Consider the following 115,343-nt stretch of genomic DNA (forward strand, 5'->3'; position numbering starts at 1 on the left):
GACGCACCGAGCTGATGCAGGCGCTCTCCGGTGTCTCGCGCCCCTCCTCCGGCGAGATCCGCCTGAACGGCAGAACCATGCGCTTTCACCAGCCCGCCGACGCCATCCGCGCGGGCATCGTCTGCGTGCCGGAAGAGCGGCAGAAACAGGGAGCGATCATCGCCCTGCCTATCGCCCAGAACATCAGTTTACCGCAGCTCAGCAAGCTCAACCCTAACGGCGTCCTGAACGACGCCCGGGAATGGCGGCTGGCCGACGAGTACGCCTCGCGCCTGCAGGTAAAAGCCTTCAGCTGGCGGCAGCCGGTGGAGACCCTCTCCGGCGGCAACCAGCAGAAAGTGGTGATTGGCAAATGGCTGGCGACCCAGCCCGAAGTGATCATTCTCGATGAGCCGACCAAAGGCATCGATATCGGCTCAAAGGCCGCCGTGCATCAGTTTATGTCCGAGCTGGTCAGCCAGGGGCTGGCGGTGATTATGGTGTCGTCAGAGCTGCCGGAAGTGATGGGCATGGCCGACCGGATTATCGTAATGCACGAAGGGCAGATGGTCGCCGAGTACCGGGCCGGGGAAGCGACGGCGGAAACCATCGTTAGCGCCGCTAGCGGCATCGGCCAGGAGGCGGCATGATGGGACACGCATGGCTGAAACATCGCGAAGCGCTGCTGGCGGTGGTCATTATTTTGATGATCGGCGCCATCGGCAGCCGGGCGCCGTCGTTCGTTTCACCGGGCAATCTGGTGGAGATGTTTAACGATACCGCCATCCTTATCATCCTCGCCCTCGGCCAGATGATGGTGTTGCTCACCAAAGGCATTGATCTGTCGATGGCCGCCAACCTGGCGCTGACCGGGATGATCGTCGCCCTGCTTAACGCCCACTATCCGGGTATTCCGGTGGTAGCGCTGCTGGCGCTGGCGACTCTGCTGGGCCTGCTGATGGGAGTAATTAACGGCCTGCTGGTCTGGCGCCTCGGCATTCCCGCCATTGTGGTGACCCTGGGCACCATGAGCATTTATCGCGGCATTATCTTCCTGCTGACTGACGGCGGCTGGGTTAACTCACATCAGATGAGCGCTGATTTTCTCAGTCTGCCGCGCAGCCCCCTCCTGGGGCTGCCGCTACTGAGCTGGTGCGCCATCGCCGCGCTGCTGCTGGTGGGTTATTTCCTGCGCTACAGCCGCACCGGCCGGGCCTTATACACCGCGGGCGGCAACGCGACGGCGGCATACTACACCGGCATTAACGCCGGAAAAATGCAGTTCGTCAGCTTCTGTCTCTCCGGCGCGCTGGCCGGCTTCTGCGGCTATCTGTGGATCTCGCGCTTCGCCGTCGCCTATGTCGACGTCGCCAACGGTTTTGAACTCCAGGTGGTCGCTGCCTGCGTGATCGGCGGTATCAGCACCATGGGCGGAAGCGGACGGGTGCTGGGCTGCCTGTGCGGCGCGCTGTTCCTCGGGGTCATCAATAACGCCCTGCCGGTGATCGGCATCTCGCCCTTCTGGCAAATGGCGATTTCCGGGGCGGTGATCGTCATGGCGGTGCTGCTCAACGAGCGCGGCAATCGCGGTCACGGGCGGTTAATCCTGCGCAACGCGGCGTTAGCCAGACAGAAACAGGCGGTGAAATCATGAGCAAAATGATGGTATCTGAAGAGATGAAAAACGCCCCGGCCGCGCCGTCGCCGCTGCGCCGCCTGCTGTGCTGGGAAGGGTTTTTACTGGCGGTCACCCTGGCGGTATTTATCGGCAACGCCGTGGCTTCCCCGTACTTCCTCAATATCTGGAACCTGTCGGACGCCACCTTTACCTTTACCGAGAAGGCGATCGTCGTCCTGCCGATGGCGATGCTGATTATCGCCCGGGAAATCGATCTGTCGGTAGCCTCGACGATGGCTCTCAGCTCAACGGTGATGGGCTTCTGCGCGGCAGCGGGGATGGACACTCCGCTGCTGGTGGTCATCGGCCTGGGCGTAGGTCTGCTGTGCGGCCTGTTCAACGGCTTGCTGGTGACCCGCTTTAACCTGTCGTCCATTGTGATCACCATCGGCACCATGAGCCTGTATCGCGGCATCACCTATATCCTGTTGGGCGATCAGGCACTCAACCACTATCCGGAGAGCTTTGCCTGGTTCGGCCAGGGGTACGTGTGGGGGGCGCTCTCTTTTGAGTTTGCGCTGTTTATCCTCCTCGCGGCCGCCTTCACCTTCCTGCTGCATAAAACCAACTTTGGTCGCCGGACCTACGCCATCGGCAATAACCCGACCGGCGCCTGGTTCTCCGGGATTAACGTTAAGCGTCATAACCTGGTGCTGTTCGCGCTGGTTGGGCTGATGGCCGGGCTGGCGGCGGTCCTGCTGACCTCACGGCTCGGCAGTACCCGCCCCACCCTGGCGATGGGCTGGGAGCTGGCGGTTGTCACCATGGCGGTGCTCGGCGGCGTCAATATTCTCGGCGGCTCCGGCAGCATGCCCGGGGTGATCATCGCCGCCTTTCTGATGGGGCTGGTGACCTTCGGCCTGAGCCTGCTGAACGTCCCCGGCATCGTGATGTCGGTGATTATCGGCGCCATGCTGATCGTGGTGATCTCCCTGCCGATTATTACCCGGCGGATGATGCAGCGAAGACGATGTTAATTTCCCCCTCACCTTGGCCCCCTCCCTGCGGGAGAGGGTCGGGGTGAGGGGAAACGGATTTCCCAAAATCAACATTAAGGAGAATTATCATGAGTTTTATGTTGGCACTACCTAAAATCAGCCTCCACGGCGCAGGCGCGATCGGTGATATGGTCAAGCTGGTAGCGGGCAAACAGTGGGGCAAGGCGCTGATCGTCACCGACGGTCAGCTGGTGAAGCTGGGCCTGCTGGACAGCCTGTTCGCCGCGCTGGATGAACAGCAGATGGCTTATCAGCTATTTGACGAGGTATTCCCCAACCCCACCGAAGCGCTGGTGCAGCAAGGCTATGCGGCTTACCAGGCGGCCCGCTGCGATTACCTGATCGCCTTCGGCGGCGGTAGCCCGATTGATACCGCCAAAGCGATAAAAATCCTCACCGCCAACCCAGGCCCCTCCACCGCCTACTCCGGCGTCGGCAAAGTGAAAAACGCTGGCGTGCCGCTGGTGGCCATCAATACCACCGCCGGCACGGCGGCGGAGATGACCAGCAACGCGGTAATTATCGATAGCGAGCGGCAGGTGAAAGAGGTGATTATCGACCCGAACCTGATCCCGGATATCGCCGTCGACGACGCCAGCGTGATGCTCGACATTCCGCCAGCCGTTACCGCCGCCACCGGCATGGATGCCCTGACCCACGCCATCGAGGCCTTTGTCTCCGTTGGCGCCCATCCGCTGACCGACGCCAACGCCCTCGAGGCCATTCGTCTGATTAACCTGTGGCTGCCGAAAGCGGTAGACGATGGGCACGATCTGCAGGCCCGCGAGCAGATGGCCTTTGGCCAGTATCTGGCGGGCATGGCGTTCAACAGCGCCGGTCTCGGGCTGGTACATGCCCTGGCCCATCAGCCTGGCGCCACCCACAACCTGCCGCACGGGGTATGCAACGCCATCCTGCTGCCGATCATCGAAAACTTTAACCGCCCGAACGCGGTGGCGCGCTTTGCCCGCGTGGCGCAGGCGATGGGCGTCGATACTCGCGGCATGAGCGATGAAGCTGCCAGCATGGAGGCCATCAATGCCATCCGCACGCTGAGCAAACGCGTAGGGATCCCCCAGGGTTTTAGCCAGCTTGGCGTCAGCAAAGCCGATATCGAAGGCTGGCTGGATAAAGCGCTGGCCGACCCATGCGCGCCGTGTAACCCGCGCCCCGCCAGCCGCGATGAGGTTCGCGAGCTCTATCTGGAGGCCTTATGATCCGTAAAGCCTTCGTCATGCAGGTGAACCCCGACGCGCACGAGGAGTACCAGCGCCGCCATAACCCCATCTGGCCGGAGCTGGAGGCAGTGTTGAAGGATCACGGCGCGCACCACTACGCCATTTATCTCGATAAAGAACGCCATCTCCTGTTCGCGACGGTGGAGATTGAATCGGAAGCCCGCTGGGAAGCGGTCGCCAGCACGGAAGTATGCCAGCGTTGGTGGAAATACATGCGCGAGGTGATGCCCAGCAACCCGGACAACAGCCCGCTGAGCGCGGAGCTCAAAGAAGTGTTTTATCTGGCGTAAAAATAACTGGCCTCCCTCCAGACGGGAGGCCGGTCGTTTAAACGGTCATTGCATTATCGCGCAGCGGCTCGGTTTTCGTCTTACCCGCTAACGTAAACGCGGATATTAAGGTGACGGTCAGGGCAATACCGCCGAGGATCATGTAGGTATCCTGAAAGCCGATCCGATCGTACATATTGCCGGCGAAGGCGGAGAGGAAGATCGCCGCCACCTGCTTGGCGAACTGGAAGCCCACCAGATAAATAGTCGCCGACAGCCGGACGTCAAACACGCCGGTGATGTATTTAAAGGCGCCCACCAGCAGGAACGGCACCTCCAGCGCATGGAGCATTTTCAACGCTACGACTTCCGCGGCGGTGGTGGCGAAGGAAGAGCCAATCATTCTTGCCGCCATCACCATCCCGGCGATCAGCAGGGTATTCTTCGCTCCGATACGGTTAATAATCCACGGCGAGCTGAACATAATGATGGCGTTACATATTTCTCCCGCGGTGGTGGCGAAACCAAAGGCGCGGGTGCCCGCTTCCGGGGTCGCGAAGAACGATTTGAAGAAGGTGGCGAACTGCTGATCGAAAACGTCATACACGCAGGCCACGCCGATAACATACAGAATAAACATCCACATCTTACGCTGGCGGAACATGCGCACCGCCGTTTTTAAATCGATCGCCGGGCGATTGGCGCCGAGCGAATCCATCACCTGCGCGGACTGACTGGCCTGCGGTTTGGCGATGGCCACCAGCACCACCAGCAGCAGCGCGGCGGCTGACCCCATCCAGAACACCCATTCGGGATTAATGCTGAACAGCATTCCGGCGGTAGTCGCGCACAGCGCCCATCCCAGGCAGCCAAAGGTGCGCGCCTTGCCGTATTCAAACCCGCTGTTGCGGCTTACCCGTTCGATATAGGCCTCCATCGCGCCGGCGCCTGCGGAGAATGCAAAGCCGATATAGGCGCCGCCGCTCAGCGCCCCGAGCCAGATATTGGTTTTCAGCAGCGGAGCGAAAACATAAAGGAAGAAGGGAGCAATCAGCACCAGCAGAACGGTCACGATCCACATCAGGTGTTTTTTCAGCCCCAGCTTGTCAGAGATCACTCCGAGGATCGGCTGGAAACAGATGGCGAACAGCGACAGGCTGGAGAAAACGAGGCCGGTTTCGGTTTTATTCAGGCCGATGACGTCCGACAGCCAGATCGGCAGAAACGGAAAGCAGGTGGCCATGATGAAGAAGTAGAGAAAGAAGAACAGCCCGAAAATCCAGAAGTTGGGGTTGTTTTTGTGGGTACAGACGGTCGGGTTCATTATATTTTCCTCAAGAAGGGCCGCAGCGCGGCCCGATACCATCACACGCGTTGCAGACCAATCAGAATGGCGCTTTCCGGGTCGAGGATGGGTAGCGCCAGCCCCGCCTGCTGCAGCCACTCACCGCTCACCGTCTGCGGCGTCGTCATCCATGCCGGCAGCTTCCGCATGGTGTGGCCGCCCTCACCGGTGATCTGAATGTTCGGATGATCGAGGAGCGTCACCTGATAGCGGGCGCTCGCCTCCAGGCCCGCCAGGCGCAGGGGCGCCATCAGGGTGTAGTCCGGCATCGCCAGCTGGCTAACGAGGAAGATCGCCTGCGCTTTATCCGGGCTGACGACGCCATGGGCAAGGGTGGTGGCGTCCGGCATATCTATTCGCCACTGCACGCCGTGATGGATCACGTCGCGCCACTGTTTATGCAGGGCCGCATATTTTCGGTATCCGGCGCGCTCTTCTTCATCGGCGCTCACCGGATCCAGCTCAAGGCCCATATGACCGAACAGCGCCGTCAGGCCGCGGAAGGCGATACTATGCTGGCGGAAGGTGGCATGACAGTGGCGATTGCCAATATGCGCGCCCATTACCTCGGGTGGAAAGAAGTAGCTCATGCCGCGCTGGATGGTGTTGCGCTCAAGGGCGTCATTGTTGTCAGACGCCCAGAAGCGATGGCTGCGTTTGAGGACTTCATAATCGATCCGTCCGCCGCCGGAGGAGCAGGATTCAAATTCAATGTGCGGGAAACGGGCCACCAGCGTATCCAGCAGGCGGTAGAACTGGCGCGTTTGCGCGTCCGCAGCGGCGCGTCCCTGATGCCCAGGCTGCACCAGCTCGCGGTTCATATCCCACTTCACGTAGTCCACCGCATGCTCGCCCAGCAGCCAGCTCATCCGCTCCAGCAGATAATCAAACGCTTCGGGAATGTTGAGGTTCAGGACAAACTGATGGCGGCCGGTCAGCGGGGTATAGCCCGGCAGCGCCAGCACCCAGTCCGGGTGCGCCCGGTACAGATCGGAATCCGGGTTAATCATTTCCGGCTCCACCCAGATACCGAATTCCATACCCAGAGACTTCACGTGATCGATAACCGGCGTCAGGCCGTAGGGGTATTTTTTCTCATCGAGATACCAGTCGCCAAGCGCCGCCCAGTCGTCGTTGCGCCCTTTAAACCAGCCGTCATCGATAATAAAGCGCTCGACGCCCAGGGCCGCCGCTTCGTCGGCCATACGCATGATGTAGTCCGGGTCGTGGTCGAAATAGATCCCCTCCCAGGTGTTGAGATGCACCGGGCGCGGTTTGTTGCCCGGGAAACGAATAATCCGTTCGCGCAGATAACGATGGAACTGCTGGCTCATGCCGTTCAGCCCATTCGCCGAGTAGCTGGCATACAGGTACGGCGTCCACAAGGTTTCCCCTTCCGCCAGCGCCATTTCGCCCGGCAGATAGAGCGCCTCGGCCTGCAGATAGCGACGGCCATCGGTTTTCACCTCCGCCCGCAGGCGATGGTTACCGCTCCAGGCCAGATGCACGCCCCAGACTTCACCCTGCATCTCGCTAAAGGCGCGGCTGCCGGTGATCAGGGCCGGGAAATGTTCGTGAGAGGTGCGCCCGCGGCGGTTCTCCAGCACAAAGCTGTCGTGCTCAAGCGTCAGGCGGTGAGGCTGAAACTCGCGGATCCAGCGGCCATGGAAAGCCATCACCTCGCGAGCGCGTTCGGCGACCGGCAGCGTGACCGCCAGGCGATCCACCTGCCATGGGCTGGCGCGCAGATTGGTCACGCCATGGCGCACGCTCAGCACGCCGCTGGCATCCAACGCGATCTCGCTCTGCAGGCGCAGGCCGGCCTGCGGATCTTCGCTGACCAGGGTCAGCGTCTGGCCCTCGTGCCGCACTTCGCTGGTGGTGAACAGCGGAGAGGCATCCAGCCCCTGACGATGGCCTTCAATGCCCGGCGCGCCAAACAGACCATGGCCCAGCTCCGCCATTAAGGTCACTGGCGAATCGACATCCAGTCTACCGTTGGCGACCGGGCGCGTCAGGCTGTCGGCATCCTGCGGCGAAAAGTGGCTTAAATGCGGTCCCCAGTAGACAATTTCGGCGAAAGGGCGGGTTTTAATCACAACATCGGCACCGGCGCTTTGCAGGTGAATCAGCGAATCAGACATCAGACATCTCCATCACAAGGAATGTCTTACTGTTGATCCGAAACGTTTCGGATGCCAACCAAAACGTTTCGGATCCGTGATCGGCTTCAGAATTACGGGTTAAAAAGGGATAAGATCAGGCGGTTTCACCCGGGATAAATTCCGGCTGCCATAGCACCTGCAGCGTGGCGAGATCCTCCCCGGCGATTAAGCGACGCACCATATCGGCAATCTGCCTTCCCACGCCCTGGCGCGTGGACTGGATCACCGCGGCGACATCGGTCTCAATGATGCTGTCCTGCGGCAGCCCGTCGTACACCACCAGGGCGACGCGGTTGTCGCCGGTTAAACGCCCCAGGTGGGCGAGCGCCATCGCGGCGCCATCGCCATGGGTGTTGCAGTCGGTGATAATCGCGGTAGGCGGCTCAGGCAGACGCAGCAGCTCCAGCGTGGCCTGATAGCCGCCGCGGCGCGTCGCCGGCACGCTACGCAGCCATGCATCGGATAACCCCGCCTCGCGCAGGGCATCGAGGTAGCCGTTACGCCTTTGCAAAATAAACGCCTGATTGTTGTTCTCGCCCAGCAGAGCGATACGCTGGTGGCCCTGTTGAATCAGATGGCGGGTGGCGCGGCAGGTGCCGGCATAGTTATCGAAATCAAACCAGGCGTAGGGCTGCGCCAGGCGGCTACGGCCGAGCGCCAGAAACGGAAAGCCGGAGGCCTGCAGCTGCGCCAGCCGCGGATCGTCATCCAGAGTATGGGCCACGATTAATGCATCGACGCGACGGCCCTGCACCATGCGCATATAGCCATGTTTATCCGCCTGCTCATCATCGGCGATCAGCAACAAATCAATGTCATGGCGCGCCAGCTCATGGCTGATCTCCCCGACCATCTCGAGAAAAACGTTATTGTTGAGCGGCGCGGGGCGGACAGGGAAGACGAGACCAACGGCATCGATGGTGCCCATTTTCAGACGGCGGGCGAAAGTGTTGGGGCGATAGCCCCGGCGCTGCGCTTCAGCCTCAACCCGGGCGCGGGTCTCCTGCGACACATCGTCGTAGCCGTTCAACGCCCGGCTGACGGTCGTGACGGAGATCCCAAGTTGTTTGGCAATGGCTTTCAGCGACATAAAAATCCCTGTTTTCGCATAGGAAAGCTAGTTTCCCGCAATATGGCTATGACGTCCAGCGAGCGCGCGTCCCCCGCCGACGCGATGTCAGTTTTGCTCAGCGATCAGCAGGGCCTGCGTATCCGGCTCCAGCGCCTGAAAAACATGCTCCTGATCCGCCGGGTAGCAGATATAGTCGCCCTCGCCGAGCTCTTCCGGCGCCGACGTCAGCCCTACCCGCGCCCGCCCCTGGGTGACGATAATATGTTCCACCGAGCCTGGCGGATGCGGATGCGAAATGCGGTCGGCGCCGGGCTGGGTGAGCAGCAAATAGATGTCCCGACGCGCGCCGGGCGGACAGGCGGCCAGCAAAATGGCCTGATAGTTCGCCTGCTCTGCCACCACTTTGGTCCCCTCGCCGCGGCGGATCACCTGCGTTTTGTTCACCTGCGGCTCAAGCAGCCTGGCAAATGGAATATCCAGCGCTACGCAGAGCGACCACAGCGTTTCCAGACTCGGGTTGCCGTTGCCGGACTCCAGTTGCGATAGCGTGGATTTTGCGATACCCGCCCGACGCGCGACTTCCGCCAGCGAAAGCCCGGTCCGCGCCCGCTCCCGCACCAGACTTTTGGCGATAACGCTGATTGGCTGTGTCATACCCGCCCCTTGTTTTTTATATCGAACAATTCGTTCGCCTTGAAAAACGATCATTATGTGTTCATTATAATGGAAATTCGTTCGATATGGCTAAGTGATATGAAACAAACTCTCTCCAGTCTCAGCGGAGACACGATAAAATCGATTGTTTTGGTCTGCCTTGCCGTCGGGGTGGTGGGCATGTCCTATGGGTCGCTGGCGGTGGCTTACGGCTTCCCTTTATGGGTGCCGCTCTTGCTTTCGGTGTCGGTGCTGGCGGGCGCCTCTGAATTTATGTTTATCGGCATTGTCGCCAGCGGCGGTAGTCCGCTGGCCGCCGCCGCCGCCGGCCTGTTAGTCAATGCGCGTCATATCCCGTTCGGGGTGACCGTACGCGAACTGGTTGGTCGGCGCGCCTTAAGCTTTATCGGGTGCCACATTATGAACGACGAGAGCGTGGTCTTTGGCTTGTCGCAGCCCACCCCCGCGCAGCGCAAAGCGGCCTACTGGCTGTGCGGCGCTGGCGTCGCGCTGATCTGGCCCCTCGGTACGCTAACCGGCGCGGCCGTCGGCAAACTGCTGCCAGCGCCGGAAACCATCGGGCTTGATGCGGTCTTCCCGGCGATCCTGCTGGCGCTGGTGATCCCGGCCTTTAAAAACCGCACTACGCTGATCCGCGCCGCCAGCGGCGCCGCGCTGGCGCTTGCCGCCGTACCGTTTGTGCCCACCGGGCTGCCGGTGCTGCTTTCGCTGTTCGGTTTACTGTCGAGGAAAAAATAATGGGCAATATGACGCTGTTTATCGCCGGTATCGCCATCCTGTCGCTGGGAACCTATCTGATGCGTCTCGGCGGCGCGAAGCTCGGCAATCGGCTGGCATTTTCCGAGCGCTCGCAGGCGCTGCTTTCCGATGCGGCGACGGTGCTGCTTTTTTCCGTCGCCCTGGCCACCACTTTCTATGAGGGCGCACATTTCGCCGGTATGGCGCGCGTTCTGGGCGTTGCTTTCGCTGTGTTCCTCGCCTGGCGCAAGGTCCCGCTGATCGGCGTGATTATCGCCGCCGCCGTGGTGACCGCGCTGCTGCGCCTGGCGGGTATGCCCTAGGACGAGTAAGCGTAATCTGTAAAACCGCTGTGCTGTCCGGCGATCGTGCCTTCAAGCCACTGAATAACCGGTTCGATTTGCAGCGGGTGCCGCTGGTCTATCGTCAGTACAGGTCCTAACGACATGGGCTGCGCCCGCCCGGCCAGCTGGGCCAGCTCCGGCAAATACTCTTCTCCGGGGTGGCCCGGCGGCCGCGTCGCCAGCCGCGAGGCATAGCGCGCGACGGCCAGCTCCGGAGAGATATGGTTCCAGACCTCAATCACCTGCTCCACGCCCGCCTGCTGTAGCAGTCTCTGCAAGGTCTCCCGCGGCTGAAAGCCGAACCAGGCGTCGATCAACCAGACCATGCTGGCAGGCGATGCGCCGACAATCGACCAGATCACCTCATACGCCGCGCAGCCCAGCTGGCGATTCATCGGCCGGTCGACAGGGGCCAGGCGCGCCATAAACGGCTCTTTGATGCCGTCGATCGTCAATACCGGCAGGCTAAAGGTCTCCGCCAGCAAACGGGTAATGGTGCTCTTCCCCGACGCCGGAATGCCGTTGATTAAAATGGCCGTTTTGCAGCCTGGGGTCAGATGTCTGTTCATAGTAATGCGACAACCTCCTCCCGGCTGCGGGCCGTCCGCAGTTTGGCCATGGTGTCATTATTATCCAGCAGCGCGACGATGGAACGGATGCCCTCCTCGATATGCGCATTGCTGTCCCGGGCGCCAAACATAATAACAATGTCCGCTTTTTCACTGTCCGCAAAGGGAATAGGCTTTTCCAGCACCACCAGGCTAAAGCAGTTGCGTCTGACGCCGCATTCGGGGCGGGCATGGGGGATGGCAATCCCTTCATCAAAAACGTAATAAGCGCCATGATTTAAAGTATTGTCGATCACCGCCTGGCTATATTCCGTCGAAATAAAGCCTTTTGCCTCCAGCGGGCGGGCAGCCAGCTTTATTACCCGCTGCCAGTCGGACTCCACAACGCCAACCTGAATGGCATCGGCCTCAATAAGCAGTTCTTTTATGGTCATTCTCTGTTCCTAGATATTGCGGCGAATAATATTGCGTAAATTATCAATCTGCAGAAACAGCGCATCGATATCCTGCCGGTGGCTCTTACTTTTGGCATATACCGATAATGCCCGGTTGTAAGTCAACATCAATGTTTTTTGCACGTCGCTATTATCGGGCTGGCGCTGTAATTCGCCTTCCAGTCTGGCGATCTCTTCCGCCAGCTGACGGGACTGTTGATCATAATCCTGCAGCGGGTTTTGCTCTTTTTTCCACAGCGTTTTCAATGATTCAAACATAGCAAGCTCCCTCCCTGGCGGAAGACAGGGCAACAAAAGATATGTGTCGGTAAAAACGCTACTTAAATAGCGCCATTTTTTCCATTAATACGGCAGTAACTGCCTGGTTGGCGGGAATTAAAAATTTCCGTACGCTGTCATTTACTTTTCCTTTCTCAAACGTTGATTTACAGCGGTCGACCCACTGCACGTTCATTTCCGTTCCGACGTTCACTTTATTAATCCCTTCGGTGACGGCCAGCCGCATATCCTCATCGCTGACACCTGTGCCGCCATGCAGCACCAGCGGCACGCCCGTCGCTTCGCTTATCGCCTTCAGCCGCGCATGCTGTATCTGCGCTTTACCGGTGTACAGGCCATGCACAGTGCCCACGGAGACGGCCAGCATATCGACCTGTGTCTCCTTCACAAAACGCGTCGCGTCTTCGACGGTAGTAAAACAGATATCTTCGGCAGCCACCGCTTTTCCATCCTCTGACCCGCCGATCGCCCCCAGCTCACCTTCTACCGTAATATTCCGCGGCCGGGCCATTTCCACCACAATCCGCGTGTTACCGATATTTTCCTCGAGGCTTAAGTGAGACCCGTCGTACATCACCGAAGAAAAGCCCGCATTCATTGCCGTCTCGATGGCTTTAATATCGGAGCAGTGATCGAGATGCAGGCAGGTCGGGATATTTTCACTGTCTGCTAATGAACGCACGGCATCGACCAGTAACCGATACCCCAGATACTCTGCGGTACCGGTTGATATTTGGATCATTAATGGGCTGCGGCTGTTTTGCGCGGCTTTAAAAAAAGCCGGTAACATCTCAATACAGTGCAAGTTAAACGAGCCAATCGCTTTAAAATCTCTTTCCTGAGCGATTTTTAAAATCTCATTAAAATTATACAGACTCATGAACACTTTCCCCTTTCGGCTTAGCGGATTTACCGTTTACAAACCATGCCAGTGCGGCGACAAACACAATAAACAAGGCGACAAAGAGCCAGTTATTCTGGAAGGCGTGGCCTAATACCAGACCGGAGCTGATGACGTCTGAATCGCTGAAGGTGACGCCCGTAAAGCCGTAGCTCTCCAGCATGGGTACCAGAATGGCCGGCAGCAATGTGATAAACAGGCCGTGAATCACCCCGCCGATCATCGCCCCGCGACGTCCGCCCAGCGCATTGCCAAATACCCCTGCCGTACCGCCGGCGAAAAAGTTGGTTAACAGCCCGGGGAGAATCATCGCCAGGCCGAACATCGGGAAAACCAGCATGCCGATAATCGAGCCGACAGTCGTTGCCAGAAATCCAACAATCACCGCATTCGGTGCATAGGGAAATAGCACCGGGCAATCGAGAGCGGGCTTTGCATCCGGGACAATACGCATCGCGATACCGCGAAAAGCCGGCACCAGCTCATTGAGTAATAAACGCACGCCGCTATAGAGGACAAAGACCCCGGCGACAAACTGAATGGACTGCATGAAGGCATACATCAGGTAATTAATGCCGCCGGAGAACTGCGCGATGTACTGAGGCCCCGCCGCGATAGCCGGGATGAGATACATCGGCACCATCACCACCGCCATGGCCAGATAGGTATCCTGCAGAAACTTAAAGTTATCAGGCAGTTCGAGATCTTCCGTGGAGCGAGAGCCTTTTCCGACAACTTTAGCGACCGCAGCCTGCACCAGATAGCCGATAGTACAGAAGTGCCCCAGGGCCACATCGTCAGACCCGATAATGCGCCTGACCACCGGCTGCGCCAGGGCCGGCATTAACACCGCCATCACGCCGCCGAAGATGCCCCCGGTTAAAATCAGCGGTACGCCGGTGAGCCCGGACTTATAGCCAATCACGGCGCCGATCGTCGCCATCCACAGCAGCGCCTGGCCGGTCAGAAAAATATATTTCAGCGGCGTCAGCCGGGCGATAATAATATTGACGGCAAAGATCACCAGCAGCGTCAGCGCCACCTCCGAACCTAATTCCCGATTCGCTAACCCGGCGATGGCGGCCACATCGGTAATATAGCCTTTCATGCCAAATCCCTGGGTGAAGATATCATTCAGGAAGGTCAGCGTGGCGACAATGATGTTTATCCCGGCCATCATAATTAAGAAACCGAGCAGCGTTTTAAATGTCCCTTCCGCGGTTTTGCCTGGCGATTTCTTTTGCAGGATCAGGCCAAGCATGGCAATAAAAGCAATAAGAATGGATGCCTGGCCGAGTAAATCCTTAACGATAAACGCAACGAAGCTATTCATAATCAGCCACCTTCAGATGACGTTCTTTTAAGAATGCGACGATCTTAGTTTCAATCTCCTCTTTATCAGTAAGTTTATTCAACACCACGACACGTTTAATTTCTTCTTCACTGGCATCGGCGGTTAAGATGTCGGCAAAGGTTTTTTGCGTCAGAATCATATCCGATTTAAAAGCCCCAGCTTCGGAAACGGTGGTGTGTTCAATATGAGCGGGAATTTCCAGCTTCTTTAAAACTGCCTTCGCCGTCATTTCAATGGCAAAGCTTGAACCGAGGCCGCAGCCACATACGCATAAAATTTTCAGCATGGAGGGTCTCCTCAAATAATATTGAGTTGCTTGGCAAGTTTATAATGATGTCCTTCAGTATCGACCAGACGTTTTTTCATACTGACTAAATCAATCGGAATAGGTTTGTTACTGGAATTAATTATTATGGCTTTATTTTTCATACCTGACTGAATACAGCGAACCACTTCACTGGCCATAATAGTGCCCTGATAAATCTCTTCGCAGGTTGGATCACCGCTGCGTAAACCATAGCCGACGATCGTTTTACGGATACGGACACCTATTTGTGGTTCCAGCTGTTTAATCATGGTATCAATCGCCCCCTGAAAGCCGGGAGAGTACTCTTTGGTATAGCCTTCTGAGCAGAGGATAACGACGCTATTCTGCGTACTCAGCTTCCGGGTAATCCGTTCCGCGAGCACGGCCAACGGCATCTGTGCCTCCGGGATCAGGGCAATATCCGCATTACATTTAATGGCGGACTGCAACGTTAGTTCTCCACAATAGCCTCCTAATATCTCAACCATAAAAACCCGACCGGGCAGCGCTCTTCCGGTATTTCTTAAACGAGAGACTTCTTTAATAATTTGCTCACAGGCCGTGGAAAAACCAATCGTATAATCACTGCCATACACATCATTATCGATAGTCATTCCCACACCAAAGCAATTAATCTCAAATTCACTAAGGGTATTCAGAAACTGCAGGCTGCCATCCCCCCCGGCCATAATGAGCACATCAATACGCAGAGATTTAAGTTTTTTAGCAATGCTTTCATATTCACTGCGCTGCAGTTTGCGACTGGTTCGCCCCGAGGTAATGATCGGCACCGCGGTAATTGAATAATCAACCAGATCGCGCCACGCCATATCCTGATGACTTTTCTCCAGTAGCCCTGGAATACCGCCATTAAACAGCGTGATATCAGCATTAGCCTGCCTGGCTATCTGGAATATAAAATTATTCATTCCAGAAACATCCCCGCCGCTAATAACGATACCAATTTTCATGACGCATCCTCGCTCATTTGCCTGACAACATTTTTCCCTGAGTACAAGCCTTTTATTTGCAATGAAGATCACATAATGCGTATTAAATTACCGCAGTGAATAGTTGACAGGTACGGCGAAACACCTATTTTTGTGATACACATCCCATTTAAAGAGAGTGATCTCCATCGCTTTCTGTTTTTTATTTCTTTAAATTTCATGGCGTTAAAAAATCGAGATATTCAGGCGTGCTGACCTTTCCTTTGCCATAAAAAGGAGGATTTAAGAAAAGAACGGAAACGTGATTAGTGCCACATTTTTTTCGTAGCAGAGGAAAATATTGGCAAATTTCGCAGAGACGGGAAGCGGAAAACAAAAACAAAAAAAGCGCCCTGAGGCGCTCTTTCGACAGTTGCTATACGCTTATTTGTTCAGTTCGGCAGTCATATGCACGCGGTTGCCGGTAAACGCTTCGGTGATTTTGTAAGACGAAGCGCCGGCAGCCTGCGCCTGTGCGGCGATTTTCGCTTCCGCGCCGTCCATTGTGGAGGCGGTTGCGGTCACGGTTTCAGCAGCGAAGGAAGCGAAAGAGGCGGCCATAGCGATTACTGCGACAAAAGTTTTGATGCTTTTCATAATATAAACCCTTTCATTTAGTTGTTTAGATAAGGCGCTGTGCCTTGATGTGTTAAATAGTAGCCCGCACATTGCTAAACAAAAAGCGGAAGGATTTGCTGTCATTGTTCAAATTTATTGACCAATATTTAACCCGCAATTAAACGCTGCGGATGGGTGTAAACTGTCGCCCTACCCGGCTTGCAAAAGCCCACCAGCGTCAGATTGCAGCGCTCGGCAACTTCCACTGCTAAGGTGGTGGCCGCCGAGACCGCGAACAGGATCTCGACGCCGCACATCGCGGCCTTCTGCACCATTTCATAGCTGGCGCGGCTGGAGACCAGCGCGGCGCCATGCTGCCACCCCTCGCCGACTTCCGCCCGCCGGCCCAACAATTTATCCAGGGCGACATGCCGGCCAACGTCTTCAAACCCGCCCGCCAGTTCGCCCGTCAACCGGACCCACGCGGCCGCGTGAGTACAGCCGGTGAGCCGGCCAACCGGTTGAAAGTCGTTAAGATGCGCCAGGGCCTGATCGAGATTGGCTAAATCGAACGACTGAGTGAACGGCAGCGGCTGGACCGGCTTACCAATATCATTGAGCTGCTCGACGCCGCATACGCCGCAGCCGGTGCGCCCGGCCAGCGCGCGACGCCGGGCTTTGAGGCCCATAAAACGCCGGCTGGAGAGCTCAATCTGCACCTCAAGGCCGTTGCACACCGCTACCACGTCCATGCCGAAAATCTCCCGCCGGTGCTCGATAATCCCTTCGGATAAGGAGAAGCCGACGGCGAATTGCTCCAAATCTTTCGGGGAGGCCATCATCACCACGTGGGAGATACCGTTGTAGACCAGCGCGACGGGCACCTCTTCCGCTAACTCATCTGGCTGAGGGTGTTGCAGATCCTCGCGTTTCCAGAGGGAGACCTGGCGATATCCTGTGACATTCGTCACATTTTTGATTTGTTCGAGAGGCTTCTTGTTCACTTTGCTTTAACCGTATTGGAACAGGCATACACACAATGTGGTATTCTGTTTTTATCCCTTCAGGAATGAGGGAAATTTGCCCTAATTCTGAACCTTTGCGGCCTTCACCGCAAAGCAAATAACTACATGTGACAATGTCGAAACAAGGAGCGAACCATGCAGGTCAGCAGAAGGCAGTTCTTTAAGATCTGCGCTGGCGGTATGGCGGGAACCACGGCAGCAGCGCTGGGCTTTGCCCCGGCAACTGCGCTCGCGGAGACACGGCAGTACAAATTGCTGCGCACGCGCGAAACCCGTAACACCTGCACATACTGTTCTGTCGGCTGTGGGCTGTTGATGTATAGCCTCGGCGACGGCGCGAAAAACGCCAAAGCATCCATTTTCCATATCGAAGGCGATCCGGATCATCCGGTCAACCGTGGTGCGCTCTGTCCGAAAGGGGCTGGTCTGGTGGACTTTATCCATTCTGAAAGCCGCCTGAAATTCCCGGAATATCGCGCGCCAGGCTCCGATAAATGGCAGCAAATCAGTTGGGACGAAGCGTTCGATCGCATCGCCAAGCTGATGAAAGAGGACCGCGACGCCAACTTTATCGCGCAAAACGACGCCGGCACCACCGTCAACCGCTGGTTGACTACCGGGATGCTGTGCGCCTCCGCCTCCAGTAACGAAACCGGCTATTTAACGCAAAAATTCACCCGCGCCCTCGGGATGCTGGCGGTGGATAACCAGGCGCGTGTCTGACACGGACCAACGGTAGCAAGTCTTGCTCCAACATTTGGTCGCGGTGCGATGACCAACCACTGGGTTGATATTAAAAACGCCAACCTGGTCGTAGTGATGGGCGGTAACGCCGCAGAAGCGCATCCGGTGGGGTTCCGCTGGGCGATGGAAGCCAAAATTCATAACGGCGCCAAGCTCATCGTTATCGATCCGCGCTTTACGCGTACGGCGTCGGTGGCTGATTTCTATACCCCGATTCGTTCCGGTACCGACATTACCTTCCTGTCGGGCGTGATCCTGTATCTGCTGAATAACGAAAAATTCAACCGCGAATACACCGAAGCCTATACCAACGCCAGCCTGATCGTGCGTGAGGACTACAGCTTTGATGATGGTCTGTTCAGCGGCTACGATGCCGAAAAACGCCAGTATGACAAAACCAGCTGGAACTATGAACTGGATGAAAACGGCTTCGCCAAACGCGATACCACGCTGCAGCATCCACGCTGCGTCTGGAATCTGCTAAAACAGCACGTTTCCCGTTATACCCCGGATGTGGTCGAAAACATCTGCGGTACGCCGAAGGCCGACTTCCTCAAAGTCTGTGAATACATTGCTGAAACCAGCGCGCCGGATAAGACCGCATCGTTCCTGTACGCTCTCGGCTGGACCCAGCACTCCATCGGTGCGCAGAATATCCGCACCATGGCGATGATCCAGCTGCTGCTCGGCAACATGGGGATGGCGGGCGGCGGCGTCAACGCCCTGCGCGGCCACTCCAATATCCAGGGTCTGACCGACCTCGGCCTGCTCTCCACCAGCCTGCCAGGCTACATGTCGCTGCCGAACGAAAAACAGGCCGACCTGCAGACCTACCTGACGGCTAACACGCCGAAGCCGCTGCTGAAAGACCAGGTCAACTACTGGGGCAACTATCCGAAGTTCTTCGTCTCCATGATGAAAGCCTTCTTCGGCGACAAAGCCACCGCGGAAAACAGCTGGGGCTATGACTGGCTGCCGAAGTGGGATAAGAGCTACGACGTTCTGCAGTACTTCGAGATGATGAATCAGGGCAAAGTGAATGGCTATATTTGCCAGGGCTTTAACCCGGTCGCCTCGTTCCCGAACAAAAACAAGGTCGTCGCTTCCCTGTCGAAGCTGAAGTTCCTCGTGACTATCGACCCGCTCAATACCGAAACGTCCACCTTCTGGCAAAACCATGGTGAGTCGAACGATGTCGATCCGGCGAAAATCCAGACCGAAGTGTTCCGTCTGCCCTCCACCTGCTTCGCCGAAGAGAATGGGTCTATCGTCAACTCCGGCCGCTGGCTGCAGTGGCACTGGAAAGGCGCGGACGCCCCGGGGATCGCCGTCACCGATGGTGAAATTCTCGCCGGTATCTTCACTCGCCTGCGTAAGATGTATGCCGAAGAGGGTGGCCCGGCGCCGGAGCCGGTGCTCAACATGACGTGGAACTACTCCACGCCACACGAGCCGGCATCGGAAGAAGTGGCGATGGAAAGCAACGGTAAAGCGCTGGCGGATATCACCGACCCGGCAACCGGCGCGGTGATCGTCAAGAAAGGCCAACAGCTGAGCTCCTTTGCGCAGCTGCGAGATGATGGCACCACCTCCAGCGGCTGCTGGATCTTCGCCGGGAGCTGGACGCCGGAAGGTAACCAGATGGCGCGCCGCGATAACGCCGATCCATCCGGTCTCGGCAATACCCTGGGCTGGGCCTGGGCCTGGCCGCTCAACCGCCGCATCCTGTATAACCGCGCCTCCGCGGACCCGCAGGGTAAACCGTGGGATCCGAAGCGTCAGTTGCTGAAATGGGACGGCGCCAAATGGGGCGGCGTGGATATTCCGGACTACAGCGCCGCCGCGCCTGGCAGCGACGTCGGTCCGTTTATCATGCAGCCGGAAGGGATGGGCCGTCTGTTCGCTATCGACAAGATGGCGGAAGGACCGTTCCCGGAACACTACGAGCCGTTTGAAACGCCGCTCGGGACCAACCCGCTGCACCCGAACGTGGTCTCTAACCCGGCCGCTCGCGTCTTCAAAGGCGATCTCGAGCAGATGGGTAAGGCCGAGAAGTTCCCGTACGTCGGCACCACTTACCGTCTGACCGAGCACTTCCACTACTGGACCAAGCATGCGCTACTTAACGCCATCGCCCAGCCGGAACAGTTCGTGGAGATCGGCGAAAAACTGGCGAATAAGCTCGGCATCGGCCACGGCGATACCGTGAAAGTTTCCTCCAACCGCGGCTATATCAAAGCCAAGGCGGTGGTGACCAAACGTATTCGCACGCTGAAAGTTGACGGTAAGGATATCGATACCATCGGCATTCCTATTCACTGGGGCTATGAGGGCGTGGCGAAAAAAGGCTTTATTGCCAATACCCTGACGCCGTTCGTCGGTGATGCGAATACGCAGACGCCGGAGTTCAAAGCTTTCCTTGTGAACGTGGAAAAGGTGTAACGGAGACGACTTATGGCTTACCAATCGCAAGATATTATTCGTCGTTCCGCGACTAACGGTTTCACCCCCGCGCCTCAGGCGCGGGACCACCAGCAGGAGGTGGCGAAGCTTATCGACGTCACCACCTGTATCGGCTGCAAAGCCTGTCAGGTGGCCTGCTCCGAATGGAACGATATTCGTGATGAAGTCGGTCACAATGTCGGGGTGTATGACAACCCGGCGGACCTGACCGCCAAGTCATGGACGGTCATGCGCTTCTCGGAGGTGGAACAAAACGACAAGCTGGAATGGCTCATCCGCAAGGATGGCTGCATGCACTGCGCGGACCCGGGCTGCCTGAAGGCCTGCCCGTCAGAAGGCGCGATCATTCAGTACGCCAACGGTATTGTCGACTTCCAGTCCGAGCAGTGCATCGGCTGCGGCTACTGTATCGCCGGCTGTCCGTTCGATGTACCGCGTCTGAACCCGGAAGACAACCGCGTCTACAAATGTACCCTGTGCGTAGACCGCGTGACCGTCGGCCAGGAGCCTGCCTGCGTGAAAACCTGTCCGACCGGCGCAATCCACTTTGGCTCCAAAGAGGATATGAAAACGCTGGCCGGCGAACGCGTGGCTGAGCTGAAAACCCGCGGTTATGACAATGCGGGCCTGTACGATCCGGCCGGCGTCGGTGGCACCCACGTCATGTACGTGCTGCACCATGCCGACAAGCCGAATCTGTACCACGGCCTGCCGGAAAACCCGGAGATCAGCCAGACCGTCAAGTTCTGGAAAGGCATCTGGAAACCGCTGGCGGCCGTCGGCTTCGCCGCGACCTTCGCAGCCAGTATCTTCCACTACGTCGGCGTCGGTCCGAACCGCGCGGAAGAGGAAGAGGACAATCTGCATGAAGAGAAAGACGAGGTGCGCAAATGAAAAGACGTGACACCATCGTGCGCTACACGGCGCCGGAACGCATCAACCACTGGGTCACCGCCTTCTGCTTCGTCCTGGCGGCGGTGAGCGGGTTAGGCTTTTTCTTCCCGTCCTTTAACTGGCTGATGCATATCCTCGGCACGCCGCAGCTGGCGCGAATTCTCCACCCGTTCGTCGGGGTGGTGATGTTCGCGTCGTTTATCATCATGTTTTTCCGTTACTGGCATCACAACCTAATCAATCGGGATGATATCTTTTGGGCGAAGAATATTCGTAAGATCGTCGTCAACGAGGAGGTGGGCGATACCGGGCGCTATAACTTCGGCCAGAAATGCGTATTCTGGGCGGCGATTATCTTCCTGGTACTGCTGCTGGTGAGCGGTGTGATCATCTGGCGTCCGTATTTTGCGCCGGCTTTCTCAATCCCGGTGATCCGATTTGCGCTGATGCTGCATTCATTTGCCGCAGTGGCGTTAATTGTGGTTATCATGGTGCATATCTACGCCGCCCTCTGGGTGAAAGGCACCATTACCGCGATGGTGGAAGGCTGGGTTACCAAAACGTGGGCGAAGAAACATCACCCGCGCTGGTACCGAGAGGTCCGCCAGAAACAGGAAAAGTCATCTGAATGAGTATTCGCATAATCCCGCAAGACGAGCTGGGTTCGAGCGAGAAACGCACGGCGGAAGCAATTCCGCCGTTACTGTTCCCCAGGCTGAAAAATCTGTATAACCGCCGCGCTGAACGCTTGCGCGAGCTGGCCGCTAATAACCCGCTAGGCGATTACCTGCGCTTTGCCGCGCTGATTGCCCATGCCCAGGAAGTAGTGCTGTACGACCATCCGCTGCAGATGGATCTCACCGCCCGCATTAAAGCGGCCAGCGAACAGGGCAAGCCGCCGCTGGATATCCACGTCCTGCCGCGCGACAAGCACTGGCACAAGCTGTTGCACTCGCTGATTGCCGAGCTGAAGCCGGAAATGAGCGGCCCGGCGCTGGCGGTCATTGAGAATCTGGAAAAAGCCTCTGAGCAGGAGCTGGAGCAGATGGCCAGCGCGCTGTTTGTTTCCGATTTCGCCTCCGTCAGTAGCGACAAAGCGCCGTTCATCTGGGCTGCGCTGTCGCTCTACTGGGCGCAGATGGCCAGTCTGATCCCAGGAAAAGCGCGCGCCGAATACGGCGAACAGCGCCAGTTCTGCCCGGTGTGCGGCTCGATGCCTGTCTCCAGCATCGTGCAAATCGGCACCACTCAGGGGCTGCGCTATCTGCACTGCAACCTGTGCGAAACTGAGTGGCACGTAGTACGCGTCAAGTGCAGCAACTGCGAGCAGAGCCGCGACCTGCACTACTGGTCGCTGGACAACGAGCAGGCGGCGGTGAAAGCCGAAAGCTGCGGCGACTGCGGAACCTACCTGAAGATTATGTATCAGGAGAAGGATCCGAAAGTCGAAGCCGTCGCCGACGATTTGGCCTCCCTGGTGCTCGACGCCCGCATGGAACAGGAGGGCTTCGCCAGAAGCTCAATTAACCCGTTCATGTTCCCCGGCGAAGGGGAGTAAGTTCTGCAGTATGATTTCGGGCGGCTCTTGTCGCCCGTTTTCCTTCTTGTGACACGAACGTGCGCAGGGATTATTCACACGCGTCACTGACCGTTATCAGAGGCCAACCTTTGGCTGGAGATATTCGTTTCAGACGAGTCTGTCGCTCACTTGTCGTCCTCCTGCCACTCGAATTATTCAGGGTGGATTTCGTACGGCGTGACTACGCCAGGAATACCGGCAAAATCCTTCGTATTCCGCGTAATTAGTTCCAGACGATGGAGTTGCGCCGTCGCCAGAATGATGGCATCCGGCAGCTTAAGCTTATACTCCTGCCGCAGCGCAACGCTTCGCTCTGCAATATCCTGTGAGATGTTAATGATATTAAAGGTGCTCAGCGCCATTCGCGTGCGCTGCTCCTGGTGATATTTTTTAGCGCCAACCATCACCTCCATCCAGGTAATCAGACTGATCGCATTCTGCGGTGGCCAGGCCTCCAGCGCCTGTTTGGCTTCGCGACGCCCGCTAAATAAATCAATAAGAATATTGGTATCAAAAAGCGCAGATCCGGAGGTCATTACCACTCCTTGCGTAGCTGACGTTGATATTCCATGCCGTCTTCTTCGCAGTCTTGCCACAGACCCAGCGCACTGGAGATGGTATCTTTAGCTCGATCTTGTTTCTCCAGATATTGTTCAACCGCTTCACGTAACAGTTCCGCTCGCGGAATGTTACGCTGCACTTTGAGGTCATCGAGACGTTGAATGACATCGTCTGATAAATCGAGAAGAATTCTGCCCATATCCCTTTCAGCCATCATGCTCATATATACCTCAAGTATATCACCAGTGATGAAGTTATGAGCAAGCTACAGCTTTTGAAATCGGAAACAAACAGGATTTTGTCAGGTAAACTCTTTTTTGCGAGCCGCTTTCCATAATGCACAGGCGACCTCAACAGGCCTGTCTTTTCGCCATAATCCAGGCTATAACACTGGATATTAAAACAGTATAAGGAACTTCATATGGCGCTGGAAAAAGGGATTGCTTCGCTGGTTGAGGCATTTATTGCGGCAGGTCGTCCGTCATCACGCGATCAGCATATTGATGATCGGAGGGCCGGCTATATCGCCAGTGCGGTACTCGCCGGGGAGACGGAAACGCGAGTGCGGGTGGAGGATATCACCCTGGAGGGTATGCACTTCCGCGTCGTTTCACCGCCCACTGCCGACGGCCTGCTACCCACGCTTATCTACTACCACGGCGGCTGTTTTGTCAGCGGCGGCTTTGCCACCCATGACAATCAATTGCGCCAGCTTGCCTGGTTCAGTGGGTGCCGGGTGATCGCCGTGCAGTATCGTCTGGCCCCGGAGTACCCTTTTCCGGCGGCGCACGATGATGCAGAACGAGGTGCCACGATTATTCACCAGCACGCAAAACAGCTTGGCGTGGATGTTTCGCGCATCACCCTGGCCGGCGACAGCGCCGGCGGGCACCTCGCTCTGGTCACGGCCCTGCGCCTGAAAGCGAAAGCGGCGTGGCAACCCGCGCAACTGATCCTGATTTATCCGATGCTTGACCCCACCGCCAGCATGGCGAGCTACCTCAGCAATGGCGATGACTATGTGATTACCCGGGACACGCTACTGAGCGGCTACGAAATGTACCTCGCCTCGACGCCGGCAAACCATCCGGATGCCTGTCCGCTCTGGCGCGAAGATTTTAACGGGCTGCCACCGGTACACATTCTGACGGCGGAGTTCGATCCTTTACGTGATGAGGGCGAAGTGCTGTACCGAAGGCTGACGGAGCAAGGGGTGGAGAGTTCCTGTCAGCGCTATCTGGGGGTGATCCACGGCTTCTTTCAGCTGGGAGGCGTCAGCAACGCCGCGCGTGATGCCATGCGGGATATCGCCTGGCGTGTGGCATCGCCAGGACGATAACTGCCCCAGGCGCTTACTCTTCCTCGTTGCCGCCCTCTTCGTACGAGCCAAAGGGCTTCGCCGGCAACACGATGTAGATCCCCTCGAAAACGGCGCCCTGTTTATCGTCGCCAAAAAGCTCCACCTGCATTTGCACGCGGGCTTTACGCCCGCGCGCCAGTCGGTCGAGATCGCCGCTCAGAGAACCGAGGTCGGCGATGGCGCTGGGGCGGCCGCTAATAGGCTGGCTGTAGCGGATATGCGCATCCGCCAGAATAATGGTGCCTCCCAGGTGCCGCTCGCGCAGCATCAGCCAGATAAGCCCCCATCCGGTTAAGGTAGCGAGCGAAAACAGGCTGCCGGCGAACAGCGTATGGTGCGGATTCTGGTTCCCCGCCTCCGGCATGGTGGTAATAAATTTCTGCCCGGTGTACTGCTGAATACGTACGCCCATTTTTTCACTCAGCGGAATATGCTGATACCACGCCTGCTGGAGCTGTGCGCACCAGTCGCCGCGGTGCAAAATATCGTCCAGCGACGCGACCGGTTTGATCATCAGAAAATGACGGATCGGCGTGGTGGTCGGGGTGGTGATCTCCCCCTGATTGACAAATCCGAGCTTGGCGAAAAATTCCACCGCATCTTCGCGCGCGCTGCAGGTAACCCGCTTAACCCCTTCCTGACGCGCGACGGACTCCAGGGTCATCGCCATCAGCGTACCCAGCCCTTTATCCTGCACCGAGGGATGCACAGCCATAAAGCGGATGGAGGCTTCATTCTCCGCATTGATATATAGCCGGCCGACGGCAACCAGGTTGCCCTCTTCATCCACTACCATCTGATGATGCGCCATCGCATCCCAGGCGTCACGTTCCGATCCCTTAGGCTGATGCAGCGGCTTACGCAGCATCTCCCAGCGGAACTGGTAGTAGCTCTCTAACTCTTCTGCTGTTTGCGGTACACGAAGGTGATACATAGTCGTACTCTCTTTTGTTACCCGCAGCCTGCCCGGAAGCTGGGTCATACCTGCAACCAAAAGGTCACGGGACCATCATTGACCAAAGAAACCTGCATATCCGCAGCGAATCTTCCGGTCTGGGTGTGCATTTCCTGCTGGCGACAGCGGGCGACGAAATACTCATACAGCGCCTCAGCGCGGTCAGGGGCAGCGCCTTTCGAGAAGCTCGGTCGCATCCCCCGCTCGGTATCGGCCGCCAGCGTAAATTGCGAAACCACCAGCACGCTGCCGCCCGCCTGCTGGACATTCAGGTTCATTTTCCCTTCCGCATCGCTGAAGATGCGGTAGCCCAGCACGCGTTCACAAAGGCGATTCGCCTTTTGTTCATCATCGTCTTTCTCGACGCCCAGCAGCACCAGAAGCCCTGGGCCAATTTCGCCCGTCACCTCGTCCGCCACGGTAACGCTTGCACGGGATACGCGTTGAATTAATGCAATCATGGTTGTTCTGTTTCTTCTGTTTCAAGTTTGCGGTATTCACCGAGAGTGACAGTAATTTCAGCGCCAAGCAAGACGATACACCAGGTCCAGTACACCCAGACGAACAAAATCGGCACCACCGAAATCACCCCATAAATTAGCTGATAGGACGGAAAGGTGGTGATATAGAGGGCAAACGCCTTTTTACCTGCCTCAAACAGCAGCGCCGCCACCAGCGCCCCGATCACCGCGTCGCGGTTACGTACCTGGGTAGTCGGTACAATACTATAGAGCAGCCAGAACGCTGCCCAGGAGAGGATCAGCGGAAATAGGCGGAGCAGATTATCAATTACGCCGTCCAGGTCGCTTGCCCAGCGCAGCGACAGCAAATAGGAACTGATCGCCAGGCTGGCGCCCGCCAGCAGCGGGCCGAGGGTCAGGATCATCCAGTAAACGGCAAAGGAATAAACTTTGGGGCGGCTGCGCGTGCTGCGCCAGATGGTGTTTAGCGCGCTGTCGATCGAGTACATCAGCAGCAGCGAGGTGACGATCAGGCCAAAGGCGCCTACGGCGGTCATGCGGCTGGAGTTGGCCACGAACTGCTCGATATATCCCTGGATTACATCCCCGGTCGCCGGAATAAAATTGGCGAAGATAAAATGACGGATCTGCACGCTGACTTCGGAGAACATAGGAAAGGCCGCAAACAGCGCGAACACGACGGCAATCAGCGGCACCAGGGACAGTAATGACACATAGGCGAGGTTCCCCGCCAGGGTGGTCATATGATCTTCATCAATGCGCCGCCACAGCAGCTTTAGCCACGCCAGCAGCGGCCGGGTATGGTGGAGTAATTTTTGATGAACGGTTTTTAGCATAGCTGTTTCGCGAAATAGTCAGGGATGGTCTCCTTACCAGTCACCAGGATACTGGTGATCCCCAACCGGTTGGCCCCTGCTATATTATCGACGTTATCATCAAAAAAGACCGTATCCGCGGCGGAAAACCCCTCTTCTTCCAGTACTCGCAGATAAATTTGCGCTTCAGGCTTACGCAATCCCATCTCCTGCGACAGATAAATGCGATCGGCGGCCGCGCGCACTTCCGGGTATTCATCGGGCCAGAACGTGGTGTGCAGACGATTGGTATTGGAGAGCACCACCACCCGATGCCCCTGGGCACGAAGTTTATGCATGATGGTAATCACCTCCGGGCGCAGCGCGACAAACACCGCCTGCCAGCCGTGAGCAAACTGTTCATAGCTGAGGGGCATATTCATTTCATGGCACATGGCGGCGGCAAAGTCTTCATCGCTGAGCTCGCCGCGCTCATGCTGATGGAAAGCCTCACCCATGGTGAAATGCTGCTTCAGCGTCGCCAGCGGGATGCGGGTTAAATCGCTCCAGGCTCCCAATACCCGGTTGAAGTCAATGTCGACAATCACATTACCTAAATCAAAGATATAGAGCATTTTTGTCTCCTTCCGCGCCGTGGAAAATTAACTTTAGCGGGAAAGGCTGGATTTGACTATTGGCGTGTGATGCAGGAATGAAAAAAAGAAACCCCGCCGGAGAGGCGGGGTTTAGCGAACAACAAGAAGAAAAAATTACTCTTCTTTTGCACCGCGCATCGCGCGTTTACGGTCGTTCTCGGTCAGGTGACGTTTACGGATACGGATAGAGGTCGGAGTAACTTCTACCAGTTCGTCGTCATCGATGAACTCCAGAGCCTGCTCCAGGGTCATCTTAACCGGCGGAACCAGAACCGTGGCTTCGTCAGTACCAGACGCACGCATGTTGGTCAGTTTCTTACCGGTCAGGCAGTTTACCGTCAGGTCGTTGGAACGGCTGTGAATACCGATGATCTGGCCTTCGTAAACTTCAGCGCCGTGGCCGAGGAATAGCTTACCGCGATCCTGCAGACCGAACAGCGCGAACGCTACCGCTTTACCCTGACCGTTGGAGATCAGTACGCCGTTGTTACGCTGGCCCACTTCGCCCGGACGAACGTCGTCGTAGTGGCTGAAGGTGGAGTAAAGCAGACCGGTACCGGAGGTCATGGTCATGAACTCTGAACGGAAGCCGATCAGACCGCGGCTTGGGATCACGTAGTCGAGACGTACGCGGCCTTTACCGTCCGGATTCATGTTTTTCAGGTCGCCTTTACGCTCGCCCAGCGCCTGCATGACAGAACCCTGATGCTGCTCTTCGACGTCCAGCGTCACGTTCTCGAACGGCTCTTGTTTACGGCCGTCGATTTCACGGAAGATAACTTTCGGACGGGAAACCGCCATCTCGAAACCTTCACGACGCATGTTTTCAATCAGAACGGACAGGTGCAGTTCACCACGGCCGGAAACGCGGAACGCATCAGCGTCTTCGGTTTCTTCAACGCGCAGCGCCACGTTGTGCACCAGCTCTTTATTCAGACGGTCCAGGATCTGGCGAGAGGTAACGAACTTACCTTCTTTACCGCAGAACGGAGAGGTGTTGACGTTGAAGAACATGGAAACGGTCGGCTCATCAACGGACAGGGCCGGCAGCGCTTCGACATTCTGCGGGTCGCAGATGGTGTCGGAGATGTTCAGCTCGCCCAGACCGGTGATCGCGATAATGTCGCCAGCTTCAGCTACGTCGCTCTCAATTCGCTCCAGACCCAGGTGAGTCAGCACTTTACCGACTTTACCGTTACGGGTTTTGCCTTCGCTATCGATGATAGTGACCTGCTGGTTCGGCTTCACTTTACCGCGCTTGATGCGGCCGATGCCGATAACACCAACGTAGTTGTTGTAGTCCAGCTGGGAGATCTGCATCTGCAGCGGACCGTCAAGATCAACGTCCGGCGCCGGCACGCGATCGACAATCGCCTGGTACAGCGGGGTCATGTCGTCAGCCATGTCTTCGTGATCCAGACCCGCGATACCGTTCAGCGCGGACGCGTAAACGATCGGGAAGTCCAGCTGTTCGTCGGTCGCATCGAGGTTAACGAACAGGTCGAACACCTGATCGACAACCCAGTCCGGACGCGCGCCCGGGCGGTCAACTTTGTTGATGACCACGATCGGCTTCAGACCGTGGGCAAAAGCTTTTTTGGTCACGAAGCGCGTTTGCGGCATCGGGCCATCAAAGGCATCTACCACCAGCAGCACAGAGTCAACCATGGACATAACACGCTCAACTTCACCTCCGAAGTCGGCGTGCCCTGGGGTATCAACGATGTTGATACGGTAATCATTCCATTTGATTGCGGTGTTTTTCGCGAGGATGGTAATCCCACGCTCTTTCTCCAAATCGTTGGAGTCCATCACACGTTCTTGTGCTTCAGTACGTGCGTCGAACGTACCGGATTGCTGTAGCAGCTTGTCAACCAGGGTAGTTTTACCATGGTCAACGTGCGCGATGATGGCGATATTACGCAGATTTTCGATCACAACTTTGCCTCAGGCATTAGAAATAGCGCGTTATTGTACACGTATTAAGCGAAGGACTGAACAGGATCACAAACATCCTCCGCAAACAAGTATTGCAGAGTTTCTTTGTGACCGCTTTCACGGAGCGATAAAAGGGCACCGTAACAAAAATTGCACCAAAATGGTGCTCAATGTTCACACTGAAGCACTATTTTGGTGCATTATCTCCATCATGGTGCAGTCCTTTTGCACTATGGTGCGCATGATACAGCGTTTTATGGGGCATTTAAAAGTTGGCACAGATTTCGCTTTATATTTTTTAAGGCAACAACGCCACTTTTAAGCAGTATGAAGTTTTCGTTACCACGACGACAATGACCAATCCGGGAGAGTTTAAGTATGTCCGCTGAACACGTTTTGACGATGCTGAACGAGCACGAAGTGAAGTTTGTCGATCTGCGCTTCACCGATACCAAAGGTAAAGAACAGCACGTCACGATTCCGTCTCATCAGGTAAATGCCGAATTCTTCGAAGAAGGCAAAATGTTTGATGGCTCCTCGATTGGTGGCTGGAAAGGTATCAACGAATCTGACATGGTCCTGATGCCGGACGCGTCCACCGCGGTCATTGACCCGTTCTACGAAGAACCGACCCTGATCATCCGCTGCGATATCCTCGAGCCAGGCACCCTGCAGGGCTATGACCGTGACCCGCGCTCCATCGCGAAACGCGCTGAAGAGTACCTGCGCGCCACCGGCATCGCTGATACCGTCCTGTTCGGGCCAGAACCAGAATTCTTCCTGTTCGACGACATCCGTTTTGGCGCCTCTATCTCCGGCTCCCATGTCGCGATCGATGACATTGAAGGTGCGTGGAACTCCTCCACCAAATACGAAGGCGGTAACAAAGGTCACCGTCCGGGCGTGAAAGGGGGTTACTTCCCGGTTCCGCCAGTAGACTCTTCTCAGGACATCCGTTCCACCATGTGTATGATCATGGAAGAGATGGGTCTGGTTGTTGAAGCCCATCACCATGAAGTAGCAACCGCAGGTCAGAACGAAGTGGCAACCCGCTTCAATACCATGACCAAAAAAGCGGATGAAATTCAGATTTACAAATACGTTGTTCACAACGTCGCTCACCGCTTTGGTAAAACCGCGACCTTTATGCCGAAACCGATGTTCGGCGACAACGGCTCCGGCATGCACTGCCATATGTCTCTGGCGAAAAACGGTACCAACCTGTTCTCCGGCGACAAATACGCCGGTCTGTCTGAGCAGGCGCTGTTCTACATCGGCGGCGTAATCAAACACGCTAAAGCCATCAACGCCCTGGCGAACCCGACCACCAACTCCTACAAGCGTCTGGTCCCGGGTTACGAAGCGCCGGTTATGCTGGCTTACTCTGCCCGTAACCGCTCTGCCTCTATCCGTATTCCGGTGGTGACCTCTCCGAAAGCGCGTCGTATCGAAGTGCGCTTCCCGGACCCGGCTGCCAACCCGTACCTGTGCTTTGCGGCGCTGCTGATGGCTGGCCTTGATGGTATCAAGAACAAAATCCATCCGGGCGAAGCAATGGATAAAAACCTGTATGACCTGCCGCCGGAAGAAGCGAAAGAGATCCCGCAGGTTGCCGGTTCTCTGGAAGAAGCCCTGCAGGCCCTGGATGCTGACCGCGAGTTCCTGACCGCTGGCGGCGTGTTCACCAATGACGCTATCGATGCCTACATCGCCCTGCGTATGGAAGAGAACGACCGCGTACGCATGACTCCGCATCCGGTTGAGTTCGAACTGTACTACAGCGTCTAATTTTGCTGTAAATCCAGGGTATGTCGTGTTGTGGCGCGAGATGCCCGGGATATTTTGTTGCCGTGGAAACTTTCAGCCCATCTCAGGATGGGCTTTTTTCTCCACCAACACGCTGATCTCGCGAGCTTTTTACCGATAAAAAGCTATACTGCACTAAATTGGTGCATTCATTTTCAGGAGACTGTCGAATGGCAACAGGCACACTGCCCGATGCTGGGCAGATCCTTAACTCCCTTATCAACAGTATTTTACTGGTCGATGATGACCTGGCGGTGCACTTTGCCAACCCTGCGGCGCAGCAGCTGCTGGCGCAGAGCTCGCGCAAGCTGTTTGGCACCCCATTACCTGAGCTGTTGAGCTATTTTTCGTTGAATATCGGGCTGATGCAGGAGAGCCTGCAGGCGGGCCAGGGGTTTACCGATAACGAAGTGACGCTGGTTATCGATGGCCGTTCGCACATCCTGTCGTTGACCGCCCAGCGGCTGCCGGAAGGCTTTATTCTGCTGGAAATGGCGCCGATGGATAATCAGCGCCGCCTGAGCCAGGAGCAGCTGCAGCATGCGCAGCAGGTCGCCGCTCGCGACCTCGTCCGCGGCCTGGCGCATGAGATAAAAAACCCGTTAGGCGGCCTGCGCGGCGCGGCCCAGCTGCTCAGCAAAGCGCTGCCCGACCCGGCGCTAACGGAATATACCAAAGTGATCATTGAGCAGGCCGACCGGTTAAGAAATCTGGTCGACCGCCTGCTCGGACCACAGCATCCGGGCATGCACGTTACCGAAAGCATCCACAAAGTCGCCGAACGGGTAGTTAAACTGGTTTCCATGGAGTTGCCGGACAACGTGAAGTTGATCCGCGATTACGACCCCAGCCTACCAGAGCTACCCCACGACCCGGATCAAATTGAACAGGTGTTGCTGAACATCGTCCGTAATGCGCTGCAGGCGCTGGGGCCGGAAGGGGGCGAAATTATTCTTCGCACCCGCACCGCTTTCCAGCTGACGCTGCACGGGGTGCGTTATCGCCTCGCCGCCCGCATCGACGTTGAAGATAATGGCCCGGGTATTCCGCCCCATCTCCAGGATACGCTGTTCTATCCGATGGTCAGCGGCCGCGAAGGCGGTACCGGCCTGGGCTTATCTATCGCCCGTAGCCTTATCGATCAGCACTCCGGCAAAATTGAATTCACCAGCTGGCCGGGTCATACCGAATTTTCGGTATACCTGCCTATTCGGAAGTAGAGGTGTTTATGCAACGAGGGATAGCCTGGATCGTTGATGACGATAGCTCCATCCGCTGGGTGCTTGAACGCGCGCTCACCGGAGCCGGCTTGAGCTGCACAACGTTCGAAAGCGGCAATGAGGTGCTAGATGCCCTCACCACCAAAACCCCGGATGTACTGCTGTCAGATATCCGTATGCCCGGAATGGATGGTTTGGCGCTGCTCAAACAGATTAAGCAGCGCCATCCAATGCTTCCGGTCATCATAATGACCGCGCATTCCGATCTGGACGCCGCGGTCAGCGCTTATCAGCAGGGCGCGTTTGATTATTTGCCCAAACCTTTTGATATCGATGAAGCCGTCGCCCTCGTCGACCGGGCGATAAGCCACTATCAAGAGCAGCAGCAGCCGCGAAATGCGCCGATAAGTAGCCCAACTGCCGACATCATCGGCGAAGCGCCAGCTATGCAGGATGTCTTTCGCATTATTGGCCGCCTGTCGCGCTCATCCATCAGCGTGCTGATCAATGGCGAATCCGGTACCGGTAAAGAGCTTGTCGCACATGCCCTGCATCGCCATAGTCCACGCTCAAAAGCGCCGTTTATCGCGCTGAATATGGCGGCGATCCCCAAGGACCTGATTGAGTCCGAGCTGTTCGGCCATGAAAAAGGAGCCTTTACCGGCGCCAATACCGTCCGTCAGGGTCGCTTTGAACAGGCTGACGGCGGTACGCTGTTCCTGGATGAAATTGGCGATATGCCGCTTGATGTCCAGACTCGTCTGCTGCGCGTGCTGGCGGATGGTCAGTTTTATCGCGTGGGCGGTTACGCGCCGGTCAAGGTCGATGTGCGGATCATCGCCGCTACCCACCAGAACCTGGAACAGCGCGTGCAGGAGGGGAAATTTCGTGAAGATTTGTTCCACCGCCTGAACGTCATCCGGGTGCATTTACCGCCGCTGCGCGAGCGCCGGGAAGATATTCCACGCCTGGCCCGCCATTTTCTGCAGATAGCCGCCCGCGAGCTCGGCGTTGAAGCCAAACAGCTGCATCCGGAAACGGAGACAGCGCTGACCCGCCTGGCGTGGCCAGGCAACGTCCGTCAGCTGGAAAACACCTGTCGCTGGCTCACCGTCATGGCCGCCGGCCAGGAGGTGCTGACGCAGGATCTGCCGAGCGAACTGTTTGAGACCACGATTCCTGATAGCCCAACGCAGATGCAGCCTGACAGCTGGGCTACGCTGCTGGGTCAGTGGGCCGATCGGGCGTTGCGATCCGGTCATCAAAACCTGCTCTCAGAAGCGCAACCCGAAATGGAGCGCACGCTGCTAACGACCGCCCTGCGCCATACTCAGGGGCACAAGCAGGAGGCTGCGCGCCTGCTGGGATGGGGACGTAATACCCTGACGCGTAAGCTAAAAGAGTTGGGTATGGAGTAGGGTTCAACAGCATGATGAAAAATAGCCGATCGGCGCAAAGTGCTGCTATTTTGTACTTTACTGTTCCGATGAGTTGAGTATGATCGTGCCCGGCATTAGGGGAGAGCATCATGTTTGAATCACTGGTGAGTATGATATCGAGCGGCGCCGCTGCGAGTCACACGCCACAAACGGCAGTCGCTGCCGTGCTGTGCGCTGCGCTGGTCGGGCTGTTCAGCTAATTGTTCCCCCTCTCCTGCGGGAGAGGGGGAAAATATTAAATAACCCGTGAGAACTGCTGCATCCGGGCCTTTTGCCGTAGGTAGGCATCAAAGCACATACAGATGTTGCGGATCAGCAGGCGGCCTTTCGCCGTCACCTGAATGACCTTATCATCCACAGCCACCAGCCCGTCATGCGCCAGCGGCGCCAGCAGCTTCAGATCCTCGGCGAAATAAGACGCAAAATCCACATCCCACTGCGCCTCGACCGCCGCGATATCCAGCTGGAAGTTACAGATCAACGCTTTAATCACGTCGCGACGCAGACAATCATCGCGAGTTAACGCGATCCCGCGCCACAGGGCGTTCCCTTGCTCTGCTACCTGCTGGTAGTACTGCTTGAGCTCTTTTTGGTTCTGGGCGTAGCTGTCGCCAATCATGCTGATCGCCGAAACGCCCATCCCCAGCAGATCGGTATCGCCCTGAGTGGTGTAGCCCTGGAAATTACGATGCAGTACGCCGTGACGTTGCGCGACCGCTAATTCATCATCGGGACGGGCGAAATGGTCCATGCCGATAAACTGATAGCCTGCCGTCGTCAGCGAGCCGATGGTTTCCTGCAGGATCTCCAGCTTCTGCTCAGCGGAGGGCAGATCGGCATCTTTAATCTTCCGCTGAGCGGCAAAGAGCGTGGGCAGATGCGCATAGTTAAACACGCTCAGGCGGTCAGGATTGAGCTCGGCGACCTTTTGCAGGGTAAAGGCGAAGCTCTCCGGCGTTTGCTTCGGCAGGCCATAAATGAGGTCGATATTGGTCGAGGTAAAACCAATCTCCCGCGCATGGTTGAGCAAATCAAAGATGAACGCTTCGTCCTGCTCACGGTTAACCAGACGCTGAACCTCTTTATTGAAGTCCTGTACGCCCATACTCAGGCGGTTGAAACCCTCAGCGCGTAAATGATCGAGGACATCCAGTTCGATCTCACGCGGATCGACCTCTATGGAGATCTCGGCTTCCGCGCTGAAATGGAAATGGCTGCGCAACAGATCCATCAGGCGACTGATTTGCGCCTTATTGAGATAAGTTGGCGTGCCGCCCCCCCAGTGCAGTTGCTTCACCTGGCGAGTGGCAAACAGCGGCGCGCGGTGGATGATCTCCTGTTCAAGGACATCGAGATATTGATCGGCCTTATGCTGCTGGCGGGTGACTATCTTATTGCAGCCGCAGAAATAACACAGCTTATGGCAAAACGGGATATGCACGTACAGCGACAGGGGACGCTGTGGGTAACGGGCCACAGCGGCATCGAATTCCGCCGCGCCAAATTGCGGTGAAAACTCCAGCGCGGTGGGATACGAGGTATAGCGCGGCCCGGAATAGTTATATTTCTGGATCAGGGCCAGATCCCAGTCGATTATCTGCTCAGACATGCTCACTCCTTCCGATGGTGCCGCCGACGGGTACGCCGTCCCGGCCCCACCGCACCGCGGGTCATGAGCCGGTTGCGCAGCCATTTCTGACGCCGCGACAACCGTCGTAGTTTAACGAATAACCACAGCAGATAACATATAACCAGAAGGGTTATAAGGAGTACCGGGAATCCGATGGGATGCAAATGTTAGTTTCCACCCTTCAGCAGACGCATCATATCTTCCTGACGCTCTTCCTCTTCTTCATCTTCATCATCGTAAGAGAGGCCGAGCTGCTGCATCAGCTCATCAATGCGATCCAGTTTGGCGTCCACCCAGCTCTGCTCTTCAGCATTAAGGGTGCCGCCCTCTTCCAGACGTTCCAGCAGCGCGTCCAGGCGCTCATCATTCTCCAGCAACTCCAGCTCAGCCTGCGGTGAAAGCATAGGTTTCTCGCTCTTTGGTTTATGCTGCTTGGGGGCTGGAGCGCTGCTTTCGCTCACGCCCAGCGGGATCGGTTTTTTGCTACCCACGCGCGGATCTTGCGCCTGACGCTGTTTTTTACCCGCTGAAGCCGCATCGCCGCCGTTCGCGCGACTGCCTGCCGCGTGGCCACGATGTTTCTTCTGCCGTTTGCGATCGCGAGCTTCCTGATTTAACTCTTCACGCGACTTGCGGCCGGATTTGCCACGGGTGGCGGATGTCGGTTTTTTCATGATGTGTAATCTTCAGACAGTAGTATTCAGTATAGAATTGAGGCGGAATCTAGCAGAAAGCAAGCAAAGAAAAAAGGCGACAGATTACTCTGTCGCCTTTTTCCTCACTGACCACCCTTAACGGGCTCTTCTTTCCCTGTTCGCTAACGACTCACCCTGTCTTTCCCTTAGCGTCCAACGGTCCCTGTTTCTTCCTTTTCCCTGTAAAACGTCTCCAAGACGCGCGTCATCCTGACTATCCTGTGGTCTTCGCCTCCTGGCGCTTCCTGACTCCTCGTCCTGAGTCCTAATCCTTTCAGCATCCCCGCCGTTGTGTATTACTTTACCTTGTTGACAAAAATCGACAACCAGTCTGGCAGTTAAAAATCTATTTTCAGAATTCTCTATTTCTATAATTAATTAATTTTCAACACTTTAAATATGTTTTGTCTTATTTTCCTCAGGTATGTCCTATACAAAGAATAGTCAATGTCTCACAAACCATATGGTTTTTACTTACAGGAACGGCGTGCGGTAAAAACAGCCTTTTTCTGCTGTTCAGGTATAATCGCTGCCATAGCCTGTTTTAACGGAGACGACCGTCTTGACCAACTGGAATTATCAACTGACGCACTTTGTCACTAGCGCGCCAGATATCCGCCATCTTCCTGCCGATACCGGTATTGAAGTGGCGTTCGCCGGCCGCTCCAACGCGGGAAAATCCAGCGCGCTGAATACGCTGACTAATCAGAAGAACCTGGCGCGTACCTCCAAAACCCCGGGGCGTACGCAGCTGATTAACCTGTTCGAAGTCGCTGAGGGCAAGCGCCTTGTCGACCTGCCCGGCTATGGTTATGCGCAAGTACCCGAAGAGATGAAGATCAAGTGGCAGCGCGCGCTGGGGGAATACCTGGAAAAACGTCTATGCCTGAAGGGTCTCGTGGTGCTGATGGACATACGTCATCCGCTTAAAGATCTCGATCAGCAGATGATCGAATGGGCGGTAGAGAGCGATATTCAGGTGCTGGTACTGCTCACCAAAGCCGATAAGCTCGCCAGCGGCGCGCGTAAAGCGCAAGTGAATATGGTGCGTGAAGCGGTACTGGCCTTCAATGGCGATGTCCAGGTTGAACCCTTCTCTTCGCTGAAAAAATCTGGCGTCGATAAGCTGCGACAGAAGCTGGATAGCTGGTTTAACGAAATCCCGCCGCAAGAAGCCGTCGAAGACGCCGAGTAACCCCCGCTTTTTCCGGATAACGGCGCGTAGCGCCCTATCCGGACGTTCATACTACGTTGTTTTCACAGCCTTAAACTTTTCTTTCGCGCAATAAAAAACGCCCCGGTCATAAATGACCGGGGCGGCTAAAATATTCAGCCAAATCCGATTACGTGAAGTAAAAGGTCTGAAAGATAGAACATCTTACCTCTGTACCCTACGCGAATAACTTTACTCTTCTTTCGCTCACGGATAAAGCATTTTTTGTAGTTTTTTTTCACTATTTACATAGCAAATTCAAATGATCCTCACAAAACTCTATAAGTTATGTTGCTTACTTACAGAAAATCGCGTTGCGCTTTGTATACTTAGTGCGCTTGATCCCAGTTTTCGCCGCTGCCCACTTCCACCAGCAACGGTACCGCCAGCGTAGTGCTGTTCTCCATCAGTTCGTGGATCTTTTTCGATACGGCATCGAGCTCATCCTTATGCACTTCAAAGACCAGTTCATCGTGAACCTGCATGATCATCCGCACGCGAGGTTTCTCGCTCCGCAGCCATTCATCAACGGCAATCATCGCCCGCTTGATAATATCCGCAGCCGTCCCCTGCATCGGGGCGTTAATCGCCGCACGCTCCGCGCCGGCACGACGAGCGCCATTGCTGGACTTGATATCCGGCAAATAGAGTCGACGGCCATCCAGCGTTTCAACATACCCTTGCTCCTTCGCCTGTGCGCGGGTGCGCTCCATATACTCCAGGACGCCCGGATAACGTTCGAAATAAAGATCCATGTACTTCTGCGCTTCTTTACGCGGGATGTTCAGCTGGCGGGCCAGGCCAAAGGCGCTCATGCCGTAGATCAGACCGAAGTTGATGGCTTTCGCACTGCGCCGCTGTTCGCTGCTGACGCTGTCCAGCGGTAAGCCAAATACTTCAGCCGCCGTCGCCCGGTGAATATCCTTCCCTTCCGCGAAGGCGGTCAGCAGGCCTTTATCCCGCGACAGGTGCGCCATAATGCGCAGCTCGATTTGCGAGTAGTCCGCCGAGACAATGACGTAATCTTCCGGCGCGATAAACGCCTGGCGAATACGGCGCCCTTCTTCGTTACGCACCGGAATGTTTTGCAGGTTTGGATCGGTAGACGACAAACGGCCGGTGGCGGTGACCGCCTGATGATAGGAGGTATGCACGCGGCCCGTTTTGGGGTTAATCATCAGCGGCAGCTTATCGGTATAGGTCGACTTCAGCTTCGCCAGCCCACGATACTCCAGAATCACTTTCGGCAACGGATAATCGAGCGCCAGCTCTTCCAGCACCTCTTCAGAGGTGGACGGCGCACCGCCCGGCGTCTTCTTCAGCGGCTTGATACCCTGTTTTTCAAACAGGATCGTTTGCAGCTGTTTGGTGGAGGAGAGATTAAACGCTTCCCCGGCGATCTCATGTGCTCGCTGCTCCAGCTCAACCAGGCGCTGGGCAATTTCCTGCGAGTGCGCATGCAGCACGGCGGGGTCGATTTTAACGCCGTTGCGCTCAACGCGAGACAGCACCGGCACCAGCGGCATTTCAATATGCTGGAAGATATTCAGCGGGCCTTCATGCTGCTGTAGCTTCGGCCACATCTTCAGATGCAGCTGGAGCGTAACGTCGGCATCTTCCGCCGCGTAGCGACCAGCCTCTTCCAGCGCAATCTGGTTAAAGGTGAGCTGATTCTTACCCTTGCCAGCGATCTCTTCGAAGGTAATGGTTTTATGTTTCAGCCAGCGGTCGGAAAGACTGTCCATATCGTGGCGGCCCGCCACGCTGTCGAGAATGTAAGACTCGAGCATGGTATCGAACGCAATCCCGCGCAGCTCAATGTCGTAATTAGCCAAAATGCCGCGATCGTATTTGAGATTTTGCCCGACCTTGAGCACCTTCTCATCCTCCAGCAGCGGTTTAAGCAGCGCCAGCACGCGCTCGCGCGGGATCTGATCCGGCGCATCAAGATAATCATGCGCTACCGGGACATAGGCGGCCACGCCTGGCTCAACAGCGAATGAAAGACCAACCATGTTGGCGGAGATGTTATCCAGGCTGTCGGTTTCCGTATCAAAGGCAAAGAGCGGCGCCTGCTTCAGCTTATCGATCCAGGTGAGCAGCGTAGCCTCATCAAGGATAGTGACATAATGCTCTGCTGAAAGTGCAGTAGCGGCTTCAACCTCTTCTTCCGCTTCTGCCGCTGCTGCAGGCGCTGCAGGTTTCGCAGCCGGTTTGCCCCCCTTAGCCTGCAGCCATTTTCCGGCCTCAACGTCGGTGGTCCAGCGCTTAAATTCATACTGTCTGAACAGCGCCAGCAGATCGTCTGCCGCCGGCGGCTGCACCTCCAGCTCTTCGCAGGTGAGCTCCAGCTCGACGTCGGTTTTGATGGTCGCCAGCTGATAAGAGAGATAAGCCACGTCCTTGTTCTGCTCGAGCTTCGCCGCCATCGTTTTCGCGCCGCGGAAGCTCAGTTCAGCGATCTTCTCCGGTTCCGCATACAGCGTATCAAGGCCGCCGAGGCCTTGCAGCAGCGCCTGGGCGGTCTTTTCGCCCACGCCCGGCACGCCGGGAATGTTATCCGAGGAGTCGCCCATCAGCGCCAGGAAATCAATAATCAGCTCCGGCGGGACGCCGTACTTAGTAACCACCTCATCCGGTCCGAGGATAGTGTTGGTCATGGTATTGATCAGGGTGATGCCCGGCGTCACCAGCTGGGCCATGTCTTTATCGCCGGTGCTGATCAGGACTGGGCGACCTGCCCTTTCCGCTTCCCGCGCCAGGGTGCCAATCACATCGTCAGCTTCGACGCCCGGGACTGCCATCAGCGGCAGCCCCATCGCTTTCACCATCTTATGCAACGGCTCAATCTGCGCGCGCAGATCGTCCGGCATCGGCGGGCGGTGAGATTTGTAATGCTCGAACAATTCATCACGGAAGGTTTTCCCTTTCGCATCAAAGACCACGACGGCATGAGTCGGTTGATACTGCAGTATCAAACTGCGCAGCATATTCAGTACGCCGTACATAGCCCCGGTGGGCTCCCCTGCGCTGTTAGTCAGCGGCGGAAACGCATGATACGCCCGATAAAGATAGGAGGAGCCATCAACGAGGATGAGAGGGTTTTCTGGGATCTGAACCATAATTTCCGTGCCTGTTTATCAGATTATGGATAAAGGATGCCACAGACGGGCATGAAATCCTGAATTTTTCCCGCAATTCGCGGAAAAGATTCAACGATCGTCGCGATCGCGCGACAACTTAGCTTGTGGATAACTTTGTGTATAGTTTTACAACGTCAGCTTATCCGCCCCTGAAAATAAATGAATAAATAGTATTATTTACTATTTATCAACCACTTAAAAACAAATCAACGATCCTGGCATTAATTTGATGACCTAATCTTCCATGTGGATAGAAGATCCTTGTTTTTTTCTGTTCTGGTAAGACCCGTCATTTGCCGCGTTTTCTGGTAAAATCAGCCTCTTGCGCAGCTTAAAGGCGCTCTTTGTCAGCCTAACTTTCTGAATAAACTAACTATGTCGAGATTACTCGCTGCGATAACACTTCCGCTGAGTATCGCCTTAACCATCTTAGTCACCATTATCTGCTCTGTACCGATCATCGTCGCCGGGCTGATTAAACTGCTGGTCCCCATTCCAGCGGTATGGCGCTCTATATCCGTTTTTTGCAATTTTATGATGTACTGCTGGTGCGAAGGGCTGGCGCTGCTGTTGCATCTCAATCCCTGGCTAAAATGGGACGTCCAGGGTCTGGAAGGCCTGAACAAAAAGAACTGGTATCTGCTGATCAGCAACCACCACAGCTGGGCAGACATCGTGGTGCTGTGCGTGTTGTTCCGCAAGCATATTCCGATGAATAAGTACTTCCTTAAACAACAGCTGGCGTGGGTACCCTTCATTGGCCTCGCCTGCTGGGCGCTGGATATGCCTTTTATGCGCCGCTACTCGCGCAGCTATCTTATTCGTCACCCGGAGCGCCGCGGTAAAGATGTCGAAACCACCCGCCGTTCGTGTGAAAAATTTCGCGCGCATCCGACGACTATCGTCAATTTTGTGGAAGGCTCGCGTTTTACCGAAGAAAAAAAGCGCGAAACGCGCTCTCCTTACCACAACCTGTTACCGCCGAAAGCCGCTGGTATCGCCATGGCGCTCAACGTACTCGGTTCGCAGTTCGATAAACTGCTGAACGTCACGCTGTGCTACCCGGATAATCATACAAGACCATTTTACGATATGTTAAGCGGCCGCCTGACGCGCATCGTGGTCCGTATCAATCTGGTCCCTATTGGCGAAGAGCTGCACGGCGATTACGTTAACGATAAGAACTTTAAGCGCGGCTTCCAGCGCTGGCTGAATGGCCTATGGGAAGAGAAAGACCGTCAGTTGACTGACATCATGAGGGACAAAGAACGGTAGCTATTGCAAAACAGATAAAGTAACGCCGGTCAGTGACCGGCGTTTTTTTTATTTCTTCTCTACCAGTTGCTTCACGGTATCCGCATACTGAGCGACGAAGACATCCATATTGCTGGTGTCCATCCCCTGCGGATTCAGCTGGTATTTACCATTAACATACATAGCCGGTACGCCCTGCAGCTGCAGATCGGCTGCCGCTTTCTCTTGCTGAGCGACCAGAGATTTCACCACGAAGCTATTCCATGCGGCATCGTAGTCTTCCCCTTTCACGCCAGCGTCGACAAACACTTTACGAATGTCAGCCACACTCTGCACAGTCTGGTTTTTCTGCACGGCTTCGAACATCGGCGCAGTAATTTTGTCTTCAACGCCCAGCGCGATGGCCACCGCCCATGCCTGCGTCAGATCCTTGCCCAGCGGACCCAGGAACTCAACGTGGTATTTGGTCATTTTAGTGCCTTCCGGCAGTTTCTGGCGCACATTGTCAGAGACATGCAGCACTTCTTCAAACTGGTAGCAGTGCGGGCAGTAGAACGAAAAGAACTCGAGCACCTGCGGCTCGCCAGCAATCGGCTTATCAAGGGTGATGTACTGCTTGCCGTCGGTGATCTGGGCAGCGGATGCACTAAAAGCCAGAATCATACCAGCCAGCGCCAGCCAAACTTTTTTCATGATTTACTCTCTCCTGGATATATCACATTAATACATTGGCGTTAACTGAAGCGGGGGTTCCTGTAGAACCTTCACCTGCTCAAGAAAAGTCGACGTCTGCCCCCGCCAGTAATCCTCCCCGGTTAACCAGGGGAAATTGACCGGGAAAGCGGGATCGTCCCAGCGTCTGAGCAACCACGCCAGATAATAAACCAGTCGCATAGCGCGTAAAGGTTCAATCAGCGCGATTTCATCGCTGTTAAAGGGGCTGAATTCCTCATAGGCCTCGACAATAGTCTCCAGCTGCATACGCTGTTCAGCCTTATCGCCGTTGAGCAGCATCCACAGATCCTGAATCGCCGGGCCGGTGCGCGCATCGTCTAAGTCGACAAACAGTGGTCCGTCGCGCCAGAGGATATTACCGGCATGGCAGTCACCGTGCAGGCGCAACGTGTTCCCGCGGCCGTGCCATTGCTCCATGACGGCAGCAATGAGTTTATCGGTCGCCTTCAGGAAATCGGCCTTCAGGCCAGAGGGGATCAGCGTCGCCTGCTCAAACACCTGACGCGGTTCCAGCAGGTACTCCTGCACGCCAATTTCCGGGCGGGCAGTAAAGCGCTGTTTGCAGCCCGTCTGGTGCAGGCGCCCCAGATAGCGGCCAACCCATTCCATCTGATCAAGGTTATCCGCTTCGAACTGACGACCGCCAAGGCTTGGGAAAACGGCAAAGTAGAATCCCTGATGCTGATGAAGCGTGCTGTCATTAAATAAGAGCGGCGCAGCAACGGGCACTTCATCTTCTACAAGCTGAAGCGCAAACTGGTGTTCTTCAAGGATCTGTTCTGCGGACCAGCGCTCAGGACGATAGAACTTTACCACATAGCGATGGCGCTCTTCGTCCTGGAACTGATAAACGCGGTTCTCATAGCTGTTTAGCGGGGTGAGACCGGAGTCCACCCGCATACCCAGATCGAATAACCCATCGATAATGGTATCCGGGCGAAGCGTCTGAAAAGTAAAAGCCTTATCGTGCATCCTGACATCCGATAATCGTACGAATAGTTCAGGATATCATCTCATTGCACTTTACGCGGTAGCGCTTACAACCTTTTACTCTTTTATTACCCCGCGGGCGCGCAGCAGCGCGGTTTTAAAGTCCTCTTCATAATCCTTCTGAATACCCGGGATGACAGCATCTTTGGAAGAGTCGCGCATCTTCAGGTGATAGATCAGAATATCGTCGGAAAGATCGCTCAGTTCGCCATCATAGCCGGCCTCTTTCGCCAGCTTCTGCAAAAATTGCATCAGGTTCAGTTCAGGCTCTTTTTGCCAGGCTGGCTGGAGGAGTTCAATTACTTCATTCAGACGTTTACATTTCATGGTCATGCTCCTTACTCTTGATAGGGACAAGTTAACAGGGTCAATCCCACAATGAAAGAGGCGATATTCATATGCAAAGCGAGGCGATAACCGGCGTCGTGCTGGCGGGCGGCAGGGCCACGCGGATGGGCGGCATTGATAAAGGATTACAGGCGCTAAATGGTCGCCCTCTCTGGCGACACGTCGCGGAAGCATTAGCCCCGCAGGTAGATGAGTTAGTCATTAGCGCCAATCGTCATCTTGAACAGTGGCGTGCCAGCGGATTTCCGGTCTTTCGAGACATACAGGAGGGTTATCAGGGACCGCTGGCCGGAATGCTTGCTGTGATGCAGCAGGTCGCGAGCCCATGGTTTGTTTTTTGCCCCTGCGACACGCCGTTCATTCCGTCCTTTTTGGTGGAGCGCTTTATCCAGCAGAGAGGGGACGCACCGGTCGTTTGGGCCCATGACGGCGAACGGGATCATCCTGCCGTTGCATTAGTTCATCGTCAAATCATTCCTGAACTGGAGGCTTATCTGGCACATGGAGAGCGCAGGGTGATGGTTTTTATGCGACAAATGGGTGGGCGCCCGGTGAATTTCAGCGATGTGAAAACTGCTTTCATTAATGTAAATACGCTCGAAGATTTGCAGCAGATGCAGGAGCCATCATGATCCCATTACTGGCGATCGCCGCATGGAGCGGTACCGGAAAAACAACATTATTAAAGCGTCTTATCCCTGAGCTTTGCGCTCTAGGATTACGCCCGGGACTGATAAAGCACACCCATCATGATATGGACGTGGATAAGCCGGGCAAAGATAGCTATGAACTGCGTAAGGCGGGCGCTGCGCAAACTATTGTCGCCAGCGAACAGCGGTGGGCATTGATGACCGAGACGCCAGAGAAGCCGGAATTAGATCTCACGTGGCTGGTCAGTCGAATGGATGCCAGCAAACTGGACCTGGTTTTAGTGGAGGGGTTTAAACATGAACCCGTGCCGAAGATCCTGCTTTTTCGGCAAAACAGCGGCCATCGTGTAGAAGAGCTGGTAATTGATGAGCATACCATCGCCGTGGCCAGCGATGTATCGATCGCGACCTCACTTCCGCTGCTGGATTTAAATGATGTACCACAGATCGCGACATTTATTGTGAGTTGGTTAGAGAGGCAATAGTCATTTATCGACGGTGATATAGGAGGGATTTTCCCGGAGGCGGTGCTGCGCACCTTGTCCGGCCACAGGGACGTAGCCCCGTGTCGGATCCGTAGCCCCGGCAAGCGCAGCGCCACCGGGGGGACATGCCGGCACGCTGGCCGGACGACAGAAACGCAAAAAGCCCATCCGACAGGATGGGCTCTTCACTTGTTTGATGCCTGGCAGTTCCCTACTCTCACATGGGGAGACCCCACACTACCATCGGCGCTACGGCGTTTCACTTCTGAGTTCGGCATGGGGTCAGGTGGGACCACCGCGCTAGTGCCGCCAGGCAAATTCTTTGTGCTCAGTATGCAATTCTTTATATTGCGTACTCAACTCTGAATCTAAGCTGAAAATTCTCAAATCCGCCAAAACATCTTCGGCGTTGTAAGGTTAAGCCTCACGGTTCATTAGTACCGGTTAGCTCAACGCATCGCTGCGCTTACACACCCGGCCTATCAACGTCATCGTCTTTAACGTTCCTTCAGGAGACTTAAAGTCTCAGGGAGAACTCATCTCGGGGCAAGTTTCGTGCTTAGATGCTTTCAGCACTTATCTCTTCCGCATTTAGCTACCGGGCAGTGCCATTGGCATGACAACCCGAACACCAGTGATGCGTCCACTCCGGTCCTCTCGTACTAGGAGCAGCCCCCCTCAATTCTCCAGCGCCCACGGCAGATAGGGACCGAACTGTCTCACGACGTTCTAAACCCAGCTCGCGTACCACTTTAAATGGCGAACAGCCATACCCTTGGGACCTACTTCAGCCCCAGGATGTGATGAGCCGACATCGAGGTGCCAAACACCGCCGTCGATATGAACTCTTGGGCGGTATCAGCCTGTTATCCCCGGAGTACCTTTTATCCGTTGAGCGATGGCCCTTCCATTCAGAACCACCGGATCACTATGACCTGCTTTCGCACCTGCTCGCGCCGTCACGCTCGCAGTCAAGCTAGCTTATGCCATTGCACTAACCTCCTGATGTCCGACCAGGATTAGCTAACCTTCGTGCTCCTCCGTTACGCTTTGGGAGGAGACCGCCCCAGTCAAACTACCCACCAGACACTGTCCGCAACCCCGGTCAGGGGCCAACGTTAGAACATCAAACATTAAAGGGTGGTATTTCAAGGTTGGCTCCACGCAGACTGGCGTCCACGCTTCAAAGCCTCCCACCTATCCTACACATCAAGGCTCAATGTTCAGTGTCAAGCTATAGTAAAGGTTCACGGGGTCTTTCCGTCTTGCCGCGGGTACACTGCATCTTCACAGCGAGTTCAATTTCACTGAGTCTCGGGTGGAGACAGCCTGGCCATCATTACGCCATTCGTGCAGGTCGGAACTTACCCGACAAGGAATTTCGCTACCTTAGGACCGTTATAGTTACGGCCGCCGTTTACCGGGGCTTCGATCAAGAGCTTCTCCTTACGGATAACCCCATCAATTAACCTTCCGGCACCGGGCAGGCGTCACACCGTATACGTCCACTTTCGTGTTTGCACAGTGCTGTGTTTTTAATAAACAGTTGCAGCCAGCTGGTATCTTCGACTGGTCTCAGCTCCATCCGCAGGGACTTCACCTACACACCAGCGTGCCTTCTCCCGAAGTTACGGCACCATTTTGCCTAGTTCCTTCACCCGAGTTCTCTCAAGCGCCTTGGTATTCTCTACCTGACCACCTGTGTCGGTTTGGGGTACGATTTGATGTTACCTGATGCTTAGAGGCTTTTCCTGGAAGCAGGGCATTTGTTACTTCAGCACCGTAGTGCCTCGTCATCACACCTCAGCCTTGATTATCCGGATTTGCCTGGACAATCAGCCTACATGCTTAAACCGGGACAACCGTCGCCCGGCTAACATAGCCTTCTCCGTCCCCCCTTCGCAGTAACACCAAGTACAGGAATATTAACCTGTTTCCCATCGACTACGCCTTTCGGCCTCGCCTTAGGGGTCGACTCACCCTGCCCCGATTAACGTTGGACAGGAACCCTTGGTCTTCCGGCGAGCGGGCTTTTCACCCGCTTTATCGTTACTTATGTCAGCATTCGCACTTCTGATACCTCCAGCATGCCTCACAGCACACCTTCGCAGGCTTACAGAACGCTCCCCTACCCAACAACACATAGTGTCGCTGCCGCAGCTTCGGTGCATGGTTTAGCCCCGTTACATCTTCCGCGCAGGCCGACTCGACCAGTGAGCTATTACGCTTTCTTTAAATGATGGCTGCTTCTAAGCCAACATCCTGGCTGTCTGTGCCTTCCCACATCGTTTCCCACTTAACCATGACTTTGGGACCTTAGCTGGCGGTCTGGGTTGTTTCCCTCTTCACGACGGACGTTAGCACCCGCCGTGTGTCTCCCGTGATAACATTCTTCGGTATTCGTAGTTTGCATCGGGTTGGTAAGTCGGGATGACCCCCTAGCCGAAACAGTGCTCTACCCCCGAAGATGAGTTCACGAGGCGCTACCTAAATAGCTTTCGGGGAGAACCAGCTATCTCCCGGTTTGATTGGCCTTTCACCCCCAGCCACAAGTCATCCGCTAATTTTTCAACATTAGTCGGTTCGGTCCTCCAGTTAGTGTTACCCAACCTTCAACCTGCCCATGGCTAGATCACCGGGTTTCGGGTCTATACCCTGCAACTTAACGCCCAGTTAAGACTCGGTTTCCCTGCGGCTCCCCTATACGGTTAACCTTGCTACAGAATATAAGTCGCTGACCCATTATACAAAAGGTACGCAGTCACACCCGAAGGTGCTCCCACTGCTTGTACGTACACGGTTTCAGGTTCTTTTTCACTCCCCTCGCCGGGGTTCTTTTCGCCTTTCCCTCACGGTACTGGTTCACTATCGGTCAGTCAGGAGTATTTAGCCTTGGAGGATGGTCCCCCCATATTCAGACAGGATACCACGTGTCCCGCCCTACTCTTCGAGTTCACAGCCTGTGCATTTTGGTGTACGGGACTATCACCCTGTACCGTCGGACTTTCCAGACCGTTCCACTAACACACAAGCTGATTCAGACTCTGGGCTGCTCCCCGTTCGCTCGCCGCTACTGGGGGAATCTCGGTTGATTTCTTTTCCTCGGGGTACTTAGATGTTTCAGTTCCCCCGGTTCGCCTCGTTAACCTATGTATTCAGTTAACGATAGTGCAACGAATTGCACTGGGTTTCCCCATTCGGACATCGCCGGTTATAACGGTTCATATCACCTTACCGACGCTTTTCGCAGATTAGCACGTCCTTCATCGCCTCTGACTGCCAGGGCATCCACCGTGTACGCTTAGTCGCTTAACCTCACAACCCGAAGATGTTTCACTTCTGATTGCGAAAATTTGAGAGACTCGAACACACTTAAACAGTGTGTCGTTTCAATTTTCAGCTTGATCCAGATTTTTAAAGAGCAAATATCTCAAACATCACCCGAAGATGAGTTTTGAGATAGTTCGGCACGCGTCTTTCACTCACGAACCAGCAAGTGGCGTCCCCTAGGGGATTCGAACCCCTGTTACCGCCGTGAAAGGGCGGTGTCCTGGGCCTCTAGACGAAGGGGACACTGAAGTCTCAATCGCAAGACGCCTTGCTTCTTTACTTTCATCAGACAATCTGTGTGAGCACTACAAAGGCAGGTTCTTTAAGGTAAGGAGGTGATCCAACCGCAGGTTCCCCTACGGTTACCTTGTTACGACTTCACCCCAGTCATGAATCACAAAGTGGTAAGCGCCCTCCCGAAGGTTAAGCTACCTACTTCTTTTGCAACCCACTCCCATGGTGTGACGGGCGGTGTGTACAAGGCCCGGGAACGTATTCACCGTAGCATTCTGATCTACGATTACTAGCGATTCCGACTTCATGGAGTCGAGTTGCAGACTCCAATCCGGACTACGACATACTTTATGAGGTCCGCTTGCTCTCGCGAGGTCGCTTCTCTTTGTATATGCCATTGTAGCACGTGTGTAGCCCTGGTCGTAAGGGCCATGATGACTTGACGTCATCCCCACCTTCCTCCAGTTTATCACTGGCAGTCTCCTTTGAGTTCCCGGCCGAACCGCTGGCAACAAAGGATAAGGGTTGCGCTCGTTGCGGGACTTAACCCAACATTTCACAACACGAGCTGACGACAGCCATGCAGCACCTGTCTCACAGTTCCCGAAGGCACCAATCCATCTCTGGAAAGTTCTGTGGATGTCAAGACCAGGTAAGGTTCTTCGCGTTGCATCGAATTAAACCACATGCTCCACCGCTTGTGCGGGCCCCCGTCAATTCATTTGAGTTTTAACCTTGCGGCCGTACTCCCCAGGCGGTCGATTTAACGCGTTAGCTCCGGAAGCCACGCCTCAAGGGCACAACCTCCAAATCGACATCGTTTACGGCGTGGACTACCAGGGTATCTAATCCTGTTTGCTCCCCACGCTTTCGCACCTGAGCGTCAGTCTTTGTCCAGGGGGCCGCCTTCGCCACCGGTATTCCTCCAGATCTCTACGCATTTCACCGCTACACCTGGAATTCTACCCCCCTCTACAAGACTCTAGCCTGCCAGTTTCGAATGCAGTTCCCAGGTTGAGCCCGGGGATTTCACATCCGACTTGACAGACCGCCTGCGTGCGCTTTACGCCCAGTAATTCCGATTAACGCTTGCACCCTCCGTATTACCGCGGCTGCTGGCACGGAGTTAGCCGGTGCTTCTTCTGCGGGTAACGTCAATCGCCAAGGTTATTAACCTTAACGCCTTCCTCCCCGCTGAAAGTGCTTTACAACCCGAAGGCCTTCTTCACACACGCGGCATGGCTGCATCAGGCTTGCGCCCATTGTGCAATATTCCCCACTGCTGCCTCCCGTAGGAGTCTGGACCGTGTCTCAGTTCCAGTGTGGCTGGTCATCCTCTCAGACCAGCTAGGGATCGTCGCCTAGGTGAGCCGTTACCCCACCTACTAGCTAATCCCATCTGGGCACATCTGATGGCATGAGGCCCGAAGGTCCCCCACTTTGGTCTTGCGACGTTATGCGGTATTAGCTACCGTTTCCAGTAGTTATCCCCCTCCATCAGGCAGTTTCCCAGACATTACTCACCCGTCCGCCGCTCGTCACCCGAGAGCAAGCTCTCTGTGCTACCGCTCGACTTGCATGTGTTAGGCCTGCCGCCAGCGTTCAATCTGAGCCATGATCAAACTCTTCAATTTAAGTTTGATGCTCAAAGAATTAAACTTCGTAATGAATTACGTGTTCACTCTTGAGACTTGGTATTCATTTTTCGTCCGAGGACGTTAAGAATCCATGTCACTTTGAGTGCCCACACAGATTGTCTGATAAATTGTTAAAGAGCAGTGCCGCTTCGTTTTCGCTGCGGCGCGGGGTGTGCATATTACGCTTTCCCGCTGCAGAGTCAAGCATTTATTTTTGCTTTTCTCTGCGAGGTTCTCACCGGAACCCCGCTGACCCGGCGGCTTGCTTGCCGTTGTTCCGTGTCAGTGGAGGCGCATTATAGGGAGTAATTCTGAGGTGACAAGGGGAAATGCAAAAAAAGTTTTCAACCGTCTCTTTTTTCAACAATGCGGCGAGGAATGTCGCAAAAAACCGCCGTTTTGCCGTTTTAACCGACGAAACGGGGCGCCTGGTGGCATACTGTTAGAGTAGAGGAAAGAAAGGAACGGCATTTATGTCTTTAAGCGCACAGCAACTGGCGGCACAAAAGAACATCTCCTGGGTACTGGCCGAAAAGCTCGCCCAAAAAATACTGACTGGCGAATATCAGCCGGAAAGCATTCTTCCCGGCGAAATGGAGTTGGGGGAGCAGTTCGGCGTAAGCCGTACCGCCGTCCGCGAAGCGGTGAAGACGCTTACTGCAAAAGGCATGCTGCTGCCCCGCCCTCGCATTGGCACCCGGGTGATGCCGCGCAGCAGCTGGAATTTCCTTGATAAGGAACTGCTCTCCTGGTGGCTAACAGAAGATAACTTCGAAGAGGTGGTAAGCCACTTTCTCGTCATGCGCAGCAGCCTGGAGCCACAGGCCTGCTTTCTCGCCGCCGCCAACGGCACCGCCGGGCAAAAAGCGCAGCTCAATACATTAATGGAAGAGATGATTGCTCTGAAACGCCATTTTCAGCGCGAACGCTGGATAGAAGTCGATATGGCCTGGCATGAGCATATCTATGAAATGAGCGGTAATCCTTTCCTCAGCTCTTTCGCCTCGCTGTTTCATTCGGTCTACCACACCTACTTCACGTCGATTACGCAAAATGAAGTGGTGAAGCTCGATCTCCACCAGGCGATTGTCGATGCCATTCTTAACAGTGATGCGCCGGGGGCGTTGCTCGCCTGCCAGGCATTGTTGAACGCCCCACACCACGTAAATCAATAACAAGGATTTGGCATGAGCGGAAAAAAAGGGCGCAGCATGGCTGGCCTGCCGTGGATCGCGGCGATGGCCTTCTTTATGCAGGCGCTGGATGCCACCATTCTTAACACCGCCCTCCCGGCTATCGCCCACAGTCTTAATCGTTCTCCCTTAGCGATGCAGTCGGCCATTATCAGCTATACGCTGACGGTGGCGATGCTGATCCCGGTCAGCGGCTGGCTGGCCGATCGCTTCGGCACGCGCCGGGTCTTTATCATCGCCGTTAGCCTGTTCACCCTCGGTTCCCTCGCCTGCGCCCTCTCCAGTTCCTTAACGGAACTGGTCATTTTTCGCGTAATTCAGGGGATCGGTGGGGCGATGATGATGCCGGTGGCGAGGCTGGCCCTGCTGCGTGCCTACCCCCGCAGCGAACTGTTGCCGGTCCTGAACTTTGTCACCATGCCGGGATTGGTGGGGCCGATTCTGGGCCCGGTACTCGGCGGGGTATTTGTTACCTGGGCCAGCTGGCATTGGATTTTCCTGATAAACATTCCGATCGGCGTAATTGGCATTCTGTACGCCCGTAAATACATGCCAAATTTCACAACGCCGCGCCGACGCTTCGATATAGGCGGTTTTCTGTTATTTGGCTTAAGTCTGGTGTTATTTTCCAGCGGTATTGAACTGTTTGGGGAAAAAATCGTGGCGACATGGCAGGCGCTGGCCGTGATTGCCGTCAGTCTGTTACTGCTCGTGGCCTATGTGCGTCACGCGCGTCGCCATCCGACGCCGCTTATCTCGCTCTCTTTATTTAAGACCCATACGTTCTCGGTCGGCATTGCCGGCAACCTCGCCACGCGGTTAGGTACCGGCTGCGTACCGTTTCTGATGCCGCTGATGCTGCAGGTTGGTTTCGGCTATCCGGCCATTATCGCCGGCTGTATGATCGCCCCCACCGCTATCGGCTCGATTATTGCGAAATCCACCGTTACCCAGGTGCTGCGCTGGTTTGGCTATCGTAAGACCCTGGTGGGGATCACCGTGTTTATTGGCCTTATGATCGCCCAGTTCTCGCTGCAGTCGCCAGAGATGCCGCTGTGGATGCTTCTTCTGCCGCTGTTCGTGCTGGGGATGGCGATGTCCACGCAGTTTACCGCCATGAATACCATTACCCTGGCCGATCTGACCGATGATAATGCCAGCAGCGGCAACAGCCTGCTGGCCGTCACCCAGCAGCTTTCCATTAGTCTCGGGGTGGCCATCAGCGCTGCGGTGCTACGCTTCTATGAAGGTTTTGATAATGCAAGCACGGTACAGCAGTTTCACTACACCTTTATAACCATGGGCGTGATAACCATTATATCGGCGCTGATGTTTATGCTGTTAAGAGCGAAGGATGGCCGCAACCTGATTAGCGAGCGGCATAAACGCTAAGCGGAACCGCGAACCACCAGCTCCGGCGTTAACTGAACGCGCTGCTGTTTTTGCTGCGGATCGGCCATGCGATGGATCAGTACGTCGATGGCCAGTTCCCCCAGCTCATCCTTTGGCTGGTGAATGGTGGTCAATGGCGGCGTCATATAACGTGCCAGCTCAATATCATCGTAGCCCACCAGCGCCATATCCTGCGGAATCAGCAGCCCGGCCTGGTATAACGCCTGATAAGCGCCAACCGCCATCGCATCGTTACCGACAAACACCGCCTGCGGACGCTGCGGCAACGCCAGCAGCTGCTGCATCGCGCTAAACCCGCCGCCAAACTCAAAATCACTGGTCACCACATATCCTTCGGCAACCGGCAGGCCGCAGCGCGCCATCGCGGCATGATAGCCTTCAAGACGCAGGCGCGCCGGGGTTTTATCCAGCGGGCCGGCAATACAGGCAATGCGTGAATGCCCCTGGTCAATCAGATACTGGGTCGCCATATCGCCGCCGAGCAGCGAGTTATCCTGAATCAGATCGCTATCGCCATCAAAGGGGGCCCAGTCCATCATAACCGTCGGTACCGACGGATAGCGCTGCATGATTTCCGGGGAGGGCTGATGGGTCTCCGTGCACAGCAGGAGTAATCCATCGACGCGTTTTTGCATTAGCGTCTCCAGATTACGATTCATTCGCTGCTCATCACCTTCGGTATTGCAGAGCACGAGGCTATAACCCCGCTCAAAGCAGCTACGCTCCACGCCCCGCACCAGCTCCGAATAAAACGGATTGGTACTGGCGGTGATCAGCATGCCGATGGTACGGGTTTGATTGAGCTTGAGGCTACGCGCCAGCGCAGAGGGGGCGTAGTTGAGGCTTTTGATCGCAGCGTCAACTTTGGCGGTAATCGCCTCGCTGACAAAGCGGTCCTTATTGATGACGTGTGACACCGTCGATGTGGAAACGCCCGCGATGCGGGCCACATCTTTCATCGTAGCCAAGCATTACCCCTGTTGCGCTAAAAATTCATCGATCTCTGTGCGCCAAGGCACGGACGGCTGAGCACCTTTGCGGGTTACGGCGATCGCCGCTGCGGCATGCGCAAAGCGAATCGCCTCCGGCAGGGCGGTCCCTTCCAGCAGCGCGGTCACCAGCGCGCCGTTAAAGGTATCACCGGCCGCGATAGTATCAATGGCCTGTACGCGAAACCCTAGGATCCGGCGGCTTTCGCCTTCGGCACTGAGCCAGACGCCGCGGCTGCCGAGGGTGATCATCACCGTACCAATGCCTTTGGCATGCAGCACGTTGGCGGCTTTTGCCGCATCTTCGTCACTCTCAACCCGAATACCGGTCAGCTTTTCCGCTTCGGTTTCGTTAGGGGTAATAATATCCACCAGCGCCAGCAGTTCATCCGGTAGTTCACGCGCTGGCGCGGGGTTCAGCACCACGGTGGTGTGATGGTGATGGGCGATTTTCGCCGCCGCTATGACGCTCTCCAGCGGCGACTCCAGCTGCATCAACAACGCCTGTGCGCTGGCGATACGCTCTTTTTCCGCCTCAACCTGGGAGACGGAAAGCGCCGCATTGGCGCCGGCATGAATACCGATGACATTCTCACCTTCGGCGTTAACGAAAATTAACGCCACCCCGGTCGCTTCCCCGGCAACCGCGCGCACGGGGGCCACGTCGATTTTATCGCTCGCCAGCTGACGACGGATGCGTTCACCGATATCGTCATCGCCGGTGCAGGCGATAAACGCGATATCCGCTCCGCTGCGCCCGGCGGCCACCGCCTGGTTGGCCCCTTTTCCACCGAACGCCACCTGATAATGGTGGCCGGTGACGGTTTCGCCCGGCGTCGGGAAAGCGTCAAGGTTAAGAATGTGATCGGCATTGATACTGCCAAGGACGACAAGTTTGCCTGCAGCTTTCATCATTTCTGTTCCCGGGAAAGCGCGCCACCGGGATCCGGTGGCGCATGCCCTGCTTTTCTTTTTTTATATTGTCCCTCGGACCGTTGCCAGTCCGAATCGCATATTACTGCTTAACGACCAGCTTCAGCTCAACCGGGTAGTTAGCTTCCACTTTTTCGCCCTTCAGTACCTTATCAGCAGTCTCAACGCCTTTCGCGCCGATCTGCTCCGGCAACTGTGCGACGGTCGCCGCCAGTTTGCCACTGTTTACTGCTTTTTCGCCATCCGGAGTGCCGTCAAATCCAACCACCATCACATCGGACTTGCCTGCGGTCTGCAGCGCGCGCAGGGCGCCCAGCGCCATTTCATCATTTTGCGCGAACACTGCCTGGACGTCAGGATGTGCGGTCAGCAGGTTCTGCATCACGTTAAGGCCTTTGGTGCGGTCGAAATCGGCCGGCTGGCTGGCCAGGACGTTGAATTTGTGCGCCGCCACGGCCTGTTTAAAGCCTTCGCCACGCTCGCGAGCCGCAGAAGTTCCGGCAATGCCCTGCAGCTCAATGACTTTTGCACTTTCACCCACTTTTTTCGCGATGTAATCGCCAGCCATTTTCCCACCCTGCACGTTGTCAGAGGCGATATGGCTCACAACATCGCCTTTTGTCGCCTGACGGTCGAGAGTGATGACCGGGATTTTCGCCTGGTTCGCCATCTTCACGGCGTTGCCGACGGCATCAGAGTCGGTGGGGTTGATCAGCAGCAGCTTGGTGCCGCGCACCGTTAAATCCTGGACGTTCGCCAGCTCTTTCGCCGGGTTGTTCTGGGAATCCAGCACCACCAGGTTGTAGCCCAGCTTGTCAGCTTCTTTTTGCGCGCCGTCTTTCAGCGACACGAAGAACGGGTTGTTGAGGGTAGAGATAACCAGAGCGATGGTGTCTTTGGCCATCGCGTTCGCGCTAACGGTCGCACTTAGCGCAACAGCAGAGACCAGGGTCGCCAGTTTTTTCATATTCATAGTTAAGATGTCCTGTAGAGTTCTTAGTTACTGCTTTTTGTTATCTACCAGTACCGCCAGCAAAATCACCACCGCTTTAACGATCATCTGGTAATAGGAAGAAACGCCTAAAAGATTAAGACCATTATTCAGGAAGCCAAGGATCAGCGCACCAATCAGCGTGCCGACGATGCGTCCTTTGCCACCAGCGAGGCTGGTGCCGCCGAGCACCACCGCCGCAATGGCGTCCAGCTCATAGCCCGTCCCCGCCGTCGGCTGCGCGGAGGAGAGACGCGCCACTTCGATGATCCCGGCCAGCGAAGCCAGCATTCCGCACAAGGCGTAAACGATAATTTTAACTTTATTGACGCTAATCCCGGACAGACGCGTCGCCGCTTCATTACCGCCCAGGGCATAAATATAACGGCCCAGGCGAGTATGGTGCAGCATGTACCAGGCCGCCAGGAAGACAATCGCCATGATCCATACCGGCGTCGGGATCCCCAGCGGACGCCCGATGCCAAACCAGCCGAACAGATCGGCATTATCGCTAAAGCCGGTATTGATCGGGCTGCCGTTGGTGTACACCATGGTTACGCCGCGCAGCAGCAGCATCATCACCAGGGTGGCGATGAAGGCCTGCACGCGGCCTCTCGCTACAATCACCCCGGTGACTGCGCCGATCGCCGCACCTAATGCGAGGGCAGCCGCGACCGCCACCAGCGCATTAACCTCAATGCCAACGATCGACGCTGCCACCGCACCGGTGAGCGCCAGCAGGGAGCCGACGGACAGATCGATCCCCGAGGTCAGTATGACCAGCGTCATCCCTACCGCCATAATGGCGTTAACGGAGGTTTGCTGCAGAATATTGAACAGGTTATTGACGGTAAAAAAGTTGGGGCTCATGGTCGATACCACCGCGATCAGCACCAGCAGGGCAATCAGCGATTTTTGCTCCATCAGCCACGCTTTTGTGAAATAGCGGCGACCAGAAACAGCCTGGGTTGTCATCTTTCTTACTCCTGATTCACACGGTTAAGCTTGCCCACAGCGGCAGCCATCAATACTTCCTGGGTGGCCTGCTCGCGTGTGAATTCACCGCCGAGATGCCCTTCGTGCATCACTATGATGCGATCGCTCATGCCCAACACTTCCGGCATCTCGGAGGAGACCAGAATGATGCTCAGGCCGTCGGCTTTGAACTGGTTGATGAGCTGGTAGATCTCTTTCTTCGCCCCGACGTCGACGCCGCGGGTCGGTTCATCGAGGATCAGCACCTTCGGCCGGGTCATCAGCCCGCGGGCGATGGCGACCTTTTGCTGGTTGCCGCCGGAGAGCAGGCCGATCGCCTGCTCCATGGACGGCGTTTTCACGTTAAACAGGCGGATGAAATCACTCACCGCCTGCTGTTCATCTTTATGCTTAAGACTACCGCCCGCCCGGCTGAAATAGCGCAGCGCCGTCAGGGACATGTTTTCTTTTACCGACATCCCGAGAACCAGACCATCGCGCTTACGGTCTTCGGAGATATAGACAATGCCGTTCGCCAGACCATCCTGCGGCGAACGGGTCACCACTTCGCGGCCATCGAGCGTCACGGAACCGCTGCTGCGCGGCAACGCGCCGTACAGCACTTTCATCAGTTCGGTCCGCCCGGCGCCCATCAGCCCGGCAACGCCGAGGATCTCCCCCTGGCGCAGGGTAAAGGTCACGTTATCCACCCCCGGGCCGCAGAGGTTGTCGACCTTCAGGCGCACCGCGCCGGGCGCCTTATCGAGGTGTGGATATTGGTCTTCCAGCTTACGGCCGACCATCATCTCGATAAGTCGGTCCTCATCCAGCGACGAGACCTCGCGCTCGGCGATAAACTGCCCGTCACGAAAGACCGTCACGTCGTCGCAAATCTCGAAGATCTCTTTCATACGGTGGGAGATATAGACGATACCGCGCCCCTGCGACTTCAGTTCGCGGATGACGCGGAACAGCGATTCGGTTTCGGTATCGGTCAGCGCATCGGTCGGTTCATCCATAATGATGACTTTCGATTCGAAGCTCAGCACTTTGGCGATCTCCACCATTTGCTGATCGCCAATCGATAGATCGCCCACCAGTTTCTGGCTGGTAAAGCGGAGATTCAGCTTTGCCAACAGCTTGTCGGCTTCGGCATACATCTGCTTCCAGTCGATTTTGCCAAAACGGTTAACGAACTCGCGGCCAAGGAAGATGTTCTCGGCGATCGTCAACTGAGGGATCAGGTTCAGTTCCTGATGGATAATGCCGATCCCGGCTTCCTGGGAGGATTTTGGGCCGTTAAAGGTCGTCTCTTTGCCTAACCACAGCAAAGAGCCGGCATCACGGGTGTAGATCCCGGTCAACACCTTCATCATAGTGGATTTGCCGGCGCCATTTTCCCCTACCAGCGCCATCACCCGGCCGGCATAGACATTCAGCGCCGCGCCGGAGAGCGCCTTGACGCCAGGGAACGCTTTGTCGATCCCTTTCAGTTGCAATAAGGCTTCCATGACGGCGACCTCAGAACGTGACGCCGGCACAGAGAATGATATTCGCAAACGGGGAACACTCCCCGCTGCGAATTACCGCCTGACTGTCTGCGGTTTGTTTTTTGAACTGCTCATGGCTGGTGTAACGAATTTCAATGGTATTTCCCTGGTGCTGCTGCAGCTGCTCGAGGTGAGTGAGCAACGTCGCGTGGAGCTGCGGATTATGGGTTTTAATCTCTTCCGCGATGACAGCCGCTTCAACCTGCATTTCCGTCGTCACCACTTCCAGCACCTGCATAAATGAAGGTACGCCCTGAGTCAGCGCCATATCAATGCGCGTGCTGCTGCGGGGAACCGGTAATCCGGCATCGCAGACCACCAGCGTATCGGTGTGGCCCAGGCGGGAAATGACCGCGGAAATATCAGCGTTAAGTACGGTGCCTTTTTTCATTTTTTCTCTTTTGCTCCACTAGCGAAACGTTTCGCTAAAATAATTATTATCAATGTGTGAGCAGAAAACCATCACCAGAAGAGAGAAATGTGATCGCCATCGAAACGTTTCGCGAGGCAGCGACAGGACATAACAACCGGAGTGAGAAACAAAAAGCCCTTCGCAATGGAAGGGCTTTTTTGACATCAGATTTCGACCTGGGTACCGAGCTCGATAACCCGGTTTGGCGGGATCTCAAACTGATCCGGCGCCCGCAGGGCGTTACGCTGCAGCAGCAGATAAAGCTTGCCGCGCAGGCGCAGATACCATGGCCGTTTGCCGATAATCAGCGACTCATGCGACATAAAGAACGAGGTCTCCATCATCCGGCAGCTGAGTCCTTCCAGGCCACAGCGGTGGAACACCTCTTCAACGTTAGGCGTTTCCCGCCAGCCGTAGCTGGCCACCACCCGCCAGAAAGACGGTGACAGCTGCTCAATCTGCACCCGGCGAACGTTATGCACGTAAGGCGCATCTTCGGTACGCAGGGTCAGGAGGATCACTCGCTCATGCAGCACCTTGTTGTGCTTCAGGTTATGCAGCAGGGCAAACGGGATCACGTTCAGGGCGCGGGACATATACACCGCAGTACCCGGCACACGCACTGGCGGTGACTTCTCCAGCGAAGAGATCATCGCTTCCAGCGAGTTGCCATGCTCGTGCATCCGGCGCAGCAGGCGGAAACGCTCGCTCTTCCAGGTCGTCATCACCGTAAACATCACCATCCCCAGGGACAACGGTAGCCAGCCGCCGGAGACAATCTTATCGAGGTTCGCCGAGAACAGCGGAATATCAATGCACAGGAAGGCCACCAGCATCAGACCGACAAACAGCTTGTTCCAGTGCCAGTTTTTGCGCGCCACGGTCGCCGACAGAATGGAGGTCAGCACCATGGTGCCCGTTACGGCGATACCATACGCCGCCGCCAGGTTAGACGAATGCTCAAAGCTGACGATAACGATGACCACAGAAACGTACAGCAGCCAGTTAATGAACGGAATGTAAATCTGCCCGGACTCCATTTCCGAGGTATGGATAATGCGCATCGGCGACAGATAGCCCAGACGCACTGCCTGACGGGTCAGGGAGAAGACCCCGGAAATCACTGCCTGGGAGGCGATAACCGTCGCCAGCGTGGCGATGATCAGCATCGGGATCAGCGCCCACTCAGGCGCCAGCAGGAAGAACGGGTTTTTAATCGCTTCCGGGTGCTTCAGCAGCAGCGCGCCCTGGCCAAAATAGTTCAGCACCAACGAGGGCAGCACGACGGAGAACCAGGCAACGCGGATCGGCAGTTTGCCGAAGTGGCCCATATCGGCGTACAGCGCTTCCACCCCGGTAATCGACAGCACCACCGCGCCAAGCGCAATAAAGGAAACGGTCTTGTATTGCAGGAAAAAGTGCACAGCCCAGTAGGGGTTCAGCGCCTGCAGAACTTCCGGATTAGCGTAAATGCTTCGCGCGCCCAGCACCGCCAGCAACAGGAACCAGATCAGCATAATCGGCGCAAACAGCTTGCCGACCATGCCAGTCCCGTGCTTCTGGATCACAAACAGCAGGGTGAGCACGATAATGGAGATAGGGACAATCCAGGTATCCAGCTGCGGGGCGATAATTTCTAACCCCTCTATCGCCGACATTACCGAAATCGCCGGGGTAATCACCACTTCGCCATAGAAGAAACTGCCGCCGATAAGGCCGAGGATCACCAGCACGGAGGTCATTCTGGCCGAAGTATTACGTCCGGCCAGCGACATCAGCGTTAAGATCCCGCCTTCCCCGGCGTTATCCGCCCGCATCACGAAGGTGATGTATTTAATCGATACGGTAAAGATTAACAGCCAGAAAATCAGCGACAAAAAGCCAAAAACGGCATCGCGCTCTACGCCAAAGCCAAACTGACCTGACAGGCATTCGCGCAGGGTATACAGTGGACTGGTACCGATATCGCCGTACACCACGCCGATGGCCGCCAGCGTTAACGCCGGCAACGATTGTTTATTATCAGTGCTCATAGACTAGTCTTTTCGTTTATAAAACAAATGTGTGCCTAGTCCCTTGGCCCACAAAAAGCGCACAGTATGCACGATTATTTGTGAAATCGTACCCCTAACAGACACCATATTAACCTGGCTCAAAAAAAATAAATCGATTCTTCAGGCTATTACCGCCCCGGCTCTAACATCTATACTCGTCCCAATAACGATACATGACAAAGCACGCAACTCAATTATGGCTCAAACACATTTACTGGCTGAAAGAATTTCCCGGCTCAGCGCGGCACTCGAAAAAGGACTCTTTGAACGCAGCCACGCGATACGCCTCTGCCTGCTGGCGGCGCTCAGCGGCGAGAGCGTTTTTTTGCTTGGTCCACCGGGGATCGCCAAAAGCCTGATTGCCCGCCGCCTCAAATTCGCCTTCCAGCAGGCGCGCGCTTTTGAATACCTGATGACCCGCTTCTCCACCCCGGAAGAGGTTTTTGGGCCACTGTCCATTCAGGCGCTGAAAGATGAAGGCCGTTACGAACGTTTAACCGCCGGCTACCTGCCGGAAGCGGAAATCGTGTTTCTCGATGAAATATGGAAAGCAGGTCCGGCTATCCTCAACACCCTACTGACGGCGATTAACGAACGTCACTTCCGCAATGGCGCGCATGAAGAGAAAATCCCAATGCGCCTGCTGGTGGCCGCGTCGAACGAACTCCCGGAAGCCGACAGCAGCCTGGAAGCGCTGTATGACCGAATGCTGATCCGTCTATGGCTTGATAAAGTGCAGGATAAAGGTAATTTCCGTTCGATGCTGGTCAGCCAGCAGGATGAAAACAGCAATCCAGTGCCCAGCGCGCTGCAGGTGAGCGACGAGGAATTTACCCAATGGCAGCAGCAGATCGGCAATATTAAACTGCCGGACGCGGTGTTTGAGCTGATATTCCAGCTCCGCCAGCAGCTGGACGCCCTGCCAAATGCCCCCTACGTCTCGGATCGCCGCTGGAAAAAGGCTATTCGCCTGCTGCAGGCCAGCGCCTTCTTCAGCGGCCGCGACAGCATCGCGCCGATTGACCTAATCCTGCTGAAAGATTGTCTGTGGCACAACGTCGAAAGTATGAACCTGATGTCGCAGCAGCTGGAAACGCTCATGACCTGTCACGCCTGGCAACAGCAGGCGATGCTGACGCGGTTGGGGGCGATTGTGCAGCGACGCATTCAGATCCAACAACAGCAAAGCGACAAAACGGCGCTGAAGGTCACCCGCCTTGGCGGGATGTTTAGCCGCAAACCGCACTATGAACTGCCGGCGGAGATCCAGGGGACCACCCTGACGCTGCTGCTGCAGCAGCCGCTCAAACTTCACGATATGGAAGTGATCCACATTACTTTTGAACGCGAGGCGTTAGCCAACTGGCTGGAAAAGGGCGGCGAGATCCGCGGTAAGCTCAACGGGATCGGCTTTGCTCAACTACTCAATATGGATGTCGACACCAGCCAGCATCTGGTCGTCCGCGATGTGAGCCTGCAGGGCTCACGCCTCGCGCTGCCCGGCAGCGCAGCGCAGGAGAATATGCCGGCGGAAATTCGCCAGCAGCTGGAAGCGCTGGATGATGAGTGGCACCAGCAACACAACCGCTTCAGCGAGCAGCAAAAGTGCCTGTTTATCCCGGTCGAATGGCTGGGAAGAATCGAAGCCAGCCTGCAGGACGTCGGCGCGCAGATTAAACAGGCGAAGCAGCCATGACGCTCGATATGCTGAATGTCATGCTGGCAGTCAGCGAAGAGGGAATGATCGAGGAGATGCTGCTGGCGCTGTTGGCCTCTCCTCAACTGGCGGTGTTCTTTGAAAAATTTCCCCGCCTGAAAAACATCATCGCGGCGGATATTCCGCGCTGGCGGGAAGCCGTTCGCGCCCGCTTAAAAGAAGTTAACATCCCGCCGGATCTGGACGCCGAAGTGCAAACCTATCAGCAGGCTCAGCTGCTCTCTACCTCGCAGTTTATCGTCCAGCTCCCGCAAATTCTCGGCAAACTGCACCAGCTCCAGTCCCCTTTTGCCGCCCAGGCGCAGAAGCTGGTGGATGACAATGCCACCTTTACCCCGGCGCTGCATACGCTGTTTTTACAGCGCTGGCGCCTGAGCCTGGTGGTGCAAGCCACCAGCCTTAACCAGCAGCTGCTGGACGAGGAGCGCGACCAGTTGCTCAGTGAGGTCCAGGAACGAATGACGCTCAGCGGTCAGCTCGATCCGGTGCTGGCGGAAAATGATACCGCCGCCGGACGCCTGTGGGATATGAGCGCCGGCGAACTCAAACGAGGCGACTACCAGCTGATCGTGCGCTATGGCGATTTTCTTAACCAGCAACCGGAGCTGCTGCAGCTGGCGGAACAGCTGGGGCGTTCAAGGGAAGCGAAATCCGTGCCGAAGAAAGATGCGCCGATGGAAACCTTCCGCAGCCTGGTACGCGAGCCGGCAACGGTGCCTGAACAGGTCGACGGCCTCCAGCAGAGCGACGACATTCTACGCCTGCTGCCGCCGGAGCTGGCGACGCTTGGCATCACGGAGCTGGAGTTTGAATTTTATCGCAAGCTGGTGGAGAAACAGCTGCTCACCTACCGGCTACACGGCGATGCCTGGCGCGAGAAAATTACCGAACGCCCGGTAACGCGGCAGGATTTTGATGAGCAACCGCGCGGGCCGTTCATTGTCTGCGTCGATACGTCAGGATCGATGGGCGGTTTTAACGAACAGTGCGCTAAGGCCTTTTGTCTGGCCCTGATGCGCATCGCGCTGGCCGATAACCGTCGCTGCTTCATTATGCTGTTTTCCAGCGAAGTAGTGCATTACGAGTTGACCAGCGAGAGCGGACTGGAGCAGGCGATCCGTTTCCTGAGCCAGCGTTTTCGCGGCGGCACCGATCTGGCCAGCTGTTTTCGCGCCATTATTGAACGTTTGCAAAACCCGCAGTGGGTGGATGCGGATGCCGTGGTGATCTCCGACTTTATTGCCCAACGGTTGCCGGATGAGGTGATTGCTCAGGTGGGGGAGTTACAGCGTAAGCATCAGCACCGTTTTCACGCGGTGGCGATGTCGGTTCACGGCAAACCCGGCATCATGCGCATCTTCGATCATATCTGGCGCTTTGACACCGGGCTGCGTAGCCGCCTGCTGCGACGCTGGCGGCGCTAATCGTTACAGCAGCGCGGAAACGCTTTCGCGAACCTGCGCCGGCCATACGCCGCACTGCACCTGACCGATATGGTCAAGCTGCAGCAACAGCATCGTCAAACGAGACTGGCCAATGCCGCCGCCGATAGTCTGCGGCATCTCGCCGCGCAGCAGCGCCTGGTGCCACTCCAGTTTCAGGCGATCTTCATCGCCGGTCAGCGCCAGCTGGCGCTTTAGCGCCTCGGCGTCAACGCGGATCCCCATCGAGGAGATCTCGAACGCATCCTCCAGCACCGGGTTCCACACCAGGATATCGCCGTTCAGGCCGGCAAAACCTTCAGAAACCTCAGTACTCCAGTCATCATAATCCGGCGCACGCACGTCGTGGCGCTTGCCATCAGCTAGTTTGCCGCCGATACCAATTAAGAAGACGGCGCCCAGCTCTTTGGCAATAGCCCGCTCACGACCTTTGGCATCAAGCTCCGGATAGCGGCTCAGCAGCTCCTGGCTGTGAACAAAATGGATCTGTTCCGGCAGGAACGGCGTCAGGCCAAACTCCTGGCTGACCGCCAGCTCGGTGGCTTTGATCCCGGCGTAGATCGCCTCGACGGTTGCCTTCAGGGTGCCGACGTGACGCTCTTCATCCCCCATCACGCGCTCCCAGTCCCACTGGTCAACATAGACGGAATGGATAGGCGTCAGACGGTCTTCATCGGGGCGAAGGGCTTTCATGTGCGTGTACAGCCCTTCGCCCGCGCTGAAGTCGTGTTGTCCCAGGGTTTGACGCTTCCACTTCGCCAGCGAATGAACCACTTCGAACTGGGCGTCGGGCAGTGTTTTCACTTTTACCTGAACCGCTTTCTCGCAGCCGGACAAGTTATCCTGCGTCCCATCGCCCACGCGGCTTAAGATTGGCGCCTGGACTTCAATCAGGCCAAGCTTCTCTTCCAGCTGACGGGAAAAGTGGGATTTAACGAAACTGATCTGGCGTTGTTTTGCGATATATGCGGTTTTCATTTTTATGACTCCTGCGTCCTGTTGCCATTGATTAAGCAACAAAACAGGGCGGAAATACAATAATCAATCAATAAAAAGGCGCATCAACTTTTAATTCATTAAAATATGGCGCTAAAATAGTAAGAACCCTCAAACTTCATAAGAAAAAGATATGGAAAATTATCAGATCGACAATCTGGACCGCGGCATTCTTGATGCGCTGATGGCCAACGCCCGTACCGCCTATGCCGAACTGGCCAAACAGTTCAGCGTCAGCCCGGGCACCATTCACGTGCGCGTCGAAAAGATGAAGCAGGCGGGTATCATTACCGGCGCGCGCATTGACGTCAGCCCCAAGCAGCTGGGCTACGACGTCGGTTGCTTCATCGGCATTATTTTAAAAAGCGCCAAAGACTATCCCTCCGCCCTCGCCCGCCTGGAAAGTCTGGAGGAGGTCACCGAGGCTTACTACACCACCGGCCACTACAGCATCTTTATTAAGGTGATGTGTAAATCCATCGATGCTCTGCAGCAGGTACTTATCAACAAGATCCAAACAATCGATGAAATTCAGTCCACTGAAACTCTGATCGTGCTGCAGAACCCGATCATGCGCACCATCAAGCCCTGATCGCTTTTTTTAATCCCACATTTTTCCACAGGTAGATCCCAGCTCGCTCACAGCGTACAATACGCCACTCTGAACAGTTGAGCGGGCGATCGGCGATCTATGGCAGACATTACACTTATCAGCGGCAGCACCCTGGGCAGTGCGGAATATGTAGCAGAGCATCTGGCGGAAAAGCTGGAAGAAGCCGGCTATAGCACTGAAATCCAGCACGGTCCGCTGGTGGACGATCTGCAGGCGCAAGGGATCTGGTTAATTATCTCTTCCACCCATGGCGCCGGCGACGTTCCCGACAACCTGGTTCCCTTCTATGACGCGCTGCAGGAGAAGCAGGCCGATCTTTCCGCCGTGCGCTTTGGCGCTATAGGGATCGGCAGCCGCGAATACGACACCTTTTGCGGCGCGATCGATAAATTAGAAGCGGCGCTGAAGGCCTGCGGGGCAAAACAGATCGGTGAGACGCTGAAGATCAACGTCCTTGAACACGAAATTCCGGAGGATCCAGCGGAAATCTGGCTGGGATCCTGGAAAAATTTGCTCTGAGAATTGTAAAGATCGTCCGATCTTCTGTGGATAACCATGCTTAAAAGCTTGGATCAACCGGTAGTTATCCAAAGAATAACCGTAGTATGGTTTTTGAGCTGTGCATAACCCTTCATTCTGATCCCAGCTTATACGGACCAGGATCACCGATCATTCACAGATAGTGATCCTTCTTAAGCTTTTGATCTTACTTCGCGGATCCGACTTATCCACAAAGAGAGTCGATCCTAATAAGAGATCACAATAGAACAGATCTCTATATAAAGATCTTCTTTTTAATACTCAGGATCCCGGAGTCTTTCTCGAAAGACGAAAGTTGAGTAGAATCCACGGCCCGGGCTTCAATCCATTTTCATACCGCTTTATGCGAGGCAGACCACCATGTTTTATCAGGATCCTTTTGACGTCATTATCATTGGCGGGGGTCATGCAGGCACTGAGGCCGCAATGGCCGCAGCGCGTATGGGTCAACAAACCCTGCTTTTGACACACAATATCGACACGCTGGGGCAAATGAGTTGCAACCCGGCGATTGGCGGCATTGGGAAAGGACACCTGGTAAAAGAAGTGGATGCGCTCGGCGGTTTGATGGCCAAAGCGATCGATCAGGCGGGTATTCAGTTTAGGATACTAAACGCCAGCAAAGGACCGGCAGTGCGCGCCACCCGCGCCCAGGCTGACCGCGTGCTTTATCGTCAGGCAGTACGTACCGCGCTGGAGAACCAGCCGAACCTGATGATCTTCCAGCAGGCGGTTGAAGATCTGATTGTCGAAAACGATCGCGTCGTGGGCGCCGTCACCCAGATGGGCCTCAAATTCCGCGCTAAAGCGGTAGTGCTGACTGTCGGGACCTTCCTTGACGGCAAAATCCATATTGGTCTGGACAACTACAGCGGCGGCCGCGCCGGCGATCCGCCGTCTATCCCGCTGTCTCGTCGTCTGCGTGAATTGCCTCTGCGCGTAAGTCGTCTGAAAACCGGTACTCCGCCGCGTATTGACGCGCGCACCATCGATTTCAGCGTGCTGGCGCAGCAGCATGGCGATAACCCGATGCCGGTCTTCTCGTTCATGGGATCCGCGGATCAGCATCCGCGCCAGGTACCGTGCTATATCACCCACACTAACGAGAAAACCCACGATGTGATCCGCAATAACCTCGATCGCAGTCCTATGTACGCCGGAGTGATCGAAGGGATCGGACCTCGCTATTGCCCGTCGATCGAAGACAAAGTCATGCGCTTTGCCGATCGCAACCAGCATCAGATCTTCCTCGAGCCGGAAGGACTGACCTCAAACGAAATTTATCCGAACGGTATATCCACCAGCCTGCCCTTTGATGTGCAAATGCAAATCGTCCGCTCGATGCAGGGGATGGAGAATGCGCGGATCGTCCGTCCAGGCTACGCTATTGAGTACGATTTCTTCGACCCGCGCGATCTGAAGCCAACGCTTGAGAGCAAATTTATTCAGGGTCTGTTCTTCGCCGGCCAAATCAACGGTACCACCGGTTATGAAGAGGCGGCGGCTCAGGGGCTGCTGGCCGGACTTAACGCCGCCCGCTTCTCTGCGGAAAAAGAGGGCTGGGCGCCGCGTCGCGATCAGGCTTACCTCGGCGTGCTGGTAGATGACCTCTGCACCCTGGGTACCAAAGAACCGTACCGCATGTTTACTTCCCGCGCTGAATATCGTCTGATGCTGCGCGAAGACAACGCCGATTTGCGTTTGACCGAACAGGGGCGCGAGCTGGGTCTGGTAGATGACGAACGCTGGGCGCGCTACAACGAGAAGCTGGAAAGCATCGAACGTGAACGCCAGCGTCTGAAATCCACCTGGGTGAATCCGCAGGCAGAGAGCGCCAACGAAGTGAACGCTCACCTGACCGCGCCGTTGTCGCGTGAAGCCAGCGGCGAAGATCTGCTGCGTCGTCCGGAAATGACCTACGAACAGCTGGTTCAACTCTCGCCATTCACCCCGGGACTGGAAGATCGTCAGGCGGCTGAACAGGTAGAGATCCAGGTGAAGTATGAGGGCTATATCGCGCGCCAGCAGGATGAGATTGAGAAACAACAGCGCAATGAGAATACCTTGCTGCCAGCGACCCTCGACTACCGCCAGGTCACTGGGCTGTCTAACGAGGTGATTGCCAAACTGAACGACCATAAACCGTCGTCGATAGGGCAGGCGTCACGTATCTCCGGGATCACCCCGGCGGCGATCTCTATTTTGCTGGTTTGGCTGAAAAAGCAGGGGATGCTGCGCCGCAGCGCCTGATTGCGGCTGCCTGCCGCGCTGATTTCCCAGTTGCATAATCAGCGTTCGCCTTTATCATTCATAGCCCGGTAAGCGTTAGCGCCTCCGGGCTCATTATTTTTTGAAGGTACTTACCGTGCTCAACAAACTTTCTCGTCTGCTGGATGAAGCGGGTATTTCGCTCACCGATCACCAGAAAAATCAGCTGGTGGCTTACGTCGGACTGCTCGATAAGTGGAACAAAGCCTATAACCTGACCTCCGTTCGCGATCCGAATGAGATGCTGGTGCGTCATATTCTCGACAGCATCATCGTGGCGCCTTATCTGCAGGGCTCGCGCTTTATCGATGTTGGTACGGGCCCGGGGTTGCCGGGGATCCCGTTGGCCATCGTATGTCCGGAGTCACATTTCACCCTGCTGGACAGCCTTGGCAAGCGCGTGCGCTTCCTGCGTCAGGTGCAGCACGAGCTGAAGCTGGATAACGTCACCCCGGTGCAGAGCCGCGTGGAAGCCTTCCCGGCCGAGCCGCCGTTTGATGGCGTGATAAGCCGCGCTTTCGCATCGCTTAATGATATGGTGAGCTGGTGCCATCATCTGCCGGCAGCGAATGGTCACTTCTATGCGCTCAAAGGGTTAGCGCAAAAAGAAGAAATGGAAAGTCTGCCGGAAGGGTATGACATTGTCGAGGTGATTGAGCTGCATGTTCCTCGGTTGGAAGGGGAGCGGCACCTGGTGGTGATTAAGCCAAAATCGAGTTAATTTTTATCAAAAAATGTGGAAAAAATGTGGCCCGCGCATGTTACAAAAATAAAGGACGTCCCCCGATATTAACGGGCTGCATTTAACCTTGTTTTTACTATGGCTTTTCTTGCAGTTAACTTAGCGTAAGTGATTCACTGACAAAATAGTCAACTTTGAAAATATCAGGGTGCTAAAAATCGACAATGATGAACAGCATAGTGATGTTAAATTTTTATTATAAATGTCAATAAAAGGTTTTTATTGTATGTGAGGTTGTTTTAGATAATGTCCTCACTTTTTATCTTGAATATCAAAAGCATGAAAAATAGTGTTTTATGTCCTTGATTCATTAAAGGGCGCTTGAAATGTTTATTATGTGATCTGATGCACGCTTTAATTGCCGTGTTTCCTCGTTATTTGCAGTTTTGTATGACCGCTCACAGAACGCTGAAATGCACGGAAAGTTGTCCGTTGGAAAATAATTAAACATTTATTCACTATTTTGCTACTTATTGTTTGAAATCACGGGGCGTCACCGTATAATTTGTCCGCTTTTTGATGCTTGACTCTTCGTCTTAAAGGACGTTTTATACGACACGCGACATACCTCAAAGGGAGCAGGAGTAAAAACGTGATGTCAGTGTCGCTCTTGAGTCGAAACGTTGCTCGCAAGCTTCTGTTTATTCAGTTACTGGCAGTAATGGCAAGTGGACTGCTGTTCAGCCTCAAAGACCCCTTCTGGGGCATTTCCGCTGTATGCGGCGGTTTGGCAGTGGTCTTGCCAAATCTGATGTTTATAATTTTTGCCTGGCGTCATCAGGCGCATACACCAGCAAAAGGCCGTGTGGCCTGGACCTTCGCCTTCGGTGAAGCCTTCAAGGTGTTGCTGACCTTCGCCCTTCTGGCGGTGGCGCTGGCCGTTTTAAAAGTGGTATTTTTGCCACTGATCGTGACGTGGGTTTTGGTGCTGGTGGTACAAGTTCTGGCGCCAGCTGTAATTAACAACAAAGGGTAAAGGCATCATGGCTTCAGAAAATATGACGCCGCAGGATTACATAGGACACCATCTGAACAACCTTCAGTTGGACCTGCGTACATTCTCGCTGGTGGATCCGCACAACCACACAGCCACCTTCTGGACGCTCAACATTGACTCCATGTTCTTCTCGGTGGTTCTCGGTCTGCTGTTCCTTGCCATGTTCCGTAGCGTTGCTAAGAAAGCGACCAGCGGCGTACCAGGGAAATTCCAAACCTTCATCGAAATGATCATCGGCTTCGTCCATGGCAGCGTCAAAGACATGTACCATGGCAAGAGCAAGGTTATCGCGCCGCTGGCGCTGACCGTGTTCGTCTGGGTCTTCCTGATGAACCTGATGGACCTGCTGCCAATCGACCTGCTTCCTTATATCGGCGAACACATTTTCGGCCTGCCAGCACTGCGCGTGGTTCCGTCTGCCGACGTGAACATCACCCTGTCGATGGCGCTTGGCGTGTTCATCCTGATTATTTTCTACAGCATCAAAATGAAAGGCGTTGGTGGGTTCGTTAAAGAACTGACCATGCAGCCGTTCAATCACTGGGCGTTCATTCCTGTCAACTTAATCCTTGAAGGGGTAAGCCTGCTGTCCAAACCGGTCTCTCTCGGTCTGCGACTGTTCGGCAACATGTATGCCGGTGAGCTGATTTTCATTCTGATTGCTGGTCTGTTGCCGTGGTGGTCACAGTGGGTTCTGAATGTGCCTTGGGCCATTTTCCACATCCTGATTATTACGCTGCAAGCCTTCATCTTCATGGTTCTGACGATTGTCTATCTGTCGATGGCATCTGAAGAGCATTGATTTTTTACCAACACTACTACGTTTTAACTGAAACAAACTGGAGACTGTCATGGAAAACCTGAATATGGATCTGCTGTACATGGCTGCCGCTGTGATGATGGGTCTGGCGGCAATCGGTGCTGCGATCGGTATCGGCATCCTCGGAGGTAAATTCCTGGAAGGCGCAGCGCGTCAGCCGGATCTGATCCCTCTGCTGCGTACTCAGTTCTTTATCGTTATGGGTCTGGTGGATGCTATCCCGATGATCGCTGTAGGTCTGGGTCTGTACGTGATGTTCGCCGTCGCGTAGTAAGTTGTTAGAAACCTAAGCCACAGAGTTAATTAAAGAGGTATTGTGCTGTGAACATGAACGCAACAATCCTCGGCCAGGCCATCGCGTTTGTTATCTTCGTATGGTTCTGCATGAAATACGTATGGCCGCCTTTAATGGCTGCCATCGAAAAACGCCAGAAAGAGATTTCTGACGGTTTAGCTTCTGCAGAACGCGCTAAGAAAGATTTGGACCTTGCACAGGCCAACGCGACCGACCAGCTGAAAAAAGCGAAAGCGGAAGCCCAGGTAATCATTGAGCAGGCGAACAAGCGCCGCTCTCAGATTCTGGACGAAGCTAAAGCTGAAGCAGAACAGGAACGCACCAAAATCGTTGCACAAGCGCAGGCTGAAATTGATGCTGAGCGTAAACGTGCACGCGAGGAGCTGCGTAAGCAGGTCGCTATCCTGGCTGTTGCTGGCGCCGAGAAGATCATCGAACGTTCCGTGGATGAAGCTGCTAACAGCGACATCGTGGATAAACTTGTCGCTGAACTGTAAGGAGGGAGGGGCTGATGTCTGAATTTGTAACGGTAGCTCGCCCCTACGCCAAAGCAGCTTTTGACTTTGCCGTCGAACACAACAGTGTTGAACGCTGGCAGGATATGCTGGCGTTTGCCGCCGAAGTGACCAAAAACGACCAAATGGCAGAGCTTCTCTCCGGTGCTTTGGCGCCGGAAACGCTCTCAGAAGCGTTTATCGCTATCTGCGGCGAGCAACTCGACGAAAATGGCCAGAACCTGATTAAGGTGATGGCGGAAAATAATCGTCTGAAGGTGCTCCCGGACGTTCTTGAGCAATTCATTCACCTGCGCGCGGCCAGTGAGGCCATCGCAGAGGTAGAAGTAATATCTGCCAACCAACTGAGTGATGAACAGCTTGCCAGGATCGTCAGCGCGATGGAAAAACGTCTGTCACGCAAAGTTAAGCTGAATTGCAAAATCGATAAGTCTGTTATGGCAGGTATTATCATCCGTGCGGGTGATATGGTCATTGATGGCAGCGTACGCGGCCGTCTTGAGCGCCTTGCAGACGTCTTGCAGTCTTAAGGGGACTGGAGCATGCAACTGAATTCCACCGAAATCAGCGAACTGATCAAGCAGCGCATTGCTCAGTTCAATGTTGTGAGCGAAGCTCATAACGAAGGTACTATTGTTTCTGTAAGTGACGGTGTTATCCGCATCCACGGCCTTGCCGAATGTATGCAGGGCGAGATGATCTCCCTGCCGGGTAACCGTTACGCTATCGCACTGAACCTGGAGCGCGACTCCGTAGGTGCGGTGGTAATGGGTCCGTACGCTGACCTCGCCGAAGGCATGAAGGTGAAATGTACTGGCCGTATCCTGGAAGTTCCGGTAGGCCGTGGCCTGCTGGGCCGCGTGGTGAACACCCTGGGCGCGCCAATTGATGGTAAAGGTCCGCTGGAAAACGACGGTTTCTCCGCCGTTGAAGCGATCGCGCCGGGCGTAATCGAACGTCAGTCCGTCGATCAGCCGGTACAGACCGGTTACAAATCCGTTGACGCCATGATCCCAATCGGTCGTGGTCAGCGTGAACTGATCATCGGCGACCGTCAGACCGGTAAAACTGCGCTGGCTATCGATGCCATCATCAACCAGCGTGATTCCGGCATCAAGTGCGTCTATGTCGCTATCGGTCAGAAAGCGTCCACCATCTCTAACGTGGTGCGTAAACTGGAAGAGCACGGCGCGCTGGCTAACACCATCGTAGTGGTAGCGACTGCATCTGAATCTGCTGCACTGCAATACCTGGCGCCATACGCTGGTTGCGCAATGGGCGAATACTTCCGCGACCGCGGTGAAGATGCGCTGATCGTTTACGATGATCTGTCTAAACAGGCTGTTGCTTATCGCCAGATCTCCCTGCTGCTCCGTCGTCCGCCTGGACGTGAAGCGTTCCCGGGCGACGTATTCTACCTCCACTCTCGTCTGCTGGAGCGTGCTGCGCGTGTTAACGCCGAATACGTTGAAGCCTTCACCAAAGGTGAAGTGAAAGGGAAAACCGGTTCTCTGACTGCGCTGCCGATTATCGAAACGCAGGCGGGTGACGTTTCCGCATTCGTTCCGACCAACGTAATCTCTATTACCGATGGTCAGATCTTCCTGGAAACCAACCTGTTTAACGCCGGTATTCGTCCTGCGGTTAACCCGGGTATCTCCGTATCCCGTGTTGGTGGTGCAGCGCAGACCAAGATCATGAAGAAACTGTCCGGTGGTATCCGTACCGCGCTGGCGCAGTATCGTGAACTGGCGGCGTTCTCCCAGTTTGCATCCGACCTTGACGATGCAACCCGCAAACAGCTGGACCACGGTCAGAAAGTGACCGAGCTGCTGAAACAGAAACAGTATGCGCCGATGTCCGTCGCGCAGCAGTCTCTGGTTCTGTTCGCAGCAGAACGTGGTTACCTGGCTGATGTAGAACTGGCGAAAATCGGTAGCTTCGAAGCCGCTCTGCTGGCTTACGTCGACCGTGATTACGCTCCGCTGATGCAAGAGATTAACCAGTCCGGTGGCTATAACGACGAAATCGAAGGCAAGCTGAAAGGCATCCTCGATTCCTTCAAAGCAACCCAGTCCTGGTAACGTCTGGCGGTCTGTCTTAGGGCAGGCCGCAAGGCATTGAGGAGAAGCTCATGGCCGGCGCAAAAGAGATACGTAGTAAGATCGCAAGCGTCCAGAACACGCAAAAGATCACTAAAGCGATGGAGATGGTCGCCGCTTCCAAAATGCGTAAATCGCAGGAGCGCATGGCGGCCAGCCGTCCTTACGCAGATACTATGCGCAAAGTGATTGGTCACCTTGCGAACGGTAATCTGGAATATAAGCACCCTTACCTGGAAGAACGCGACGTTAAGCGCGTGGGCTACCTGGTGGTGTCGACCGACCGTGGTCTGTGCGGCGGCTTGAACATTAACCTGTTCAAGAAACTGCTGGCGGAAATGAAAGCATGGTCCGATAAAGGCGTTCAGTGCGACCTCGCAATGATCGGCTCTAAGGGCGTTTCTTTCTTTAACTCCGTGGGCGGCAACGTGGTTGCACAGGTGACCGGTATGGGGGATAACCCATCCCTGTCCGAACTGATCGGCCCGGTAAAAGTGATGTTGCAGGCCTATGATGAAGGCCGTCTGGACAAGCTGTACGTTGTCAGCAACAAATTTATTAACACCATGTCTCAGGTTCCGACGATCACTCAGCTGCTGCCGTTACCGGCATCAGAAGATGCTGATCTGAAACGTAAATCCTGGGATTACCTGTATGAGCCCGATCCGAAAGCGCTGCTGGATACCCTCCTGCGCCGCTACGTCGAATCTCAGGTTTATCAGGGCGTGGTTGAAAACCTGGCCAGCGAGCAGGCCGCCCGTATGGTGGCGATGAAAGCCGCGACCGATAATGGCGGCAGCCTGATTAAAGAGCTGCAGTTGGTATACAACAAAGCTCGTCAGGCCAGCATTACTCAGGAACTCACCGAGATCGTCTCGGGGGCCGCCGCGGTTTAACCAGGTTATTTCGTAGAGGATTTAAGATGGCTACTGGAAAGATTGTCCAGGTAATCGGCGCCGTGGTCGACGTCGAGTTCCCTCAGGATGCCGTACCACGCGTGTACGAAGCCCTTGAGGTACAGAATGGTAATGAAGTTCTGGTGCTGGAAGTTCAGCAGCAGCTGGGCGGCGGTATCGTACGTACCATCGCCATGGGTTCTTCTGATGGTCTGCGCCGCGGTCTGGATGTAAAAGACCTCGAGCACCCGATCGAAGTCCCGGTAGGTAAAGCAACGCTGGGTCGTATCATGAACGTACTGGGTCAACCGGTTGACATGAAAGGCGACATCGGCGAAGAAGAGCGTTGGGCTATCCACCGCGCGGCACCGTCCTATGAAGAGCTGTCCAGCTCTCAGGAACTGCTGGAAACCGGCATCAAAGTTATCGACCTGATGTGTCCGTTCGCGAAGGGCGGTAAAGTTGGTCTGTTCGGCGGTGCGGGTGTAGGTAAAACTGTAAACATGATGGAGCTGATCCGTAACATCGCGATCGAGCACTCCGGTTACTCTGTGTTTGCGGGCGTAGGTGAGCGTACTCGTGAGGGTAACGACTTCTACCACGAAATGACCGACTCCAACGTTATCGATAAAGTATCCCTGGTGTACGGCCAGATGAACGAGCCGCCGGGAAACCGTCTGCGCGTTGCGCTGACCGGCCTGACCATGGCTGAGAAATTCCGTGACGAAGGTCGTGACGTACTGCTGTTCGTCGATAACATCTATCGTTACACCCTGGCCGGTACTGAAGTATCCGCGCTGCTGGGTCGTATGCCTTCAGCGGTAGGTTATCAGCCGACCCTGGCGGAAGAGATGGGCGTTCTGCAGGAACGTATCACCTCCACCAAAACCGGTTCTATCACCTCCGTACAGGCGGTATACGTACCGGCGGATGACTTAACTGACCCATCCCCAGCCACTACCTTTGCTCACTTAGATGCAACCGTAGTACTGAGCCGTCAGATCGCATCCCTGGGTATCTACCCGGCCGTTGACCCGCTGGATTCCACCAGCCGTCAGCTGGATCCGCTGGTTGTTGGTCAGGAACACTACGACACCGCGCGTGGCGTTCAGTCCATCCTGCAGCGTTATCAGGAACTGAAAGACATTATCGCCATCCTCGGTATGGACGAACTGTCTGAAGAAGACAAACTGGTGGTAGCTCGCGCGCGTAAGATCCAGCGCTTCCTGTCCCAGCCGTTCTTCGTGGCAGAAGTCTTTACCGGTTCTCCGGGCAAATACGTGGCGCTGAAAGACACCATCCGTGGCTTTAAAGGCATCATGGAAGGCGAATACGATCACCTGCCAGAGCAGGCGTTCTACATGGTCGGTTCCATCGACGAAGCCGTGGAAAAAGCCAAAAAACTTTAACGCCTTAATCGGAGGGTGATATGGCAATGACTTACCACCTGGACGTCGTCAGCGCAGAGCAACAAATGTTCTCTGGTCTGGTCGAAAAAATCCAGGTAACGGGTAGCGAAGGTGAACTGGGTATTTACCCGGGCCACGCGCCGCTGCTCACCGCCATTAAGCCTGGTATGATTCGCATCGTTAAACAGCACGGTCATGAAGAGTTTATCTATCTGTCCGGCGGCATTCTTGAAGTGCAGCCTGGCAGCGTGACCGTCCTGGCGGATACCGCAATTCGCGGTCAGGACCTCGACGAAGCGCGAGCGCTGGAAGCGAAACGCAAAGCGGAAGAGCACATTAAGAGCTCTCACGGCGATGTGGATTACGCTCAGGCGTCTGCGGAACTGGCCAAAGCGATCGCTAAACTGCGCGTTATCGAGTTGACCAAAAAAGCGATGTAACACCGGCTTGAACGTAAAAAGCCAGTCTGGGTTCCAGGCTGGCTTTTTTTATTGCCCGCTGCTGACGAGCGGATGAAGTGAAAACAGTATTCACCCTTAATTGTTATTGATTAGTTAAATGATGAGGCGTAAACTCTTTTTATGTGATGTATATCACAAAAAGAGCGTTATAAACTGCACCTGCGTCAGGAAATCATCATGAAACTGTTCCATAAAATCATCGCTAAATTTAGCGTCCTGAGCTTCTAAGCTCCGCGCTATCTCGCCCGCTGACACGACGTATCGCCCATCAAAACGACAACACTGGCGATGTGAAACCGGGAAAAGAAGGTCACCTGATAGGTGGCCTTTCGTTTTTTATGGATAGCATCAATCACTTTACCGCCCTCCCCCGCCAGCGACTGGCGAATATTTATCCTGGTTCTTCCCGCTGTGGGTGCTGATAAACGTCTGCCGCTGCGGCTTTATTCAGGTGGCGAAAAAACAGCAAAAGCAGTGAGATAGTTAATGATTCTCCACCCCGCCCTCCTTTTTCAGCGTTAAACTGATTTGCAGTGGTTAAAAATAGCGTCATAAAATGGGGTAAAACAGTGAGCCTGGACGTTTTCTCCACGTCTCGTTTTATGATGAAAAATATGTAGAAATTTCAACGTGAAAGGCTTTTACTTTTCGTTCTAACTACCGTCAGGATGAGTATGTCAAATAGTGCGATGAGCGTGGTTATCCTTGCTGCAGGCAAAGGGACCCGCATGTATTCCGATCTTCCTAAGGTGCTGCATACCCTGGCCGGGAAGCCAATGGTGCAGCATGTCATTGATGCCGCTAACGATTTAGGCGCATGTGCGGTACACCTGGTATACGGCCACGGCGGCGATCTGCTGCGTCAGACTCTGCATGAAGACAACCTGAACTGGGTGCTGCAGGCCGAGCAGCTCGGAACCGGGCACGCTATGCAGCAGGCGGCGCCATTCTTCAATGATGATGAAGACATCCTGATGCTCTATGGCGACGTGCCGCTGATCTCCGTTGAGACGCTACAGCGCCTGCGCGCCGCGAAACCACAGGGTGGGATTGGTCTGTTAACGGTGAAGCTGGATGACCCAACCGGCTATGGCCGCATTACCCGTGAAAATGGCCAGGTGACGGGCATCGTTGAGCACAAAGATGCCAGCGAGGCCCAGCGCCAGATCCAGGAAATCAACACCGGGATCCTGATCGCCGGCGGAGCGGATCTAAAGCGCTGGCTGGCGAAACTCACCAATAACAACGCTCAGGGTGAATACTACATCACCGATATCATCGCCATGGCGCACCAGGAAGGACACCAGATCGTCGCAGTGCATCCGCAGCGCCTGAGCGAAGTCGAAGGCGTCAACAACCGCCTGCAGCTTGCGCGCCTGGAGCGCGTCTACCAGGCGGAGCAGGCGGAAAAGCTGCTGCTGGCGGGCGTGATGCTGCGCGATCCGGCGCGTTTCGATCTGCGCGGTACGCTGCAGCACGGGCGCGATGTAGAGATCGATACTAACGTTATTCTGGAAGGCAACGTGGTGCTGGGCGATCGAGTGAAAATCGGCGCCGGCTGCGTGATCAAAAACAGCACCATCGGCGATGACTGCGAAATTAGCCCCTACAGCGTGGTGGAAGATGCCCAGCTGCAGGCGGCCTGCACCATCGGTCCATTTGCCCGTCTGCGCCCGGGCGCCGAACTGCTGGCAGGCGCCCACGTTGGTAACTTCGTGGAAATGAAAAAAGCGCGTCTCGGGAAAGGCTCCAAGGCGGGTCATCTGACCTATCTGGGCGATGCGGAGATTGGCGATAACGTCAATATCGGCGCGGGCACCATCACCTGCAACTACGATGGTGCGAACAAGCATAAAACGATTATTGGCGATGATGTCTTTGTCGGCTCGGATACCCAGCTGGTGGCCCCGGTCACGGTAGGCAACGGCGTCACGATCGCCGCCGGCACCACCGTCACGCGCAATATCGCCGATAACGAACTGGTGTTGAGCCGCGTACCGCAGGTCCACAAACAGGGCTGGCAGCGTCCGGTGAAGAAGAAATAATTTGGATTATCGCCGGGGAAATTTTCCCGGCGAACTAGGATGAGAGGGTCAACATAGATCCCCGTCCGCAGGCAGTACCATAACAATAACCCCACTCTCTACAAGGCTCGGGGCGCCCGGAAAACGGGCAAATACAGGTCAGCGACAACGCATGGCATATCGCCATTATCAGGAAATTTAACTATGTGTGGAATTGTTGGCGCAGTCGCGCAGCGTGATATTGCTGAAATCCTTCTCGAAGGTTTACGTCGTCTGGAATACCGTGGCTATGACTCTGCCGGTCTGGCAGTGGTCGACAGCGAAGGTCATATGACCCGCGTGCGTCGCCTGGGTAAAGTTCAGATGCTGGCTCAGGCGGTAGAAGAGCAACCGTTACACGGTGGTACCGGGATCGCCCATACTCGTTGGGCGACGCACGGCGAACCGTCTGAGAGCAATGCGCATCCGCATGTTTCTGAACACATTGTGGTGGTCCATAACGGGATCATCGAAAACCATGAGCCGCTGCGCGCCCTGCTGCAGTCTCGCGGCTATGTCTTCGTCACCGAGACCGATACCGAAGTTATTGCCCATCTGGTGCACTGGGAGCTGGAACAAGGCGGTACCTTGCGTGAAGCCGTCCTGCGCGCTATCCCGCAGCTGCGCGGCGCTTACGGTACGGTGATCATGGATACCCGTGACCCGGGAACTCTGCTGGCGGCCCGCTCCGGTAGCCCGCTGGTAATTGGCCTGGGGATGGGTGAAAACTTTATCGCCTCCGACCAGCTGGCATTGCTGCCGGTTACCCGCCGCTTCATCTTCCTCGAAGAAGGCGATATCGCGGAAGTGACTCGCCGTTCGGTGGTGATTTTTGATAAGTCCGCTGCGCAAGTGAAGCGCCAGGAGATCGAATCCAATCTGCAGTATGACGCTGGCGATAAAGGTATCTACCGCCACTATATGCAGAAAGAGATTTTCGAGCAGCCGAACGCGATTAAGAACACCCTGACCGGGCGCATCAGCCATGGCGAAGTGGATCTCAGCGAACTGGGGCCGAACGCCAATGAAATGCTGGCTCAGGTTGAACATATTCAGATAGTTGCCTGCGGGACTTCCTATAACTCCGGGATGGTTTCCCGCTACTGGTTCGAAGCGTTAGCCGGCGTCCCGTGCGATGTGGAAATCGCCTCCGAATTCCGCTATCGCAAGTCCGCAGTGCGTCGCAATAGCCTGATGATCACCCTCTCCCAGTCCGGTGAAACTGCCGATACCCTGGCGGCGCTGCGTCTGTCGAAAGAGCTGGGCTATCTCGGCTCGCTGGCCATCTGCAACGTGCCGGGCTCGTCGCTGGTGCGCGAGTCCGATCTGGCGCTGATGACCAAAGCCGGAACGGAAATCGGCGTGGCCTCGACCAAAGCCTTTACCACTCAGCTAACCGTGCTGTTGATGCTGGTGGCGAAACTGGCGCGACTGAAAGGTCAGGATGCGTCTATCGAGCATGATATCGTGCACGGCCTTCAGGCTCTGCCGAACCGTATCGAGCAAATGCTCTCCCAGGACAAGCGTATTGAGCAGCTGGCAGAGCGCTTCTCTGATAAGCACCATGCGCTGTTCCTTGGCCGTGGCGATCAGTATCCGATCGCTATGGAAGGGGCGCTGAAGCTGAAAGAGATCTCCTACATTCACGCGGAAGCCTATGCGGCGGGCGAGCTTAAGCACGGCCCACTGGCGCTGATTGATGCGGAAATGCCGGTGATCGTGGTGGCGCCGAACAACGAACTGCTGGAAAAACTGAAATCCAACATCGAAGAGGTTCGTGCCCGCGGCGGTGAACTATACGTCTTCGCCCACGGTGAAGCCGGCTTCAACGGTAGCGATAACATGCACATCATTGAGATGCCGCATGTGGAAGAGACCATCGCCCCTATCTTCTATACGGTTCCGCTGCAGCTGTTGGCTTATCACGTCGCGCTGATCAAAGGCACTGACGTTGACCAGCCGCGTAACCTGGCGAAATCGGTAACGGTTGAGTAAAGCATCCTATCCTGCAAAGGGCTGCCGACGGCGGCCCTTTTTATTTGCACCTGCTGTTTTCCATCGATTACGTGCGCAATATTTTGGCTGGCGGTAGATGACAAACGATCGTTTTACGGTCCGATTTCGCCGTCATAAAAAGAAAATTATTTTGTCATTGCACGGTCATGATTAAAGATAACCATCTGAGTTATAAGCGTATTATTTGGCGTAAAATCCACTCTCCCGGCCTGTCATAAAACTGTCATAATTCGTACATTTTACTGTCACCTCTTTGACCTATTTTGCTCACCATAGCCTCGAAACAATGATTTACGAATCCCAGCAGGAGACATTATGAACGTTATGCGTACCACCGTCGCAACAGTTGTCGCCGCGACCTTATCGATGAGCGCTTTCTCTGCCTTCGCAGCAGCAAGCCTGACTGGCGCAGGCGCAACTTTCCCTGCGCCGGTGTATGCCAAATGGGCTGATACCTATCAGAAAGAAACCGGCAATAAAGTGAACTACCAGGGTATTGGTTCCTCTGGTGGCGTTAAGCAGATTATTGCCAACACCGTTGATTTCGGTGCTTCTGATGCTCCGCTGGCTGATGACAAACTGACCCAGGAAGGTCTGTTCCAGTTCCCCACCGTGATTGGCGGCGTGGTACTGGCGGTTAACCTGCCTGGCGTGAAATCCGGCGAACTGGTGCTGGATGGCAAAACCCTCGGTGATATCTACCTGGGTAAAATTAAAAAATGGGATGACGAAGCGATCGCTAAGCTCAACCCGGGCCTGAAGCTGCCGTCGCAGAACATCGCCGTGGTCCGCCGCGCCGATGGTTCAGGTACCTCCTTCGTTTTCACCAGCTACCTGTCCAAAGTGAATGAAGAGTGGAAATCGAAAATCGGCGCCGGCTCTACCGTAAACTGGCCAACCGGTCTGGGCGGTAAAGGCAACGATGGTATCGCCGCCTTTGTTCAGCGTCTGCCTGGCTCGATTGGTTACGTCGAATACGCTTACGCTAAGCAAAACAACCTGGCCTACACCAAACTGGTCTCTGCCGACGGCAAGCCGGTTAGCCCGACTGAAGACAACTTCGCTAACGCCGCAAAAGGCGTTGACTGGAGCAAGTCTTTCGCTCAGGACCTGACCAACCAGAAAGGCGAGAATGCATGGCCGATCACCTCAACCACCTTCATCCTGGTGCATAAGGCGACGAACAAGCCGGAACAGACCGCTGAAGTGCTGAAGTTCTTCGACTGGGCGTATAAAAACGGCGGGAAAGAAGCGAATGCGCTGGATTACGCGACGCTGCCGGAAAGCGTGGTAGAGCAGGTTCGCGCGGCATGGAAAACCAACGTCAAAGACAGCAGCGGTAAAGCGCTGTACTAACAGTAGATTTTTGACGAAGATGGCGGGGGCGTTCAGGCGCTGCCCGCCCTACGGTTCAGACTGTAGGCCCGGGAGCCAACGCCACCGGGCATTTATTCGAACAAGTTTTAATACGTAAAGAGTAATCTATGGCTGCAACCAAGCCTGCATTTACCCCTCCGGGGAAAAAGGGTGACATGATTTTCAGTGCGCTGGTAAAACTGGCTGCGCTGATTGTGCTATTGATGCTGGGCGGCATCATCGTTTCCCTGATCATCTCTTCCTGGCCGAGCATTCAAAAGTTTGGCTTTGCCTTTTTGTGGACCAAAGAGTGGGATGCGCCTAACGAGATCTTCGGCGCGCTGGTCCCGATTTACGGAACCCTGGTCACCTCTTTTATCGCGCTGCTGATCGCCGTTCCGGTGAGCTTCGGCATCGCGCTGTTTCTGACAGAATTGTCCCCCGCCTGGCTCAAGCGTCCGCTGGGCATTGCGATTGAGCTGCTGGCGGCAATCCCGAGCATCGTGTACGGCATGTGGGGCCTGTTTATTTTCGCCCCGCTGTTTGCGACTTACTTCCAGGAGCCGGTCGGCAACGTTCTGTCGACCATCCCGTTCGTCGGCGCGCTGTTTGCCGGCCCGGCGTTTGGTATCGGTATTCTCGCCGCTGGCGTCATTCTGGCCATCATGATCATCCCTTACATCGCCGCGGTCATGCGCGATGTTTTCGAACAGACCCCGGTGATGATGAAAGAGTCGGCCTATGGCATCGGCTGCACCACCTGGGAGGTGATCTGGCGCATTGTCTTACCGTTCACCAAGAATGGGGTGATCGGCGGGGTGATGCTCGGTCTGGGCCGCGCGCTGGGTGAAACCATGGCGGTCACCTTTATCATCGGCAACACCTACCAGCTCGACAGCATCTCGTTGTATATGCCGGGGAACAGTATTACCTCCGCGCTGGCTAATGAGTTCGCCGAAGCGGAAACCGGCCTGCACGTGGCGGCGCTGATGGAGCTGGGCCTGATCCTGTTCGTTATCACCTTTATCGTTCTGGCCGCGTCGAAGTTTATGATTATGCGCCTCGCGAAGAATGAGGGGGCACGCTAATGGCGACCATTGAATTGCAAACTACCGCCGAACTGGCGGAGTCCCGTCGCAAGATGCAGGCCAAACGCCGCATGAAGAACCGTATCGCTCTGGCGCTGTCGATGGCGACCATGGCGTTTGGTTTGTTCTGGCTTATCTGGATCCTGATGGCGACGATAACCCGCGGTTTCGACGGCATGAGTCTGGCGCTGTTCACCGAAATGACGCCGCCGCCGAATACGGCGGGCGGTGGACTGGCTAACGCCCTCGCCGGCAGCGGCCTGCTGATCCTGTGGGCAACCGTATTTGGTACGCCGCTGGGTATCCTCGCCGGAATTTATCTGGCGGAGTATGGCCGCAAGTCGGTGCTGGCGGAAATCATCCGCTTTATCAACGACATTCTGCTTTCCGCGCCGTCTATCGTGGTGGGTCTGTTCGTCTACACCATTGTGGTGGCGCAGATGCAGCACTTCTCGGGCTGGGCGGGCGTTATCGCGCTGGCGCTGCTGCAGGTGCCTATCGTTATTCGTACCACCGAAAACATGCTGAAGCTGGTGCCGGATAGCCTGCGTGAAGCGGCCTATGCGCTGGGGACGCCGAAGTGGAAGATGATCTCGGCGATCACCCTGAAAGCCTCCGTCTCAGGGATTATGACCGGGATCCTGCTGGCTATTGCCCGTATCGCCGGGGAAACGGCGCCGCTGCTGTTCACCGCGCTGTCCAACCAGTTCTGGAGCACCGACATGATGCAGCCGATTGCCAACCTGCCGGTGACCATTTTCAAATTTGCCATGAGTCCGTTTGCGGAGTGGCAGCAACTGGCATGGGCCGGGGTATTGATTATCACCCTGTGCGTCTTGCTGCTGAACATCCTGGCGCGCGTTATCTTCGCCAAGAAGAAACACGGTTAATTTTTTGCGGCGCAGCAACTGCTGCGCTGAATGAGGAAGAGATTGAGATGAGTATGGTGAATACAGCTCCGGGTAAGATTTCAGTTCGTAACCTGAACTTCTACTACGGCAAATTCCATGCCCTGAAGAACATCAACCTGGATATCACCAAAAACCAGGTGACGGCGTTTATCGGTCCGTCAGGCTGTGGTAAATCCACCCTGCTGCGCACGTTCAACAAGATGTTTGAACTGTATCCGGAGCAGCGCGCGGAAGGTGAGATCCTGCTGGATGGCGACAACATTCTGACTAACACCCAGGATATCGCCCTGCTGCGCGCTAAGGTTGGCATGGTGTTCCAGAAACCAACGCCGTTCCCGATGTCCATATACGACAATATCGCCTTCGGCGTGCGCCTGTTTGAAAAGCTGTCCCGTGCCGATATGGACGAGCGCGTGCAGTGGGCGCTGACCAAAGCCGCATTATGGAACGAAACCAAAGATAAACTGCACCAGAGCGGGTATTCTCTCTCCGGTGGTCAGCAGCAGCGTCTGTGCATTGCCCGCGGTATCGCGATCCGCCCGGAAGTGCTGCTGCTTGATGAGCCGTGCTCCGCGCTGGACCCGATCTCCACCGGGCGTATCGAAGAGCTGATCACCGAGCTGAAACAGGACTACACCGTCGTTATCGTGACTCACAACATGCAGCAGGCTGCGCGTTGCTCCGACCATACGGCATTTATGTATCTTGGCGAGCTGATTGAGTTCAGCAACACGGATGACCTGTTCACTAAGCCCGCGAAGAAACAAACTGAAGATTATATTACTGGCCGCTACGGTTGATTTGCCCTTGTGCTTTCAGGCTCTCACCAGTTGGGCAATCAGGAGACACCATGGACAACCTAAATCTTAACAAACATATTTCCGGCCAGTTCAACGCTGAACTGGAGTATATCCGCACCCAGGTGATGACCATGGGTGGGCTGGTGGAACAGCAGCTCTCTGATGCCATCACCGCCATGCATAACCAGGACAGCGATCTGGCGAAACGCGTCATCGACGGCGACAAGCAGGTCAACATGATGGAAGTGGCTATCGATGAAGCGTGCGTGCGCATCATCGCCAAGCGCCAGCCGACCGCCAGCGACCTGCGCCTGGTGATGGCGATCATCAAGACTATCGCTGAGCTGGAACGCATTGGCGACGTGGCGGATAAAATCTGCCGCACCGCGCTGGAGAAGTTTTCCCAGCAGCACCAGCCGCTGCTGGTGAGCCTCGAATCGCTGGGCCGCCACACGGTGCAGATGCTGCATGACGTACTGGATGCGTTTGCGCGTATGGATCTCGACGAAGCGGTACGTATCTATCGCGAAGATAAGAAAGTCGACCAGGAGTATGAAGGCATCGTGCGTCAGCTGATGACCTACATGATGGAAGACTCGCGCACTATCCCCAGCGTCCTGACCGCGCTGTTCTGTGCGCGCTCCATCGAGCGTATCGGCGACCGCTGCCAGAATATCTGCGAATATATTTTCTACTTCGTCAAAGGTCAGGATTTCCGTCACGTTGGCGGCGATGAGCTGGATAAACTGCTCGCTGGCAAAGATCCGAAAGAGTAATAATCATTCTGTCTAATTCTGGTAAATGGATTTATCAGAATTAGATATGTTTTACCCCGCGGCAGCGAGATTGCTGAGATTATCGTCACAATTAACAATCTGCCCGTTTGAGTTATTCATTTTATCGCGTAACAATCAGCTGCCACTCACTGAGTTTTAACGCTCAGGATGGTTTAAACGGATTGTGACTGCGACAGCAGGCAAAACCTGATATTGCTCCTGGGGGCGATATCAGGTTTTTTGTTTTATGCGGGCCAATAATGGCTGAATGAGGGTTGCTACCGCGATGCGCGGGCAAAACCTGAAGAGGATTATCTGCCAAGGCAGATGGTCTTCTTCAGGTTTTTTTGTTTTTGTCTAACCGCAAAAATAACAGCCGCCGCGACGTCAAACGGTATGGATACGGCTATTAGCACCGGCACGGAATAGGGTTGTTGTCGTGTTTTATTTACGCCAATGATTATATAAGGGAATATTATGATGAGAAAAAACAGGATCGCTTCGGCGATAGTCTTGCTGGCGCCACTTTGTTATTCAACTAATCTGCTAGCGAGCCAGTTGACGGTGGAACAACGGCTTGAGCTGCTGGAAAAAGCGCTCAAAGACACGCAAAAAGAGCTCAAAAAATATCAGGACCAGGAAAGAAAAAGAGACCAGATTTGGGCCTCATGGTCTCCTCCTGCGGAAGGTCAGAAGCGCAAGACCGGGGGGGCGACCGCCGGGCCGAAAACGGCGGTTAAACCGGATGCGGTGCTGGTTAAAAATCAACAACCTGTCACCGATGGCGCGCCAGCCTACAGCGCGATGACGCTGAAAGACTTTAGCAAGTTCGTGAAAGATGAAATTGGCTTTAGCTATAACGGCTACTTCCGTTCCGGCTGGGGGACCGCCTCGCACGGCTCGCCAAAATCATGGGCGATCGGTTCGCTTGGCCGCCTGGGCAATGAATATTCCGGCTGGTTCGATCTGCAGCTGAAGCAGCGGGTGTTTCAGGAAGGCGATAAACGCGTCGACGCCATCGTGATGCTCGACGGGAACGTCGGCCAGCAGTATTCCACTGGCTGGTTTGGTGACAATGCCGGCGGCGAAAACTACATTCAATTCTCGGATATGTATGTTAACACCAAAGGGTTCCTGCCGTTTGCGCCGGAAGCCGATTTCTGGGTCGGCAAACACGGGGCGCCAAAAATTGAAATCCAGATGCTGGACTGGAAAACGCAGAGAACCGATGCGGCGGCCGGCGTAGGGCTGGAAAACTGGCAGGTGGGCGCCGGGAAATTCGATATCGCGTTGATTCGCGAAGATGTCGATGATTATGACCGTTCTTTAAGCAATAAGCAGCAAATTAACACCAACACCCTGGACGTTCGTTACAAAGAGATTCCGCTGTGGGATAAAGCCAGCCTGATGGTTAGCGGACGCTATGTCGCCGCCAACCAAAGTTCCTCTGAGAAATATAAAGAGGGCAATGAAGGTTATTATCCGTGGAAAGATACCTGGATGGCTGGTACCTCGTTAACGCAGAAATTTGCTAACGGCGGCTTTAACGAATTCTCTTTCTTACTGGCCAATAACTCTATTGCCAGCAGCTTCTCACGCTATGCCGGATCCAGCCCCTATACCACCTTTAATGGCCGCTATTATGGCGATCATACCAATGGCACCGCCGTGCGCTTAACCTCGCAGGGGGAAACCTATTTACGCGATGACGTTATTATGGCGAATGCCATCGTCTACTCTTTTGGTAACGACGTCTATAGCTACGAAACCGGAGCCCACTCCGATTTTGAATCTATCCGTACGGTTCTGCGACCGGCTTATATCTGGGATAAATATAACCAGACCGGCGTCGAGCTGGGGTACTTCAAACAGCAAAACAAAGATGTTACCGGCAAGAAATATAACGAGTCCGGCTACAAGACCACGCTGTTCCATACCTTCAAAGTCAATACCAGTATGCTGACCTCGCGCCCGGAAATTCGTTTCTATGCCACCTATATTAAAGCGAAGGATATTGACCTGGATAAGGCCGTGAATAATACCACCAGCATTTTTGAAGACGGGAAGAACGATCAGTTTGCCGTGGGGGCGCAGGCGGAAATCTGGTGGTGAGACGATAACTGAACGGACACAACGAAAGAGGAACAACGATGAAACGACATGCAATTTATTTCGCCCTGGCGCTGGCGGGCGCGGCGTTTACCCTCCAGGCGGCGCCATTACCCGCGATGCCGGACCCAAGCCTGCCGGTGAGCCACTTTATCACCCAGGTTAACGCGGATAAGAGTATCACTTACCGCTTGTTTGCCCCTGATGCCCGGCGGGTCTCGATAGTGACTGGCGCCACGCCGGACTCCTTTGTCTCGCACGACATGACCAAAGCAGCGGACGGAGTCTGGACATGGAAAAGCGAGCCGATGAAGCCCAATCTCTATGAATACTATTTCGATGTGGATGGCTTCCGCTCGGTAGATACCGGCAGCCGCTATCAGAAGCCGCAGCGCCAGGTGAACACCAGTTTGATTCTGGTGCCGGGCAGTATTCTTGACGATCGGGAGGTTGCGCATGGCGATCTGCGCACCCTCACCTATCACTCGAAGGCTCTGAACGCCGAACGTCGTCTCTATGTCTGGACGCCGCCGGGCTATAGCGGAACCGGCGATCCGCTGCCGGTGCTCTATTTCTATCATGGCTTTGGCGACAGCGGCCTGTCGGCCATCGATCAGGGGCGGATCCCGCAAATCATGGATAACCTGCTGGCGGAGGGCAAGATTAAGCCGATGCTGGTGGTGGTCCCGGATACCGAAACCGATATCCCGGAAGCGGTCGCGGAAAACTTCCCGCCGCAGGAGCGGCGCAAAACCTTCTATCCACTTAATGCGCAGGCGGCGGATAAAGAGCTCATGCAGGATATTATTCCGCTGATCGATGCCCGATTTAACGTGCGTAAAGATGCCGACGGTCGGGCGCTGGCGGGCCTCTCGCAGGGCGGTTATCAGGCGCTGGTTTCCGGAATGAATCATCTGGAGAGCTTTGGCTGGCTCGCCACCTTTAGCGGCGTTACGACTACCACGGTGCCGAATGCCGGCGTGGAAGCGCAGCTGAAGCAGCCTGACGCGATCAATAAGCAGCTGCGTAACTTTACCGTGGTCGTCGGGGAAAAAGATTCTGTGACCGGTAAAGACATTGCTGGTCTGAAAAGCGAGCTGGAAAAACAGCAGATTAAATTTGATTACCACCAGTATCCCGGCCTGAACCATGAAATGGACGTCTGGCGCCCGGCCTACGCCGAGTTTGTGCAAAAACTGTTTAAATAACCTTTAGGGGGCCTTCAGCCCCCGTTTTGTGCTTGTGAAGGACGACAAGATGAAAATGATTGTGACCGAAGATTATGAAGAGATGAGCCTGGTCGCCAGCCATCATGTTCTGGGCTATATCACGGCGCCGCGGCGGGTGAATCTGGCGGTGACGGCGGGGAGCACGCCAAAGCGGATGTATAAGCATTTGACCGCCGCCGTGAAAGGCAAAGCATTCTATGATCGGGTGCACTATTACAACTTCGATGAGATCCCTTTTCGCGGCCAGTCGCGAGAAGGCGTCACGATATCTAATTTGCGCCAGCTGTTTTTTACCCCGGCGCAGATCAAAGAAGAGAACATTCACAAGCTGACGCTGGACAACGCCGCTCAGCACGATCGCCAGCTGGAAGAGGCTGGCGGTCTGGATCTGATGGTGCTGGGGCTGGGGGCCGACGGCCATTTTTGCGGCAACCTGCCGAATACCACCCGCTTTCATGATCAGACGGTCGAAGTGCCGATTCATGGGGAAATGATTGCTCTTATCGCTAACAGCGAGATGGGCGGGAATATCTCGGCAGTACCAGACAGCTATGTCACCATGGGGCCGAGAAGCGTGATGGCGGCGAAAAATTTATTGCTAATTGTCAGCGGTGCGGCAAAAGCGCACGCGTTAAAGCAAGTGGTGGAAGGTCCGGTCAGCGTGCAGGTGCCGGCTTCAGTGCTCAAATTGCACCCTTCACTGGTGATTATTGCCGATAAAGCGGCGGCGGCGGAATTGCAGCAATAAAAAGCCGCTAGTTCTATTCCCCGCTTACGCAGACGCATAGCGGGGGGGCATCGATGCCAACGTGCCGCTCACCAGGCCCTTAACGCGTGATATCCCAGCCGCGCGCCTGCCACAATGCCGGCAGCTCTGCCAGATCGGTAAAGGTCGTCACTTTGGGATGATCGATCGGCTGGTTGTGCGGATCGGCGCAGAAATAAAACACTTCCATGCCGGCGGCAATCCCCGACTGAGCGCCGGCGCTGGAGTCATCCACCAGAATACAGTTTTCAGCTTTTACCTGCATGGCCTCTGCCGCATGAAACATCAGCGCCGGGTCGGGCTTCCAGCGCTGAATATCGTAGCCGCTGTACAAGCGGTCAGTGAAATGGCGCAGCAGGCCGGTGCGTCCGAGCGAGTGCTGCATCTTACTGACCGGGCCATTGGAAACCACGCACATCGGGACGCTTACCGCATCCAGCAGCGCCTGGGCTCCGGGAATCACCTCCAGCTCGCTATCGAACAGGCGAGCGACCTCGGCCCGGTAAATCGGCTCCAGGGTGGCCTTTTGCAGATTAACGCCATACTCAGCGTTGATGGTGTCGATAATTTCGTACAGCTTCACACCTTTGAAGCGCTTAAAAATCTCGGCGAGGTCCAGCGTAATGCCGAATTCCTGAAACATGTGAACGTAGGCGCGGGAGCAAATCACCTCGCTGTCGACCAGCGTGCCGTCACAGTCAAAAAATACTGCTTCTGGTTGAGTCATAGCCTTTCCATATTAACAAGTTTAACGTTTTCGTAATGCTCAATGCCGCGACGCAATCGTTGCCGTATAAGCAAAATAAATGAAAAAAATTACCATACAACCGCGCCTGGTGCCGTAATTTGGTATAGGATAGCCTCGAATTTTCCCTCCTTACGTTCGGAAACCGATAATGAGTCAACAACAAACCAGCCAGTCTTCTGGCCAGGGTCTGCTGGAGCGCGTATTTAAGCTGCGCGAGCACGGCACCACGGTGCGCACCGAAGCCATCGCCGGTTTCACCACGTTCCTGACGATGGTGTATATCGTTTTTGTTAACCCACAAATTCTTGGCGTAGCGGGCATGGATACCAGCGCCGTGTTTGTGACCACCTGTCTGATTGCCGCTTTCGGCAGTATCCTGATGGGTCTGTTCGCGAACCTGCCGGTCGCCCTGGCGCCGGCGATGGGCCTGAACGCCTTTTTCGCCTTTGTGGTGGTGCAGGCGATGGGGCTGCCGTGGCAGGTGGGCATGGGCGCCATCTTCTGGGGCGCCGTGGGCCTGCTGCTGCTGACCATCTTCCGCGTACGTTACTGGATGATCGCCAATATTCCGCTTAGCCTGCGTGTAGGTATCACCAGCGGTATCGGCCTGTTTATCGGCATGATGGGCCTGAAAAACGCCGGGGTGATTGTCGCCAATCCGGAAACGCTGGTCAGCATTGGTCATTTGACTTCCCACAGCGTACTGCTGGGCGTGCTGGGCTTCTTTATCATCGCGATTCTGGCGTCGCGCAACATTCACGCCGCGGTACTGGTCTCTATCGTTGTGACCACCCTGCTGGGCTGGATGCTGGGCGACGTGCATTACACCGGGATCGTCTCGGCGCCGCCGAGCGTGGCTTCGGTGATTGGTCAGGTCGATCTGGCGGGCTCCCTGAACCTGGGCCTGGCCGGCGTGATCTTCTCCTTTATGCTGGTCAACCTGTTTGACTCCTCCGGGACGCTGATTGGCGTGACGGATAAAGCGGGTCTCGCGGATGCCAACGGTAAATTCCCGCGCATGAAGCAAGCGCTGTTTGTCGATAGCGTCTCGTCGGTGGCGGGCTCCTTCATCGGTACCTCGTCGGTGACGGCCTATATCGAATCTTCTTCCGGCGTTTCCGTGGGCGGGCGTACCGGCCTGACCGCCGTTGTCGTTGGTATCCTGTTCCTGCTGGTTATTTTCCTCTCTCCGCTGGCGGGGATGGTTCCTGGCTATGCCGCCGCGGGCGCGCTGATATACGTTGGCGTGCTGATGACCTCCAGCCTCGCGCGCGTGAAGTGGAGCGACCTGACCGAGGCGGTGCCTGCGTTCATCACCGCAGTGATGATGCCGTTTAGCTTCTCGATCACCGAAGGTATCGCCCTGGGCTTTATCTCTTACTGCGTGATGAAGATCGGTACCGGCCGGCTGCGCGAGCTCAGCCCGTGTGTGATTATCGTTTCGCTGCTGTTCGTGCTGAAAATTGTCTTTATCGATGCACATTAATCCGCACGCATGATGAAAAAGCCCGGCATCGCTGCCGGGCTTTTTTTATGCTTTAACCCGCCGAATATAGTCGCCGAAAGCGGTCAGTTGGCCGCGCAGATGGTCGAGGGTGCTTTGATCGACCACTTCACCCGCCTGCGGATCCACTTTGTTCTGGATGACGCCGCCCATAAATTCCGGTTTATTCATTACCATCGCATCAAGGAAGACCAGAATCTGCCGCAGATGATACTGGCAGCGCGCACCGCCGATGGCGCCCATTGAGCTGGTCTGAATCAGTACCGGTTTGCCGGACAGCGGCTGCTCGGGCAGGCGTGACAGCCAGTCGATGGCGTTTTTCAGGCCGCCAGGCACGGAATAGTTATATTCTGGAGTGACTATCACTACCCCATCCGCCTCGCGGATCTGTTGCGCAATCTCCTGCACGCGCTGCGGAAAACCTTCTTCCTCCTGCATATCAGCATCGTACAGCGGGATATCACCGATCGACGGCAGCGCGGAGATATCCATGCCCGCTGGCGCGATGCCGGGCAGGGTGCGCGCGACCATTCCATTAAACGACCCTTTACGCAGGCTGCCGAGTAACGTAACCACTTTCAAGGTATCTGACATGATTGCTCCTTTGGATCATGATGCCGGCAAGACCGGTCAATTGAGGGATAAGGTTTTTTCCATGGGTAAGCTGGTAAAGCGCATCAGGCGGGCTGACGGTTCGCGTGCGCGCTGCTGCGCATCTGCCAGGCTGCGCCAGTCACCTCCCTTAGCATCATATTCCCAGACCTTCAGCGAGCCGATGTTCGGGGTAGCGGCAATGGACCATACCAGCAGCGATTCGGCGTCACATACCGCTTCGATTGGCTGACTGCCGGCGGTGCGCAGGCGGCCAGAGCCGGGCAGCAGCTGCAGCTGCGTTGATGCTTCGCCGGTCAGCTTTAGCACGCTGCGGCGCAGCGCTACCAGCTGGCTGCGCGCTTCGTCCGGGTCATGCTGTATGTTAATCCACAGATTCTCATTGTTGCTGAAATTGTGCCGGTCGGCGTCGTGGCTGCGGACAGTGCGCTGCAGTTCCATGTCGAGGCCACAATCCCCCTCGGTGGTGAGGGCAACACCAACGATATTGCCAGTATAAGCGATCGAAAAGCGGGGCAGTTGGCGATCGCTAAAAACCGGTCGGCCATTCGCTTCGTTGATGATTTCAGGCAGCTCGCTGATGCCGTAAAGCATAAACAGCAGCTCGGCAAGCAGCGAGCGCGACGCGCAAAAGCGAGCCTGGCGATATGTCGGGAGAAGACGTGCGGATTGATGACAGGCCGCTGACAAACGTGTCGATAGCGGCTCCCCGGTACTGAGTATCCCTCTTGCAAAATGCGTTGCCATACGTCGCTCCGTGAGTAATGGTCTGGATAAAACTGCGGGCGCTATTATCGCCTGGTATTAACAGGTTTTAATGCCGAAATCCCCCATTGAAAAGGGAATTTGTTTGAATTTTACAAATTCTTGCGCAAATAAGGTGCTATGGGCACGAAACAAGGCTTAAAGCGTACCGGAATAGAGCGCTTTCAGCGTATCTCTAAGCCAGACAAGCTTCGGGTTGTAGCTGTTGCGCTTATGCCATAGCAGGGTGAAGGGAACGCGCAGCTTTTCCAGATGCTGCGCCTCCAGGGGGAGCGGCCGGGAGACGAGCGGCAGCTGGTGCTGCTGATTATAGTGCTGACAGTAGCGCGGCGCGGTGGCCAGCATGGTGTGCTGCGGCTGAGCGGCCATAAAAAGTGATTGCTCAAACCCCGGCACGGTCAGCGCCACGTTACGCTTATACCCCAGCTCCTGCAGCACGTCGTCCAGGGCCCAGGTATCGCGTTGTTCCCAGCAGATAGTGATATGCGGATAGCGTAAGAATGCCGCCAGATCCCACTCTTCCCTGAGCGCCGGATGATCGGCGCGCAGCCAGACCTGCGGCAGGTCGGTGAACAGCACCTCAAAATCGATATACCACGGCAGCAGGCTCAGCAGCTCACGCGACTGCGGATGGCTTTCGCGTCCGCAGAAGCCGATATCCACCTCACCGCGGATGATGGCGTCCAGGGAGTCGTAGTCCCAGTTGCGCAAACGAATCAATGCCTGCGGATAGCGCTGATAGATGCGCTGAGAGAGGGTGTTAAACAGGATCATCAGCAGCGGCGTTTCCGCCGCCAGTTCGAATTTGAGGCCGCTGGGCATGGTATGGTGCGGTTTATCGAGGATTTGGTTGCCCATCTGCATCCAGTCCGCCAGATCCTGCTCCATGCTGCTGACCAGCGGCGTGGGCGCCAGGCCCAGCGGGGTTTTCACAAACAGCGGATCGTCAAACCAGGCGCGCAGTTTGGCCAGCGACTTGCTCACCGCTGACGGCGAAACGTTCATCCGCTTCGCCGTACGGGTAACGCTGAGCTCCTGGGTCAGGAGCTGCAGGCAGAGGAGTAAATTAAGATCAAGACTCGACAGCGGCTTCTTCATCGTATTGCGCAACCCGCGGCGGGGTGACGACCAGTAACAAAACAAGGCTCACTATGCTACAGGCAATGAGTATCCCGATCAGCATATTCATTGCGCTGAGTCCGATGATGGCGGCGAGCCAAATCCACAGCGATGAACCGCACACCTGCGCGATGCCGAGGACCGAGCTGGCGACGCCCGCGCGCAGCGTGAACGGCCCCAGCGCCTGGCTCATCGCGACGCCGAACCCAACGGAGAAGCCGGCGCAAATCATGCCCAGCCCGATCAGGGTGACGGCCTGGCGAGTCGCGAGGCTCAGCGTCACGCCTGCCGCCAGAAACAGCACCTGTGAGGTCAGCATTAAGGTGCGGGGATTAAACAGCGACAGGGCGAACGGCGTTGAGAAGGAGACCGCCATGCTGATCATCGCCATCAGAGCCATCGCCATTGAGTAAGTTCCCCGGTCGAACCCCATCTCTTCCATCATTAGTACCGGCGAGACGTTAACGTAGGTCAGGATCACCGTCACGCTGAGGGTGGTAATGAGTAAGCGGCTGAGGAAAAAGCGGTTCAACAGCGATTCGCCAGCGTCATGCTGCGGTGACGCTGCCTGCGGAGGCGCCGTCGGCCGCGTTTCACGCAGGATAAAGACCGACAGCACAGCGACCATGACGCCCATGCCGGTCATCGTGTAGAACAGGCTCTGCCACGGATATTTCAGCATAATCAGGTGGCCAAGCACCGGCGCCAGGACGGGGATAATGCAGGTGATGCCGTTGAGCAACGACAGCACCTTGGCGCGGCGACGGTCGTCCAGCGTATCGCGCAGGATAGCGAAAGCCACCACGTAGCAGCTGCCGGCGCCGATCCCCTGGATAAAGCGTCCGATGAGGAAGTGGCTGCTGGTATGCGCCTGGGCGCAGAGCAGGGAGGCGATAACAAAGATCGCTGCACCTACAATAGCGACAGGCTTACGCCCCGAGCGGTCGGCGATGCGGCCAGCAAACAGCATCGCGGAGGCCATACCGGCCAGATAGACCGAGAAGGCGATATGTAATTGCGCCTCGCTGGCCCCCAGGTCCTGAGCAATACGCGGCAGGCCGACCAGATACATATCGATGCCGGAGGGGTAGAGCAGAACCAGGGCAAAGCTGCAGAGAAGAAAGCGTGTCATGGGATCCTCGCGATGTGAATGGCGTTCAGCATAGTGAGGAACGCGCCGTAAGACGAGTTGCCATTTGGACAACGCTCTTTTCCTGGCAGGAAATGCGAGCTAACGACTGCGGGTTCGCCAGACGCGGGCCATCCCCTCGCTCTCCGGGCGAACGCTTTCGAAGCCGAACTTCGCGTACAGTTCCGGCACATCCGCCACCAGCGTAACGTAGGCGCCATCAAAGGCGTTAGCGTCCAGCCAGGCGACCAGCTTCTCCATCACCAGCCGGCCAAGGCCTTTTCCCTGGTGAGCCGGATCGACGGCGACGTCGACAATATCGAAATTAATCGCTCCGTCGCCGACGATGCGTCCCATCGCGATCGGCGTCTCCTGCCAGAGGATATGTACGCCATAACAGCTATGCGGCAGTCCGGCTCTGGCGCCTTCCAGGGGGCGCGGCGACATGCCGGCGGCTACCCGCAGGTGGCAAAACGCTTCGGCGGAGGGCACCTTCTCGATCACGGTATATTCAACGGTCATGTTTTAGTCTCGCGGCAGAGGGGGAGATAAAAGTAGAGAACGTTGCGCCGCAAAGGGCAAGAAAAAACCCGCATTAACGCGGCGTTAATGCGGGTGAGTGAACGTTTACGGACTAAACGTTATTTGCCGATACAGAAGCTGGAGAAGATGCGGCCCAGCAGATCGTCGGAAGTGAACTCCCCGGTGATCTCGCTCAGCGCCTGCTGCGCGAGGCGCAGCTCTTCCGCCAGCAGCTCGCCGGCCCAGGCGCCCAGCAGCTGGGCTTTGCCTTGCTGCAGATGGTTCGCCGCCTCTTCCAGGGCCTGCAGGTGACGGCGGCGGGCGAGGAAGCCGCCTTCCATATTGGTATCGAAGCCCATGCTCTGCTTGAGGTGGTTACGTAGCACCTCCACGCCTTCGCCGGTACGTGCCGACAGGCGAATAAGTGAGTGGCCATTTACTTCGCTGATACCGAGCGCTTCGCCGGTGACATCGGCTTTATTGCGCACCACGGTAATCGGCAATTTAGCGGGCAGGCGCTCGATAAAGTCTGGCCAGATCTCCGCCGGGTCAACGGCGCCGGTGGTGGTGCCATCGACCATAAACAGCACCCGATCGGCCTGGGCAATCTCCTGCCAGGCGCGCTCGATGCCGATACGTTCCACTTCGTCATTAGCATCGCGCAGGCCTGCGGTATCGATGATATGCAGCGGCATGCCGTCGATATGGATATGCTCGCGTAGCACGTCGCGGGTGGTACCGGCGATATCGGTGACGATCGCCGCTTCGCGGCCCGCCAGGGCGTTCAGCAGGCTTGATTTACCGGCATTTGGCCGCCCGGCGATCACCACTTTCATCCCTTCGCGCAGCAGGCTGCCCTGACGAGCTTCCGCGCGGACGGCGTCGAGATCGGCCATCACCTCGTTCAGCTGGGCTTCAATTTTGCCGTCGGAAAGGAAATCGATTTCTTCATCCGGGAAGTCAATGGCCGCTTCCACGTAGATGCGCAGGTGAGTGAGCGCTTCCACAAGATGATTCACCCGCGCGGAGAACGCCCCCTGCAGCGAATTCAGCGCCGAGCGCGCCGCCTGCTCTGAACTGGCGTCGATAAGGTCGGCGATGGCCTCTGCCTGCGCCAGATCGAGCTTGTCGTTGAGGAACGCGCGCTCGGAAAACTCACCCGGCCTGGCGATGCGCAGGCCCGGCAGGGTCAGAATACGTTTAAGCAGCAGGTCGAGAATGACCGGGCCGCCGTGGCCCTGCAGCTCAAGCACATCTTCCCCGGTAAAGGAGTTCGGCCCGGGGAACCACAGCGCAATCCCCTGATCCAGCGGGGTACCGTCAACGTCGTTGAACGGCAGGTAGTCGGCATAGCGCGGCTTCGGCAGCTTGCCCAGCACCGCCTGCGCGACGTCGCGCGCCTTAAGGCCGGAGATACGCAGGATGCCCACACCCCCGCGTCCCGGAGGGGTTGCCTGGGCGACGATAGTGTCGTTATGGCTCATGGTGACTCTCTATGTAGATGTAAAAAAGGCGGTCCATTGACCGCCTTCTCTGGCATTAACGCTACCGTAGATACTCGAAATAATTCAAGTTGCAGAAAGGCGGCAAGTTAGTGAGGCCCCAGGAGCTTACTGTAGTAAGTGACTGGGGCGAACTAATGAAGCCAACGCATCTGCGGCTTGAAGAATGAAGAGTATCAGGATTTCTTCTTCTCGCGGCTATGCAGGCCACGTTTCTCCAGACCACGGTAAATCAGCTGCTGCTGAATAATGGTGACCAGGTTGCTGACGATGTAGTACACCACCAGGCCAGACGGGAACCACAGGAAGAACACCGTGAAGATGACCGGCATAAAGGTCATGATCTTCTGCTGCATCGGGTCGGTCACGGTGGTCGGCGACATCTTCTGGATGAAGAACATGGTCGCGCCCATGATGATCGGCAGGATGTAGTACGGGTCCTGAGCAGACAGGTCGTGGATCCACAGGATAAACGGCGCATGACGCAGTTCAACCGAGGCGCTCAGCATGTAGTACAGCGCAAGGAAGATCGGCATCTGAATAATCAGCGGGAAGCAGCCGCCCAGCGGGTTTACTTTTTCCGCTTTATACAGCGCCATCATCTCCTGGCTTTGACGTTGTTTATCGTCGCCCAGACGCTCACGCATGGCCTGAATCTTCGGCTGCAGCATGCGCATCTTCGCCATGGAGGTGTACTGCGCTTTGGTCAGCGGGTACATGATGCCACGAACGATAAAGGTGATAACGATGATCGAGAAGCCCCAGTTGCCGAGGAAGCTGTGGATGAATTTCAGCAGCTTGAACAGCGGTTGGGAGATGAACCACAGCCAGCCGTAGTCGACGGTCAGATCCAGGTGCGGCGCAACGGCAGCCATTTTGTCCTGAATAGCCGGGCCGACCCACAGCGTGCTCTGCAGTTTGTCGGTCTGGCCTGGCTGCACCAGTACCGGCTGCGATTTGTAGCCAATAGCGACAATGCCGTTGCCGAGGTTGGCGGTGTAGAAGTTATTCGTCCCGTTATTCCGCGGCACCCATGCGGTGGTGAAGTACTGCTGCAGCATGGCAACCCAACCGTTTTTGGTGCTGACGTTCAGGTTTTCGTTATCCAGAATGGTATCGAATTTATATTTTTCGTATTTCGAATCCGCAGTGGAGAACGCGGCGCCACGGAAAGTATGCATCGTGGACAGGCCACCGGTCTGCGTATCGCGACTGGTCGGCAGCGCAGCGGTCTGCTTCAGCTGACCGAAGGTCGAGACTTCCAGAGGCTTCTCGCTGGCATTCTGCACGCTGTAACCCACGTTCACCGCATAGCCACCGCGCTTCAGGGTGAAGGTTTTGGTGAAGACGTTGCCGGCTTTGTCAGTGTAGGTCAGCGGGATAACGAGCTCATCCTGGCCATCGGCCAACACAAACGCCTCTTTATCGACGTTGTACAGCGGACGCGGGCCGTTTGCCGGGTTATCCGGACCGTCACGGCCGGTTAAGCCGCTCTGCGCCTGGTAGACAAACTGCGGCGTGGTTTCCAGTAACTGGAACGGTTCGGTCGATTTCAGCGTTTTTGGATACGCCAGAAGCAGCGCCTGCTCAATATCGCCACCGTTGGTGTTGATAGTCAGCTCAAGCACGTCGGTTTTAACCGTAATCAGTTTCCCCTGGCCACTGGCCGGTACGCCCTGGTCGGCGGCGCTACCCGCTGCTGTGGTCGTAGTCTGCGTGGTCTGCTGCTGGGGCTGCGGATTTTTGTCCTGCTCCCAGGCTTGCCAGATCATGAAAGACACGAACAACAAAGCGATGATAAGAAGATTGCGTTGCGAATCCATCGTTAGTGTTCTCTGGTATCAAATGGTCCAGGCGGGACGGGATCGTCACCACCAGGGTGTAAAGGGTGGCATTTTAATACGCGTTTCATCGTCAACCAACTGCCTTTTATCACTCCAAACCTGCGTAAGGCCTCAATTCCGTATTGAGAACAGGTTGGGGTGAAACGACAATGCGGCCCGAGTAGCGGACTAATCAGGCGCTGATAAACTCGAATCAGGCCGATCAGGACCCGCGAGCCAGGCGACAATGGCGGCGCCATAATTTTTCCAACGCTTCCGAGAGAGCACGGTTATCGAGGTCGGCAACCCCTCTTTTCGCCACCACCACGAAATCCATTGGCGGGAGTTCATGTTGACGCAAACGAAAACTTTCACGCGTCAGACGTTTAATCCGATTGCGTTCATGTGCGCGTTTCACGTTTTTCTTGGCGACGGTGAGACCGATGCGGGGATGCCCCAGCGAATTCAGGCGGCCGAGGATGGTGATTTGCGGCGTGCCAGCCCGTTGTGGCTGCTGGAAGACGAAAGTGAAATGACTGGGAGTTAACAAGCGTAACTCCCTGGGAAATGCGAGCTTAACCACGCAGGGTTAGCTTTATTACTTGGAAACGGTCAGACGAGCGCGGCCTTTAGCACGACGACGTGCCAGAACCTGACGACCATTTTTAGTAGCCATACGAGCACGGAAGCCGTGAGAACGGTTGCGCTTCAGTACAGACGGTTGAAAAGTGCGTTTCATGGCGATTTCTACCTAAACTTGAATAAATTCACTGACTTTTGCGTAGACCCGAACGAACTTCGAACGGCTTACGCCTCAGCGTGGGTGATTAAAGAGGCCGGATTGTAATAATTGTACACTCCGGAGTCAATTCTCTTTCCTTATTTCTCGCACCTCGTCGCACAAAAAATAAGCTGAGACGCGTGACGAAAACGGGCATTACGCGCCGGGTGGGGGATTATACGGCCTGGCCAGTAAAGCGCAAGGATCCACAAGGATCTTTATTAGATCGTTTCCGCCCAAAAGCGGCATAGCTCATTAATTTTTCCAATATGCGGCGGAAATCGTGCTTCACTCCCCGCAGGATCGATTACACTTACCCGGTTTCGATCCTTCCTGTGGATAAATCGGGAAGAATCTGTTGAGAAACACAAGATCTCTTTCTCAGTTTAGGCTATGATCCCCGGTCCCGATCGCGATCCCCGGATCCGCAGCGGGTAATAACCGCAGATAGCGGTTCGCACGTCACCCCTTTTGTGCAGGGGCTTTTCGGCTAATGCAGGGTCTTGTCGACGTGTGCCAACAATCACGATTGTTTCAGTTTTTCTTTGATATCGATTTTATGTTCGAGTGGAGTCCGCCGTGTCACTTTCGCTTTGGCAGCAGTGTCTTGCCCGATTGCAGGATGAGTTACCAGCCACAGAATTCAGCATGTGGATCCGCCCATTGCAGGCGGAACTGAGCGATAACACGCTGGCACTGTATGCGCCAAACCGTTTTGTGCTCGACTGGGTAAGGGACAAATACCTCAATAATATCAATGGACTCCTCAATGATTTTTGCGGTGCGGACGCCCCGCAGCTGCGTTTTGAGGTGGGCGCTAAGCCCGCCAGCTCGCTGCAGAAAGGGGCGGTAAGCCCGGCTGCGGCGGCCATTCCGGCGGCGCAGGTGCAGACCGCGCGCGCGGCGCCGACGATCGTGCGCCCTGGCTGGGATAATGTCCCGGCGCCGGCGGAGCCGACCTACCGCTCTAACGTTAACGTGAAACACACGTTTGATAACTTCGTCGAAGGTAAATCTAACCAGCTGGCCCGCGCGGCGGCGCGTCAGGTGGCGGATAACCCGGGCGGCGCCTACAACCCCCTGTTCCTCTATGGCGGGACGGGTCTGGGTAAAACTCACCTGCTGCACGCGGTGGGGAACGGCATTGTGGCGCGTAAGCCGAACGCGAAAGTGGTCTATATGCACTCCGAGCGTTTCGTTCAGGACATGGTTAAAGCGCTGCAGAACAACGCCATCGAAGAGTTTAAGCGTTACTACCGCTCCGTTGACGCCCTGCTGATCGATGACATTCAGTTCTTTGCCAATAAAGAACGATCCCAGGAAGAGTTTTTCCACACCTTCAATGCGCTGCTGGAAGGTAATCAGCAGATCATCCTGACGTCGGATCGTTATCCAAAAGAGATCAACGGCGTTGAGGATCGTCTAAAATCCCGCTTCGGCTGGGGGCTGACGGTGGCGATCGAGCCGCCGGAGCTGGAAACCCGCGTCGCGATCCTGATGAAAAAAGCCGACGAGAACGACATCCGCCTGCCGGGCGAAGTGGCGTTCTTTATTGCCAAGCGTCTGCGCTCGAACGTGCGTGAGCTGGAGGGGGCGCTGAATCGCGTTATCGCCAACGCCAACTTCACCGGCCGGGCGATCACCATCGATTTCGTGCGCGAAGCGCTGCGCGATCTGCTGGCGCTGCAGGAAAAACTGGTCACCATCGACAATATTCAAAAGACGGTGGCGGAGTACTACAAGATTAAGGTAGCGGATCTGCTGTCCAAACGCCGCTCCCGTTCGGTGGCGCGTCCTCGCCAGATGGCGATGGCGCTGGCCAAAGAGCTGACCAACCACAGCCTGCCGGAAATCGGCGATGCGTTTGGCGGCCGAGACCATACCACCGTGCTGCACGCCTGCCGCAAGATTGAGCAGCTGCGTGAAGAAAGCCACGACATTAAAGAAGATTTTTCCAATTTAATCAGAACATTATCCTCGTGACGCTATGAAATTTACCGTAGAACGTGAACATTTATTAAAACCGCTGCAACAGGTGAGCGGTCCGTTAGGTGGTCGTCCGACGCTGCCCATTCTCGGTAACCTGCTGCTTCAGGTCGCGGAGGGCGCGCTGTCGCTGACCGGTACCGATCTTGAAATGGAGATGGTGGCGCGCGTGGCGCTGGTTCAGCCGCACGAAGCGGGCGCAACGACCGTTCCGGCACGGAAATTCTTTGATATCTGCCGCGGCCTGCCGGAAGGCGCGGAGATCGCGGTTCAGTTGGAAGGCGATCGCATGCTGGTGCGTTCCGGCCGCAGCCGCTTCTCGCTGTCGACCCTGCCCGCCGCCGATTTCCCGAATCTGGATGACTGGCAGAGTGAAGTGGAGTTTACCCTGCCGCAGGCGACCATGAAGCGTCTGATCGAAGCCACCCAGTTCTCGATGGCGCACCAGGATGTTCGTTACTACTTAAACGGCATGCTGTTTGAAACCGAAGGCAGCGAACTGCGCACGGTGGCCACCGATGGTCACCGCCTGGCGGTCTGTTCGATGCCGCTGGAAGCGTCGCTGCCGAACCATTCGGTGATCGTGCCGCGTAAAGGGGTGATTGAGCTGATGCGGATGCTCGACGGCGGGGATATCCCGCTGCGCGTGCAGATTGGCAGCAACAATATCCGCGCCCACGTTGGCGATTTTATCTTCACCTCTAAGCTGGTTGATGGCCGTTTCCCGGATTATCGCCGCGTATTGCCGAAAAATCCGGATAAACACCTCGAAGCGGGCTGCGATATTCTGAAGCAGGCTTTTGCGCGCGCGGCGATTCTCTCCAACGAGAAATTCCGCGGCGTGCGGCTGTACGTTAGCGAAAACCAGCTGAAAATCACCGCCAATAACCCGGAACAGGAAGAAGCGGAAGAGATTCTGGATGTGACCTACGCCGGAACGGAGATGGAGATTGGCTTCAACGTTAGCTATGTGCTGGATGTGCTGAATGCGCTGAAGTGCGAGAATGTACGCATTCTGCTGACGGATTCGGTGTCGAGCGTGCAGATTGAGGATGCGGCCTCTCAATCCGCAGCCTATGTCGTCATGCCTATGAGATTGTAGTGGAAAATATCGGGCTATCTTACTTGCCATTTTCAACCTGGGCTGTGCTCGCCCCTGTCACGTACTTTGTGTACGCTCCAGGGTCTGCGCGCAGTCCGCGTTGAAACTGGCTGCGCCGATAACGCCCTGGCCCAAAGAACGCTGATATGTCACTGACGCGCTTGCTCATCAAAGACTTCCGCAATATTGAAAGCGCGGATCTCGCTTTATCTCCCGGCTTTAACTTCCTGGTTGGCGCGAACGGCAGCGGCAAAACCAGCGTGCTGGAAGCTATCTACACGCTTGGCCACGGCCGGGCATTTCGCAGTTTGCAAATTGGCCGAGTGATCCGCCACGAGCAGGATGCGTTTGTTCTGCATGGGCGTTTACAGGGCGAAGAGCGGGAAACCGCCATCGGCCTGACCAAAGACAAACAGGGCGACAGCAAGGTGCGTATCGACGGCACCGACGGCCACAAAGTGGCGGAGCTGGCGCACCTGATGCCGATGCAGCTGATTACGCCGGAGGGGTTTACTTTACTCAACGGCGGCCCCAAATACAGAAGAGCATTCCTTGACTGGGGATGCTTTCATAACGAAGCCGGATTCTTCACCGCCTGGAGCAACCTGAAGCGCCTGGTCAAGCAGCGCAACGCCGCGCTGCGTCAGGTCAGCCGCTATGCCCAGCTGCGGCCTTGGGATCTGGAATTAATCCCGCTGGCGGAGCAGATCAGCCGCTGGCGTGCCGAATACAGCGCCGCTATCGTCGAAGACATGGCGGATACCTGTCAGCAATTTTTACCGGAATTCACGCTCACCTTCTCTTTCCAGCGCGGCTGGGAAAAAGAGACCGACTACGCGGAGGTGCTGGAGCGGAATTTCGAGCGCGACAGAATGTTAACCTACACCGCCCACGGCCCGCATAAAGCGGATTTTCGCATTCGCGCCGACGGAGCGCCGGTGGAAGATACCTTGTCGCGCGGGCAGCTTAAGCTGCTGATGTGCGCCCTGCGTCTGGCGCAAGGAGAGTTCCTCACCCGCGTCAGCGGGCGGCGCTGCCTGTACCTGATAGATGATTTTGCCTCGGAACTTGATGATGCCCGCCGCGGTCTGTTATCCAGCCGCCTGAAAGCGACGCAGTCGCAGGTTTTCGTCAGCGCGATCAGCGCTGAACACGTTATGGACATGTCGGACAAAAATTCGAAGATGTTCCGCGTGGAAAAAGGTAAAATAACGGATTAACCCAAGATTAAATGAGCGAGAAACGTTGATGTCGAATTCTTATGACTCCTCCAGTATCAAAGTCCTGAAAGGGCTGGATGCGGTGCGTAAGCGCCCGGGTATGTATATCGGCGACACGGATGACGGCACCGGTCTGCACCACATGGTATTCGAGGTTGTGGATAACGCTATCGACGAAGCGCTCGCGGGTTACTGCAAAGATATCGTTGTCACCATCCACAGCGATAACTCCGTCTCCGTCCAGGATGACGGCCGCGGCATCCCGACCGGCATTCACCCGGAAGAGGGCGTCTCCGCAGCGGAAGTTATCATGACCGTCCTGCACGCTGGCGGTAAATTCGATGATAACTCCTATAAAGTTTCCGGCGGTCTGCACGGCGTAGGCGTCTCGGTGGTTAACGCCCTGTCGCAGAAGCTGGAGCTGGTTATCCAGCGCGATAACAAAGTTCACAAGCAGATGTACGAACACGGTGTGCCGCAGGCACCGCTGGCCGTGACTGGCGAAACCGACAAAACCGGCACCATGGTGCGTTTCTGGCCAAGCCTGGAAACCTTCACCAATGTCACCGAATTTGAATATGACATCCTGGCGAAACGCCTGCGCGAGCTGTCGTTCCTGAACTCCGGCGTCTCTATCCGCCTGCGCGATAAGCGCGACGGCAAAGAAGACCATTTCCACTACGAAGGCGGCATCAAGGCGTTCGTTGAGTATCTCAACAAGAACAAAACGCCGATCCACCCGAATATTTTCTATTTCTCCACCGAAAAAGACGGTATCGGCGTGGAAGTGGCCCTGCAGTGGAACGACGGCTTCCAGGAAAACATCTACTGCTTTACCAACAACATTCCGCAGCGTGACGGCGGTACTCACCTCGCCGGCTTCCGCGCGGCGATGACCCGTACTCTTAACGCCTATATGGACAAAGAGGGCTATAGCAAAAAAGCGAAAGTCAGCGCCACCGGCGACGATGCGCGTGAAGGCCTGATTGCCGTGGTATCCGTGAAGGTGCCGGATCCGAAATTCTCCTCGCAGACCAAAGACAAGCTGGTCTCCTCCGAGGTGAAATCGGCGGTGGAGCAGCAGATGAACGAACTGCTGAGCGAATACCTGCTGGAAAATCCATCCGATGCGAAAATCGTGGTCGGCAAAATTATTGACGCCGCGCGCGCCCGTGAGGCCGCACGTCGCGCTCGTGAGATGACTCGTCGTAAAGGCGCGCTGGATCTGGCAGGCCTGCCGGGCAAACTGGCGGATTGCCAGGAGCGCGACCCGGCGCTGTCCGAACTGTACCTGGTGGAAGGGGACTCCGCGGGCGGCTCTGCTAAACAGGGTCGTAACCGCAAGAACCAGGCGATCCTGCCGCTGAAGGGTAAAATCCTTAACGTTGAGAAAGCCCGCTTCGATAAAATGCTCTCTTCCCAGGAAGTGGCGACGCTGATCACCGCGCTGGGCTGCGGTATCGGTCGCGATGAGTACAATCCGGATAAACTGCGCTACCACAGCATCATCATCATGACCGATGCGGACGTCGACGGCTCGCACATTCGTACCCTGCTGTTGACCTTCTTCTATCGTCAGATGCCGGAGATCGTCGAGCGCGGCCACGTCTACATTGCCCAGCCGCCGCTGTACAAAGTGAAGAAAGGCAAGCAGGAACAGTACATTAAAGACGACGAAGCGATGGATCAGTATCAGATCTCCATCGCGCTCGACGGTGCGACCCTGCACACCAACGCCAATGCGCCGGCGCTGGCGGGCGAACCGCTGGAAAAACTGGTTGCCGAGTTCAATGCCACCCAGAAAATGATTGGCCGCATGGAGCGCCGCTTCCCGAAAGCGCTGCTGAAAGAGCTTATCTATCAGCCGACCCTGACCGAGGCCGACCTGGCGGACGAGCAGAAGGTGACCCGCTGGGTGAACACCCTGGTCTCCGAGCTGAACGAGAAAGAACAGCACGGCAGCCAGTGGAAATTCGATCTCCACGAGAACAAAGAACTGCAGCATTTTGAGCCGGTTATTCGCGTACGTACCCACGGCGTGGATACCGACTATCCGCTGGATAACGAGTTCATTATGGGGCCGGAATATCGTCGTATTTGTGCCCTGGGCGAGAAACTGCGCGGCCTGATGGAAGAAGATGCTTACATCGAGCGCGGCGAACGTCGTCAGCCGGTAGCCAGCTTCGAGCAGGCCCTGGACTGGCTGGTGAAAGAGTCCCGTCGCGGTCTCTCCATCCAGCGCTATAAAGGTCTGGGCGAGATGAACCCGGATCAGCTGTGGGAAACCACCATGGATCCGGACAGCCGTCGCATGCTGCGCGTGACCGTCAAGGATGCCATCGCTGCCGATCAGCTGTTCACCACCCTGATGGGTGATGCCGTTGAGCCGCGTCGCGCGTTTATCGAAGAGAATGCCCTGAAAGCGGCGAATATCGATATTTAAGCCGCATGTTTCCCGGTAACGAGTTTTACCGGGGCAACAGGATGTATAAGCCCGGTCGCATCGCGCGATCGGGCTTTTCTTTTGCCGCTAAAAGAGGAATCCGCTGCTGTGGTTCCATCCCCCTTTCTGGCCGACACTTTTACTGTTTTTTGAGCGGAATCGCGTTAGCATGAGGGGAGACTCATCTTACCCGGGGACCCTATGGCTATTAAACTGATTGCAATCGATATGGACGGCACGCTGCTGCTGCCCGACCATACCATCTCTCCAGCGGTGAAAGCCGCCATCGCCGCGGCGCGCGAGCGCGGTGTTAACGTGGTGCTGACCACCGGTCGCCCTTACGCTGGCGTCCACAGCTATTTGAAAGAGCTGCATATGGAGCAGCCGGGTGATTACTGCATTACCTACAATGGCGCGCTGGTGCAGAAGGCTGGTGACGGAAGCACCGTCGCGCAAACCGCGCTGAGCTATGACGACTATCGCTTCCTTGAGCAGCTCTCCCGCGAGGTCGGCTCCCACTTCCATGCGCTGGATCGCAATACGCTGTATACCGCGAACCGCGATATCAGCTACTACACCGTCCACGAATCCTATGTGGCAACCATTCCGCTGGTGTTCTGCGAAGCGGAGAAAATGGATCCTGAGATCCAGCTGCTAAAAGTGATGATGATTGATGAGCCGGCAATCCTTGACCAGGCCATCGCCCGTATTCCGGCGGAAGTGAAAGAGAAGTACACCGTGCTGAAAAGTGCGCCTTACTTCCTCGAAATACTGGATAAACGCGTCAATAAAGGCACTGGCGTGAAGTCGCTGGCCGATGCGCTGGGCATCAAGCCGGAAGAGATTATGGCGATTGGCGATCAGGAAAATGATATCGCGATGATTGAATTTGCCGGCGTCGGCGTGGCAATGGATAACGCCATTCCTGCGGTCAAAGAAGCGGCGAACTTCATCACCAAATCGAACCTTGAAGATGGCGTTGCCTTCGCCATTGAAAAATACGTTTTAGCGTAAACTTCTTTCCGGCCCGGCGTTCGCCGGGTCTGTCTTCTCTTTTTTCATGAACAGATGTTAATCCGCATTTAAATCCCTCAATCCTTGCAGGGGATTCTATAAGCTACCCGCCCTCTTTTTAGCAACTCAGAACTAACATCATACTTTTCATGAATATATACCACCGTTTGATGTTGGTTACGCTGCCATTCGCCTCTGTTCAGATTTGCGCGGCCGCGGAACCAACGGCGCCGCTCGAACCGGCGTATGCCTATCACGGCGCAGAGCCTGCGGATCTGCCGGCGCCAGAAAGTCGCCAGCCTGCGGCCGCAGCATCGTCCTCGCTACTCCCTTTGCTAGGCGATGAGGCCAGAAAGCGCGGCTACGTCCTGCCGCTGCCGTTTGGCGTCAGCATTAACTATATGGATATGCGGCAGAATATTAATGTCGACAGCATTAACTTCACCGGGCTGTCGCTGGATGGCCGCAATATCGATTGCGGTAAGGATCCTGTCTGCAAGCACGCCGTGAATAACATTTTCGCTAATGGGCCGGTCTCGCTGGATAACGCTTTCCAGATTGGCGTTGGTCATACGCGGGAAAGCAGCAAAACCGAGACGCTCAAGCTGGATGCCTGGCTGCTGCCGTTTATGAACGTTTATGGCCTGGTGGGGCACACCGAAGGGCATTCAATTTCGCAGATAGCTGTCGGCCTGAAGGGACCGAACGGTAAAGTGGTGCCCCTGCCGGGGATGCAGGATCTCGACTTTCGTCTCGATTTTAAAGGTACTACCTACGGGATGGGCACCACCCTGGTGGGCGGCGTCGGCAATTGGTTTACCGTGCTGGACGCCAACTACACGCAAACGCGCTTTGATATCCTCGACGGCAGCATCGATGCGCTTACCTTTTCGCCGCGCGTTGGCTATCGTTTCAGTACGCCATCGGTCGATGCGCTGCATCTCCCCGCCGGAAAGCTAAATCTGTGGGTTGGCAGCATGTATCAGGATGTGCAGCAGGAGTTTAAAGGCAGCCTCAGCGATCTCTCGATGCCGTCGCCGATGCTGCAGAATATGGTTAATCTGGCCAACCAGGACAATAACGGTCGCTTCGATGTGAAGCAGCATCTGCAGTCGCCATGGAACGTTCTGGTGGGCGCGCAATACGAGCTGACGCAGAATTTTAATATTACTACCGAGTTTGGCTTTGCCGAACGTAACAGTTTCTTTATTGCCGGCGAGTATCGCTTTTGAGCCGACTGTTTATCACTTTTCTGCTGCTGATGGTCTGCCCGACAGGCAGCCAGGCCGAGGCGCTCAGCCGCGAGAAAATCGACGGCTGGCTGCAGCATCTCGGCGCCAGCGATAAGTTCGACGCCAGCAAAGGCATCGACTGGGGCGTGATGCCCGGTCCGTTCTATACGCCGGAACTAGGGTTGGGCATTGGCACCGCTGTCGTCGGCCTGTATCGTCCCGACCCGCAGGATACCACCAGCCAGAACTCGACCCTGACGCTCAGCGGCTACGCCAGCTCTACCGGCGCCTTTGGCCTCAGCGTGAAAAACTACACCTTTTTCGATCGTGATCTGTGGCGCGTTTTTGTCGACGGGTCGATAGCCAACACGCCCACTTATTATTGGGGGCAGGGTTTTCATGCCGGGGATAAAGACAATGAAAAAGAGAAGTATACCGCCCAGGTACTGACCCTGCGACCCACCCTTTATCGGCAGCTTATCGATCATGTTTATCTCGGGGCGGGATGGTCGCTGGCGGCGCAGAATGCCGATGAGATGGACCATGACGATCGGCCGAAGATAGAAAACACTCCACAGGGACCGTCGGTATTCAGCTCCGGCGCCAGCATCGATATCAACTGGGACGATCGCGACTTTGTCCCTAACCCGCGCCGGGGTCAGTATGCCAACCTCCGCTATACCCACTATGCGCCCGGATTAGGTAGCGATACCCGCTTTGAGGAATTTCAGCTGCACTATAGCCATTATCATGCCCTGAGCGAGAAAAGCGTGCTCGCCTGGGAGGCCGATGGCGCCTTCACCCAGGGCGAGGTACCGTGGAGCATGATGCCGCTGCTCGGCAGCGATGAACGGATGCGCGGCTACTACCAGGGGCGCTACCGGGATAAAAAGGTCGTCAGCGGCCAGCTGGAATACCGCCGGCAGCTCACCTGGCGGCACGGGATTGTCGCCTGGGCCGGGGCGGGAACCATGGGGCCCTCACTGTCGTCGCTGAATAATGGCCGCTGGCTGCCTTCGGCGGGCGTTGGCTACCGCTTTGAATTCAAACCTCGCGTTAATGTTCGCCTCGACTACGGTATCGGCAATGGCAGCAGCGGCTTTTACTTCCAGGTCGGCGAAGCGTTTTAACGCCTCCTCCCCTTAATTTTCTCTCTTATCGCCTCTTGTCAGGGCCGCTGCGCTTTAATTTTCATGAATTGTTCTTTTTGTGATCCAAATTGTAGTACAACACAATAATGTTGTACTACATTACGCTCATGTTGATAACGTACAGCATCACGTTAGTAGTACAAACATGAGGCGAAATTCAGCAGCGACGGTAAAGTAGAGCAGTACACATAGAGCACAAGGACTCTCCATGACTCTCAATAAGACCGATCGCATTGTGATCTCGCTGGGCAAACAGATCGTCAGCGGTAAATACGTCCCGGGTTCGGCGCTTCCGGCCGAAGCGGAACTCTGTGAGGAGTTTGAAACCTCGCGCAACATCATCCGCGAAGTGTTTCGTTCCCTGATGGCGAAGCGGCTGATTGAAATGAAGCGCTATCGCGGCGCGTTTGTCGCTCCCAGAAACCAGTGGAACTACCTCGACACCGAGGTGCTGCAGTGGGTACTGGAAAATGACTATGACCCGCGTCTTATCAGCGCGATGAGTGAAGTGCGCAACCTGGTTGAACCCGCCATCGCGCGTTGGGCGGCGGAACGCGCCACCTCAAGCGATCTGGCGGAAATCGAGTCGGCGCTCAATGACATGATCGCCAACAACCAAAACCGGGATGCCTTTAACGAAGCGGATATTCGCTACCACGAGGCGGTGCTGCAGTCAGTACATAACCCGGTTTTGCAGCAGCTTAGCGTGGCGATCAGTTCGCTGCAGCGGGCGGTATTTGAACGGACCTGGATGGGCGATGAAGGCAACATGCCGAAAACCCTCCAGGAACATAAAGCGCTATTTGACGCCATTCGGCATCAGGATAGCGACGCGGCGGAGCAGGCGGCGTTGACGATGATCGCCAGCTCGACACGAAGGCTTAAGGAAATCACATGACGGCTCGCTACATCGCAATAGATTGGGGATCGACGAATTTACGCGCCTGGCTTTATCAGGGCGAAGAATGCCTGGAAAGCAGGCAATCTGAAGCAGGCGTAACGCGCCTGAATGGTCGCTCTCCCGCTGCGGTGTTAGCGGAAATCACCCAGCACTGGCGCGATGGCGCCACACCGGTGGTGATGGCAGGGATGGTCGGCAGCAACGTGGGCTGGAAAATCGCCCCTTATTTGCCGCTTCCTGCCGCTTTCTCGGATATTGGCCAGCAGTTAACTGCCGTTGGCGACAATATCTGGATAATTCCCGGCCTTTGCGTTTCCCGTGACGATAACCATAACGTCATGCGTGGGGAAGAAACGCAGCTGCTGGGCGCACGCGCCTTAGCCCCTTCATCTGTCTACGTGATGCCGGGAACCCACTGTAAGTGGGTACTGGCCGATCGCCGGCAAATTCACGATTTTCGTACTGTTTTGACCGGTGAATTGCATCATTTGTTGCTTCAGCACTCGCTGGTGGGCGCCGGCTTACCGCCGCAGGAAACGTCCGCTGCCGCATTCGCGGCAGGTCTGCAGCGCGGTATCAACAACCCCGCCGTCCTGCCGCAGCTGTTTGAAGTTCGCGCTTCGCACGTGCTGGGCGCGCTGCCTCGCGAGCAGGTTAGCGAATTTCTTTCCGGCCTGCTGATTGGCGCTGAAGTTGCCACCCTCAGCGACACATTCGCCGGACAGCAGGCGATCAGTCTCGTCGCTGGGTCATCGTTAACATCCCGCTATCAGCAGGCATTCGCCGCCATTGGCCGCGAAGTCAGCGCGGTTGCGGGCGATACGGCATTTCAGACAGGAATAAGGAGCATCGCTTATGCAGTGGCAAACTAACCTTCCACTTATCGCTATCCTGCGCGGTATTACGCCAGACGAGGCGCTGGCTCACGTTGGCGCCGTTATCGACGCCGGTTTCGACGCGGTCGAAATCCCGCTGAACTCGCCGCAGTGGGAGAAAAGTATTCCGCAGGTCGTCGACGCTTACGGCGAGCAGGCGCTTATCGGCGCGGGCACGGTGCTGCAACCGGAGCAGGTCGACAGGCTGGCGGCCATGGACTGTCGGCTGATTGTGACGCCAAACATTCAACCGGAAGTGATCCGGCGAGCGGTGGGTTACGGCATGACCGTGTGTCCAGGCTGCGCCACCGCCAGCGAAGCCTTTAGCGCGCTCGATGCCGGCGCGCAGGCTCTGAAAATCTTCCCGTCATCGGCTTTTGGCCCGGATTACATCAAAGCGTTGAAAGCCGTGCTTCCGCCCGAGGTTCCGGTCTTTGCCGTTGGCGGCGTGACGCCGGAAAACCTGGCGCAGTGGATTAATGCCGGCTGTGTTGGGGCAGGATTGGGTAGCGATCTCTATCGTGCCGGCCAGCCGGTTGAACGTACCGCGCAGCAGGCAGCCGCATTCGTAAAAGCGTATCGAGAGGCAGTGAAATGAAAATAACCAATATCACCACGTACCGTTTACCTCCGCGTTGGATGTTCCTGAAGATTGAAACCGATGAAGGCATCGTCGGCTGGGGCGAACCGGTGATTGAAGGGCGCGCCCGTACGGTGGAGGCAGCCGTTCATGAATTTGGCGATTACCTGATTGGTCAGGATCCGGCGCGGATTAATGACCTGTGGCAGGTAATGTACCGCGGCGGCTTTTATCGCGGCGGCCCGATTATGATGAGCGCCATCGCCGGTATTGATCAGGCGCTATGGGATATTAAAGGTAAGGTCCTGAATGCCCCAGTGTGGCAACTGATGGGCGGGCTGGTGCGCGACAAAATTAAAGCCTACAGCTGGGTGGGCGGCGACCGCCCCGCCGAAGTGATTGACGGGATTAAGAAGCTGCGCGGCATTGGTTTTGACACCTTTAAATTAAACGGCTGCGAAGAGATGGGTATCATTGATAATTCCCGCGCGGTTGATGCCGCGGTGAATACCGTGGCGCAAATCCGCGAAGCGTTTGGCAATGAAATTGAGTTTGGTCTCGATTTTCACGGCCGCGTTAGCGCGCCGATGGCTAAGGTATTAATTAAAGAGCTGGAGCCATATCGCCCATTATTTATTGAGGAGCCGGTATTAGGGAAGGTGCGAACAAGTTCCTGATATGAGATCATCATATTCATCCGGAGCGCATCCCAGAGGGACATCATGAGCCATCAACTCACCTTCGCCGATAGTGAATTCAGCACTAAGCGCCGTCAGACCCGAAAAGAGATTTTCCTCTCCCGCATGGAGCAGATTCTGCCATGGCAAAACATGGTGGAAGTCATCGAGCCGTTTTATCCCAAGGCGGGCAATGGCCGACGGCCCTATCCGCTGGAGACCATGCTGCGTATTCACTGCATGCAGCATTGGTACAACCTGAGCGACGGTGCCATGGAAGATGCCCTGTACGAAATCGCCTCCATGCGCCTGTTTGCCCGATTATCCCTGGATAGCGCCCTGCCGGATCGCACCACCATCATGAATTTCCGCCACCTGCTCGAGCAGCATCAACTGGCCCGTCAATTGTTCAAGACCATCAATCGCTGGCTGGCCGAAGCAGGCGTCATGATGACCCAAGGCACTTTGGTGGATGCCACCATCATTGAGGCACCCAGCTCTACCAAGAACAAAGAGCAGCAACGCGATCCGGAGATGCATCAGACCAAGAAAGGCAATCAGTGGCACTTTGGCATGAAGGCCCACATTGGTGTCGATGCCAAGAGTGGCCTGACCCACAGCCTAGTCACCACCGCGGCCAACGAGCATGACCTCAATCAGCTGGGTAATCTGCTTCATGGAGAGGAGCAATTTGTCTCAGCCGATGCCGGCTACCAAGGAGCGCCACAGCGCGAGGAGCTGGCCGAGGTGGATGTGGACTGGCTGATCGCCGAGCGTCCCGGCAAGGTAAAAACCTTGAAGCAGCATCCGCGCAAGAACAAAACGGCCATCAACATCGAATACATGAAAGCCAGCATCCGTGCCAGGGTGGAGCACCCGTTTCGCATCATCAAGCGGCAGTTCGGCTTCGTGAAAGCCAGATACAAAGGGCTGCTGAAAAACGATAACCAACTGGCGATGTTATTCACCCTGGCCAACCTGTTTCGGGTGGACCAAATGATACGTCAGTGGGAGAGATCTCAGTAAAAACCGGAAATAACGCCAGAAATGGTGGAAAAAATAGCCTAAATAGGCTGATTCGATGTGTTTGCGGGAAAAAAATCGGCCCAGATCCGCGAAATTTTAATCAGCGAGTCAGCTTGGGAAGAAATGACCTGCTTATTCGCACCTTCCTTAGGGAAGGTGCGAACAAGTTCCTGATATGAGATCATCATATTCATCCGGAGCGCATCCCAGAGGGACATCATGAGCCATCAACTCACCTTCGCCGATAGTGAATTCAGCACTAAGCGCCGTCAGACCCGAAAAGAGATTTTCCTCTCCCGCATGGAGCAGATTCTGCCATGGCAAAACATGGTGGAAGTCATCGAGCCGTTTTATCCCAAGGCGGGCAATGGCCGACGGCCCTATCCGCTGGAGACCATGCTGCGTATTCACTGCATGCAGCATTGGTACAACCTGAGCGACGGTGCCATGGAAGATGCCCTGTACGAAATCGCCTCCATGCGCCTGTTTGCCCGATTATCCCTGGATAGCGCCCTGCCGGATCGCACCACCATCATGAATTTCCGCCACCTGCTCGAGCAGCATCAACTGGCCCGTCAATTGTTCAAGACCATCAATCGCTGGCTGGCCGAAGCAGGCGTCATGATGACCCAAGGCACTTTGGTGGATGCCACCATCATTGAGGCACCCAGCTCTACCAAGAACAAAGAGCAGCAACGCGATCCGGAGATGCATCAGACCAAGAAAGGCAATCAGTGGCACTTTGGCATGAAGGCCCACATTGGTGTCGATGCCAAGAGTGGCCTGACCCACAGCCTAGTCACCACCGCGGCCAACGAGCATGACCTCAATCAGCTGGGTAATCTGCTTCATGGAGAGGAGCAATTTGTCTCAGCCGATGCCGGCTACCAAGGAGCGCCACAGCGCGAGGAGCTGGCCGAGGTGGATGTGGACTGGCTGATCGCCGAGCGTCCCGGCAAGGTAAAAACCTTGAAGCAGCATCCGCGCAAGAACAAAACGGCCATCAACATCGAATACATGA

The 115,343-nt window shown here is 55.7% G+C and carries 106 protein-coding genes, 1 tRNA gene, 3 rRNA genes and 1 pseudogene (2 of these 111 cut by a window edge); 62 read left to right on the plus strand and 49 right to left on the minus strand.

Annotation, left to right across the window (positions count from 1 at the left end; all coding sequences use genetic code 11):
- The 5 genes from KB892_RS25110 to rhaM all read left to right on the plus strand — a co-directional run.
- Positions 1–629 carry the final stretch of a sugar ABC transporter ATP-binding protein gene (locus KB892_RS25110; protein ID WP_004151860.1) on the plus strand. Its footprint begins 883 nt before the window's first position, so only the last 629 of its 1,512 coding nucleotides appear in the window; the start codon falls outside the window, past its left edge; it ends in the stop codon at positions 627–629.
- Complete coding sequence (locus KB892_RS25115) at positions 626–1,633, plus strand: ABC transporter permease (RefSeq protein ID WP_004220853.1); 1,008 nt, start codon at positions 626–628, stop codon at positions 1,631–1,633. Before KB892_RS25110 ends, KB892_RS25115 begins: the two co-directional genes overlap by 4 nt.
- Positions 1,630–2,634, plus strand: coding sequence for an ABC transporter permease (locus tag KB892_RS25120; protein WP_002882873.1), 1,005 nt, complete (start codon positions 1,630–1,632; stop codon positions 2,632–2,634). The genes KB892_RS25115 and KB892_RS25120 overlap by 4 nt, the downstream gene beginning before the upstream one ends.
- Positions 2,635–2,723: 89 nt before the next feature.
- The gene (fucO, locus tag KB892_RS25125) at positions 2,724–3,872 is read left to right on the plus strand and encodes a lactaldehyde reductase (RefSeq protein WP_002882871.1); all 1,149 of its coding nucleotides are present in this window, start codon (positions 2,724–2,726) and stop codon (positions 3,870–3,872) included.
- The gene (gene rhaM, locus KB892_RS25130) at positions 3,869–4,183 is read left to right on the plus strand and encodes an L-rhamnose mutarotase (RefSeq protein WP_002882870.1); all 315 of its coding nucleotides are present in this window, start codon (positions 3,869–3,871) and stop codon (positions 4,181–4,183) included. The genes fucO and rhaM overlap by 4 nt, the downstream gene beginning before the upstream one ends.
- Before the next feature lie 37 nt (positions 4,184–4,220).
- Here rhaM and KB892_RS25135 read toward each other — a convergent pair whose 3' ends face one another.
- The 4 genes from KB892_RS25135 to KB892_RS25150 form a co-directional block, all read right to left on the minus strand.
- On the minus strand, positions 4,221–5,486 hold the full coding sequence (locus tag KB892_RS25135) for an MFS transporter (RefSeq protein ID WP_002882868.1): 1,266 nt from the start codon (positions 5,484–5,486) through the stop codon (positions 4,221–4,223).
- A 41-nt stretch (positions 5,487–5,527) separates the two neighbouring features.
- Positions 5,528–7,651: an alpha-galactosidase gene (locus KB892_RS25140; RefSeq protein WP_004151861.1), complete on the minus strand. Its 2,124-nt coding sequence runs from the start codon at positions 7,649–7,651 to the stop codon at positions 5,528–5,530.
- A gap of 115 nt (positions 7,652–7,766) precedes the next feature.
- Positions 7,767–8,762: a substrate-binding domain-containing protein gene (locus tag KB892_RS25145; RefSeq protein ID WP_002882866.1), complete on the minus strand. Its 996-nt coding sequence runs from the start codon at positions 8,760–8,762 to the stop codon at positions 7,767–7,769.
- Between the two features lie 87 nt (positions 8,763–8,849).
- On the minus strand, positions 8,850–9,398 hold the full coding sequence (locus KB892_RS25150; protein WP_002882865.1) for a helix-turn-helix domain-containing protein: 549 nt from the start codon (positions 9,396–9,398) through the stop codon (positions 8,850–8,852).
- A 99-nt stretch (positions 9,399–9,497) separates the two neighbouring features.
- On the opposite strand from KB892_RS25150, the gene KB892_RS25155 reads away from it, so the two are divergent.
- Both KB892_RS25155 and KB892_RS25160 read left to right on the plus strand, forming a co-directional pair.
- Positions 9,498–10,157, plus strand: coding sequence for an AzlC family ABC transporter permease (locus KB892_RS25155; protein ID WP_002882864.1), 660 nt, complete (start codon positions 9,498–9,500; stop codon positions 10,155–10,157).
- Positions 10,157–10,480 (plus strand): AzlD domain-containing protein, encoded by a 324-nt coding sequence (locus tag KB892_RS25160; RefSeq protein ID WP_002882863.1) that lies wholly within the window; start codon positions 10,157–10,159, stop codon positions 10,478–10,480. Before KB892_RS25155 ends, KB892_RS25160 begins: the two co-directional genes overlap by 1 nt.
- On the opposite strand, the gene KB892_RS25165 is transcribed toward KB892_RS25160, so the two are convergent.
- From KB892_RS25165 to fdhD, 9 genes are all read right to left on the minus strand, one after another.
- Complete coding sequence (locus KB892_RS25165; RefSeq protein WP_002882862.1) at positions 10,477–11,070, minus strand: P-loop nucleotide/nucleoside kinase family protein; 594 nt, start codon at positions 11,068–11,070, stop codon at positions 10,477–10,479. The genes KB892_RS25160 and KB892_RS25165 overlap by 4 nt on opposite strands.
- Complete coding sequence (locus KB892_RS25170; RefSeq protein ID WP_002882861.1) at positions 11,067–11,504, minus strand: PTS sugar transporter subunit IIA; 438 nt, start codon at positions 11,502–11,504, stop codon at positions 11,067–11,069. Before KB892_RS25170 ends, KB892_RS25165 begins: the two co-directional genes overlap by 4 nt.
- A gap of 9 nt (positions 11,505–11,513) precedes the next feature.
- Positions 11,514–11,783: a hypothetical protein gene (locus KB892_RS25175; RefSeq protein WP_002882858.1), complete on the minus strand. Its 270-nt coding sequence runs from the start codon at positions 11,781–11,783 to the stop codon at positions 11,514–11,516.
- A 58-nt stretch (positions 11,784–11,841) separates the two neighbouring features.
- Entirely contained in the window at positions 11,842–12,684 is an 843-nt protein-coding gene (locus KB892_RS25180) for a class II fructose-bisphosphate aldolase (protein ID WP_002882856.1), read from the minus strand.
- The gene (locus KB892_RS25185) at positions 12,671–14,038 is read right to left on the minus strand and encodes a PTS sugar transporter subunit IIC (RefSeq protein ID WP_004151863.1); all 1,368 of its coding nucleotides are present in this window, start codon (positions 14,036–14,038) and stop codon (positions 12,671–12,673) included. The genes KB892_RS25180 and KB892_RS25185 overlap by 14 nt, the downstream gene beginning before the upstream one ends.
- Entirely contained in the window at positions 14,031–14,345 is a 315-nt protein-coding gene (locus tag KB892_RS25190) for a PTS sugar transporter subunit IIB (protein ID WP_004151864.1), read from the minus strand. The genes KB892_RS25185 and KB892_RS25190 overlap by 8 nt, the downstream gene beginning before the upstream one ends.
- 11 nt (positions 14,346–14,356) lie before the next feature.
- Entirely contained in the window at positions 14,357–15,337 is a 981-nt protein-coding gene (locus KB892_RS25195) for a 6-phosphofructokinase (RefSeq protein ID WP_002882831.1), read from the minus strand.
- A 402-nt stretch (positions 15,338–15,739) separates the two neighbouring features.
- Positions 15,740–15,952, minus strand: coding sequence for a YdgH/BhsA/McbA-like domain containing protein (locus KB892_RS25200; protein ID WP_002882830.1), 213 nt, complete (start codon positions 15,950–15,952; stop codon positions 15,740–15,742).
- A 128-nt stretch (positions 15,953–16,080) separates the two neighbouring features.
- On the minus strand, positions 16,081–16,917 hold the full coding sequence (gene fdhD, locus KB892_RS25205; RefSeq protein WP_002882828.1) for a formate dehydrogenase accessory sulfurtransferase FdhD: 837 nt from the start codon (positions 16,915–16,917) through the stop codon (positions 16,081–16,083).
- Between the two features lie 156 nt (positions 16,918–17,073).
- On the opposite strand from fdhD, the gene fdnG reads away from it, so the two are divergent.
- Genes fdnG through fdhE form a run of 4 tightly spaced genes read left to right on the plus strand, consistent with a single transcriptional unit; the run spans position 17,074 to position 22,597 of the window.
- Positions 17,074–20,124, plus strand: coding sequence for a formate dehydrogenase-N subunit alpha (gene fdnG / locus KB892_RS25210; RefSeq protein WP_085955160.1), 3,051 nt, complete (start codon positions 17,074–17,076; stop codon positions 20,122–20,124).
- Between the two features lie 12 nt (positions 20,125–20,136).
- Entirely contained in the window at positions 20,137–21,039 is a 903-nt protein-coding gene (fdxH, locus tag KB892_RS25215; protein WP_002882822.1) for a formate dehydrogenase subunit beta, read from the plus strand.
- Positions 21,036–21,671, plus strand: coding sequence for a formate dehydrogenase cytochrome b556 subunit (gene fdoI / locus KB892_RS25220; protein ID WP_002882818.1), 636 nt, complete (start codon positions 21,036–21,038; stop codon positions 21,669–21,671). Before fdxH ends, fdoI begins: the two co-directional genes overlap by 4 nt.
- The gene (gene fdhE / locus KB892_RS25225; protein ID WP_004150358.1) at positions 21,668–22,597 is read left to right on the plus strand and encodes a formate dehydrogenase accessory protein FdhE; all 930 of its coding nucleotides are present in this window, start codon (positions 21,668–21,670) and stop codon (positions 22,595–22,597) included. Before fdoI ends, fdhE begins: the two co-directional genes overlap by 4 nt.
- 173 nt (positions 22,598–22,770) lie before the next feature.
- On the opposite strand, the gene KB892_RS25230 is transcribed toward fdhE, so the two are convergent.
- Positions 22,771–23,154 (minus strand): type II toxin-antitoxin system VapC family toxin, encoded by a 384-nt coding sequence (locus tag KB892_RS25230; RefSeq protein WP_002882817.1) that lies wholly within the window; start codon positions 23,152–23,154, stop codon positions 22,771–22,773.
- Entirely contained in the window at positions 23,154–23,396 is a 243-nt protein-coding gene (locus tag KB892_RS25235; RefSeq protein WP_004150355.1) for a ribbon-helix-helix domain-containing protein, read from the minus strand. Before KB892_RS25235 ends, KB892_RS25230 begins: the two co-directional genes overlap by 1 nt.
- A gap of 204 nt (positions 23,397–23,600) precedes the next feature.
- Between KB892_RS25235 and KB892_RS25240 the strand changes: the two genes are divergently transcribed.
- Positions 23,601–24,518 carry an alpha/beta hydrolase gene (locus tag KB892_RS25240; RefSeq protein ID WP_002882812.1) on the plus strand — a complete coding sequence of 306 codons (918 nt, stop codon included), beginning with the start codon at positions 23,601–23,603 and terminating at the stop codon, positions 24,516–24,518.
- 13 nt (positions 24,519–24,531) lie between these two features.
- Here the strand turns inward: KB892_RS25240 and fabY are convergent, their stop codons facing one another.
- The 5 genes from fabY to typA all read right to left on the minus strand — a co-directional run bounded on the left by fabY (position 24,532) and on the right by typA (position 29,364).
- A complete protein-coding gene (gene fabY, locus KB892_RS25245; RefSeq protein WP_004178031.1) occupies positions 24,532–25,473 on the minus strand; it encodes a fatty acid biosynthesis protein FabY in 942 nt (313 codons plus the stop codon).
- A gap of 44 nt (positions 25,474–25,517) precedes the next feature.
- Positions 25,518–25,955 (minus strand): D-aminoacyl-tRNA deacylase, encoded by a 438-nt coding sequence (dtd, locus tag KB892_RS25250; protein WP_002882809.1) that lies wholly within the window; start codon positions 25,953–25,955, stop codon positions 25,518–25,520.
- The gene (locus tag KB892_RS25255) at positions 25,952–26,812 is read right to left on the minus strand and encodes a virulence factor BrkB family protein (RefSeq protein ID WP_002882807.1); all 861 of its coding nucleotides are present in this window, start codon (positions 26,810–26,812) and stop codon (positions 25,952–25,954) included. The genes dtd and KB892_RS25255 overlap by 4 nt, the downstream gene beginning before the upstream one ends.
- Positions 26,806–27,405: a glucose-1-phosphatase gene (gene yihX / locus KB892_RS25260; protein WP_004151865.1), complete on the minus strand. Its 600-nt coding sequence runs from the start codon at positions 27,403–27,405 to the stop codon at positions 26,806–26,808. The genes KB892_RS25255 and yihX overlap by 7 nt, the downstream gene beginning before the upstream one ends.
- A gap of 135 nt (positions 27,406–27,540) precedes the next feature.
- On the minus strand, positions 27,541–29,364 hold the full coding sequence (typA, locus tag KB892_RS25265; protein WP_002882755.1) for a ribosome-dependent GTPase TypA: 1,824 nt from the start codon (positions 29,362–29,364) through the stop codon (positions 27,541–27,543).
- 378 nt (positions 29,365–29,742) lie between these two features.
- Here typA and glnA point away from each other — a divergent pair, with 378 nt between their 5' ends.
- From glnA to KB892_RS25285, 4 genes are all read left to right on the plus strand, one after another.
- The gene (glnA, locus tag KB892_RS25270) at positions 29,743–31,152 is read left to right on the plus strand and encodes a glutamate--ammonia ligase (protein ID WP_002882753.1); all 1,410 of its coding nucleotides are present in this window, start codon (positions 29,743–29,745) and stop codon (positions 31,150–31,152) included.
- Between the two features lie 188 nt (positions 31,153–31,340).
- Positions 31,341–32,390 carry a nitrogen regulation protein NR(II) gene (gene glnL, locus KB892_RS25275; protein ID WP_004146229.1) on the plus strand — a complete coding sequence of 350 codons (1,050 nt, stop codon included), beginning with the start codon at positions 31,341–31,343 and terminating at the stop codon, positions 32,388–32,390.
- Positions 32,391–32,398: 8 nt separating this feature from the next.
- Positions 32,399–33,808 carry a nitrogen regulation protein NR(I) gene (gene glnG / locus KB892_RS25280; RefSeq protein WP_002882749.1) on the plus strand — a complete coding sequence of 470 codons (1,410 nt, stop codon included), beginning with the start codon at positions 32,399–32,401 and terminating at the stop codon, positions 33,806–33,808.
- Positions 33,809–33,918: 110 nt separating this feature from the next.
- Positions 33,919–34,029 (plus strand): YshB family small membrane protein, encoded by a 111-nt coding sequence (locus tag KB892_RS25285; RefSeq protein ID WP_004152951.1) that lies wholly within the window; start codon positions 33,919–33,921, stop codon positions 34,027–34,029.
- A gap of 35 nt (positions 34,030–34,064) precedes the next feature.
- Here the strand turns inward: KB892_RS25285 and hemN are convergent, their stop codons facing one another.
- Positions 34,065–35,438: an oxygen-independent coproporphyrinogen III oxidase gene (gene hemN / locus KB892_RS25290; RefSeq protein ID WP_002882745.1), complete on the minus strand. Its 1,374-nt coding sequence runs from the start codon at positions 35,436–35,438 to the stop codon at positions 34,065–34,067.
- Between the two features lie 188 nt (positions 35,439–35,626).
- Positions 35,627–36,133, minus strand: a complete 507-nt coding sequence (gene yihI / locus KB892_RS25295) for a Der GTPase-activating protein YihI (protein WP_002882743.1) — start codon at positions 36,131–36,133, stop codon at positions 35,627–35,629.
- A gap of 583 nt (positions 36,134–36,716) precedes the next feature.
- On the opposite strand from yihI, the gene yihA reads away from it, so the two are divergent.
- Entirely contained in the window at positions 36,717–37,349 is a 633-nt protein-coding gene (gene yihA, locus KB892_RS25300; protein WP_002882734.1) for a ribosome biogenesis GTP-binding protein YihA/YsxC, read from the plus strand.
- Between the two features lie 347 nt (positions 37,350–37,696).
- On the opposite strand, the gene polA is transcribed toward yihA, so the two are convergent.
- Positions 37,697–40,489, minus strand: a complete 2,793-nt coding sequence (gene polA, locus KB892_RS25305; protein ID WP_002882729.1) for a DNA polymerase I — start codon at positions 40,487–40,489, stop codon at positions 37,697–37,699.
- A 396-nt stretch (positions 40,490–40,885) separates the two neighbouring features.
- On the opposite strand from polA, the gene KB892_RS25310 reads away from it, so the two are divergent.
- Positions 40,886–41,785, plus strand: coding sequence for an acyltransferase (locus KB892_RS25310; protein WP_002882728.1), 900 nt, complete (start codon positions 40,886–40,888; stop codon positions 41,783–41,785).
- A gap of 48 nt (positions 41,786–41,833) precedes the next feature.
- On the opposite strand, the gene dsbA is transcribed toward KB892_RS25310, so the two are convergent.
- The 3 genes from dsbA to KB892_RS25325 form a co-directional block, all read right to left on the minus strand.
- Positions 41,834–42,457: a thiol:disulfide interchange protein DsbA gene (gene dsbA / locus KB892_RS25315; RefSeq protein WP_004146224.1), complete on the minus strand. Its 624-nt coding sequence runs from the start codon at positions 42,455–42,457 to the stop codon at positions 41,834–41,836.
- Between the two features lie 27 nt (positions 42,458–42,484).
- Positions 42,485–43,471 carry a serine/threonine protein kinase gene (locus tag KB892_RS25320; RefSeq protein ID WP_002882726.1) on the minus strand — a complete coding sequence of 329 codons (987 nt, stop codon included), beginning with the start codon at positions 43,469–43,471 and terminating at the stop codon, positions 42,485–42,487.
- A gap of 75 nt (positions 43,472–43,546) precedes the next feature.
- Entirely contained in the window at positions 43,547–43,816 is a 270-nt protein-coding gene (locus tag KB892_RS25325; protein WP_002882612.1) for a YihD family protein, read from the minus strand.
- A 71-nt stretch (positions 43,817–43,887) separates the two neighbouring features.
- On the opposite strand from KB892_RS25325, the gene mobA reads away from it, so the two are divergent.
- Both mobA and mobB read left to right on the plus strand, forming a co-directional pair.
- The gene (mobA, locus tag KB892_RS25330; RefSeq protein ID WP_002882607.1) at positions 43,888–44,469 is read left to right on the plus strand and encodes a molybdenum cofactor guanylyltransferase MobA; all 582 of its coding nucleotides are present in this window, start codon (positions 43,888–43,890) and stop codon (positions 44,467–44,469) included.
- On the plus strand, positions 44,466–44,972 hold the full coding sequence (mobB, locus tag KB892_RS25335) for a molybdopterin-guanine dinucleotide biosynthesis protein MobB (RefSeq protein WP_002882596.1): 507 nt from the start codon (positions 44,466–44,468) through the stop codon (positions 44,970–44,972). The genes mobA and mobB overlap by 4 nt, the downstream gene beginning before the upstream one ends.
- A 198-nt stretch (positions 44,973–45,170) precedes the next feature.
- Here the strand turns inward: mobB and rrf are convergent.
- The 4 genes from rrf to KB892_RS25355 form a co-directional block, all read right to left on the minus strand.
- Positions 45,171–45,286 (minus strand): 5S ribosomal RNA (gene rrf, locus KB892_RS25340).
- 99 nt (positions 45,287–45,385) lie between these two features.
- Positions 45,386–48,287, minus strand: a 23S ribosomal RNA gene (locus tag KB892_RS25345).
- A gap of 182 nt (positions 48,288–48,469) precedes the next feature.
- Positions 48,470–48,545 (minus strand) — tRNA-Glu (locus KB892_RS25350).
- An 85-nt stretch (positions 48,546–48,630) separates the two neighbouring features.
- Positions 48,631–50,170: ribosomal RNA gene (locus KB892_RS25355) — 16S ribosomal RNA — on the minus strand.
- The 16S, 23S and 5S rRNA genes sit together here with 1 tRNA gene alongside, the layout of an rRNA operon.
- A 476-nt stretch (positions 50,171–50,646) precedes the next feature.
- Here KB892_RS25355 and KB892_RS25360 point away from each other — a divergent pair.
- Together KB892_RS25360 and mdtD are read left to right on the plus strand one after the other, a co-directional pair.
- Positions 50,647–51,348: a FadR/GntR family transcriptional regulator gene (locus KB892_RS25360; RefSeq protein ID WP_002882540.1), complete on the plus strand. Its 702-nt coding sequence runs from the start codon at positions 50,647–50,649 to the stop codon at positions 51,346–51,348.
- A gap of 12 nt (positions 51,349–51,360) precedes the next feature.
- The gene (mdtD, locus tag KB892_RS25365; RefSeq protein WP_002882539.1) at positions 51,361–52,758 is read left to right on the plus strand and encodes a multidrug transporter subunit MdtD; all 1,398 of its coding nucleotides are present in this window, start codon (positions 51,361–51,363) and stop codon (positions 52,756–52,758) included.
- Here mdtD and rbsR read toward each other — a convergent pair.
- The 7 genes from rbsR to kup all read right to left on the minus strand — a co-directional run bounded on the left by rbsR (position 52,755) and on the right by kup (position 60,662).
- Positions 52,755–53,747, minus strand: a complete 993-nt coding sequence (rbsR, locus tag KB892_RS25370) for a ribose operon transcriptional repressor RbsR (RefSeq protein WP_002882538.1) — start codon at positions 53,745–53,747, stop codon at positions 52,755–52,757. The genes mdtD and rbsR overlap by 4 nt on opposite strands.
- 3 nt (positions 53,748–53,750) lie before the next feature.
- Positions 53,751–54,683, minus strand: a complete 933-nt coding sequence (rbsK, locus tag KB892_RS25375) for a ribokinase (protein ID WP_004217808.1) — start codon at positions 54,681–54,683, stop codon at positions 53,751–53,753.
- A gap of 100 nt (positions 54,684–54,783) precedes the next feature.
- Positions 54,784–55,674: a ribose ABC transporter substrate-binding protein RbsB gene (gene rbsB, locus KB892_RS25380; RefSeq protein WP_002882536.1), complete on the minus strand. Its 891-nt coding sequence runs from the start codon at positions 55,672–55,674 to the stop codon at positions 54,784–54,786.
- 27 nt (positions 55,675–55,701) lie between these two features.
- Positions 55,702–56,667: a ribose ABC transporter permease gene (rbsC, locus tag KB892_RS25385; RefSeq protein ID WP_002882531.1), complete on the minus strand. Its 966-nt coding sequence runs from the start codon at positions 56,665–56,667 to the stop codon at positions 55,702–55,704.
- Between the two features lie 5 nt (positions 56,668–56,672).
- Complete coding sequence (gene rbsA, locus KB892_RS25390) at positions 56,673–58,178, minus strand: ribose ABC transporter ATP-binding protein RbsA (RefSeq protein ID WP_002882529.1); 1,506 nt, start codon at positions 58,176–58,178, stop codon at positions 56,673–56,675.
- 10 nt (positions 58,179–58,188) lie between these two features.
- Entirely contained in the window at positions 58,189–58,608 is a 420-nt protein-coding gene (rbsD, locus tag KB892_RS25395) for a D-ribose pyranase (protein WP_002882527.1), read from the minus strand.
- 185 nt (positions 58,609–58,793) lie between these two features.
- Entirely contained in the window at positions 58,794–60,662 is a 1,869-nt protein-coding gene (gene kup, locus KB892_RS25400; protein WP_002882520.1) for a low affinity potassium transporter Kup, read from the minus strand.
- A gap of 217 nt (positions 60,663–60,879) precedes the next feature.
- Between kup and ravA the strand changes: the two genes are divergently transcribed.
- Positions 60,880–62,379, plus strand: a complete 1,500-nt coding sequence (ravA, locus tag KB892_RS25405) for an ATPase RavA (protein WP_004151555.1) — start codon at positions 60,880–60,882, stop codon at positions 62,377–62,379.
- The gene (gene viaA / locus KB892_RS25410; RefSeq protein ID WP_002882517.1) at positions 62,376–63,824 is read left to right on the plus strand and encodes an ATPase RavA stimulator ViaA; all 1,449 of its coding nucleotides are present in this window, start codon (positions 62,376–62,378) and stop codon (positions 63,822–63,824) included. The genes ravA and viaA overlap by 4 nt, the downstream gene beginning before the upstream one ends.
- 3 nt (positions 63,825–63,827) lie before the next feature.
- Here viaA and asnA read toward each other — a convergent pair whose 3' ends face one another.
- The gene (asnA, locus tag KB892_RS25415; RefSeq protein ID WP_002882514.1) at positions 63,828–64,820 is read right to left on the minus strand and encodes an aspartate--ammonia ligase; all 993 of its coding nucleotides are present in this window, start codon (positions 64,818–64,820) and stop codon (positions 63,828–63,830) included.
- Between the two features lie 151 nt (positions 64,821–64,971).
- Between asnA and asnC the strand changes: the two genes are divergently transcribed.
- The 23 genes from asnC (at position 64,972) to KB892_RS25530 (ending at position 89,592) form a co-directional block, all read left to right on the plus strand.
- Positions 64,972–65,430, plus strand: a complete 459-nt coding sequence (gene asnC / locus KB892_RS25420; protein ID WP_002882510.1) for a transcriptional regulator AsnC — start codon at positions 64,972–64,974, stop codon at positions 65,428–65,430.
- Between the two features lie 99 nt (positions 65,431–65,529).
- On the plus strand, positions 65,530–65,970 hold the full coding sequence (mioC, locus tag KB892_RS25425) for an FMN-binding protein MioC (protein ID WP_002882491.1): 441 nt from the start codon (positions 65,530–65,532) through the stop codon (positions 65,968–65,970).
- A gap of 381 nt (positions 65,971–66,351) precedes the next feature.
- Positions 66,352–68,241, plus strand: a complete 1,890-nt coding sequence (gene mnmG, locus KB892_RS25430) for a tRNA uridine-5-carboxymethylaminomethyl(34) synthesis enzyme MnmG (RefSeq protein WP_004144989.1) — start codon at positions 66,352–66,354, stop codon at positions 68,239–68,241.
- 115 nt (positions 68,242–68,356) lie between these two features.
- Entirely contained in the window at positions 68,357–68,980 is a 624-nt protein-coding gene (rsmG, locus tag KB892_RS25435; RefSeq protein ID WP_004151554.1) for a 16S rRNA (guanine(527)-N(7))-methyltransferase RsmG, read from the plus strand.
- A gap of 616 nt (positions 68,981–69,596) precedes the next feature.
- Positions 69,597–69,977, plus strand: coding sequence for a F0F1 ATP synthase subunit I (gene atpI / locus KB892_RS25440; RefSeq protein ID WP_004144991.1), 381 nt, complete (start codon positions 69,597–69,599; stop codon positions 69,975–69,977).
- A gap of 7 nt (positions 69,978–69,984) precedes the next feature.
- Positions 69,985–70,800, plus strand: coding sequence for a F0F1 ATP synthase subunit A (atpB, locus tag KB892_RS25445; RefSeq protein ID WP_004151552.1), 816 nt, complete (start codon positions 69,985–69,987; stop codon positions 70,798–70,800).
- A 49-nt stretch (positions 70,801–70,849) separates the two neighbouring features.
- Positions 70,850–71,089, plus strand: a complete 240-nt coding sequence (atpE, locus tag KB892_RS25450) for a F0F1 ATP synthase subunit C (protein ID WP_000429386.1) — start codon at positions 70,850–70,852, stop codon at positions 71,087–71,089.
- 50 nt (positions 71,090–71,139) lie between these two features.
- A complete protein-coding gene (gene atpF / locus KB892_RS25455; protein WP_004107293.1) occupies positions 71,140–71,610 on the plus strand; it encodes a F0F1 ATP synthase subunit B in 471 nt (156 codons plus the stop codon).
- 14 nt (positions 71,611–71,624) lie between these two features.
- Positions 71,625–72,158, plus strand: a complete 534-nt coding sequence (atpH, locus tag KB892_RS25460; RefSeq protein WP_004144994.1) for a F0F1 ATP synthase subunit delta — start codon at positions 71,625–71,627, stop codon at positions 72,156–72,158.
- A gap of 12 nt (positions 72,159–72,170) precedes the next feature.
- Positions 72,171–73,712, plus strand: a complete 1,542-nt coding sequence (gene atpA / locus KB892_RS25465; RefSeq protein ID WP_004151551.1) for a F0F1 ATP synthase subunit alpha — start codon at positions 72,171–72,173, stop codon at positions 73,710–73,712.
- Between the two features lie 50 nt (positions 73,713–73,762).
- Positions 73,763–74,626: a F0F1 ATP synthase subunit gamma gene (gene atpG / locus KB892_RS25470; protein WP_004144996.1), complete on the plus strand. Its 864-nt coding sequence runs from the start codon at positions 73,763–73,765 to the stop codon at positions 74,624–74,626.
- Positions 74,627–74,652: 26 nt separating this feature from the next.
- Complete coding sequence (gene atpD / locus KB892_RS25475; protein ID WP_004144997.1) at positions 74,653–76,035, plus strand: F0F1 ATP synthase subunit beta; 1,383 nt, start codon at positions 74,653–74,655, stop codon at positions 76,033–76,035.
- Positions 76,036–76,055: 20 nt separating this feature from the next.
- A complete protein-coding gene (locus KB892_RS25480; RefSeq protein WP_001251971.1) occupies positions 76,056–76,475 on the plus strand; it encodes a F0F1 ATP synthase subunit epsilon in 420 nt (139 codons plus the stop codon).
- 695 nt (positions 76,476–77,170) lie between these two features.
- Positions 77,171–78,541, plus strand: a complete 1,371-nt coding sequence (gene glmU / locus KB892_RS25485) for a bifunctional UDP-N-acetylglucosamine diphosphorylase/glucosamine-1-phosphate N-acetyltransferase GlmU (RefSeq protein WP_004151550.1) — start codon at positions 77,171–77,173, stop codon at positions 78,539–78,541.
- A gap of 183 nt (positions 78,542–78,724) precedes the next feature.
- Positions 78,725–80,554 carry a glutamine--fructose-6-phosphate transaminase (isomerizing) gene (gene glmS / locus KB892_RS25490; protein WP_004151549.1) on the plus strand — a complete coding sequence of 610 codons (1,830 nt, stop codon included), beginning with the start codon at positions 78,725–78,727 and terminating at the stop codon, positions 80,552–80,554.
- A 336-nt stretch (positions 80,555–80,890) separates the two neighbouring features.
- Positions 80,891–81,931 carry a phosphate ABC transporter substrate-binding protein PstS gene (gene pstS / locus KB892_RS25495; protein ID WP_004150308.1) on the plus strand — a complete coding sequence of 347 codons (1,041 nt, stop codon included), beginning with the start codon at positions 80,891–80,893 and terminating at the stop codon, positions 81,929–81,931.
- A gap of 128 nt (positions 81,932–82,059) precedes the next feature.
- Complete coding sequence (pstC, locus tag KB892_RS25500) at positions 82,060–83,019, plus strand: phosphate ABC transporter permease PstC (RefSeq protein WP_004145004.1); 960 nt, start codon at positions 82,060–82,062, stop codon at positions 83,017–83,019.
- Positions 83,019–83,909, plus strand: coding sequence for a phosphate ABC transporter permease PstA (pstA, locus tag KB892_RS25505; RefSeq protein ID WP_004151547.1), 891 nt, complete (start codon positions 83,019–83,021; stop codon positions 83,907–83,909). Before pstC ends, pstA begins: the two co-directional genes overlap by 1 nt.
- Before the next feature lie 47 nt (positions 83,910–83,956).
- Positions 83,957–84,730 carry a phosphate ABC transporter ATP-binding protein PstB gene (gene pstB, locus KB892_RS25510; RefSeq protein ID WP_004145006.1) on the plus strand — a complete coding sequence of 258 codons (774 nt, stop codon included), beginning with the start codon at positions 83,957–83,959 and terminating at the stop codon, positions 84,728–84,730.
- Between the two features lie 50 nt (positions 84,731–84,780).
- The gene (gene phoU / locus KB892_RS25515; RefSeq protein ID WP_004145007.1) at positions 84,781–85,506 is read left to right on the plus strand and encodes a phosphate signaling complex protein PhoU; all 726 of its coding nucleotides are present in this window, start codon (positions 84,781–84,783) and stop codon (positions 85,504–85,506) included.
- Positions 85,507–85,983: 477 nt separating this feature from the next.
- Positions 85,984–87,618 (plus strand): carbohydrate porin, encoded by a 1,635-nt coding sequence (locus KB892_RS25520; protein WP_004151546.1) that lies wholly within the window; start codon positions 85,984–85,986, stop codon positions 87,616–87,618.
- Positions 87,619–87,656: 38 nt separating this feature from the next.
- A complete protein-coding gene (locus KB892_RS25525) occupies positions 87,657–88,823 on the plus strand; it encodes an alpha/beta hydrolase-fold protein (protein ID WP_004145104.1) in 1,167 nt (388 codons plus the stop codon).
- Positions 88,824–88,872: 49 nt separating this feature from the next.
- On the plus strand, positions 88,873–89,592 hold the full coding sequence (locus tag KB892_RS25530) for a glucosamine-6-phosphate deaminase (RefSeq protein WP_004151545.1): 720 nt from the start codon (positions 88,873–88,875) through the stop codon (positions 89,590–89,592).
- A gap of 79 nt (positions 89,593–89,671) precedes the next feature.
- Here the strand turns inward: KB892_RS25530 and yieH are convergent, their stop codons facing one another.
- Positions 89,672–90,337, minus strand: a complete 666-nt coding sequence (yieH, locus tag KB892_RS25535; protein WP_004145102.1) for a 6-phosphogluconate phosphatase — start codon at positions 90,335–90,337, stop codon at positions 89,672–89,674.
- Between the two features lie 169 nt (positions 90,338–90,506).
- On the opposite strand from yieH, the gene KB892_RS25540 reads away from it, so the two are divergent.
- The gene (locus KB892_RS25540; RefSeq protein WP_004145100.1) at positions 90,507–91,844 is read left to right on the plus strand and encodes an NCS2 family permease; all 1,338 of its coding nucleotides are present in this window, start codon (positions 90,507–90,509) and stop codon (positions 91,842–91,844) included.
- 45 nt (positions 91,845–91,889) lie between these two features.
- On the opposite strand, the gene KB892_RS25545 is transcribed toward KB892_RS25540, so the two are convergent.
- The 10 genes from KB892_RS25545 to rpmH form a co-directional block, all read right to left on the minus strand.
- On the minus strand, positions 91,890–92,456 hold the full coding sequence (locus KB892_RS25545) for an NADPH-dependent FMN reductase (RefSeq protein ID WP_004151543.1): 567 nt from the start codon (positions 92,454–92,456) through the stop codon (positions 91,890–91,892).
- A 36-nt stretch (positions 92,457–92,492) separates the two neighbouring features.
- Positions 92,493–93,068 (minus strand): 4'-phosphopantetheinyl transferase family protein, encoded by a 576-nt coding sequence (locus tag KB892_RS25550; RefSeq protein ID WP_004145098.1) that lies wholly within the window; start codon positions 93,066–93,068, stop codon positions 92,493–92,495.
- 309 nt (positions 93,069–93,377) lie between these two features.
- Positions 93,378–94,337, minus strand: coding sequence for an HTH-type transcriptional regulator YidZ (gene yidZ / locus KB892_RS25555; protein ID WP_004151541.1), 960 nt, complete (start codon positions 94,335–94,337; stop codon positions 93,378–93,380).
- A complete protein-coding gene (locus tag KB892_RS25560; RefSeq protein WP_004151540.1) occupies positions 94,312–95,490 on the minus strand; it encodes an MFS transporter in 1,179 nt (392 codons plus the stop codon). Before KB892_RS25560 ends, yidZ begins: the two co-directional genes overlap by 26 nt.
- A 99-nt stretch (positions 95,491–95,589) precedes the next feature.
- A complete protein-coding gene (locus KB892_RS25565) occupies positions 95,590–96,009 on the minus strand; it encodes a GNAT family N-acetyltransferase (protein WP_004151539.1) in 420 nt (139 codons plus the stop codon).
- A 119-nt stretch (positions 96,010–96,128) separates the two neighbouring features.
- Complete coding sequence (mnmE, locus tag KB892_RS25570; RefSeq protein ID WP_004151538.1) at positions 96,129–97,493, minus strand: tRNA uridine-5-carboxymethylaminomethyl(34) synthesis GTPase MnmE; 1,365 nt, start codon at positions 97,491–97,493, stop codon at positions 96,129–96,131.
- A 194-nt stretch (positions 97,494–97,687) separates the two neighbouring features.
- Complete coding sequence (gene yidC / locus KB892_RS25575) at positions 97,688–99,334, minus strand: membrane protein insertase YidC (protein WP_004151537.1); 1,647 nt, start codon at positions 99,332–99,334, stop codon at positions 97,688–97,690.
- A gap of 2 nt (positions 99,335–99,336) precedes the next feature.
- On the minus strand, positions 99,337–99,594 hold the full coding sequence (gene yidD, locus KB892_RS25580) for a membrane protein insertion efficiency factor YidD (RefSeq protein WP_004151536.1): 258 nt from the start codon (positions 99,592–99,594) through the stop codon (positions 99,337–99,339).
- Positions 99,558–99,917: a ribonuclease P protein component gene (rnpA, locus tag KB892_RS25585; RefSeq protein ID WP_004151535.1), complete on the minus strand. Its 360-nt coding sequence runs from the start codon at positions 99,915–99,917 to the stop codon at positions 99,558–99,560. The genes yidD and rnpA overlap by 37 nt, the downstream gene beginning before the upstream one ends.
- Before the next feature lie 15 nt (positions 99,918–99,932).
- Positions 99,933–100,073: a 50S ribosomal protein L34 gene (gene rpmH / locus KB892_RS25590; protein WP_000831330.1), complete on the minus strand. Its 141-nt coding sequence runs from the start codon at positions 100,071–100,073 to the stop codon at positions 99,933–99,935.
- Between the two features lie 621 nt (positions 100,074–100,694).
- Between rpmH and dnaA the strand changes: the two genes are divergently transcribed.
- The 14 genes and pseudogenes from dnaA to KB892_RS25655 all read left to right on the plus strand — a co-directional run.
- A complete protein-coding gene (gene dnaA / locus KB892_RS25595; RefSeq protein WP_004151534.1) occupies positions 100,695–102,098 on the plus strand; it encodes a chromosomal replication initiator protein DnaA in 1,404 nt (467 codons plus the stop codon).
- 4 nt (positions 102,099–102,102) lie between these two features.
- Positions 102,103–103,203, plus strand: a complete 1,101-nt coding sequence (gene dnaN, locus KB892_RS25600) for a DNA polymerase III subunit beta (RefSeq protein WP_004151533.1) — start codon at positions 102,103–102,105, stop codon at positions 103,201–103,203.
- A 146-nt stretch (positions 103,204–103,349) separates the two neighbouring features.
- A complete protein-coding gene (gene recF / locus KB892_RS25605; RefSeq protein WP_004151532.1) occupies positions 103,350–104,423 on the plus strand; it encodes a DNA replication/repair protein RecF in 1,074 nt (357 codons plus the stop codon).
- A gap of 28 nt (positions 104,424–104,451) precedes the next feature.
- Positions 104,452–106,866, plus strand: a complete 2,415-nt coding sequence (gene gyrB, locus KB892_RS25610; RefSeq protein WP_004173845.1) for a DNA topoisomerase (ATP-hydrolyzing) subunit B — start codon at positions 104,452–104,454, stop codon at positions 106,864–106,866.
- 201 nt (positions 106,867–107,067) lie between these two features.
- Positions 107,068–107,880 carry a sugar-phosphatase gene (yidA, locus tag KB892_RS25615; RefSeq protein ID WP_004151530.1) on the plus strand — a complete coding sequence of 271 codons (813 nt, stop codon included), beginning with the start codon at positions 107,068–107,070 and terminating at the stop codon, positions 107,878–107,880.
- Between the two features lie 149 nt (positions 107,881–108,029).
- On the plus strand, positions 108,030–109,112 hold the full coding sequence (locus KB892_RS25620) for a porin family protein (RefSeq protein ID WP_009485044.1): 1,083 nt from the start codon (positions 108,030–108,032) through the stop codon (positions 109,110–109,112).
- Positions 109,109–110,242, plus strand: a complete 1,134-nt coding sequence (locus KB892_RS25625; protein WP_004151528.1) for a BamA/TamA family outer membrane protein — start codon at positions 109,109–109,111, stop codon at positions 110,240–110,242. Before KB892_RS25620 ends, KB892_RS25625 begins: the two co-directional genes overlap by 4 nt.
- A 229-nt stretch (positions 110,243–110,471) precedes the next feature.
- The gene (gene dgoR, locus KB892_RS25630; protein WP_004145084.1) at positions 110,472–111,161 is read left to right on the plus strand and encodes a D-galactonate utilization transcriptional regulator DgoR; all 690 of its coding nucleotides are present in this window, start codon (positions 110,472–110,474) and stop codon (positions 111,159–111,161) included.
- The gene (locus KB892_RS25635; protein ID WP_004145083.1) at positions 111,158–112,036 is read left to right on the plus strand and encodes a 2-dehydro-3-deoxygalactonokinase; all 879 of its coding nucleotides are present in this window, start codon (positions 111,158–111,160) and stop codon (positions 112,034–112,036) included. Before dgoR ends, KB892_RS25635 begins: the two co-directional genes overlap by 4 nt.
- Complete coding sequence (locus KB892_RS25640; RefSeq protein WP_004151527.1) at positions 112,020–112,637, plus strand: 2-dehydro-3-deoxy-6-phosphogalactonate aldolase; 618 nt, start codon at positions 112,020–112,022, stop codon at positions 112,635–112,637. The genes KB892_RS25635 and KB892_RS25640 overlap by 17 nt, the downstream gene beginning before the upstream one ends.
- Positions 112,634–113,278, plus strand: a pseudogene (gene dgoD / locus KB892_RS25645) (galactonate dehydratase); the annotation flags it as partial. The gene KB892_RS25640 and the pseudogene dgoD, both read left to right, overlap by 4 nt.
- Before the next feature lie 63 nt (positions 113,279–113,341).
- The gene (locus KB892_RS25650; RefSeq protein ID WP_000019473.1) at positions 113,342–114,322 is read left to right on the plus strand and encodes an IS5-like element ISKpn26 family transposase; all 981 of its coding nucleotides are present in this window, start codon (positions 113,342–113,344) and stop codon (positions 114,320–114,322) included.
- Positions 114,304–114,501: a hypothetical protein gene (locus tag KB892_RS31560; protein ID WP_309354868.1), complete on the plus strand. Its 198-nt coding sequence runs from the start codon at positions 114,304–114,306 to the stop codon at positions 114,499–114,501. The genes KB892_RS25650 and KB892_RS31560 overlap by 19 nt, the downstream gene beginning before the upstream one ends.
- A gap of 40 nt (positions 114,502–114,541) precedes the next feature.
- Positions 114,542–115,343, plus strand: partial view of an IS5-like element ISKpn26 family transposase gene (locus tag KB892_RS25655; protein ID WP_000019473.1) — the 5' portion only. It continues 179 nt past the right edge of the window; the window shows 802 of its 981 coding nt (coding positions 1–802); its start codon is at positions 114,542–114,544; the stop codon falls past the right edge of the window.

It is taken from the genome of Klebsiella sp. P1927, assembly GCF_018204675.1.
Lineage (GTDB): Bacteria > Pseudomonadota > Gammaproteobacteria > Enterobacterales > Enterobacteriaceae > Klebsiella > Klebsiella pneumoniae.

Bases quoted from the DNA above. Each gene is read 5' to 3' on its own strand.
- atpE (WP_000429386.1), top strand. From the start codon at position 70,850: ATGGAAAACCTGAATATGGATCTGCTGTACATGGCTGCCGCTGTGATG.
- glnG (WP_002882749.1), top strand. From the start codon at position 32,399: ATGCAACGAGGGATAGCCTGGATCGTTGATGACGATAGCTCCATCCGC.
- dtd (WP_002882809.1), bottom strand. From the start codon at position 25,955: ATGATTGCATTAATTCAACGCGTATCCCGTGCAAGCGTTACCGTGGCG.
- glnL (WP_004146229.1), top strand. From the start codon at position 31,341: ATGGCAACAGGCACACTGCCCGATGCTGGGCAGATCCTTAACTCCCTT.
- KB892_RS25550 (WP_004145098.1), bottom strand. From the start codon at position 93,068: ATGCTTTACGGCATCAGCGAGCTGCCTGAAATCATCAACGAAGCGAAT.
- KB892_RS25520 (WP_004151546.1), top strand. From the start codon at position 85,984: ATGATGAGAAAAAACAGGATCGCTTCGGCGATAGTCTTGCTGGCGCCA.
- KB892_RS25135 (WP_002882868.1), bottom strand. From the start codon at position 5,486: ATGAACCCGACCGTCTGTACCCACAAAAACAACCCCAACTTCTGGATT.
- KB892_RS25530 (WP_004151545.1), top strand. From the start codon at position 88,873: ATGAAAATGATTGTGACCGAAGATTATGAAGAGATGAGCCTGGTCGCC.
- KB892_RS25240 (WP_002882812.1), top strand. From the start codon at position 23,601: ATGGCGCTGGAAAAAGGGATTGCTTCGCTGGTTGAGGCATTTATTGCG.
- yieH (WP_004145102.1), bottom strand. From the start codon at position 90,337: ATGACTCAACCAGAAGCAGTATTTTTTGACTGTGACGGCACGCTGGTC.
- KB892_RS25115 (WP_004220853.1), top strand. From the start codon at position 626: ATGATGGGACACGCATGGCTGAAACATCGCGAAGCGCTGCTGGCGGTG.
- fucO (WP_002882871.1), top strand. From the start codon at position 2,724: ATGAGTTTTATGTTGGCACTACCTAAAATCAGCCTCCACGGCGCAGGC.
- yidA (WP_004151530.1), top strand. From the start codon at position 107,068: ATGGCTATTAAACTGATTGCAATCGATATGGACGGCACGCTGCTGCTG.
- mobA (WP_002882607.1), top strand. From the start codon at position 43,888: ATGCAAAGCGAGGCGATAACCGGCGTCGTGCTGGCGGGCGGCAGGGCC.
- KB892_RS25310 (WP_002882728.1), top strand. From the start codon at position 40,886: ATGTCGAGATTACTCGCTGCGATAACACTTCCGCTGAGTATCGCCTTA.
- KB892_RS25200 (WP_002882830.1), bottom strand. From the start codon at position 15,952: ATGAAAAGCATCAAAACTTTTGTCGCAGTAATCGCTATGGCCGCCTCT.
- atpD (WP_004144997.1), top strand. From the start codon at position 74,653: ATGGCTACTGGAAAGATTGTCCAGGTAATCGGCGCCGTGGTCGACGTC.
- fdoI (WP_002882818.1), top strand. From the start codon at position 21,036: ATGAAAAGACGTGACACCATCGTGCGCTACACGGCGCCGGAACGCATC.
- KB892_RS25230 (WP_002882817.1), bottom strand. From the start codon at position 23,154: ATGACCTCCGGATCTGCGCTTTTTGATACCAATATTCTTATTGATTTA.
- KB892_RS25540 (WP_004145100.1), top strand. From the start codon at position 90,507: ATGAGTCAACAACAAACCAGCCAGTCTTCTGGCCAGGGTCTGCTGGAG.
- KB892_RS25195 (WP_002882831.1), bottom strand. From the start codon at position 15,337: ATGAAAATTGGTATCGTTATTAGCGGCGGGGATGTTTCTGGAATGAAT.
- KB892_RS25650 (WP_000019473.1), top strand. From the start codon at position 113,342: ATGAGCCATCAACTCACCTTCGCCGATAGTGAATTCAGCACTAAGCGC.
- KB892_RS25165 (WP_002882862.1), bottom strand. From the start codon at position 11,070: ATGAACAGACATCTGACCCCAGGCTGCAAAACGGCCATTTTAATCAAC.
- rbsK (WP_004217808.1), bottom strand. From the start codon at position 54,683: ATGATGAAAGCTGCAGGCAAACTTGTCGTCCTTGGCAGTATCAATGCC.
- KB892_RS25545 (WP_004151543.1), bottom strand. From the start codon at position 92,456: ATGTCAGATACCTTGAAAGTGGTTACGTTACTCGGCAGCCTGCGTAAA.
- KB892_RS25155 (WP_002882864.1), top strand. From the start codon at position 9,498: ATGAAACAAACTCTCTCCAGTCTCAGCGGAGACACGATAAAATCGATT.
- dsbA (WP_004146224.1), bottom strand. From the start codon at position 42,457: ATGAAAAAAGTTTGGCTGGCGCTGGCTGGTATGATTCTGGCTTTTAGT.
- atpI (WP_004144991.1), top strand. From the start codon at position 69,597: ATGTCAGTGTCGCTCTTGAGTCGAAACGTTGCTCGCAAGCTTCTGTTT.
- polA (WP_002882729.1), bottom strand. From the start codon at position 40,489: ATGGTTCAGATCCCAGAAAACCCTCTCATCCTCGTTGATGGCTCCTCC.
- recF (WP_004151532.1), top strand. From the start codon at position 103,350: ATGTCACTGACGCGCTTGCTCATCAAAGACTTCCGCAATATTGAAAGC.
- atpG (WP_004144996.1), top strand. From the start codon at position 73,763: ATGGCCGGCGCAAAAGAGATACGTAGTAAGATCGCAAGCGTCCAGAAC.
- KB892_RS25320 (WP_002882726.1), bottom strand. From the start codon at position 43,471: ATGCACGATAAGGCTTTTACTTTTCAGACGCTTCGCCCGGATACCATT.
- rbsD (WP_002882527.1), bottom strand. From the start codon at position 58,608: ATGAAAAAAGGCACCGTACTTAACGCTGATATTTCCGCGGTCATTTCC.
- rhaM (WP_002882870.1), top strand. From the start codon at position 3,869: ATGATCCGTAAAGCCTTCGTCATGCAGGTGAACCCCGACGCGCACGAG.
- atpA (WP_004151551.1), top strand. From the start codon at position 72,171: ATGCAACTGAATTCCACCGAAATCAGCGAACTGATCAAGCAGCGCATT.
- pstB (WP_004145006.1), top strand. From the start codon at position 83,957: ATGAGTATGGTGAATACAGCTCCGGGTAAGATTTCAGTTCGTAACCTG.
- KB892_RS25145 (WP_002882866.1), bottom strand. From the start codon at position 8,762: ATGTCGCTGAAAGCCATTGCCAAACAACTTGGGATCTCCGTCACGACC.
- KB892_RS25190 (WP_004151864.1), bottom strand. From the start codon at position 14,345: ATGCTGAAAATTTTATGCGTATGTGGCTGCGGCCTCGGTTCAAGCTTT.
- KB892_RS25640 (WP_004151527.1), top strand. From the start codon at position 112,020: ATGCAGTGGCAAACTAACCTTCCACTTATCGCTATCCTGCGCGGTATT.
- asnC (WP_002882510.1), top strand. From the start codon at position 64,972: ATGGAAAATTATCAGATCGACAATCTGGACCGCGGCATTCTTGATGCG.
- phoU (WP_004145007.1), top strand. From the start codon at position 84,781: ATGGACAACCTAAATCTTAACAAACATATTTCCGGCCAGTTCAACGCT.
- KB892_RS25175 (WP_002882858.1), bottom strand. From the start codon at position 11,783: ATGTTTGAATCATTGAAAACGCTGTGGAAAAAAGAGCAAAACCCGCTG.
- KB892_RS25185 (WP_004151863.1), bottom strand. From the start codon at position 14,038: ATGAATAGCTTCGTTGCGTTTATCGTTAAGGATTTACTCGGCCAGGCA.
- KB892_RS25180 (WP_002882856.1), bottom strand. From the start codon at position 12,684: ATGAGTCTGTATAATTTTAATGAGATTTTAAAAATCGCTCAGGAAAGA.
- atpH (WP_004144994.1), top strand. From the start codon at position 71,625: ATGTCTGAATTTGTAACGGTAGCTCGCCCCTACGCCAAAGCAGCTTTT.
- KB892_RS25285 (WP_004152951.1), top strand. From the start codon at position 33,919: ATGTTTGAATCACTGGTGAGTATGATATCGAGCGGCGCCGCTGCGAGT.
- glnA (WP_002882753.1), top strand. From the start codon at position 29,743: ATGTCCGCTGAACACGTTTTGACGATGCTGAACGAGCACGAAGTGAAG.
- KB892_RS25255 (WP_002882807.1), bottom strand. From the start codon at position 26,812: ATGCTAAAAACCGTTCATCAAAAATTACTCCACCATACCCGGCCGCTG.
- fabY (WP_004178031.1), bottom strand. From the start codon at position 25,473: ATGTATCACCTTCGTGTACCGCAAACAGCAGAAGAGTTAGAGAGCTAC.
- fdhE (WP_004150358.1), top strand. From the start codon at position 21,668: ATGAGTATTCGCATAATCCCGCAAGACGAGCTGGGTTCGAGCGAGAAA.
- KB892_RS25635 (WP_004145083.1), top strand. From the start codon at position 111,158: ATGACGGCTCGCTACATCGCAATAGATTGGGGATCGACGAATTTACGC.
- mioC (WP_002882491.1), top strand. From the start codon at position 65,530: ATGGCAGACATTACACTTATCAGCGGCAGCACCCTGGGCAGTGCGGAA.
- KB892_RS25360 (WP_002882540.1), top strand. From the start codon at position 50,647: ATGTCTTTAAGCGCACAGCAACTGGCGGCACAAAAGAACATCTCCTGG.
- KB892_RS25140 (WP_004151861.1), bottom strand. From the start codon at position 7,651: ATGTCTGATTCGCTGATTCACCTGCAAAGCGCCGGTGCCGATGTTGTG.
- yidC (WP_004151537.1), bottom strand. From the start codon at position 99,334: ATGGATTCGCAACGCAATCTTCTTATCATCGCTTTGTTGTTCGTGTCT.
- KB892_RS25150 (WP_002882865.1), bottom strand. From the start codon at position 9,398: ATGACACAGCCAATCAGCGTTATCGCCAAAAGTCTGGTGCGGGAGCGG.
- dnaN (WP_004151533.1), top strand. From the start codon at position 102,103: ATGAAATTTACCGTAGAACGTGAACATTTATTAAAACCGCTGCAACAG.
- KB892_RS25170 (WP_002882861.1), bottom strand. From the start codon at position 11,504: ATGACCATAAAAGAACTGCTTATTGAGGCCGATGCCATTCAGGTTGGC.
- yidD (WP_004151536.1), bottom strand. From the start codon at position 99,594: ATGGCGCCGCCATTGTCGCCTGGCTCGCGGGTCCTGATCGGCCTGATT.
- yidZ (WP_004151541.1), bottom strand. From the start codon at position 94,337: ATGAAGAAGCCGCTGTCGAGTCTTGATCTTAATTTACTCCTCTGCCTG.
- pstC (WP_004145004.1), top strand. From the start codon at position 82,060: ATGGCTGCAACCAAGCCTGCATTTACCCCTCCGGGGAAAAAGGGTGAC.
- glmU (WP_004151550.1), top strand. From the start codon at position 77,171: ATGTCAAATAGTGCGATGAGCGTGGTTATCCTTGCTGCAGGCAAAGGG.
- viaA (WP_002882517.1), top strand. From the start codon at position 62,376: ATGACGCTCGATATGCTGAATGTCATGCTGGCAGTCAGCGAAGAGGGA.
- KB892_RS25525 (WP_004145104.1), top strand. From the start codon at position 87,657: ATGAAACGACATGCAATTTATTTCGCCCTGGCGCTGGCGGGCGCGGCG.
- mnmG (WP_004144989.1), top strand. From the start codon at position 66,352: ATGTTTTATCAGGATCCTTTTGACGTCATTATCATTGGCGGGGGTCAT.
- KB892_RS25325 (WP_002882612.1), bottom strand. From the start codon at position 43,816: ATGAAATGTAAACGTCTGAATGAAGTAATTGAACTCCTCCAGCCAGCC.
- KB892_RS25620 (WP_009485044.1), top strand. From the start codon at position 108,030: ATGAATATATACCACCGTTTGATGTTGGTTACGCTGCCATTCGCCTCT.
- asnA (WP_002882514.1), bottom strand. From the start codon at position 64,820: ATGAAAACCGCATATATCGCAAAACAACGCCAGATCAGTTTCGTTAAA.
- pstA (WP_004151547.1), top strand. From the start codon at position 83,019: ATGGCGACCATTGAATTGCAAACTACCGCCGAACTGGCGGAGTCCCGT.
- fdxH (WP_002882822.1), top strand. From the start codon at position 20,137: ATGGCTTACCAATCGCAAGATATTATTCGTCGTTCCGCGACTAACGGT.
- pstS (WP_004150308.1), top strand. From the start codon at position 80,891: ATGAACGTTATGCGTACCACCGTCGCAACAGTTGTCGCCGCGACCTTA.
- dgoR (WP_004145084.1), top strand. From the start codon at position 110,472: ATGACTCTCAATAAGACCGATCGCATTGTGATCTCGCTGGGCAAACAG.
- mobB (WP_002882596.1), top strand. From the start codon at position 44,466: ATGATCCCATTACTGGCGATCGCCGCATGGAGCGGTACCGGAAAAACA.
- KB892_RS25160 (WP_002882863.1), top strand. From the start codon at position 10,157: ATGGGCAATATGACGCTGTTTATCGCCGGTATCGCCATCCTGTCGCTG.
- KB892_RS25565 (WP_004151539.1), bottom strand. From the start codon at position 96,009: ATGACCGTTGAATATACCGTGATCGAGAAGGTGCCCTCCGCCGAAGCG.
- mdtD (WP_002882539.1), top strand. From the start codon at position 51,361: ATGAGCGGAAAAAAAGGGCGCAGCATGGCTGGCCTGCCGTGGATCGCG.
- atpB (WP_004151552.1), top strand. From the start codon at position 69,985: ATGGCTTCAGAAAATATGACGCCGCAGGATTACATAGGACACCATCTG.
- rbsC (WP_002882531.1), bottom strand. From the start codon at position 56,667: ATGACAACCCAGGCTGTTTCTGGTCGCCGCTATTTCACAAAAGCGTGG.
- rbsA (WP_002882529.1), bottom strand. From the start codon at position 58,178: ATGGAAGCCTTATTGCAACTGAAAGGGATCGACAAAGCGTTCCCTGGC.
- ravA (WP_004151555.1), top strand. From the start codon at position 60,880: ATGGCTCAAACACATTTACTGGCTGAAAGAATTTCCCGGCTCAGCGCG.
- yihI (WP_002882743.1), bottom strand. From the start codon at position 36,133: ATGAAAAAACCGACATCCGCCACCCGTGGCAAATCCGGCCGCAAGTCG.
- mnmE (WP_004151538.1), bottom strand. From the start codon at position 97,493: ATGAGCCATAACGACACTATCGTCGCCCAGGCAACCCCTCCGGGACGC.
- gyrB (WP_004173845.1), top strand. From the start codon at position 104,452: ATGTCGAATTCTTATGACTCCTCCAGTATCAAAGTCCTGAAAGGGCTG.
- rpmH (WP_000831330.1), bottom strand. From the start codon at position 100,073: ATGAAACGCACTTTTCAACCGTCTGTACTGAAGCGCAACCGTTCTCAC.
- glmS (WP_004151549.1), top strand. From the start codon at position 78,725: ATGTGTGGAATTGTTGGCGCAGTCGCGCAGCGTGATATTGCTGAAATC.
- KB892_RS25120 (WP_002882873.1), top strand. From the start codon at position 1,630: ATGAGCAAAATGATGGTATCTGAAGAGATGAAAAACGCCCCGGCCGCG.
- KB892_RS25480 (WP_001251971.1), top strand. From the start codon at position 76,056: ATGGCAATGACTTACCACCTGGACGTCGTCAGCGCAGAGCAACAAATG.
- KB892_RS25560 (WP_004151540.1), bottom strand. From the start codon at position 95,490: ATGACACGCTTTCTTCTCTGCAGCTTTGCCCTGGTTCTGCTCTACCCC.
- hemN (WP_002882745.1), bottom strand. From the start codon at position 35,438: ATGTCTGAGCAGATAATCGACTGGGATCTGGCCCTGATCCAGAAATAT.
- KB892_RS25235 (WP_004150355.1), bottom strand. From the start codon at position 23,396: ATGATGGCTGAAAGGGATATGGGCAGAATTCTTCTCGATTTATCAGAC.
- yihX (WP_004151865.1), bottom strand. From the start codon at position 27,405: ATGCTCTATATCTTTGATTTAGGTAATGTGATTGTCGACATTGACTTC.
- kup (WP_002882520.1), bottom strand. From the start codon at position 60,662: ATGAGCACTGATAATAAACAATCGTTGCCGGCGTTAACGCTGGCGGCC.
- rbsB (WP_002882536.1), bottom strand. From the start codon at position 55,674: ATGAATATGAAAAAACTGGCGACCCTGGTCTCTGCTGTTGCGCTAAGT.